Here is a 112,749-nt window from a genome sequence, read left to right as displayed (position 1 = left end):
TCCCAATCGGTGATGACGCCGCCGGCGCCCTCGATCACCGGCACCAGCGCGCAGTAGTCGACCTCGCGGTGGCGGCCGCAGTCGATGCCGATGTCGATCGTTCCGTTGGCGATGCAGCCGTACGCATAGCAGCTCGATCCGTACACGCACCATTTGGCGGCGCTGCGCAGCGTCTCGAACGCCTCGCGCTCGCGCGGCCCGAAGGGCTCCGGGTTGCTGCACGACACCAGCGCGTCGGCCAGCGACGGGCACTCGCGGCTGCGGATGCGCTGGCCATTGAAGGTGGACGGCTGGCCCTGCGCCCCGGCCCATCGGTCATTGGTGATGGGGTGGTCGATCACGCCGATGATCGGCGTGCCGTGGCGCGCCAGCGAAATCAGCGTCCCGTAGATGGGAATGCCCGTGATGAAGGCCTTGGTGCCGTCGATCGGGTCGAGCACCCAGACGTACTCGGCGTCGAGGTCCTGGCCCTCGAACTCCTCGCCGAGGATGCCGTGCGAGGGATAGCGGTGGCGGATCAGCGTGCGCAGCGTCTGCTCGACATGCTTGTCCACGACGGTGACGGGGCTGTCGTCCTCCTTGGATTCGAAGCCCCTGCGGCTGTACAGGTTCTCGCGCAGGATGGCGCCGCTGGCGTCGGCCAGCCCATGGGCGAAGGCGAGGAATTCGGCCATCGCCGACTCGGGAACGGAAGAAGTGGACACGCGGTCTCCTGGATCAAGTGGGCATGGGCCCGGTGCCGTGCTGCGCCGGCAAGTGGCGAAGATGGCGAGACATGCGGTGCTCCAGCCGCCGCACCAGGTGGTTGGCGGCAAACGCGAAGGCAAGGTAGATCAACCCGGCCGCAATGAAGATCTCGTAGGGTGCGAAGGTGCGCGCCACCAGGGTGTTGGCCACGCCCGTCAGTTCCGAGAGCGTGATGGCGCTGGCCAGCGAGGTGCGCTTGATCGTCTTGATCACCTCGTTGCCGTAGGCCGGCAGCGCCAGTAGCATCGCCCGCGGCAGGATGACGTGGCGGTACAGCGCACCGAACGACAGCCCGAAGGCCTGGCCGGCCTCGACCTCCCCGTGCGGCACCGCCTGGATCGCCCCGCGGAAGATGTGCACGGCGTAGGCCGTCGTGTTCAGCACGAAGGTGATGACGGCGCACCAGTACGGCTTGCGAAGGTAGGGCCAGGCCCAGCTGTCGCGCACCGCATCGATCTGGGCAATGCCGTAGTACACGATGAAGATCTGCACCAGCAGCGGCGTGCCCCGGAAGACCTGCGAGAACACCTCGACGGGCCAGCGCAGCCACCAGGCCTTCTGGACGCGCACGATGGCCAGCGGCACCGCCAGCAGCGTCGCGAGCACCATCGTGATCGCGAAGAGTTCCAGCGTGAGCAGCGCGCCCTGCCAGAGCACCGGAAGGCTCTCGACAATGAGTTCGACATCCATGGTCAGGCCGTCCTTTCACCACGGGCGCCGCGGCGCTCGAGCTGATGCAGCACGAGCGAACTCAGCACGGTCAGCGTGAGGTAGATGGCGCCGGCACTGAGGTAGAAGAACAGGGCGCGGCGCGTGTCGCTGGTGGCCAGTTCGGAGGCCTTCATCAGCTCGCTCAGCCCCACGATGGAGATCAGCGAAGTGTCCTTGAGCGTCGAGATCCAGATGTTGCCCAGGCCCGGCAGCGCCAGCCGCAGCATCTGCGGGCACTGGATCACGAAGAAGATCTGCAGGGTGCCCATGCCCACGGCCATGCCGGCCTCCACCTGCCCGCGGGGAATGGCCGTGAGCGCGCCGCGGAACACCTCCGAGGCGTAGCCGCCGAAGATCAGCGCCAGTGCAAAGACGCCCGCCGGATACGGCGGGATCTCGACCATGCCCGCGTCGGGCCTGACCAGCGCGAGCAGGCGGCTCAAGACCACCGTGCTGCCGAAGTACACCATCAGGATCAGCAGCAGTTGCGGGATGCCCCGTATCGCCGTGATGTAGGCCTCGGCCAGCCAGCGCACCGCCTTGAAGCGGGACAGGCAGGCCGCCGCGCCCAGCAGCCCCAGCGCGATGCCGAACACCGACGACACCAGCGCCACCTCCACGGTGGTCCAGGCGCCCTGCGCGATGGTCGGCCCCCAGCCGTTGAACATGTCCATGGTGTCGTCAGCAATCGGTGAGCGGATTCGGTGGCGCGACGGCGTCAGTGCCAGACCGTGGGCAGCACACTGAAGCTCCAGTACTTCTGGTTGATCGCCTTGAAGGTTCCGTCGGCAAACATGCCCTTGAGCGCCGCGTTGATCTCGTCGCGCAGCGCCGTGGCCCCCTTGGGCAAGCCGACGGCCACGCCTTCGCCCAGGTACTTGGGCGCCTCGATCTCGGGGCTGACGAACTCGTAGTTGCGCCCTTCCGGCTTCTCCAGGAAGTCGGTGCGAACCTTCATGGGACTCACGAGCATGAGGTCGATGCGGCCGGCCACGAGGTCCAGCAGCATGTTCTCGGCCGAGTCGTAGCGCGTGATCTCGACGCCGGAGAACTCGCCCGCAAGGTAGCTGTCGTTGGTGGTGGCCCGCTGCACGCCCACCACCTTGCCCTTGAGCGCGCCCGCGTTGGGCGTGTTGTCGGGCTTCATCGGGAGCAGCCCCCCGTTCTTGCGGCCCACGAAGCGCGCCGTGGAGGCCCGGTAGGGAACGGAGAAGTCGATGCTCTTCTTGCGCGTCTCGGTGATCGAGAGGCTCGAGGCGACGATGTCGATCTTCCTGGAAAGCAGCGCGGGAATCAGCCCGTCGAACCCCAGGCAGACGAACTGCACGTTGGCGTTCATCCGCCGCCCGATCTCGCGGGCGATGTCGATCTCGAAACCCTTCAGCTCGCCCGACGCATCGCGGTAGTTGAAGGGCGGATAGGTGCACTGCACCCCGGCCTTGATCTCGCGGCCCATGGCGGCGACGGAGCACGCGGCCAGCAGGCCTGCGAACAACCATTTCTTCATTTCGTCTCCAGTTCTTGGTTCGTGATGTCGTGGCTACAGAACGCTGTCGAGGAACTTGCGGCAACGCTCGCTGCGCGGATTGCCGAACACGTCGGCCGGGGCCCCGCGTTCCTCGATCTTTCCCTTGTGCAGGAAGGCGACCTCGGTCGAGACCTCGCGTGCGAACGCCATCTCGTGGGTGACCATCACCATGGTGCGCCCCTCCTCGGCCAGCAGGCGGATCACCTTCAGCACCTCGCCCACGAGCTCGGGGTCGAGCGCGGACGTGGGCTCGTCGAACAGCAGCAGCTTGGGCTCCATCGCCAGCGCGCGGGCGATCGCGCAGCGCTGCTGCTGGCCGCCCGAGATGTGGGCCGGGTAGTGCCGCAGCCGGTCGCCGAGCCCGACCTTCGCCAGCAGCGCTTCGGCCCGTTCCGTCGCTTCGCGGCGCGACAGCCCCAGCACCTTCATGGGCGGCATGGCCACGTTCTCCAGCACGGTCATGTGGCTCCACAGGTTGAAGTTCTGGAACACCATGCCGATGCCCGCGCGCAACCGGTTCACCTGGCTCTTGCTGGCAGGGCTCGCCTGCCCTGCCGGCGACCGGCGCATGCGGATCTCCTCGCCATCGATGGCGACGGTGCCGGCGTCGGGCACCTCGAGCAGGTTGAGGCAGCGCAGGAAGGTGCTCTTGCCCGAACCGCTGGCGCCGATGAGGGTGACCACGTCGTGCTCGTGGGCGCACAGGTCGATGCCGCGCAGCACGTCCAGCGCGCCGAAGCGTTTCTCGATGCCGGTGGCAGACACGATCTGCCTGCCCTGTTGTCGTTGGGGGTCGCTCAAGTGAGTTCCTTTTGAACGGTGCTGGCGCTTCGCCTAGAAGGTCCCGGGATAGGCCCCGCCGTCGAGCAGCAGATTCTGTGCGTTGATGTAGCCGGCATGGGCGCTGCACAGGAAGGCGCAGGCACGGCCGAACTCCATCGGATCGCCGAAGCGCGCGGCCGGGCTGCGGCCCTGCCATTCGGTCTGCTCGGCCTCGAACGAACGACCCGACCCGGCCGCGGCAGCCTCCACCGTGGCGCGCAGGCGGTCGGTGGCGAACGAGCCGGGCAGCAGGTTGTTGATGGTGACGTTGCGATGCGCCGTGCGCCGCGCCAGGCCCGCCACGAAGCCGGTGAGCCCGCTGCGCGCGCCGTTGGACAGGCCCAGGATGTCGATGGGCGCCTTCACCGAGGACGAGGTGATGTTGACGATGCGGCCGAAACCGCGATCCATCATGCCGTCCACCGTCGCCTTGATCAGCTCGATGGGTGTCAGCATGTTGGCGTTGAGCGCCACCATCCAGTCGTCGCACGTCCATTGGCGGAAGTCGCCCGGCTTGGGGCCCGCGGCATTGGTCACCAGGATGTCCGGCGCGGGGCAGGCCTCGAGGACGAGCGCCCGCCCCTGCACCGTGGTGACGTCGGCGGCCACCGTGCGCACGTGCACGCCCGTTGCCTCGCGAATTTCGTCGGCGGTGGCCTCGAGCGCCTGAGCGCCGCGCGCCACGATGGTGAGCGATGCGCCGTCTTCCGCCAGCGCGAACGCGCACGCCCGGCCCAGCCCCTTGCTCGCGGCGCACACCAGCGCCGTCTTGCCCTTGATTCCCAGATCCATGGAGACCTCTTGCTTCAGATGAAGTTCGCGGCGACCGTGCCGAAGCGGTCGAACGAGGAATGCACCCGCATGCCCTGCGAGGCGCGGTACTGCCGTGTGAAGGAGCCGGACATCACCTGCATCCCCGCCTCCAGCGTCAGGCCGAATTCGGCCAGCTTGTTCGCCAGCCACAGCACAGAGAGCAGCCCGCCGCCCTGCATGACCGCCGAGCCGGAGGCCGTTTCGCTGACGGCGCCGTCGACCTGCACCGTCACGTTGGCGCCGGCCAGGTCGCGGTTGTCGGCCGTCAGCGGCACGGCCGCCCCCGTCACATAGGCCTTTTGCTGCGCGTTGTCCGCCATGGCCAGCGCCAGGTTGCCGGCGAACGGACCGCGGACCTCCACGATCTCCAGGGCCGGTGCCGCATGCGTCACGGCGGCTGCGACCTCCTCCAGGCTCACGCCGGGTCCGCGCAGCGTCTTGCCGATGGTCAGACACAGCTCGTTCTCGAAGCCCGGCGCGATCAGGTCGGAAAAGCGATAGGCCTGGCCGCTCGCATGCCGGCCGCTTTCCAGCAGATAGCCGAAGCAGGGCTCGTGCACCTGCTGCTGCACGCGCATGGCCTCGGCGGTGAGGCCGACCTTCCAGCCCGTCTGCCGCTCGCCCCTGGCCAGGCGCTTGTGCAACAAGGCCAGCTGCACTTCGTAGCCCTGCTGCAGGGAGAACTTCCCGGCCCATTCCGACGGCATGTGGCGCCCGTCCTCCATGGCTTGCCAAAGGGCGCCCGCAATGTCTTGGGTGTTCATCGCATCCTCATCGTGTGGTTGGGTGGTGTTCCAGGTAGGCGGCCAGGCGGCGAACGCCGTCGTCCAGGCGCGCCGTGCCGCTCGCATAGCACCAGCGCAGGTAGCCTTCGCCCTCGGGGCCGAAGGCCACGCCGGGCGCCAGCCCCAGCCCGGCCTCGGCCACGAGCTGCTTGCAGAACGCGAGGCTGTCCGTCACGCCTTCGACACGGAAGAAGGTGTACATCGCGCCGCGCGCGGGCGCTGCGAGCTCGACCCCCGGCACGCTCCCCAGGCGCGCCGCCAGGTGGTCCCGGCCCTGGCGCAACCGCTCGACGGTGCGGGCAATGGCATCCTCCCCGCGCGCCAGGGCCACCACCCCCGCCGCCTGGACGAAGGGCGGCGCGCAGGTGCTGCTGTACTCGATCAGCTTGCCGATGTCGCCCAGCATCGCCGGCGGCACGACGATCCAGCCCAGGCGCCATCCGGTCATGCGCCAGGCCTTGGAAAAGGAGTTGCAGCTGATGACCCGGTCCTCGGGCGTCGCGATGTCCAGGAAGGACGGCGCGCACGGCGCATCGAAGCTGATGCGCTGGTAGACATCGTCGCTGACGATCCAGATGCCCAGGCGCCGGCAGTGCGCGAGGATCTTTTCCTGCGTCTCGCGCGAAAGCGTCCAGCCCGTCGGGTTGTTGGGCGCATTCAGCAGCAGCGCGCGGGTGCCCGGCCGAAGCGCTTCCAGAAGGCGCTGCTCGTCGAGCACCCAACCGGCCGCGGTGAACTGCAATGCCACGGTCTCGACGTGCGCGCCCAGCACCTTGGGCATCTCGACCAGGTTGGGCCACAACGGCGTCACGGCCACGACGCGGTCGCCGGGGTTCAGCAGCGCCTGCAAGGCCAGCATCAGCGCATGCGTGCCCGAACTCGTCACCGCCACCCGTTCGACGCCGATCGGGCCATGCCAGCGCGACAGGTACCGGGCGATCTCCTCGCGCAACGCGGGCTCGCCCAGCGTCTGGACGTAGAAGGTGCGCCTGTTCTCGAGGGCGGCGATCGCAGCGCCACAGATCTCGTCCGGCGTCTCCTCGTCGGGCTCGCCGAACCAGAAAGGCAGGATGTCCTTGCGGTCCATGCCCGCATTGGCGACCTCGCGGATCTTCGAGGACCGCAGGGCCTGGACTTCGGCGCGTGCGACGGTCGATGGCGGGCAGTGGGAGGCGGCGCTCTGCATGTCGTGCTTGTCTCGGTGTTCTATGGCCTGCATGCTCCGACGCCGCACGGTGCGGGACAAGGACCAATTCCGTGCGCCGGGACGGACCAATCGCGGCGAACCGGCCGACGGCGATGCGCTGCTGAACGACGCTATTCAGCAGAACGGCCGGAGTCGATGGGTTGATTGCCGCCGGGAATTGCCCCTCTGAACACAGTCATTGCCGTCGAAAAGGGGCCCACGTAACACGCTTCCCCTGCGCTCAACGGCCAGACGAGCAAGGAGGCTGCATTTCCTTGGCAAAACAGCACTTTCCCGGGCGCGACCGCCCATGGAGAGAATTCGAAATAAAAAGGGCAAAAAAAAGGCCTGCCTTCGAAAAGGCAGGCCTTCATTGAAAAGCTCGAGGAGCCGGTTTCAGAACGGAATGTCGTCGTCCATGTCGTCGAAGCCCGACGACGACTTGGCCGGCGCCTGGCGCGGCGCCGGTGCCGGGGCACGCGGTGCGGCTGCGGGCGCACGCGGGGCGTAACCACCACCGCCGCCACCACCGCCACCTTGCGAATAACCACCGCCGCCGCCCCCGCCTTGCGAGTAGCCGCCGTCGTCTTCCGGACCGCCCGACGGGCCGCCCTGGCCCTGGCGGCTGCCCAGCATTTGCATCTGGTCGGCGCGGATTTCGGTGGTGTACTTTTCGATGCCGTCCTTGTCGGTCCACTTGCGCGTGCGCAGCGAGCCTTCGACGTACACCTGCGAGCCCTTGCGCAGGTACTGGCCGGCGATTTCGGCCAGGCGGCCGTTGAACACGATGCGGTGCCATTCGGTGGCTTCGCGCATCTCACCGCTTTGCTTGTCTTTCCAGCGATCGGTGGTGGCCACGGTGACGTTTGCGACCTGATCGCCACTCGGGAAGGTCCGCATTTCGGGGTCGCGCCCCAGGTTGCCGACGACGATGACTTTATTGACCGATGCCATATGCACTGCCCCTGATAAGTAGATGAAGGAGGAGGTTGAGAGGAACCCTCCATTCTGCCTGAGCCGCAACCGGCCAGCCTGGGCGGGGGCGTCCGCCGCCGTCCATCCCCTGGTCATGACAGGCGGAGCCGGCGCCTCTATCATGTCCGGTTGCCCTCGGACGACCGCACCCCTTGAATTCACCCACCACTGAAGACACCCCGGAGCGTGACGCCTACCTTGGCGCCCTGCTCGCCCAGCAGCGCATCAGCATCCGCGGCGCGCGCACCCACAACCTGAAGAACGTCGATCTCGACATCCCGCGCAACAAGCTGGTGGTGATCACCGGCCTGTCGGGCTCGGGCAAGTCGAGCCTGGCGTTCGACACGCTGTATGCCGAGGGGCAGCGGCGCTACGTGGAAAGCCTCTCGGCCTATGCGCGGCAGTTCCTGCAGCTCATGGACAAGCCCGACGTCGACGTGATCGAGGGCCTGTCGCCCGCCATCAGCATCGAGCAGAAGGCCACCAGCCACAACCCGCGCTCCACCGTGGGCACGGTGACCGAGATCCACGACTACCTGCGCCTCTTGTACGCCCGCGCCGGCACGCCCTTCTGCCCCGACCACCACCTGCCGCTGCAGGCGCAGACGGTGTCGCAGATGGTCGACGCAGTGCTGGCCCTGCCCGACGAGCCGCGCCTGATGATCCTGGCACCGGTGGCGCGCGAGAAGAAAGGCGAGTTCCTCGAGCTCTTCACCGAGATGCAGGCCGCCGGCTACGTGCGCTTTCGCGTCGACGGGCAGACCTACGAATACAACGACCTGCCCAAGCTCAAGAAGACCGAGAAGCACGACATCGACGTGGTCATCGACCGCCTGCGCGCGCGCCCCGACATGCAGCAGCGCCTGGCCGAGAGCTTCGAGGCCGCGCTGCGGCTGGCCGAGGGCCGCGCGATTGCGCTGGAGCTGGGCGCAAAGCCGGAAGGCAGCGCCGATGGCGCAGCGGGCGCGCCCGACAAGGAGCACCTGTTCAACGCCAAGTTCGCCTGCCCGATCTGCCACTACTCGCTGTCGGAGCTCGAACCGCGCCTGTTCTCGTTCAATTCGCCCGTGGGCGCCTGCCCCAGCTGCGACGGCCTGGGCCACCGCGAGGTGTTCGACCCGGTGCGCGTGGTGGCGTTTCCGTCGCTGTCGATCGCCAGCGGCGCCATCAAGGGCTGGGACCGCCGCAACGGCTATTACTTCAGCATGGTCGAGAGCGTGGCCAAGCACTACAAGTTCGACGTCGACGCCCCCTTCGAATCGCTGCCGGCCTCGGTGCAGCAGACGCTGCTGCACGGCTCGGGCGGTGAAGAGATCAAGTTCAACTACACCATGGAGTCGGGCAACTTCGCGGGCAAGAAGCTCACGAAGAAGCACCCCTTCGAGGGAATCATCCCGAACATGACGCGGCGCTACCGCGAGACCGATTCGGTGATGGTGCGCGAAGACCTCGCGCGCTTTCGCAACCAGCAGCCCTGCCCCGACTGCGGCGGCTCGCGGCTGCGGCGCGAGGCGCGCAACGTGTTCCTGGTGGACGACGCCGGGCACGTGGGCGCGAACGGTGGCGAGCCGCCGCGCATGGCCATCTTCGAGCTGAGCCACCTCACGCTGCGCGACGCCTACGCCTGGTTCAGCACGCTCAAGCTGCGCGGCGCCAAGGCCGACATCGCCGACAAGGTGGTGCGCGAGATCGGCCTGCGCCTGAAATTCCTGAACGACGTGGGCCTCAATTACCTGAGCCTGGACCGCAGCGCCGAAACGCTCTCGGGCGGCGAGGCGCAGCGCATTCGCCTCGCGTCGCAGATCGGCTCGGGCCTCACGGGCGTGATGTACGTGCTCGACGAGCCCAGCATCGGCCTGCACCAGCGCGACAACGACCGCCTCATCGGCACGCTCAAACACCTGCGTGACATCGGCAACAGCGTGATCGTGGTCGAGCACGACGAGGACATGATCCACGCCGCCGACCACGTGATCGACATGGGCCCGGGCGCCGGCGTGCACGGCGGGCGCGTGATGGCGCAGGGCACGTACGCCCAGGTGTCGGCCAACCCCGAATCGCTCACCGGCCAGTACCTCTCGGGCGTGAAGAAGATCGAGGTGCCCAAGCACCGCACCGCGTGGCTGCCGGCCGTGAAGAAGCCGGCCTTCAACGAAGGCAAGAAGCCCTCGCGCTTTCCGCAGAGCCCCGCGGCCGAACGCCGTGCGGCGCGCGAGGCCGCGCACCTGGCCTCGCAGACCGACCTGCAGGAGATCCGCGTCGTCGGCGCCACCGGCAACAACCTGAAGAACGTGAGCGTGGCCTTCCCCGTGGGCCTCTTGACCTGCGTGACCGGCGTGTCGGGCTCGGGCAAGTCGACGCTGGTGAACGACACGCTCTACACCGCCGTGGCGCGCACGCTGTACCGCGCGCACGAAGAGCCGGCCGCGCACGAGTCGGTGGAAGGCATCGAGTACTTCGACAAGGTCATCAACGTCGACCAGTCGCCCATCGGCCGCACGCCGCGCAGCAACCCGGCCACCTACACGGGCCTGTTCACGCCGATCCGCGAACTGATGGCCGAGACCAACACCGCGCGCGAGCGCGGCTACGGCCCGGGCCGCTTCAGCTTCAACGTGGCGGGCGGGCGCTGCGAGGCCTGCCAGGGCGACGGCGTGGTGAAGGTCGAGATGCACTTTTTGCCCGACGTGTACGTGCCCTGCGAGGTATGCCACGGCCAGCGCTACAACCGCGAGACGCTCGAGGTCCTGTACAAGGGCAGGAACATCGCCCAGATCCTCGAGATGACGGTCGAGACCGCGCACGAGTTCCTCAAGGCCGTGCCGACCATCGAGCGCAAGCTGCGCACGCTGCTGGACGTGGGCCTCAGCTACATCAAGCTCGGCCAGTCGGCCACCACGCTGTCGGGCGGCGAGGCGCAGCGCGTGAAGCTCGCGCTCGAACTGAGCAAGCGCGACACGGGCCGCACGCTCTACATCCTCGACGAACCGACCACCGGCCTGCACTTCGCGGACATCGAACTGCTGCTCAAGGTGCTGCACCAGCTGCGCGACGCGGGCAACACCATCGTCGTCATCGAGCACAACCTGGACGTCATCAAGACGGCGGATTGGCTCATCGACATGGGCCCCGAGGGCGGTGCCGGCGGCGGCACGGTGGTGGGCGAAGGCACGCCGGAAGACATCGCGGCGAACGAGGCGAGCCACACGGGGCGCTACCTCAAGCGCCTGCTGTAGCCGCGCCGCCAGCACGAATGCGCGGGCCGCGCCACAATCGCGGCCCATGCCTTCCTTCACCCCGCGCCAGTTCGTTCTTCTCGTCCTCCTCACCCTCGCGTGGGGCTTCAACTGGCCGGTGATGAAGCTCGGCGTGGCCGACTACCCGCCGCTGGCCTTCCGCGCGATCTCGATCTGGCTGGGCGTGCCCGTGCTGGCGATCGCGCTGGTGGTGATGAAGGTGCCGTTCCGCGTGCCGCGCAGCGCGTGGCCCGAGCTGGTGTGGCTGGGCGCGACCAACATGTTCGTCTGGCACGCCTGCATCATCCTCGCGGTGAAGGCACTCTCGGGCGGGCGCGCCGCGATCCTGGGCTACACGATGCCGGTGTTCTCCGCGGTCATCGGCGCGCTGCTGTTCTCGGCCGTGCTCACGCGCCGCGCATGGACCGGCGTGGGCGCCTGCGCCATCGGCGTCGGGCTGCTGCTGTGGCACGAGCTCACCGACTTCGCGGGCCGCCCCGGCTACGTGGCGCTGGCGCTGGTGGCCGCCGCCACCTGGGCGCTGGGCACGCAGCTGCTGCGCCACACGCGCATCGGCCTGCCCACGCTCACGCTCTCGTTCTGGATGACGGCCATGACGGCCGTGGTGATGACGGTGCTGTCGCTGCTGTTCGAGCGCGACCAGTGGCGTTCGCCGGGCGCCGTGACCTGGGGATCGATCGCCTACAACGCGGTGCTGATCTTCGGCTTCGCGCACGCGGCCTGGTTCTACCTGGCGCGCGGCCTGCCGCCGGTGGCCTCGACCTTGAGCGTGATGTTCATTCCCGTGCTCGGCGTGTTCAGCGGCGCCGTGTGGCTCGGCGAGGTCGTGCACTGGCAGGACTGGGTGGCGGTGGCGCTGATGATGGTCGCCATCGCCTCGGTGCTCTTGCCTTCACGCAGCAGCAGCAGCGCGAAGGCCTGAACTCAGGTCGTCGTCTGCACGTGCAGGCGGCTGGTCTTGCAGCGGTGCAGCGCGCGGTAGTGTTCCAGTGGCCGGCCGTTGGCACCGTAGGCGATCGATTCGATGCGCAGCAGCGGCTCGGGCTGCGGCAGGTCGAGCAGGCGGCAGGTTTCCGCATCGGGCAGCACGGCGTCGATCCAGCGCTCGGCGCGCACCAGCCGCACGCCGTACTGGCGGCGCAGCACGTCGTACAGCGAGCGGTCGTCCAGCCGCGTGCGGTGCAGGCCCGGCGCGAGGTCGGCCGGCACCGCCGTCTCGACCAGGAGGCGCAGTTCGCCGTCGACGCTGCGCAGGCGCTTGAGGCCGACCACCTGCGCGTCTTCGGTGAGGCCCAGCGCGGCGGCTTCCTGCGCGGTGGCGGCGCGCAACTCCTGCACGAGGATCTGCGTGCGCACCGAGCGGCCCTTGCGTTCCATCTCGTCGGAAAAGCCCAGCACGGTGGACACGAAGTCTTCGTCGCGCTCGCGCGCCGACACGAAGGCACCGCGGCCCTTGATCTTGTAGATGAGGTTGTTGCGCACCAGGTCGGCCAGCGCCTCGCGCACCACGATGCGCGAGATGCCGAACTGCTCGCCCAGCTCGGCTTCGGACGGCAGCTTGGCGCCGATGGGCAGCACGCCCTGCAGGATCTGCAGCCGGATGGCGTCGCGGAACTGCGCCCACAGCGGCGATTCGGAGTTGCGGTCGAGCGAGGTCGTCGACACGGTGTCGGGGGCGGTGGAAAGGGTCACGTTAGGTCGGGCCGAGGACGGGGCTGGCCATCAATGATGCATCGAAAGCGGAAGGCGCCGGCTCATTGGCCGCCACCGGCTGCAGGCGCACGCCATGCCGCTCGCGCAGGGCGGCGGCGCAGGCGCTGAGTTCCTGGTGGGCGCGGGTCGCATCCCAGCCGAGGGCTTCGGCGGCCACGGCGGCGATCTCGGCGAGCGCGTCGTCGGTGACCAGCCCGCGGATCGCCAGCAGCGTGCGGCGGATCACAAGGTCGTCCAGGTGCACGACGCCGGTCTCCATGCACAGGTACGAGAGTTCGGCCGCCGAGTACTCGGGCGCATGGCGCAGCGGCGTGTCGCCCGAGGCCGCGAGGCGCTGCGCCAGCGGCAGCGCCTTCGAGCCGTAGCGGCGCAGCAGGCCCAGCGCGCGCGCGCGGCCCAGGCCCGAGCCCGCCGTCATCTTGTCGATGAAGCGCTCGGTGGCGGCCGCGTCGGCCGGCAGCTCGGCGCCGCCGCCGATGGGCAGCGATTCGGTCGAGGCGGTGCGCGAACGGCCCAGGTGGCGCAGCACGTGGTCGGTGGCTTCTTCGGCCAGGGCGCGGAAGGTGGTCCACTTGCCGCCCACGAGGCCGACGATGGGCACGTCGCGCGTGGCGCTCGGCGGGTCGACCACCACCGAGTGGTCGCGCGAGATCTGGCCCGGCTTGTCGGCGTCGGAGCGCGCCAGCGGGCGCACGCCGACGTAGGTGTAGATCACGTGGTTGCGGTCGAAGGCCATGTTGGGGAACACCTCGCGCAGCACGTCGATCAGGTAGTCGATCTCGGCCGGCTCGGTGACGATCTGGTCGGGGTCTTCCACCGGGATGTCGGTGGAGCCCACCAGCACGCGATCGAGGAACGGATAGACGATGCACACGCGCCCGTCCACCGCCTCGAAGTAGGCCATGCGTCCTTCGAGCGCGTCGCGCAGCGCCGGGTGGTCGAGCACGAGGTGCGAGCCCTTGGTGCCCATCACGCGCGGGCCGGCGCCGCCGAGAACGGCCGCGCTGCGGTCGAGCCAGGCGCCGGTGGCGTTCACCACGGTGTCGGCCGTGACGCGCACCAGCGCGCCGGTGATCTCGTCGCGCAGCGTGAGGATGTTGCCCGCGCAGCCCGTCACGCGGCAGTAGTTGGCGGCGGCCGAGCGCGGCTGGTCGCGGCAGGCGTCGCCGATGAGCTCGAGGATCAGCCACTCGGGATGGCTGATCCAGGCGTCGAAGAAGGTGGCGGTCCAGCGGATGGCGGCGCGGAACAGGCGGCGGTCGTTGGTGGGCACGCGGCTGATGCGGTGGCCCGGCATCACGCGCTGGCGGCGGCCCAGCAGGTCGTACAGGCGCAGGCCCGCGGCCACGGCCAGCAGGCCGCGCGTGCGCTGCGGCGGCGTGCGTCCGAAGAACTTGAGCGCGCTGCTCAGCAGCCCGCCGAAGAAGCTCGACAGCGGCACCACGGTCTTCAGCGGCTGCACCAGGTGCGGCGCGTTGCGCAGCAGCAGGTTGCGCTCGCGCGTGGCCTCGGCCACCAGCGAGAAACTGCCGTTTTCCAGGTAGCGCAGGCCGCCGTGGATCATGCGCGAGGGCGCGCTGCTGGCGCCGGCGCCGAAGTCGCCCTTGTCGACGATGAGGCAGTCGACGCGCTGCAGCGACAGGTCGCGGAACACGCCCACGCCGTTGATGCCGGCGCCGACGATCACCGTCGAAAAGTGGCGGCCCTCCAGCGAAGCCGGACGGACGAAAGGCAGTTGCCAGGCGCTCATGACGCACCGCCCGAAAGATGGTTGAAGACAGGAGACATGCGATCGATCAGTTCGTTGAATTCGGCGTTGAAATCGGCATGGGCCCGCGCGTCGCGCGCGTCGGGTTCGATGAGTTCGCAGGGCGCGCGCAGCGGGCTGGCAGGCCCCGCGTCGTCGAGGTCCTGCGACATCGCGGCATAGAGGGCGGCGCCGCGCGCGCCGGTTTCGTCGTCGGCGCAGCGCTCGACCGGGTGGCCCAGCAGCGCCGCGAGCAGGCGCACCAGGCGCGCATCGCTGGCACCGCCGCCCAGCACGCTGGAGGCCGACACCGGCAGGCCCTGCGACGCCAGGCGCGCGGTGTGGCGCGCATGCAGCGCGGCCACGGCATCGACCACGGCGCGTGCCATGTCGGCCGGCGTGTGGTGGCTTTTGAGCCCGACGAAGCCGGCCGTGATGCCGCCCCCGCCGTTGATGAAGGGCAGGAAGCGCAGCCCGTTCGCGCCCAGCGGCACGCCCATGGCCAGGTCGACCACGGCGCGCGCATCGGGCAGCCCGAGCGCGCCGGCCAGCCACGCGATGTTGGCCATCGACGAGGGGCTGTTCTCCATGTACAGGCGCTCACGCGTGCGGCCGAAGTTGACGAGCGCGGCGACCTGGGGCTGCGGCTCGATCACCGGTCCGATGACCGCATTGACGCACCACGTGCCCAGCACCGACACGGCGCGGCCGCGGTCTTCGGCGCCGATGGCGGTCATCGAGGCGAGCAGGTCGATGGCGCCCATCGCCACCGGAATGCCGGCGGGCAGGCCGCACGGCGCCGCCTCGGCGGCGCGCAGCCGGCCCATCGTCTGGCCGCTGGGCACCAGCGGACCGAAGGCGCGCGGCCCGAGACCGTCGATGCCCGCGACCTCGAAGGCCAGGGGCGACCAGTCGCCGGTGGCCAGCGAGAGCAGGCCGGCGGTGCTGGCGTCGCTCGCGTCGGTGGCGATCTCGCCGGTCAGCAGGAAGCCGAGGTAGTCCTTGGCGAACAGCAGGCGGTGCAGCTCGCCGCGCTGCACGGCGTCGGCGCCCAGCAGCTCGGCCGCGATCACCGTGGGCTGGCCGGGCCAGGGGCGGCAGCCCACGTCCGCGAACAGCCGGTCGCCGTGGCGTGCCGAGAGGGCGAGTGCGCGCGCATCGGCGCGCTGGTCGGTGGAGGCGACGGCGCGGCCGCCGACGAGTTCGTGCTGTGCATCGAGGGCGTACAGGCCCGCGCCGTGGCCGGTGCAGCCGATGGCGCACACGTCCGCCGCGCGCGGGCCGAGCTGGCGCGCCACGTCGCCGAGCACGTGGGTCAGCCCCGCGCGGATCGCCGCCGCGCCCACCTCGCACCCGCCGCCGGGCAGCCGCGCATGCCGCAGGGGCAGGCGCGACACGGCCAGGCTGCGCCCGCTCCCCGCGTCCAGGGCCAGCGCCTTCAGGCTGCTCGAGCCCATGTCGATGCCGATCAGTATTTTGGTCTTCATGTCATAACAGCTTCGGCGGAAAAAAAGGCTGTCACCAGTAGCGTTTCCCCTAGTTATCGGGAGAAACGGCCCGCCATTACATTCTAGCCTGTCATAACAACTGTCGTGACACCACGGTCCACAGGTCCGCCACCCAACGGCGGGCCGAAAGCTCTGCCAGTCAACGTGAGGAGACAAAGAATGAGGCGTAATTTCCTGAAGTCCGCAGCCGCCGCCGGTATCGGCCTGGCCGGTGCGAGCGCGTTCGCGCAACAGCAAGCCGCAGCCCCCGCGGCAGGTGCCGGCCTGCGCGGCAATGCCAGCGACGTCTACGTGATGAACGTGATGGTCTCGGGCGTCGAGTACTGGTTCCCGGTCTACGAAATGATGAAGCAGCTCGGCCGCACGCTGGGCGTTCGCACCCGCTACACCGGCACGCCGGAGTACGACGTGAACAAGCAGCTCGCATCGTTCGAGCAGGAACTGGCGCGCAAGCCCGCCGGCATCCTGCTGCACCCGATGAACCCCGACCCGTTCATCGAACCCATCAACCGCGCCGCCGCGATGGGCATCCCGGTCGTGACCTTCGCGGCCGACTCGCCCAACTCCAAGCGCACCTCGTTCATCACCTCCGACAACGACCGCGAAGGCAACCAGGCGGCCGACGCCATCGCCGCATCGCTGAACGGCAAGGGCGAGTACGCCGTGCTGGAGAACCCGGGCCAGGACAACCACGACCGCCGCATCGCCGCCTTCGTGAACCGCATGAAGGCCAAGCACCCGGGCATGAAGCTGGTCGGCCGTGCCGCCAGCAACCAGGACCCGAACAAGGCCTACCAGGCCGTGCTGAGCCTGGCGCAGGCCAACCCGAACCTGGGCGCGCTGTTCATGCCCGAGGCCAACTCGGCGCTCGGCGCGGCGCAGGCCAAGGTCGAGACCAAGAAGAACATCAAGGTGATGTGCTGCGACGTCAACGCCAAGATCCTGGACATGATCAAGTCGGGCGACGTGTTCGGCGCCATCAACCCGAACCAGGGCATGCAGGGCTACATGGGCATGATGATGCTGTTCCTGGCCAAGAACCCGGGCCTCATCGACCCGATGAACGACGCCAAGCGCAACGGCACCAACCCGATGTCGGTGCCCTTCCTGGACAACGGCCTGGCCGTGGTCAGCAAGGCCAACGCCGACGACTTCTACTGGGACAAGTACCTCGCCCGCCGTGGCACCAAGGGAATCGGCGAGTGAGCACCCCTGCCGCATTGCTTGAACTGCGCGGCATCGCGAAGCGCTTCGGCGCTTCGCGCGCCCTCTCGGGCGTGGACTTCTCGCTGCAGGCCGGCGAGATCCACGCCCTGTGCGGCGAGAACGGCGCGGGGAAGTCGACGCTGATGAACATCATCGACGGCATCCACCAGCCCGACGAAGGCGAGATCGTGCTGTGCGGCCAGAAGGTCGTCATCGACGGCCCCGCCCACGCCATGCGCCTGGGCATCGGCCTGGTGCACCAGGAAATCGCCCTGTGCGCCGACGCCACCGTGGCCGAGAACATCTTCATGCCGGAAATCAACGCCGGCAAGCAGGCGTGGATGAACTTCTCCGCGCTGAACACGCGCGCCGCGACAGTGCTGGCGCGCCTGGGCCAGGACATCGACCCGGCCGCGCTGGTGCGCGACCTGAGCATTTCGAGCCAGCAGCTGGTGGAGATCGCCAAGGCGCTCACGCTCGATTGCAAGGTGCTCATCCTCGACGAGCCCACCGCCGCCCTCACCGACAACGAATCGGCCGCGCTCTTCCGGGTGCTGCACGACCTCAAGGCGCAGGGCATCGGCATCATCTACATCAGCCATCGCATGGCCGAGATTTTCACGCACTGCGACCGCGCCACCGTGCTGCGCGACGGGCGCAACGTGCACAGCGGCCCGCTCGAAGGCATGACGCCCGACGAGCTGGTGCGCCGCATGGTCGGGCGCGATCTGGGCAACTACTACCCGCCCAAGCAATCCGCCGCTGCCGACGCGAATGCCGGCCCCGTGCTCGAAGTCGACGGCATTGCCGACGACGAGCGCGTGCACGGCATCTCCTTCACGCTGCAGCGCGGCGAGATCCTCGGCATCGCCGGGCTCATGGGCGCCGGGCGCAGCGAGCTCGCCGAGACCGTGTGCGGCCTGCGCCCCGCGCGGCGCGGCGCCGTGCGCCTGAACGGCAAGACGCTGGCCATCCGCAAGTACAGCGACGCGCTGCGCGAAGGCATCGCCTACCTCAGCGAAGACCGCAAGGCGGCCGGCGTGTTCCTCGATCTGCCGATCGCGCAGAACATCTCGTCGATGGCGCTGCGCCGCGTGAGCTCGGCCCTGGGCCTGCTGCAGCGCGCCACCGAGCACCGGCTCGCGGTGCAGCTGGGCGCCAAGCTCAACCTGAAGTCGGACGGCGTGGCGATCGAGGTGTCGAGCCTGTCGGGCGGCAACCAGCAGAAGGTGGCGATCGCCAAGCTGCTGGCCACGCAACCGGCAGTGCTGCTGATGGACGAGCCCACGCGCGGCGTCGACGTGGGCGCGAAATCCGAGATCCACCACATCCTGCGCGACCTGGCCGACCAGGGCGTGGGCGTGGTGGTGATCTCTTCCGAACTGCCCGAGATCATCGGCCTGTGCGACCGCGCACTGGTGATCCGCGAAGGGCGATTGGCGGGCGAACTGGCCCATGACGAGATGACGGAGGAAGCCCTGCTGCGGCTGGCCTCCGGACTTTGCGAACCCGAAGAGGCAATGGCATGAACTTTCCGACCAGAATCGACGCAGGCGCCGCGGCCACGGCCACGGCCGGCTCCCTGCAACCCCGCCGAACAGGAGACCCCGTGAAGCAGGCCAACAAGCTCACGAGCATGCGCGAGGCCGGGCTGGTGCTGATCATCGTGGCGCTGTGCGTCGCGATGAGCTTCGCATCGCCCTACTTCCTCACCTGGGACAACGTGCGCGCGATGCTGCTGTCCTTCTCCATCGAAGGCATCGTGGTGGTGGGCATGACCATCCTTCTCATCGTCGGCGGCATCGACCTGTCGGTGGGCTCGGTGGTGTGCTTCGCGATGGTGGTGACCGGCAAGCTCTTTCTCATGGGCATGGACCCGTGGCTTGCGAGCCTGGTGGCCATTGGCGCGAGCGGCCTCATCGGCGCCATGATCGGCGGCTGCGTCACGCGCATCGGGCTGAACCACTTCATCGCCTCGCTGGCCTTCATGGTGATCGTGCGCGGGCTGTGCCTGGCGCTCACGCAGGGCACGCCGCAGTCGCTGTTCTCGCTGCCGGCCGAGTTCAAGTTCATCGGCCAGGGCACGCTGTTCGGCGTGCCGGCCGTGATCCTGATCTTCCTGGCGATCGTGATCGTGAGCGACTTCGTGCTGCGCCGCTCCACCCTGCTGCGCCGCGTGTTCTACACCGGCAGCAACGAGAAGGCCGCGCTGTACGCCGGCATCCGCGTGGGCCGCGTGAAGTTCTGGGTCACGGTGCTGTGCTCCGCCTCGGCGGGCCTGGCCGGCGTGATCTACACGGCGCGCTTCGGCGCCGCCACGCCGACCTTCGGCATGGGCATGGAACTCAACGTGATTGCCGCGGCCGTGATCGGCGGCGCCAGCCTCAAGGGCGGCTCGGGCACCGTGCTCGGCGCCGTGCTCGGCCTGGCCCTGCTGTCGGTGGTGACCAGCTCGCTGATCCTGCTCGACGTGTCGCCTTACTGGCAGGACGTGATCAAGGGCCTGATCCTGCTCGCGGCCGTGACCATCGACCACATCCTGAACACCCGAAAGACCAAGCGATGAGCAGCGCAACACAGATGAAGAAGACGACCCTGGGCCCCTCGGGCATCGAAAGCTCGGCCATCGGCCTGGGCACCTGGGCCATGGGCGGATGGATGTGGGGCGGCGGCGACAACGCCGCTGCCGTGATCGCCATCCAGGCCTCGCTCGATGCGGGCGTGAACCTGATCGACACCGCACCGGCCTACGGCCTGGGCCGCTCCGAGAGCATCGTCGGCACCGCGCTCAAGGGCCGCCGCCACGAGGCCGTGATCGCCACCAAGTGCGGCCTGGTGTGGCACACGCAGCAGGGCACGCACTTCTTCGAGGAAGACGGCCACCCGGTGTACCGCTACCTCGGGCGCGACTCGATCTTTCATGAATGCGAAGAGAGCCTGAAGCGTTTGCAGACCGACTACATCGACCTGTACATCACGCACTGGCAGGACCACACGACGCCCGTGGCCGAGACCATGGACGCGCTGCTGGCCCTCAAGAAGCAGGGAAAGATCCGCGCCATCGGCGTGAGCAACGCGACGCCCGAGATTCTTTCGGAGTACCTGAAGCACGGCCCGGTCGATGCAGCGCAGGAGCTCTACAGCCTCATCGACCGCGGCATCGAGACCACGCTCGCGCCGCTGTGCGCCGAGCACAACGTGGCGGTGCTGGGCTACTCGTCGCTGGCGCTGGGCCTGCTGGCCGGGCCCATCGACCCCGCGCGCGAGTTCAAGGGCGACGACCAGCGCGCCACCAACCCGCGCTTCAGCGAAGCCAACCGCGCGAAGCTCAAGGCCTTCTTCGACACGCTGGAGCCGCTGCGCACGCACCTGGGCTGCTCCTTCGGCCAGATGATGATCGCCTGGACCGTGGCCCGCGGCACCGTCTCGGTGGCGCTGTGCGGCGCGCGCGTGCGCCAGCAGGCCATTGAAAACGCCGGCGCCGGTGCGGTCGTGCTCGACAGCGAGGCCCTGCAGCTGATCGACGCCGCGGCCAAGCGCCACCTGGACGCGCTCGCCTGAGCGCGCGCATTTCTTCCCTTCCTTTTTCCTCAACACGGAGTTCTTCCTTCATGTCGAAAGACAAGACCGCGCGGCTCAACCGCCTGCTGCACAACGGCCGCTGCCTGGACATCGCCCTGGACCACGGCGTGTGCAACGAACCCACCTTCCTGGACGGCCTGGAGGACATGCCCGGCGTGATCGACAAGCTCGTGGCTGCGAAGCCCGATGCGATCCAGCTCAACTACGGGCAGTCCGACCTGCTGCAGGACCGGCCCGGGCGCGATCGCCCTGCGCTGGTGATGCGCCTGGACATGGGCAACCCCTACAACGCCGTGCACCACCGCGTGATGTGGGCCGTGCTGCAGAACCAGGACGACCCCGTGCTGCCCGCCGTGCAGCGGGACGCGGCCTGCGTGGTCGTCAACCTGTTCATGCTGCCCGACGAGCCCGACCTGTTCCGCCAGTGCGTGCAGAACATCGCCCGCGTGCGCGCCGACTGCGACCGCTACGGCATGCCGCTCATGATCGAGCCGCTCGTGATGCAGGCGCCCACGGCCACCAGCCGCTACATGGTGGACGGCGACGCCGAGAAGATCGTCACGCTCACGCGCCTGGCGCGCGAGATGGGCGCCGACATCGTCAAGGCCGACCCGACCACCGACGCCACCGACTTCCACCGCGTGGTGCAGGCCGCGCGCTGCCCCGTGCTCGTGCGCGGCGGCGGACGCGAAGACCTGCAGCAGGTGTTCGCGCGTTCGCGCGTGCTCCTGGACCAGGGCGCCGTCGGCATGGTGTACGGCCGCAACGTCTACCAGCACGCCAACCCCTCGGCGGTGGTGAGCGCACTGATGGCCATGATCCACGACGGTGCCAGCGCCGAAGCGGCCTGGGCTATCTACGAATCGGGCGGCGTGAAGTAAGAGCGCCCAGGCGCTGGTGCCTTCCACGCGGAAGGCGCCAGCGCCAACCAGCGGGAGAGCAAGACAGAAGAAGAAGTGGACGGCGGACAACGCATGCGTTGCCCGCCGGGGGCGCGCCTGCGCGTGCGCTTTCCCTGCAAGCGACCGAGTGACTCGAGAGAACCAAGGACAAGAGGGTTCCCTGCGAACTTCAAACAACCTGGAGGCGACGATGAAGATCCGGTATTTCCTGATGGCGTTCCTGGTGCCGTGCGTCACATTGCTGACGCATGCGGCAATCACCGGGGTCAGTCCGATGACGACCCTCAACAAGATGGCCACGGCGGCTGCCGCCGTCGTGGCCGACCCGCTCCCGCTGCAGGGGCCGGGCCTGGGCAACCTCACCTACACCTCGGCGGAACTGTTCAAGCCGGTGTCGATGATCACCAGCGCCGCGCACCCGCTCGACCCGGCGCACAGCGACGCCTACGAGGCGCGCGACGTGCCCGCCACGTACCCGGGCCGCAAGGACTACGGCATGAACGCCGGCATCATGGTCAACGGCTACTTCCTCACCTCCTTCGCGCCGGACAGCGGCCTCGGCCCCGGCGGCTTCCTGCTGTACGACGTGTCGAACCCGCGCCAGATCAGGCTCGTCAAGAAGATCTACGAGCCCGATGACGCGACAGGCGGCCGCACCAAGGAATTCCGCGAGACCCATTCCTTCGGCACCGCGAAGATCGGCGGCAAGACCTACGTCGTGCTGCCCAGCATCAACGGCGTCGAGTTCTGGGACTTCACCGACATCAACGACATCAAGCAGGTGAAGAAGCTGGTGCTGCCCGGCGTCAACTCGGGCGACTACGAGAACGTGTCCTGGCAGCTGTGGTGGCAGGCGCCCTACCTGTACGTGGCCTCGGCCGGCCGGGGCATGTTCATCGTCGACGCGACGGACCCCGCGAACGCGGTGGTCGCCAACCGCGGCGCCGGCAAGCCCAACCCGGTGCCCACCGGTGAACTCGGCGGCTTCCGGCTCGGCCCGATCTTCACGATGGGCAACCACATGGTGCTGACCGCGATGGAAAGCAACGGCGGTTTCGCGAGCCTGGACATCTCCGACCCGCTCAACCCCAAGGTGCTCGATTCCATCGCCGGCGCCACGCCGTTCTATTACGCGACCTGCTTCGACGGCAAGAGCGTGCACGCCTCCGCGCGCGGCAGCGGCGCCAAGATGTACAGCTACGACCTGAGCGACCGCTCGCGCTTCGTGGCCGAGGACAACCGGCTCGTCATCGACGAGCAGCTCTACTGCGCCACGCAGGACAACTACGTCATCCAGGGCGCGCAGACCCGCATCCACAAGGTCGACGTGAGCAACCCGCTCAACCACGTGGAGGTGGGCCGCGGCAGCATCCTGCGCGAGGACGACCCGAACTTCTCGCATTCGGACAACGGCCAGGTCGCGATGTTCGGCAACCTCGTCTTCGTGGGCAACGACCACGGCTCGGGCAGCGGCTTCGTCGTGCACGCGGTGGACCCCGACACCACCAAGCCCGAAGTGAAGCAGGTCTCGCCCGCCAACGGTGCGAAGCAGCAGGCCCTCAGCTCGCGCATCGGCCTGGGCATGACCGACAACATCCTGCCGGAGAGCGTGAACAGCAACACCTTCATCGTGCGTCCGGTGGGCGGCAACACGCTGGCGGGCACCTACAGCGTGCAGCTGGGCATCGTCAACTTCCATCCCGCGCAGCCGCTGCTGCCGGGCACCAGCTATGAGGTGTTCCTGCCGGCCAACGGCGTGAAGGACTATGCGGGCAACGCCATCGGCGCCGACTACCGCTCCACCTTCAACACCGGCAACGCCAGCGACATCAACCTGATGCACCACTGGCCGCTGACGGGCAACCTGGGCGACCAGATCGGCGCCAACAACGGCACGCCCGCCACCGGCGATGCGTTCGAGAGCATCGGCCTGAACTTCGCGAACCGCACCGCGGGCGTGCCGCTGAAGAACGACACCGTGGCCAGCGCACTGGGCGGCACGGCCTCGCTGAGCTTCTACATGAAGACCACGCAGGCCGGCGCCGCCAACTCGTGGACCGCGCCCGGCATCTTCGGTCGCGACCAGTCGGGCGGCACCGACGACGTGTTCTGGGGCTGGCTGGACACCGGCGGTCGCATCAAGCTCTCGGTGGGCAACGACGGCGGCACCACCTCCACTGCGGCCGTGAACGACGGCAACTGGCACCACGTCGTGCTCACGCGCGACGCGGCCTCGGGCGCGCAGGCGGTGTACGTGGACGGCGTGAAGACCACCTCGACCGGCCCGACCGGCACCAAGGGCCTGTCGACCAAGTTCCAGGTCATGGGCCAGATCCAGGGCAACACCGCGCTCTTCAAGGGCACGCTGGCCGAGGTGCGCGTGTACGGCCGCGTGCTCGGCCAGGCCGAGGTGGACACGCTGCGCGGCCAGGCCATCATCGGCGACCCGGGCCTGGGCGGCGGGCCCAAGCTGGTCAACGGCCAGCTGAGCTTCAACCCCGCGACGCTCGGCGCCAGCGGCGTGCAGTTCCGCTGGAACTTCGGCAACGGCACGCAGACGGCGTTCTCGAACCAGCCGAACACGAGCTACACCTACACCACCCCCGGCCACTACACGGTGACCCTGACGGTGAAGGACAGCAGCGGCCGCGAGACCTACTACACCTACAACGTGACCGTCATCGCGCCGGTCACCGCGACCGCGCCCACGCACACGACCAACATCGCGGGCGATGCGAGCCGGGTGTACTCGGTGAACCCCGACAGCGGCACGGTGGCCGCCATCGACGCGCAGACCCTCGCCAAGCTGTGGGAAGTGCGCGTCGGCGACGAGGCCAAGACGCTGGCCGTCGGCCCCGACGGCCGCATCTGGGTCGCGGTGCAGGGCGAGGACAAGCTGGTGGCGCTCAACGCCGCCGACGGCTCGCAGTCGGTGTCGATCCCGCTGGCCTACGGCAGCGGCCCGTACGGCGTGGCCTTCACGCCCAACGGCGCCAAGGGCCTGCTCACGCTGGAAAGCAAGTCGGTGCTCATGAGCTTCGACCCCAGCAACGGCGCCACCACCGGTGCGCTGGCGCTCGAGGGCGGCGTGCGCGGCATCGCCGTGAGCGCCGACTCGCAGGTGGCCTACGTCACGCGCTTCAAGTCGAAGATGACGGGCGGCCAGTTGCACAAGGTGAACCTGCAGTCGCTGACCGCGCTGCAGACCATCCCGCTGCCGGTGGACACCACGACCGTCGACACCGAGAGCCGTGCGCGCGGCGTGGCCAACTACCTGAGCCAGGTGGTGATCTCGCCCGACGGTTCGCGCGCCGTGCTGCCTTCGAAGAAGGACAACATCGTGCGCGGCCGCTTCCGCGACGGCAAGGACCTGCCGCACGACCAGACGGTGCGTTCCATCCTGTCGCAGGTGAACCTGCAAAACGCCGCCGAGGTGTTCTCCGAACAGATCGACTTCGACGACCGCGCCCCCGCGCGCGCCGCGCTGTATTCGCCCGCCGGCGACTACCTGTTCGTGGCGCAGATGGAAGGCAACCGCGTCGCCATCGTCGACAGCTACACCCGCGCGGTGCGCGGCGAGATCAACGCCAGCAGCGCCCCGCACGGCCTGTACCTGGACGCGGCGCGCAAGCGGTTGTTCGTGAACAACTTCCTGGCGCGCTCGGTGTCGGTGCACGACGTGGCGAAGGTGCTGTCGGCCGAGACCAACGCGGCGATCTTCCTGCAGAACGTGGCCACCGTGGCGCAGGAGCCGATGGCGGCCGCGGCGCTGCGCGGCAAGCAGGTGTTCTACAACGCGGCCGACCGGCGCATGAGCAAGGACAACTACATCTCCTGCGCCAGCTGCCACGCGGACGGCGGCGATGACGGCATGGTGTGGGACTTCACCCAGCGCGGCGAAGGCCTGCGCCGCACCATCAGCCTGCAAGGGCGGCGCGGCACCAGCCACGGCAAGCTGCACTGGACGGCCAACTTCGACGAGGTGCAGGACTTCGAGAACGACATCCGCAACGAGTTCGGCGGCACCGGCTTCCTGAGCAATGCCGACTGGGCCGCCACGCAAGCCCCGCTGGGCGCCCCGAAGGCCGGCAAGAGCGCGCAGCTGGACGACCTGGCCGTGTACCTGGGCTCGCTCAACAAGTACATGCGCAGCCCGGCACGCGCCGCGGACGGCAGCCTGAGCGTGGACGCGGTGCGCGGACAGACCGTGTTCAACACGGCCCAGTGCGCCACCTGCCACACGGGCGCCACCTTCCGCGACGGCCTGCGGCACGACGTGGGCACCATCCAGGCCTCGTCGGGCAAGGGCAGCAACCAGCCGCTGGCGGGCGTGGGCTTCGACACGCCGACCCTGTCGGGCACCTGGAACACCACCGCGTTCTTCCACAACGGCCAGGCGGCCACGCTGCAGGACCTGCTCGCGGGCGGCCACGGCAACGCCTCCAGCCTGCCGGCGAACGACGTGGTGGCGCTGCGCGAGTACGTGCGCTCGCAGGACACCGCCCCGGCGGTGGTCACGCGGCTGCGCTCCGACCTCAACCCGACGATGTGCGTGAACATCAAGGGCGCCTCGACCACCAGCGGCGCGACAGCGGTGCAATGGCCGTGCGGCAACGCGGGCAACGAGAAGTTCACGATGACGCCCGTCACCGGCGGCTACGTGCAGTTCATCGCCGAGCACAGCGGCCTGTGCCTGGCACAGAACGGCACGGCGACCACAAACGCGGCCGTGGTGCAGGTGGCCTGCTCGTCGGGCAACACGGCGCAGTGGAGCCTGGTGGGCGGCACGGTGCGCAACCGCGCCTCGGGCTCGTGCCTGGACGTGCCGAACGGCTCGACCACGCAGGACACGGCGCTGATCACCTGGACCTGCAACGGCGGCAACAACCAGAACTGGACTCAGCTGCCGTAAGCCCTTCGCTTCGCGCCTGAGCCCAGGCCGGCCGTTTCGACGGCCGGCCTTTTTTTCGTCTGGCGCATGACCTCCCGCGTCATGGATTCGATGCACCCGTTCTGGAACAGTGGGTCCATCGATTCATCAACCAGGAGAAAAAACCATGACCGGCTTCAACATCCTTCCGCTCGCCGTCGCCCTGCTGATCGGCATTGCCGCACTGGGTTCGTGCATCGGCATCGCGCTGGTGGGCCAGAAGTTTCTCGAAGGGACGACGCGCCAGCCCGAGCTGGTCGACACGCTGCAGACCAAGTTCTTCCTGGTCGCCGGCGTGACCGACGGCGCCTTCATCATCGCGACCGGCATCGGCCTCTGGTTCGCCACCGCAAGTCCGTTCGGTTGACGTTTTCGTAACCTTTCGCGAGGGTCCGGCGCGGCGAAGGCGACACGGTTCACTGGCACCATTCGTGCTAGTACCGTTGACACCGAATTGTTTACGGCTAAAGTATTTAACTATCAACAGTTCAGTTGTCTCAACCCTTCCCTAGCCGGAGAACCCGATGCGCCCCACGTTCCTGAAATCGCCCGCGCTGCCGCGCACCCTGATCTCGCTGCTGCTGTGCGGCGCCGCCCTCGGGGCCTCGGTGTCGGCCGTGGCCGCGCCGGTCAAGGTGGGTTTGGCCCTTGACATCTCGGGGCCTTTCGCGGCCCTGGGCGCCGAGGCGCGTGACGGCTTCGCGCTCGGCATCAAGCAGCTGAACGGCAAGCTCGGCGGGCAGGACGTGGAGTTCGTGCAGGCCGACATGGCCGGCAGCCCCGACCAGGCCAAGCAGCTGGTCGACCGCATGATCCAGCGCGACAAGATCGACATCTTCAGCGGCCCCATCGGCTCCAACGTGGCGCTGGCCGTGGGCCCGACGCTGTTCAACGCCAAGGTGCCGTACCTGTCGGCCAACGCCGGCCCGAGCCAGTTCGCCGGTGCCCAGTGCAGCCCCTACTTCTTCGGCACCGCCTACCAGAACGACCAGTTCCACGAGGCCGCCGGCAAGTTCGCGCAGGACCGCGCCTTCAAGAAGATCGTGCTCATCGCCCCCAACTACCCGGCCGGCAAGGATGCCCTGGGCGGCTTCAAGCGCCAGTTCAAGGGCCAGGTGGCCGACGAGCTGTACACCAAGCTGGGCCAGATCGACTACGCCGCCGAGCTCGCGCAGCTGCGCGCGGCCAAGCCCGACTCGATCTACTTCTTCCTGCCCGGCGCGATGGGTATCAACTTCATCAAGCAGTTCGTGGGCGCGGGCCTGTCCAAGGACATCACGCTCGTCACCAGCGGCTTCTCGGCCGACGAAGACGTGATCGGCGCCGTGGGCGAGCCCATGCTCGGCCTGTTCAACACCTCGCACTGGGCGCACGACCTGGACAACGCCGCCAACAAGGCCTTCGTGGCCGCCTTCCGCAAGGAATACAACGGCCGCTACCCGTCGGTGTACGCCGCGCAGGCCTATGACGCGATCCTCGCGATGGACGCCGCCGTGAAGCAGGCCGGCGGCAACGCGCAGAACCGCGAGGCCGTGGTGGCCGCCCTGAAGAAGGCCAGCTACGCCTCGACGCGCGGCACCTTCAAGTACGCCAACAACCACTTCCCCATCGAGAACTTCTACCTGCGCGTGATCGGCAAGGACGCGCAAGGCAAGGTGACGAACAAGCTGATCAACACGGTTCTCACGAACTACGGAGACAGCTACGCCGCCAAGTGCAACATGAAGTGATGCGGCTCGTCTTTTCATGAGCGGCATCCTCGTCCTCGAGCAATTGCTCAACGGCATCGGCTACGGCCTGATGCTCTTTCTTCTGGCGGCGGGCCTCACGCTGGTGTTCGGCATCATGGACGTGCTGAACCTGGCGCACGGCTCGCTGTTCATGGCCGGCGCCTACGTGGCGGCCGAGGCGCACACGCGCACCGGCTCGTTCGCCGCCGCCATCGTGGTGGCGGTGCTCGTCACCGTGGTGGTGGCGCTGCTGATCGAGGTGCTGCTGATGCGCCGCCTCTACAAGCGCGACCACCTGGCGCAGGTGCTCGCCACCTTCGGCGTGATCCTGGTGGCCGACGACATCGTCAAGATGATCTGGGGCCCCTCGCCCGTGATGGCACCCACGCCGGCCGCGCTCTCGGGCCCGGTCGAGCTGATGGACGGCCTGCCCTACCCCTCGTACCGCCTCGTGGTGCTCGCGGGCGGCCTGCTGATGGCGCTGGCGCTGTACGTGCTCGTGAACCACACGCGCATCGGCATGCGGGTGCGCGCAGGCGCGTCCGACCGGCCGATGGCCGAGCTGATGGGCGTGCGCGTGGGCCGCATCTTCAACGGCGTGTTCCTGCTCGGCGCGGCGCTGGCCGCGCTGGCCGGCGCGCTCATGGGCCCGATCGTCGCGGTGCAGGTGGGCATGGGCGAAGCCATCCTGATCCCGGCGCTGGTGGTGCTGGTGATCGGCGGCATCGGCTCGGTGCGCGGTGCCTTCGTGGCCGCGCTGCTGGTCGGCGTGGTCGACACCATCGGCCGCGCCTTCGTGCCGATGCTGCTGCGCGCCACGCTGCCGCCCGCCACGGCGGCCGACCTGGGGCCGCTGTTCGCCGAGGTGGCGATGTACGCGCTCATGGTCGTCGTATTGATCTTCCGGCCTTCCGGCCTTTTCTCGGCCCGCGCATGAAACCCTCGTCACGCACCTTCGGCCTCGGGCTGCTCCTCGTGGCGCTCGCGGCCTTTCCGCTGGTCGCGCCGCTGTTCGGGCTCGACTTCTACATCGGCTTCGTGCGGCGCGTGCTCGTCGTCGCGCTGGCCGCCGCGAGCCTGAACTTCATCCTCGGCTTCGGCGGCATGGTGGCGCTCGGGCATGCGGGCTTCATCGGCATGGGCGCCTACACGGTGGTGGCGCTCAGCGACGCCGGCGTGATGTCGGCCTGGATCCTGTGGCCCATGGCTGCGCTGGTGGCCGGCCTCGTCGCCGCGCTGATCGGCACGGTGGCACTGCGCACGCGCGGCGTGTACTTCATCATGACCACGCTGGCCTTCGCGCAGATGCTGTACTTCGTCGTCGTGTCGCTGCGCAAGTACGGCGGCGACGACGGCTACACGCTCATGTCGCGCCCCACGCTGCTGCCGGGCCTGGACCTGGGCAACGAATCGACCTTCTACTGGGTGGTGCTCGTGGTGGTGGCGCTTGCGCTGTGGTGGCTGCACCGCGCCACGCAGGCGCGCTTCGGCCATGCGCTGATGGGCATCCGCGACAACGAGACGCGCATGCGCGCGCTGGGCTACCCGGTGTTCCGGCTGCAGCTCGTGGCCTTCGCCATCGCGGGCGCGATCGCCGGGCTGGCCGGCGCGCTGCTGGCCGGCGGCAACGGCTTCGTGAGCCCCGCGACCATGCACTGGACGCAGTCGGCCACGCTGGTGGTGATGGTCGTCATCGGCGGCCTGGGCCGCAGCTGGGGCGGGCCGGTGGGCGCCGTGGTCTGGCTGGTGCTCGAGGAAGCGCTCAAGCAGCACACCGAGCACTGGCACATGCCGCTGGGCCTGCTGCTGATCGCCGTCGCCCTCTGGGCCCCGCGCGGCCTCGCCGCACTGTCGACGAAACGCCGCACGGTCGCAGCAGCAGCGGCTTCCGCTGCAACTGCCGCAGGGAGCGCCAAGCCATGAGCCTGTTCAGAATCGAAGGGTTGGTCAAGCGCTTCGGCGGCCTGCTGGCGACCGACCATGTGAGCCTCACGGTGGAGCGCGGCGAAGTGCATGCGCTGATCGGTCCCAACGGCGCGGGCAAGACCACGCTGGTGAACCTCATCACCGGCCTGCTGGAGGCCGACGCGGGCCGGCTGATGCTCGACGGGCAGGACATCACGGCCTACAAGGACCACCAGCGCGTGGCCGCCGGCATGTCGCGCTGCTTCCAGGTGACGCGCGTGTTCGCGAAAGAAACAGTGCACGACAACCTGATGCTCGCGGCGCAGGCCCATGCAGGGAGCAGCCTGCGCTTCCTGGCACCGCGTGCGAACGAACGCGACCTCGTCGACCGCGCCCACGCGCTGGCCGACCGCGTGGGCCTGGGCAGCGAGCGCCACCGCATCGCGGGCACGCTGCCGCACGGCGCGCAGCGCGCGCTCGACGTGGCCTTGGCATTGGCCGCCGAACCCAAGCTGCTGCTGCTCGACGAGCCGATGGCCGGCATGGGCCCCTACGAGTCGGCGCGCATGGTCGATCTGATCGAATCGCTGCGCGAATCGATGGCCATCCTGCTCATCGAGCACGACATGGACGCCGTGTTCCGTCTTGCCAACCGGCTCACGGTGCTGGTGCAGGGCAAGGTGCTGATGAGCGGCACGGCCGACGAAGTGCGGGGCCACCCCGATGTGCAAGCCGTGTACCTCGGCACCGAAGCGGAAGGACACGCATGAGCACGACGACCACGACATCCACCCTGCTCGAGGCCACCGCCATCGAAGCCGGCTACGGCGCCAGCCAGGTGCTGTTCGGCATCGACGTGCGCGTCGGTGCGGGCGAAGTGATGGCGCTGCTGGGCCGCAACGGCATGGGCAAGAGCACGCTGCTGAAGGTGCTGACCGGCACCATCGCACCGATGCGCGGCGGCGTGCAGTTCTGCGGCGCGGCCATCGGCGGCCACCGGCCCGACGCCATCGCGCGGCGCGGCATGGCCATCGTGCCCGAGGGGCGCCATGTGTTCCCCAACCTCAGCGTGGACGAGCACCTGCGCGCCTTCGCACGGCCCCGGCCCGGCAGCGCGCCGCGCTGGACCGTGGAGGCGCTGTACAAGCTCTTTCCGCGCCTGTCGGAGCGCAAGGCCAACGCGGGCAACCAGCTCTCGGGCGGCGAGCAGCAGATGCTGGCCATTGCCCGCGCGCTGTCGACGCACCCGCGCCTGCTGATCCTGGACGAAGCCACCGAAGGCCTGGCGCCGGTGATCCGCGAGGAGATCTGGCACTGCATCGCCACGCTGAAGTCCGAAGGCGAGGCGATCCTGGTGGTCGACAAGTACGTGCAGCGCCTGCTGCCGCTGGCCGACCGCCACGTGATCCTCGAACGCGGGCGCGTGGTGTGGCAGGGCGACTCAGCTGCGCTCGACGCCGACCGGTCGCTGTGGACGCGCTACCTGGGCGTGTGAGTCGGCGTTCGTCCGTTCGCTGCTAGCGCGGACGGCACGCCAGGAAGTTAGCCCACGTCACGTCGTCGCGGCCGATCCACTGGCTGTCCCATTGCAGGTCAAGGCCCGCCGCCGCCAGCGCGTCGGCGAACGCGTCTTTCGCCCAGTACACGGTCTGGTAGTCGCCGAGGGTCTCGCCTTCGCCGATGCGCATGGCCGCGAGAAAAACCCCGCCGGGCGCGAGCGCGTCGAACACGTTGCGCAGCACCGGCGCGATCTGCGCGCGATCGACATGGATCAGCACGCACATCGCCAGGACCGCGTCGTAGGGCCCGCCCAGCGCGTCCGTGACGACGTTGAGCAGCTCGCCCTTCTTGCCGCGTTCGGCCTGCAGGTCGAGAAACGCCTGGACCGCATCGGTGCGCCTCACGACGCCGCCCAGGGATTCGACGAAGTCGGCGTCCTGCCCCGACCCGGAACCGATCTCGAGCACGGTGCCGCCGGCGGGCACGCGCTGCATCATGCGGCGCACCGCGTCCTCGATCTCGGGCGGCCGATGGCCCGCCACGATCGCGTTGTAGTCGCGCGCGGACGCTTCGTAGGACGCAAGGGTGCGGTCCATGTGCTCGTGCACCGGGGTGGGGACGGTCATGGGCGCCTTTGCCGGGGTCAGACCGAGCGCGTGATGCCGCCGTCGACGCGCAGGTTCTGCCCCGTGATGTAGCCCGCGCCCTCGGAGGCCAGGAAGCCGATGGTGGCGGCGATCTCGGCGCTGCGGCCGTAGCGGCCCATCGGGATGCGCTCGCGGAACACTTCTTTCTCGGGCAGGCTGTCGATGAAGCCGGGCAGCACGTTGTTCATGCGCACGTTGTGCTTGGCGTACTGGTCGGCGAAGAGCTTGGTGAAGGCCGCGAGGCCGGCGCGGAACACGCCCGAGGTCGGGAACACCGGGTCGGGCTCGAAGGCGGCGAAGGTCGAGATGTTGATGATCGCGCCGCCGCCCTGCTTCACCATGTGCGGCGCCACGAGGCGCGCGGGGCGCACGGCGCTCAGGAAGTAGACGTCCATGCCGCGGTGCCAGTCGTCGTCGCTGATCTCCAGGATCGGCGCGCGCGGGCCGTGGCCGGCGCTGTTCACGAGCACGTCGATGCGGCCCCATTCGGCGATGACCTTGTCCACGAGGCGCTGGATGTCGTCGTTCGACTGGTTGGAGCCGGTGACGCCGAGGCCGCCGAGTTCCTGCGCCAGCGCCTCGCCCTTGCCCGACGAGGACAGGATGGCGACGCGAAAGCCGTCGTCCGCGAGCTTGCGCGCCGCGGCGGCGCCCATGCCGCTGCCGCCGGCGGTGACGATGGCTACTTTCTGATCTGACATGGTGGGTTCCTCCTTCGGATGAAACCCCGTAGCCTACCCCTCGATGTCCCAGCGCGCTTTCACGGGGAAAGGCGCGCTGTCCTGCAGGGTGAAGCGCTTCAGGTCTTCCTCGAACTCGGCCTGCGGCATCAGCGAGGGCACCTGCTCGGGCCTGGCGCGCGGGCCCGTCTTGAAGGGCCGCGACACCAGCGGCTGCCGGCTCAGCGCCTGCAGGTAGGCGGCGGTTTCCGTGTCGTCCATGAAAGCCGTGACGGTGGCCACGTCGGCCGCGATGCGCTCGGCCATCTCGGGCTCGGACAGGTCCCAGTCGCCGAGGTAGCTCAGGTCGACAAAGGCTTCCAGGAATTTCGCGCAGACGAAATCGGCGAACGAGCCATGGCCGACGCTGCTTTCCTCGTCGTCGTGCCACACGAAGGCCACGCCCACGGCGCCGCCATCCAGCGGCACGAGGCAGTAGGCGTCGCCCGCGCCCGATTGCGCAAAGGGCAGGAAGCGGCGGCCGTCCTGCCACTTGGCGTCGAGCCACTCATCGAGGTCGTTGGCCGCCTGCTCGGCGTCCAGCCACTCGAAGTCGGGGAAGCCGACCAGATCGGGCGGCCCGCTGGCGAGGAGCTGTTGCAGCAGCGGGGGAATTTCGATGCCGGTGCGGCGCGAGAGATCGTCGAACGTCATCGTTCAGGCCGTCGGCAACGTGGCCTGCATCGACGGCCGGTGGTTGAACGCCGCGAACCACTTCGCGCTGTTCGGCGCCTGGGCGCGCCAGTCCACCGAAGGAAAGCGGAAGTCCATGTAGCCCAGCGCGCAGCCGAAGGCGATGGTGCCGATGTCGACGCGATCGCCGAACGACGGCGCCGCCGCCTCGAGCCATTCGAGGCCGGTGCGCACCTTGTCGAGCTGGCCGTCGGTCCAGTCGCTCCAGCGCAGCGCCTCGGGGCGCAGCATGGTCTCGTAGCGCGCGAGCAGCGCGGCGCCGGTCATGCCGTCGGCCAATGACAGCTCGGTCAGGCGCGCCCAGCGCGCGGGCCCGGAGGCCGGGAACAGACCGCCGGCGTACGCGGTGTCGAGGTACTCGCAGATCACGCGGCTGTCGAACAGCGCCTGGCCGTCGTCGGTGAGAAAGGTCGGCACCTGGCCCAGCGGGTTGGTCGGCAGGATTCGGGCGTCGCGCTTCACCGGGCCGGCCGCGCTGGGCAGCTTCTCGATGCGGTCGGCCACGCCCAGCTCGTGGGCCACGACCATGCATTTGCGCACGAAGGGAGACGCGGGAGAGAAGAAGATCTTCATGGCCGGAGTGATCGAGTAGGTGTTGAAAAAGGAGGCAGGCCGTTCAGCCCGTGATCGGCGTGCGCGGCGATCCCGGCTTGCGGATGCGCAGCATGCCCTCTTGCGCCGCCGAGGCCACGAGGCGGCCGTCGCGCGTGTAGAGGCTGCCGCGGCACAGGCCGCGCGCGCCGCCCGCGCTGGGCGAATCGACCACGTAGAGCAGCCAGTCGTCGAAACGGAAATCGCGGTGGAACCACATCGCGTGGTCCAGGCTGGCGGGGCGCACCTGGCCGCTCATGAAGCTCAGGCCGTGCGGCAGCATCGCGGCGCGCAGCAGGCCGTGGTCGGAGGCGTAGGCCAGCAGCGCGCGGTGCACCGTCAGGTCGTCGGGCAGCGGCGCGATGGCGCGCATCCAGATGGCGCTCTGGTTCTCGGTCGGGCGCACCTCGGGCCGCAGCAGGTCTTCGGGGTCGACGCGCCGGTACTCGATGCCGTGCGGCTGGATGGCCTTGGAGCGCCAGGGTTCGGGCAGGCGGTCGCCGAGCGCGATGCGCTGGTCGAGTTCGCTGGTCAGGCCGTCGGGGCCTTCGACGGCGGGCATGGGGAACTGGTGCTCGACGCCCTCGTCCACGGTCTGGAACGAGGCCGACATCTCGAAAATGATGCGGTCCTGCTGGCGCGCCACCACGTGGCGCGTGGTGAAGCTGCGGCCGTCGCGCACACGGTCGACGCTGTACTCGATGGGCGCGTGCTCGCCGGGCAGCAGGAAGTAGGCGTGCATCGAATGCACCGGGCGCTCCGCGCCCACCGTGAGGCTGGCGGCCATGAGCGACTGGCCGAGCACCTGGCCGCCGAAGACGGCGGGCGTGCCGATGTCCTCGCTCTGGGCCAGGAAGCGGTCGCCGCCCAGGGGTTCGAGCTGCATGAGGGCGACGAGGTCGGCAACGAGGCGGGCGGCAAGGACGGGTTCGGGGGTCATCGGGGGAAGGGATTCGGCGCAGAAAAGCAATCCACGACGATAGCAAAGGCCGGGCCCGCGCGCTGTCGCGGCCCGGTCAGCGCCTCCCGGGCGGGCCTACTTGAAGAAGCAGATGTCCAGCATCAGGCGCAGGCTGCAGCCGTGGTCGGTGCCGCCGTCCACCATGCGCACCGGCACGCCGCCCAGCAGCATCGCGCCGTCGGCGCCGTACGCCAGCGGCGAACGCGCGGCCTGGGCGAACGGGCCGCTGAGCGTTTCCTGCTCGACGTACTTCAGGTACTGGCGCCGTGAGAAATCGACCGTGTCGGCCGACTTCAGCGCCACCGCCGCGTAGCGCTTGCCATAGACCGTGCCGAAGTAGCGCAGCACCGGCCCGGTGCGGTCGCCGTACTTCACCTCGGCCTTCGCGAAGCCGGTCTGGACGAGGAAGTTGCGGTCTTCAGGGGTCAGATCGGCGTCGAAGGCCATCAGCACGTACTGGCCTTCGAAGCTCTGGTTGCGCGCCACCTTCAGTTCGCCGATGAGCGCGGGCGTGACCTTGGTGCGGCCGTCCCAGCGCAGCAGCGCGGCCACGGACGGGTCGCCGTCGAACACGTAGTGGTAGTTCTCGCCGGCGATGGCGACCTTGCGGCCGTCCTTGGCCGCGACGAAGCTCAGCACGCGGTCCTTGCCGTGGACGGGGTCGCCCTCGGGGGTGCTGGCGCAGCCCACCTGCAGCAGGCCGAAGGCGGCGCAGGCCAGCGCCAGGAAGAGCCGACGCGCGGGGGTCGACAGCGAAGAAGAAAGAGGCACGGTGTGTCCGGGGTTCGAGTTCATCCAGCCCCGGACTCTAGCGCCGCGCCGCGCTCAGAAGGTGTGAATGAATCCGGCGTGGCCGAGCAGCCTGCCCAGGCGCGCCCCCTCAAGGCGCAAAGCGCAGCCATAGCCGGGCTATGGCGAGCATTTGCAACGCAGAGGGGGCGTGTCTGGGCGGGATGAGCGGGCATGGCGGATTCGTTCACACCTTCTCAATGGTCCAGGTCGACGCCGTCGGCCGCCAGCTTTTTCTGCAGCGCCGCCACGTCGATCGCCGCGAAGCGCCCGCTGCCCAGCGAGGCCGCCGCGGTGCCCGCCGCCTGCCCCATGACGAAGCAGCCGCCGCTGGCGCGCGCGGCCGACTGGCCTTCGTGCGTCATCGAGGCGCAGCGCCCGGCCACCAGCAGGTTGTCGAGCGTCTGCGGCACCAGCATGCGCCACGGCAGGTGGTTGTAGGCGTTGGCTTCGTCGCGCGGGAAGGCCCACTCGATGCGGCCGTCGGCGTGCATTTCCATCGGCCAGGCGTTCAGGCCGATGGTGTCCTCGAAGGTGGCCGAGCCGAGGATGTCTTCGCGGCCCAGCGCGTACAGGCCCTGGATGCGCCGCGTCTCGCGGATGCCGACCTGCGGCGCGATCTCCACGATGGCCGACGGCGCGAAGCCCGGCACCTCGGCCTGCAGGAACTTGAAGTACGCCGCGATCTGGCGCCGGCCCTCGAGCTCGCCGTCGCTGAGCTCGCGCGCATCGACGCCGTTCATCGCGCGGCCTTCGGCGTTGCGGATCTGCGTGACGTTGGCGCGCCACTCGCGCGGGTCCTTGTTGGGCCGCAGGATCGCGCCTTCGCGCGGAAAGCTGTACTTGCCCGGGTGCTGCTGCTCGGCGCGCGCCATGAAGCCGTTGATGGCCGAGAACTCGCCCACCGCTTCCAGCGCGGCCGGCGCGTCGACCTGGCCGATGCGGAACATGGTGGTCGGGAACAGCCCGCTGCCGTGGCCGTCGCCCACTTCGAAGGGCACGCCCGCGAAGGCCGCCACGTCGGCGTCGCCGCTGGCGTCGATGAAGGCGTTGGCGCGGATCGCCTGGCGGCCCGATTTCGTTTCGACCACCAGCGCGGCGATGCGCGCGCCGTCGTGCAGCACCGCCGCGGCATACGCGTGGAACAGCATCTGCACGCCGGCCGCCTCGAGCAGCTGGTCGGCGGCCAGCTTGTAGGCCGAGGTGTCGTACGAGCGCACGCAGATGCGCCCGCCCATGCCGTTCTGCGGCGCGTTCATGCCGTTGAAGCCGGCGATGCGGTCGATGAGGTCGTCGACCACGCCGCGCACCAGCTGCGTCATCTCGCCGCGGCGCTTGCCGTACAGGCCCGCGAAGTTGGTCACGCCGCCCGCGGTGCCCATGCCACCGAGAAAACCGTAGCGCTCCACCAGCAGCGTGCGCGCGCCGTGGCGCGCGGCGCTCACGGCGGCAGCAATGCCGGCGGGGCCACCGCCGACCACGACCACGTCGAAGTCGCCGAACACCGGCAACGCGCGTGCCGGTTCGGTCAGGGTGTTTTGCTGCGTCGTCGCCGTCATCACTGCAGTTTGATCCCGCGCGTGGAAATGATCTTGCTCATGATCGCCGCCTCTTCCTTCACGCGCGTGCGCATGCCGTCGGGCGAGGTGCCCACGGCCTGCCAGCCTTGCTCGAAGAGCTTGCGGCGCACGTCGGGGTCTTTCATGACGATCTCGATCTCGCGGCTGATGCGTGCCTGCGCGGGCTTCGACAGGCTGGCCGGGCCGAGCAGCGCCACCCACACCTCGAGGCTGAAGTCTTTCACGCCGGCGTCGGCCAGCGGGGCGATCTCGGGCACCAGCGCGCTGCGTCCGCCCGTGAGGCCCACGGCCTTGAGCTTGCCGGCGCGGATCTGCGGCATGGCCACGCCCGGCGGGATCAGGCCCATCTGCACCTGGTCGCCGAGCATGCCGGTGACGACCTGCGGGTTGCCCTGGTAGGGCACGTGCTCGGGCTTGAAGCCGTTCACGCGGCTCTTGAGCAGTTCCATGCCCAGGTGGCCGACCGAGCCCACGCCCACCGAGCCGTAGTTCCACTTGTCGCCGGCCTGGCGCGCGGCGTCGAAGAAGGCGGTGCCCGAGGGCAGGCTGTTCTGCGCCACGAGCACCAGCGGCGCGGTGGCGATGAGCGACAGGTACGTGAAGTCCTTCGCCGGGTCGTACGGCAGCTTGGGGTACAGCATCTTCGACGACGTGAGGTTGCCGTTGATGACGATGCCCAGCGTGTGGTCGTCGGTGGCCTTGGCCACCTGGTCGGCCGCGATGTTGCCCGAGGCGCCGGCCTTGTTGTCCACCACGACCGGCTGGCCCAGCGCGCGGGACAGCGGCTCGGCGATGGTGCGCGCCGCGATGTCGGGCGTGGAGCCGCCCGGGAAACCCACCAGCAGGCGGATCGGCTTGGTCGGCCACGCGGGGGTGTCGGCGCTGGCGGACAGCGGCAGCGCCGCGGTGGCGGCCAGGCCGCAGGCGATCAGGAGGGCTCTCTTGGTGGCTTGCATGGAAAAAGACAGTTAAAAGGTAAACAAAAATGCAAAGAGAGCCAGCTTAACTGGCGCGCCGAGCCCTGGGCAAGGCGCACCCTCGTCAGTCGAGGCTGATGTTGCCCCGGCGCACCAGCTCGCCGTACACCTTCGACTTGGCCTCGGCGTTGCGCTCGATCTCCTCGGGCGACCAGGCCAGCGGCTCGAAGACGAAGGTGTCGAAGCGGGCGCGGATGTCGGGGTCGGCGATGACCTTGGCCACGTCGGCGTTGATCTTGGCCTTCACGGCCGCCGACACGCCCTTGGGCGCCAGCAGCGACACGAAGGAATTGACCTCCAGCGAGGTCGGACCGCCGGCCTCGGCCATGGTGGGCACGTCGGGCATCTGCGGGATGCGCTTGGGCGCGGCCACGGCGATGTAGCGCAGCTTGCCGGCCTTGTAGATGCCCTGGCTCGACGGGATGCTCGCGAAGGCCCATGGCACCTCGCCGGTGCCCACGTTGGAATACAGCTGCGACACCTCACGGTACGGCGCGTGCCGCATGCGGATGCCCGTGAGCGCCTCGAGCTGCTGCGCGCCCAGGTGGCCCGGGCTGCCGACGCCCCACGAGCCGTAGACGATGCCCTCGGGGTTGGCCTTGGCGGCGGCGATCAGGTCGCCCATGGTCTTCCACTTCGACTCGGTGGCCACGGCCACGAAGAAGGGCGTGCGGAACAGCGAAGCGACCGGGTCGAAGTGCTGCAAGGTCACGAAGTTGCGCGACTTGTACAGGTGCGGCAGCGCGGCGATGTGCTCGCTGTCGAGTTGCAGCAGCGTGTAGCCGTCGGGCGCGGCGCGGCGCGCCTGGTCGATGGCGATGAAGCCGCCGCCGCCGGGCCGGTTGTCGACCACCACGCGCTGGTTCCACAGCCGCGAGAGCTTGTCGGACACGAGGCGCAGCACCGCGTCGGGGCCGCTGCCGGCCGCGAACGGGGTGATCAGCGTCACCGGCTTGCTCGGGTAGTCGCTGCCCTGCGCCCAGGCGCCGGAGGCGGCGGTCAGGGCCAGGACGGCGGTCGTCAGCAATGCGCGCGGAAAGTTCATGGGGTGTCTCCTGGGCCTTCGGCCTCGTTGGTAGGGATCGGGTGAAAGAACCGTGTCAGCGCGGCGCGGGCGCCTCGCCCAGGCAGTGCTCGGGTCGCCAGGCGTAGAGCCATTCGACCGCATCGTAGAAGCGTTCAGGCGTGCGCCCGGTCCACAGGCTGTTGCGCACCAGGCGCTCCACGCCCTGGGCGTGGTACAGGCGCCCCATCTCGCGCACCGACAGCACGACGCGCGCGCAGCGTGCGATGCGGGCCTGTTCGTAGCGCTGGAAGGCGGCGGTCATGTCGAAGTCGCAGGCCTTCACGGCCTCGCCGAGCGTCACGGCGTCTTCGAGCGCCATGCAGGCGCCCTGCGCGAGGTACTGCATCATGGGATGCGCCGCGTCGCCCAGCAGCGTGGCCGGGCCGTCGCTCCAGCGCTCGACCGGGTCGCGGTCGGCGGTGCTCCAGCGGCGCCACGAGGTCGGACGGTCGAGCAGCTGGCGCGGGCGCGCGTGCACGCCTTCGAAGTACGACAGCACCTCTTCTTTGCTGCCGTCGGTGACGCCCCATTCTTCGGCATCGCGGCTGTGGAAGGTGACGACCAGGTTGTATTGCTCGCCGTGACGCAGCGGGTAGTGCACGAGGTGGCAGTTCGGGCCGGCCCAGACCACGGGCGCGTTCCATTGCAGGTCGGCGGGCATGTCGGCCGCGGGCACGACGGCGCGGTAGACCACATGGCCCGACACGCGCGGCGCGTCGCCGATGAGCTTGGCGCGCACGACCGACTTCACGCCGTCGCAGCCGACGATGGCGTCAGCCTGGAAGCGGCGGCCGTCGCGCGTGACGGCCGTGACGCCATGCGCGCCGGTGTCGATCGCCTCGACCTGCGCCGAGGTGTGGAAGCGGATCAGCGGATGCTGCTTCACGGCCTCATGGATCGCGCCGTGCAGGTCGGCCCGGTGGCTCACGGCATACGGGTTGCCGAAGCGTGCGCGGAAGGCCTCGCCGACGGGCACCGAGGCCACTTCGCTGCAGTCGACCGCGTCCATCATCACGAGCCGGTCGGTGAACACCGAGCTGCGGCGCACGGCCTCGCCCACGCCCAGCGCGTCGAGCGCCGCGAAGGCGTTGGGGCCGAGCTGCAGGCCGGCGCCGATCTCGCCGATGACGGCGCTCTGTTCGAGCAGGTCGATGGCCACGCCCAAGCGTGCGAGCGCGAGCGCGGCGGCCATGCCGCCGATGCCACCGCCGACGAGCAGCACGGAAGGAGGATGCTTCGAGAGGGTCATGCGCGGGCCGGGGCGCTCAGTCGATGCGAACAGTCAGGGACGGCAGACGCTCGATGCTGACCTTGATCGTCTGGCCCGGCTTCACCGCGCCCACGCCTTCGGGCGTGCCCGTGAAGATCAGGTCGCCGGGCTGCAGTGCGAACAGCGTCGAGAGGTTGGCGATGACTTCGTTCACCGACCAGATCAGGTGCGTGATGTCGCTGTTCTGGCGCACCTGGCCGTCGACCTCGAGCGTGATGGCGCCGGCGTTGATCTCGCCCACGTCGGCCAGCGTGCGCAGCGGCGCGATGGGGGCCGAGAAGTCGAAGGCCTTGCCGATCTCCCAGGGGCGGCCGGCTTCGCGCATCTTCATCTGCAGGTCGCGGCGCGTCATGTCCAGGCCCACGGCGTAGCTGTGGATGTGGCTGGCGGCCTGGTCGACCGGGATGTCCTTGCCGCCCTTGCCGATGGCGACCACCAGTTCGGCTTCGTAGTGGTAGTTGCTCGTGAGCGACGGGTACGGCACGGCACCGGTGGCGCCTTCGGCCACGGGCACGACCGAGGCGTCGTCGTTGGGCTTGCAGAAGAAGAACGGCGGTTCGCGGTCGGGGTCGAAGCCCATCTCGCGCGCATGCGCCGCGTAGTTGCGGCCGACGCAGTAGACGCGGCGCACGGGGAACTGCTGGTCGGAGCCGACGATGGGCAGGCCGACGATGGAAGGGGGCGTGAAGACGAAGGACATGGAAGCTCCTGCCGCATGAGACGGCACATCAGACAAACAAGAAAAAGAAAGAAGAAAGGACGGTCCCGCGCTTTCAGGCGTCTTCGAGAAAGGCTTCGCGCAGGATGCCCATGGCCTGCTGCACGGGGCGGTCGGAAAAGCTGAAGAGCACGGTGTCTTCGTTCGGCGACGACAGGCGCAACGGCGCCCACGAGGGCACGACGAAGGTGTCGCGCGGGCCGAAGTCGAAACGCTGGCCGGCGATTTCGGCCGTACCGTGGCCTTCGACCACGCTGTAGACCGTGCCGTCGGTGGCGCGGTGCGCCTGGCCCGCGAAGCCCTTCGGCAGCAGCTGCAGCTGGGTCGAGATGGTCGGCATCGGCGAGCCGCCCGTCAGCGGGTTGATGTAGCGCAGCTTGTGGCCGAGCCAAGCATCGGGCGCTTCCTGCTTCTGCAACTGGGCCAGCGCCTCGCGGCTGCGCAGGTAGGGGTAGTTGAAGATCGGCGAGGTGGCCGAGGTGTGGTCGTGCCGCACCGGCACCATGTTGTGGCCGAAGCGCGCCAGGCTGTGGCCTTCGGGGCGCGCCACGTGCTGCACCTTGGCGTCGTCGTTCTCGGCGAAGCCGGCGTCGAAGAAGCGCAGCATGGGAATGTCGAGCCCGTCGAGCCAGACCACCGGCTCGGTCACGCCTTCGATGCCTTCGTTGCCGTGGTCGTGCCAGGCCCACGAAGGCGTGATGATGAAGTCGCCGGGGTGCATCGTCGTGCGCTCGCCGCCCACGGTGGTGTAGGCGCCCTTGCCGTCCACGATGAAGCGCAGCGCCGACTGCACATGGCGGTGCGACGGTGCCACCTCGCCCGGCATGATGAGCTGCAGGCCGGCGTAGATCGACTGCGTGATCGACGCGTTGCCGGGCAGCGCCGGGTTCTCGAGCACCAGCACGCGGCGCACGGCCTCTTCGGCGGTGATGAGGTCGGCCGACTCCATGAGCAGCGGGCGGATCTCGTCGTAGCGCCACAGCGCGGGCACGCACGGGCTCGCGGGTTCGCGCGGCACCAGCACGTGCAGCGACTCCCACAGCGGCGAGAGGTTCAGCGGGCGGATGCGGGCGTAGTAGTCGCGGCGCTCGGCGGCGTTGGCCGGTGCGCTGGCGGCATGGGAAGAAGCGGGGTTCATGGGGTCGGTGTCTCCGTTGGCGGCATTGTTGACCCGCACCACTATTTCCTCAAGACCGCGTGCCAATACACGGAATTCGAAATTTCGATAATGGTGCCTTTCGCCTTCAGGGCTCCGCCCCGCCTCACCCCATGTCCAAGCTCGATCTCGAATGGCTCGCCGTGTTCGACGAGGTCTACAAGACCGGCAACGTCACCAAGGCGGCCGAGCGCCTGGGCATGGCGCAGGCGGCGGCCAGCACGGCGCTGAACAAGCTGCGCGCGCACTTCGACGACCGCCTGTTCACCCGCACCGCGCAGGGCATGCAGCCCACGCCGCACGCCGAGCGCATCTACCCGAACCTGCGCGGGGCGCTGGCGCAGCTGGCGCAGGCGCAGGGCAACCGCAGCAGCTTCGAGCCGGCGCGCGCGCAGCGGCGCTTTCGCATCTGCATGACCGACATCAGCGAGGTGGTGCTGCTGCCCGGCCTGCTCGACCACCTGCGCCATGCGGCGCCGGGCGTGCACATCGAGACCGAGATCATCTCCACCCACAGCGGCCGCCGGTTGCAGGACGGCGACGTCGACCTGGCCGTGGGCTTCATGCCGCAGCTGGACGCGGGCTTCTACCAGCAGGTGCTGTTCATGCAGAACTTCGTCTGCCTGGCGGCGCAGAACCACCCGCGCATCGGCGCCAAGCTCACGCGCAAGCGCTTCGAGGAAGAGGCGCACGCGGTGGTGTCCAGCTCGGGCACGGGGCACGCCATCGTCGACACCACCATCGCGCGCCTGGGCCTCAAGCGCAACGTGGTGGTGCGGCTGTCGAGCTTTTTGAGCGTGGCGCGCATCGTGGCCCACACCGAGCTGATCGTGGTGGTGCCGCGCATCCTGGGCAACGTGCTGGCCACGCAGGAGCCGGTGAAGGTGCTGGCGCCGCCCTTCACGCTGCCGGCCTACGCCGTCAAGCAGCACTGGCACGAGCGCTTTCATGCCGACCCGGGCAATGCCTGGCTGCGCCGCACGCTGGCCCAGCTGTTCAGCGGCAGCTGAACGGCGCCAAAGGGCACCAAGGGGCGCCCGGGCGCTCGCATAATCGCGGCTCCCCACCCACAGCCCACAGAAAAAAGGCGCCCCATGTCTTCCATCACCCTCCGATTCCTGGCCGAACCCAGCACCGTCAACTTCGGCGGCAAGGTCCACGGCGGCACGGTCATGAAGTGGATCGACGAGGCCGGCTACGCCTGCGCCACCAGCTGGGCCAAGCGCTACTGCGTCACCGCCTTCATCGGCAGCATCCGCTTTCACCGGCCGATCATGATCGGTGACCTGGTCGAGGTCGAGGCCCGCCTGGCCTACACCGGCAAGACCAGCATGAACATCTCGGTCGAGGTGCGCAGCGGCGACATGAAGGGCGGCGTGATGGAAAAGACCACCGAATGCCTGATCGTGTTCGTCTCGGTCGACTCGCACGGCCGGCCGCTGCCGGTGGAAGCCTTCGTGCCCGGCACGCCCGGCGAAATGGCGCTGGCCGAGCGCGCCAAGGCGCACCTGGACGCCAGCCGCGCCGCCGGCGGCACGCCCTGATCCCGGGCGCGGGGATAGGCGGCGCGCCCTAACCACGGGGCGCCCGGGCGGCTAGAGTCGTGCGATTGCATCCCAAGGAACACATCGCATGGCCACCTCCCGAGACGACGACAGCAACGACAAGACCGACCGCATCAAGGACTCGGCCCAGCAGATCTGGCTGGCCGGCCTCGGCGCCTTCGCCAAGATGCAGCAGGAAGGCAGCAAGGCCTTCGAGGCGCTGGTCAAGGACGGCGCCGGCATGCAGAAGAAGACCCAGCAGGCCGCCGAGGAAACCCTGGCCCAGGCCCAGCAGCGCATGGCCGGCTTCGCCAGCGAGTTCGGCACCAAGGCCGCCGGCCAGTGGGGCAAGCTCGAGAACATCTTCGAAGACCGCGTGGCACGCGCGCTCGAAAAGCTCGGCGTGCCCTCGGCCGCCGACGTGGCTGCGCTGCAGGCGCGCGTCGAGGCACTCGAGGCCCAGCTCAAGCAGCGCGATGCCAAGACCGCCGCCACGGCGCCCCGCAAGTCCGCCGCGCGCAAGGCCGCCACCGCCCCCGCCGCCAAGAAGACCCTGCGCCGCACCAAGGCCGGCTGACATCGTTCTGTAATTGCGGCACTGCACAAAAATTCAGCGCCGCAAAACATGTCCCGCACCGTTCATGGTGCAGCGCACATGCGCTAGAGTGCCCCCAAGACCAAGAGAAACCACGGGGGCACCGACATGGCAAAGAAGGCGCCACGCCGCACTGCGCAACGCATCCTCGAAGCTGCATTGGATTTGTTCAACCGCTTCGGGGAACCGAACGTGTCGACCACGCTGGTGGCCGGCGAGTTGAATATCAGCCCCGGCAATCTCTACTACCACTACCCCGCCAAGGAAGAGCTGATCAACAAGCTCTACGAAGGCTACGAAGCCGAGCTCAACGAGCTGCTGCACGCCAGCGAAGGCGTGCACGACGTGGAGGACGCCTGGTTCTTCATGCACAGCCTGTTCGAGCTGATCTGGCGCTACCGCTTCCTGTACCGCGACCTGAACGACCTGCTGAGCAAGAACCGGCACCTGGAGACCCAGTTCCAGCTCGTGCTCAAGAACAAGGCGCGCGCCATCCGCCAGCTGATCGCCGGCCTGAGCCGCGCGGGCCACTTGGACATCGACGCGCACGAAGTCGACACGCTGGCCCAGAGCATGGTCGTCGTGCTGACCTACTGGCTCAGCTACGAATACGTGCGCAACCCGCGCCAGGCGCTGGAGCCCGCGCACGCGCAGGGCGCGCTGATGCGCGGCGGCCACCACACGCTGCACCTGCTCGCGCCCTACCTCGCACGCGACCAGCGCCGCCACCTGCTGGCGCTGAGCAATGCCTACAACGGCGAAAGCGCCGCCAGCAACCCCAGCCCCGTGCCACCGACTGTCGATATGGCGGCCTAGAACATCCATGCCCCACTCCGATTTCAAACCGCTCTCGCTGCTGTCCGCCGGCCCTGCCGCGGCCACGGCCACCGCCGGCACCGAACCCTGGACGCCCCTTCCCTACCCCGACGTGCCCCGCTACGACGCGCGCAGCCTGCTCGCCCACTGGCAGCGCCTGCACGCCGGCCACGCACTGCCGCCGCCCGCGCCCGACGCGCCGCTGGCCGAAGGCTGGGCGCTGTACCACAGCGGCGAGTTCGAACGCGCCGCCGCCCTCGGCTTGCGCCACGGCCCCGACGGCCTGGCGCTCGCCAACCAGGCGACCGCCATCTACGCCAACTACCTGGAGCCGCGCGAGGCCGTGCGGCTCGCCATGTTCCGCCAGGTGATCGAACGCGCCGGCGCGCAGGTCGCTGCCGAGCCCGACAACTGCCAGGCGCTCTACTGGCAGGCCTACGCGCTGGGCCGCTACAGCCAGGGCATCAGCGTGGCGCGCGCCCTGGCGCAGGGCCTGGGCACCAAGCTCAAGGGCGCGCTGGAGCACGTGATCGAACTGCAGCCGGAGCACGGCGACGCGCACCTCGCACTGGCCGCCTTCCACGCCGAGGTGATCGACAAGGTCGGCGCGCTGGTCGGGCGCATGACGTACGGCGTGCGCGCCGAAACCTCGATCGAACTGTTCGAGCGCGGACTGGCGCTGCACCCGCAGTCGGCGGCCGGGATGATGGAGTACGCGCGTGCGCTGCTGATGCTGCACGGCGAGTCGCGCCTCGGCGAGGCGAACGGGTTGTACGAGAAGGCGGCGGCGCTGACGCCGGCGGATGCGCGGGAGCGGTTGGATGTGGAGCTGGCGCGGGCCGGCCTGACGGACTGAAGGGCCTGCATGCTCACGATTGGTACCACTTGGTACCAATCCATTTAAGATGCGCGGTTTCCGACCTTCTTCCCGACTGCCATGTCCGACCTCAACGCCCAATTCGAAGCCGCCCAGGCCAACTCCAAGCTGCTGGCCGAGCGCCCCGACAACCCGACGCTGCTGAAGATCTACGCCCTGTTCAAGCAGGCGACCGAAGGCGACAACACCGCCAAGAAGCCCAGCTTCAGCGACATCGTCGCGCGCGCCAAGTGGGACGCGTGGACCGCCCAGAAGGGCGCCACCGCCGACGAGGCGAAGCAAAAATACATCGACCTGATCGAATCCCTGCGCGCCTGACCGGCCACACCGGCTAGCCGACGATCCCGCGTTCCTGCAGCGCGGCGATCTGCTCGGCGCTCAACCCGATCTCCTCCAGCACCGCCTGCGTGTCCGCCCCCAGCGCCGGCGCATTGCGCCGGTGGCCGGCCGGCGTGAGCGACAGCTTGGGCACGAAGCCGGGCACCGCGAGCGCGCTGCCGTCCGGCATCTTCACCTGCTGCAGCATGCCGCGCGCGGCGTAGTGCGGGTCGGCCGCGATGTCGGCGATGGTGTAGATGCGCCCGGCGGGCACGTGCGCCGCATCGAGCGCGGCCAGCACCTCGGTCACCGTGCGCTGCGCGGCCCAGTCGCCGATGGCGGCATCGAGCATCCCGACCTGCGCCACGCGCCCCGTGTTGCCGGCCAGCGCCGGGTCGGCCGCGAGGTCCGGCCGGCCGATGCAGGCCATGAGCCGCTTGAAGATGCTGTCGCCGTTGCCCGCGACGATGGCGTAGCCGCCGTCCGCGCAGCGGTAGGCGTTGGTGGGCGCAATGCCCGGCAGCGCACTGCCGGCGGCCTCGCGCACCGCGCCGAATTCGGCGTACTCGGGCAGCAGGCTTTCCATGCAGTTGAAGACCGCCTCGTACAGCGCGACGTCGACCACCTGGCCCCGGCCCTTCGGGAATTCAGCGCTCACGGTGGCGTGGCGGTGCTGCATGGCCATCAGCACGCCGATCACGCCATGCAACGAGGCCAGCGTGTCGCCGATCGACACGCCCACGCGCACCGGCACGCGGCCCGGTTCGCCCGTGAGGTGGCGCAGCCCGCCCATGGCCTCGGCCACCACGCCGAAGCCGGGGCGGTCGCGGTAGGGGCCGGTCTGGCCGTAGCCGCTGATGCGCAGCATGACGAGCGCGGGGTTGGCGGCCAGCAGCGCGTCGGGCCCCAGGCCCCAGCCTTCCATCGCGCCGGGACGGAAGTTCTCGACCAGCACGTCGGCCTCGGCCGCGAGCTGGCGCACGATGGCCTGCGCCTCGGGCTGGCGCAGGTCCAGCGCCAGCGAGCGCTTGTTGCGCGACTGCACCTGCCACCAGACGGAGGTGCCGTCCTTCAGCAGCCGCCAGGTGCGCAACGGGTCGCCCGCGCCGGGCGGCTCGATCTTGACCACGTCGGCGCCGAAGTCGGCCAGCGTGCGCGCCGCGAAGGGGCCGGCGATCAGTTGCCCGAGTTCGACGACCTTGAGGCCGGCCAGCGGACCCGCGGCCGGAGGGGAAAGAGAGCTTTGCGTCATGGCTTGCGAGTGTGCCGTGCCGCCCGGAGTACCGGGTCAGGCCGGGAAAACACCTATGAAATCTTGACACGGCGCGACGCGCCTCTTTTGCACCGCAGCAATTGCGCTCCCGCACGCGCCACGCCCCGAGGAGAAAGGGGTTTGCTGCAGCGCAGCGAGCCGCCGTACCCCTCGCCACCGGGCAGGACCGCGACTCAAAAAAGTATCAGTTGCGCACCCCAACGCTGGTTGTTGGCATCCGGAGCGATTCGTACAGTCCGCCTCACCCCCAACCCGGGGGCCATACACAGAGGAAAGACCGCCGGCCATGCAACCCGATCTGGAAATCGTCGAAGTCCAAGGTGACGAATCGTTCACCGCCTGGGCGCACGGCTATCCGTATCGCACGGTGCGCTGGCACTTCCATCCCGAGTACGAGATCCAGCTGATCGTCGAGACCCAGGGCGTGTACTTCGTGGGCGACCACGTCGGTCACTTCGAGCCGGGCAACCTCGTGTTCATGGGTCCCGACCTGCCGCACAACTGGATCAGCGACGTGCCCGCCGGCCAGAGCGTCGAGCGCCGCGGCATCGTGATCCAGTTCCCGGCCGCGCTGGTGCGCAACATGGCGGCCACCTTCCCCGAGTTCCGCCGCATCGAGCCGCTGCTGGCCGAGTCGGCCTCCGGCCTGCTCTTCTCGGCCGCCACCGCCGCCGCGGCCAAGCCGATCATGGAAGCGCTGCTCGAGGCGCGCGGGCTGCGCCGCGTGGTGCTGCTGCTGTCGCTGTTCGAGCTCCTGGTGGCCAGCGACGACCGCCAGCGGCTGGCCAGCCCCGCGTTCACGCCCGACCCCAAGGCCTTCATGTCGCACGCGATCAACAACGTGCTGGCGCACATCGCCGCCAACCTGGGCGACGAGCTGCGCGAGCCGATGCTGGCCGAGCTGGTGGGCCAGAGCCCGAGCGCGTTCTCGCGGTCGTTTCGCAAGCACACGGGACAGTCGTTCGTGCGCTACGTGAACCGGCTGCGCATCGGCCGCGCCTGCGAACTGCTCGCCAACAGTGACAAGCCCGTGCTCGACGTCTGCATGGACGTGGGCTTCAACAACGTGTCGAACTTCAACCGGCAGTTCCTGCTGCACAAGCGCATGCCGCCGACCAAATTCCGACACTTTCATCGCATGCAGCTCGCTGCATCGCGCGCCGCCAACAGCCCGCCGTAGCGCGCCGCCCCGTGTTCCCCGCGTCGTTCCTGGCGCGGCGCACTTCGCGCCGCGCAGGGCGCCCCTTTGCCCGCGTTTTTTGCAGACCGTCACACAACCAACCTCAAGGAGACAACCCAATGAAGAGCCTTCTCAAAGCCACCGCCCTCGTCGCCGCCCTGGCCTGCGGCACCACCGCCGCACTGGCACAGGCGCCCAAGCAGCCGCTGCGCATCGGCATGACCTTCCAGGAACTGAACAACCCCTACTTCGTGACGATGAAGCAGGCCCTGGAAGAAGCCGCCGCCAGCATCGGCGCCACCGTGGTCACCACCGATGCGCGCCACGACGTGGCCAAGCAGATCGGCGACGTGGAAGACATGATCCAGAAGAAAATCGATATCCTGCTGCTGAACCCGACCGACTCGGCCGGCGTGCAGTCCGCGGTGCGCTCGGCCAAGAAGGCCGGCGTGATCGTGGTGGCGGTCGACGCCAACGCGCAGGGCCCGGTCGACTCGTTCGTGGGCTCCAAGAACCTCGACGCCGGTCGCCTGGCCTGCGAGTACCTGGCGAAGAACATCGGCGAGAAGGGCGACGTGGCCATCCTCGACGGCATCCCGGTCGTGCCGATCCTGGAGCGCGTGAAGGGCTGCCGCGAAGCGCTGGCCAAGTACCCCGGCATCAAGGTCGTGAGCACGCAGAACGGCAAGCAGGAACGCGCCACCGCGCTCACCGTGACCGAGAACATCCTGCAGGCCAACAAGAACCTCAAGGGCGTGTTCAGCGTGAACGACGGCGGCTCGATGGGCGCCCTCGCCGCCATAGAGGCCAGCGGCAAGGACGTGAAGCTCACCAGCGTGGACGGCGCACCCGAGGCCATCAAGGCGATGCAGAAGGCGGGCTCGAAGTTCATCGCCACCACCGCGCAGTACCCGCGCGACCAGATCCGCCTGGCCATCGGCATCGCGCTGGCGAAGAAGTGGGGCGCCAACGTCCCCGCGGCCGTGCCGGTCGACGTGAAGCTCATCGACGCCGAAGGCGCCAAGACCTTCAGCTGGTAAGTTGCCGGACGCGCCGCCCGTGACCGTCACGTACGAACCACCCCGGGAGATGCTGCGGCTGGAAGGCGTGTCCAAGCGCTTCCCGGGCGTGAAGGCCCTGTCGAACATCGACCTCTCGGTGCGCCAGGGCGAGGTGCACGCGCTGCTCGGCGAGAACGGCGCGGGCAAGTCGACGCTGATGAAGATCCTCGGCGGCATCCACCAGGCCGACGAGGGCCGCATCGTCATCGACGGCACCGAGTGCCACTTCGCCGGCTACGGCGACGCCATCGCGGCGGGCATCGGCATCATCTTCCAGGAGTTCAGCCTGGTGCCGTACCTGAACGCGGTGGAGAACATCTTCCTGGGCCGCTACCTCACGAACCGCTTCGGCCTCATGGACCAGGCCGCCATGCAGCGCGAGGCCCGCGCGGTGTTCGACGAACTGGGCGTGCAGATCGACCTCGGCGTGCCGATCTGCCAGCTCTCGGTGGCGCAGCAGCAGTTCGTCGAGATCGGCAAGGCGCTGTCGCTGAAGGCACGGCTGCTGGTGCTCGACGAACCCACCGCCACGCTCACGCCCAACGAGGCCGAGCACCTGTTCAAGGTGATGCGCGCGCTGCGCGCCAAGGGCGTGGCGATGATCTTCATCTCGCACCACCTGGACGAGATCTTCGAGGTGTGCGACCGCATCAGCGTGTTGCGCGACGGCGCCAACGCCGGACACGCAGAGGTGGCCGCCACGACCGTGGATGCGCTGGTCGAGATGATGGTGGGCCGGCGCATCGAACAGAGCTTTCCGCCCAAGCCGCAACCGGCACCAAACGGACGCAAGGTGCTCGAGGTGCCCGAGATCCAGCTCGTGAAGGACGGTCCGGTCAATCGCTTCGACCTGCACGCGGGCGAGATCCTCGGCTTCGCGGGGCTGGTGGGCTCGGGGCGCACCGAGCTCGCGCTGGGCATGATGGGCGCCGACCGCACGCACCGCAAGACGGTGTTGCGCAACGGCCAGCCCGTGCGCCTGGACGACCCGACGCAGGCGCTCGCGCACGGCATCGGCCTGCTGCCCGAAAGCCGCAAGGTCGAAGGGCTGATCACCGACTTCACGATCCGCTTCAACATCTCGCTGAACAACCTCGGGCGGCACCGCCGCGCGGGCGTGGTCGACACGGCGTCTGAAAAGCGCGCGGCCGACGAACTCTCGCGCCGCGTGGGCGTGAAGGCGCCGGGCATCGACACCCGCGTGGCCACGCTGTCGGGCGGCAACCAGCAGAAGGTGGTGATCGCGCGCTGGCTCGGCCACGACTGCGAGGTGCTGATCTTCGACGAGCCCACGCGCGGCATCGACGTGGGCGCCAAGGCCGAGATCTACCAGCTGATGCGCGAACTCACGCGCCAGGGCAAGTCGATCCTGATGATCTCCAGCGAGCTGCCCGAGATCGTCGGCCTGTGCGACCGCGTCGCGGTGTTCTCGGGCGGCGCCATCGTGGCCACGCTCACGGGCGACGCGATCAACGCGGGCGAAATCATGCGCCACGCGACGTCGTCCTCTCCCTCCCTTTCCTCTTCCTCCGGGAGCCCCTCATGACTGCCACCGCCACCCATCCCACGCCGCCCGTGCCCGCGGGCGGGTTCTTCACGCAGCTGCGCCGCTCCACGGCCTTCCTGCCGCTGGTCGGCCTGGTCGCCATTTCGGTCTTCATGATCGTGGCGACCGACAACTTCCTCTCGGTGAGCAACCTGCAGAACATCGCGCTGCAGTCGTCCATCAACGCGATCATCGCGGTGGGCATGACGGCCGCGATCCTCACGGGCGGCATCGACCTCTCGGTGGGCGCGGTGGTGGCGCTGTCGGGCACGCTGGCCTCGGGGTTGATGGTGAACTTCGGCCTGCCGCCCGTGCTCGCCGTGCCACTCGGGCTCGGCGTGGGCGCGGTGATCGGCCTGTTCAACGGCTACTGCGTGGCCTACCTGCGCATGCCGCCGATCATCGTGACGCTGGCCACCATGGGTATCGCGCGCGGCATCGCCCTGATCTACACCGGCGGCTACCCGATCGACGGGCTGCCCGAGTCGTTCGCCTTCCTGGGCAGCGGCACGCTCGCGGGCCTGAAGGTGCCGATCCTCATCATGCTGGCCACCTACCTCGTGGCCTACGTGCTGCTCAACATGGCGCCCTTCGGCCGCTACGTGTACGCCATCGGCGGCAACGAGGAAGCCACGCGGCTGTCGGGCGTGCGCGTGTCGCGCTACAAGCTGCTGGTGTATGTGCTCAGCGGCCTCACGGCCGCCATCGCGGGCATCGTGCAGGCCGCGCGCGTCACCAGCGGCCAGCCCGGCGTGGGCGTGGGCTTCGAGCTCGACGCCATCGCAGCGGTGGTGATGGGCGGCACGTCCATCGCGGGCGGCCGCGGCGCCATCGTGGGCACGCTGGTCGGCGCGCTGCTGCTGGCCGTGCTCAACAACGGTCTCAACATGATCGGCGTGTCGCCGTACCTGCAACTGATCATCAAGGGCGGCATCGTCCTGCTCGCCATCTTCATCAGCCGCGAGGCCCGTCGCTGACCTCTTCTCCTCCGCCTCTTCGCACCCCTCCTGATCCCAAGGAATCCATGTCTTATCAAAAGCTCCAACCCGGCGCCACCGGCGCCATCGGGGAACTCGCTGCCATGCAGGCCGTCGTGTGCCACGGCCCCAAGGACTACCGCCTCGAAACCGTCGCGATGCCCACCATCGGCCCGAACGAACTGCTCATTTCCATCGCGGCCTGCGGCATCTGCGCCTCCGACTGCAAGTGCCACTCGGGCGCGAAGATGTTCTGGGGCGGCGACGGCCAGCCTTCGTGGGTCAAGGCGCCGGTCATTCCCGGCCATGAGTTCTTCGGCTACGTCGAGGCGCTGGGCGAAGGCGCGGCGGAACACTTCGGCGTGGAGAAAGGCGACCGCGTGATCGCCGAGCAGATCGTGCCCTGCGGCAAGTGCCGCTTCTGCACCAGCGGCAAGTACTGGATGTGCGAGGTGCACCACATCTTCGGCTTCCAGCGCGTCGTGGCCGATGGCGGCATGGCCGACTACATGCGCCTGCCGCCGACCTCGCGCGTGCACAAGATCCCCGACGGCATCTCGCTGGAAGACGCGGCCATCATCGAGCCGCTCTCGTGCGCAATCCACACCGTGAACCGCGGCGAGCTCCAGCTCGACGACGTGGTGGTGATCGCCGGCGCCGGCCCGCTCGGCCTGATGATGACGCAGGTGGCAGCACTCAAGACACCGAAGAAGCTCATCGTGATCGACCTCGTGCCCGAGCGCCTGGCACTCGCGAAGCAGTACGGCGCCGACGTCGTCATCAACCCGAAGACCGAGAACGCCGATGCCATCGTCAAGGGCCTCACCGAAGGCTACGGCTGCGACGTGTACATCGAGACCACCGGCGCGCCCATCGGCGTGACGCAGGGCCTGGACATGATCCGCAAGCTCGGCCGCTTCGTCGAGTTCAGCGTGTTCGGTTCGGAGACGAGCGCCGACTGGTCGATCATCGGCGACCGCAAGGAGCTCGACGTGCGCGGCGCGCATCTGGGCCCCTACTGCTACCCGATTGCCATCGACCTGCTGGCGCGCGGGCTCGTCACATCGAAGGGCATCGTCACGCACGACTTTCCGCTGACCGAATGGGAGCGCGCCTTCGCGCAGGCCAACTCGCTCGACTCGATCAAGGTGCTGCTCAAGCCCGCACCGCAGGCGTCGGGCAGCGCGTCATGACGTACGTGATCGGCGTCGACATCGGCACGCAGAGCACCAAGTGCCTGCTGGTCGGCATCGACGGCAAGGTGCACGCGCAGGCCAGCGTGGCCTACCAGCCCGAGACGCCGAAGCCGCTGTGGGCGCAACAGGACTGCGAGGTCTGGTTCGACGCCGTGTGCGAGAGCGTGCGCGCCTGCGTGGCGCAAAGCGGCATCGCCGCGACAGACATCGCCGCGCTGTGCGTGAGCAGCCTCTACGGCGGCGCGGGCATCCCGGTCGACGAGGCCATGCGCCCGCTGCACCCCTGCCTGATCTGGATGGACCGCCGCGCCACCGCCGAGGTCGACGCGGTGAACGTAACGGTCGACGTGGCGCGGCTGCAGGCCATCACCGGCAACGGCGTCGACAGCTACTACGGCTTCACCAAGATGCTGTGGCTGCGCGAGCACCGTCCCGAGGTGTGGGCGAAGACGCACCACTTCCTGCCGCCCAACAGCTACATCAACTGGCGGCTGACGGGCCAGCTCGCGGTCGACCACAGCTCGGCCGGCAACATCGGCGGCGTGTACGACGCGGCGCGGCGGCGCTGGTCGGCGCAGGCGCTCGACATGCTCGGCATTCCGGCGCGCATGATGCCCCCGCGGCTCGTCGAATCGAGCGAGGTCGTGGGCCACCTGAGCGCCGAGTGGGCCACGCAGCTGGGCCTGCGCGAAGGCATGCCGCTGGTGGCCGGCGGCGTCGATGCGGCGGTGGCCACCTTCTGTGCGGGCGTCACCGGCAGCGGTGACCATGTCGCGATGATCGGCACCAGCATGTGCTGGGGCTTCGTGAGCCCGACCGTGGACGCGCGCCACCAGCTCATCACCATGCCACACGTGTACCGCGGCGCGGATCGCAGCTACGTGTTCGGCGGCGCGATCACGGCCGGCGCGGCCGTCACCTGGTTTCGCGAAGCCTTCTGCCAGGCCGAGGTGGCCGAGGCCGCGCGCACCGGCGAAGACGCACACGCCCTCATCGAACGCCGTGCGGTCGACGTGCCGCCTGGCGCCGACGGCCTCGTCTTCCTGCCCTACCTGATGGGCGAGCGCAGCCCGATCTGGGACGCGCAGGCCAAGGGCGCCTTCCTCGGCCTCTCGCTCGCGCACAGCCGCGCCCACCTGTACCGCGCCGTGCTCGAAGGCGTGAGCTTCGCACTGCAGCACAACATCGAGGCCGGCCGGCGCAGCGGGCAGCCGCTGGACGACCGCCTGATCGTGGTCGGCGGCGCCGCGCATTCCGACCTGTGGATGCAGATCGTGGCGGACGTCACGGGCTACCGCGTGTTCACGATCGAGGAAGAGGTCGAGGCCGCCCTCGGCGCGGCGATGCTCGCGGCGCTCGGTGCCGGGCTGGTCGATGCGGCCACCGCCGAGCGCGGCTGGGTCACGCTGGTGGAGCGCGCGCGGCCCGAGCCTGCGGCGCAAGCGGTCTACCGGGAGCGCTTCGAGATCTACACCTCGCTGTACCCGGCGCTGCGTGATGCGATGCATCGGTTGGGATGACGCATTCGCCGTTCAGGGCGACGCTCCCGCCGACGCGGTACCTTGCTCCGCGAATGTCCCCCGGGGCTTCGCCCTCCTCCTTGATTTCGCTGCGCAAGGCACCCCATCGACGTGAGCGTTGGGCAGTGCGGTTGTTGATCGAACAGCACCACGACCGCGCTCGGTGTGCGCAGGACACTGGGTGCTTCCCGCAGCGAAATCAAGGAGGAGGCCGCAGGCCGGGGGACATTCGCGGAGGGAAGTACCCGGTGGCCTGTGCACGCGCCCTGAACCACCACCTTTGATGAGCAGAACACCATGACACCCACCTTCGACTTCTCAGGCAAACGCGCCCTCGTGACAGGCGCCAGCAGCGGCATCGGCCGCGCAGTAGCAGCACAGCTCGCCCACTCAGGCGCACAGGTCACCGCCGTAGGCCGCAACGCCGACGCGCTGGAAGCATTGCAGGCCGAGTCCGGCTGCTCGCTCTTGGCACTCGACGTGGCCGACGTCGCCGCACTGGAAAAGGCGCTCGCCCCGCTGCCCGCCTTCGACCTCGTGGTGAACTGCGCCGGCACCACGCGCATCGAGCGCGCCATCGACCTGCAGGCCGGGAGCTTCGACGCCGTGATGGCCGTCAACGCACGCGCCGCAGCGCTCGTGGCCGCGCGCTGCGGCCGGGCCATGATCGCGGCCGGCGTGCGCGGCAGCATCGTCAACGTGTCGAGCCAGGCCTCGCTGGTCGCGCTCGACGCGCACCTTTGCTACAGCGCCTCGAAGGCGGCGATGGACGCCGTCACGCGCGCGCTGTGCCTCGAGTTCGGGCCGCACGGCATCCGCGTGAACAGCGTGAACCCGACCGTCACGCTCACGCCGATGGCCGAGCAGGCGTGGTCCGATCCGGCCAAGAGCGCGGCCGCGCTCCAGAACATTCCGTTGGGGCGTTTCGCGCAGGTCGAGGAAGTGGTCGCGCCGATCCTGTTCCTGCTGTCCGACGGCGCGGCGATGGTCAGCGGCGTGGCGCTGCCGGTCGATGGCGGCTACACCATCGCCTGAAGAAGAAAAACCTCCGCCTCAGGCGAAGCGGGTGCCGCCCTGCGGTTCGGCGAGCAGCGCATCGAGGTTGCGCGAGATCTTCTGCTCGATCTGGTCGCTGAAGCTGCTGAACAGGAAACCCAGCGTCGCCTCGAGCCGGAAGGTGTCGGCCGTGACCTCCACCGTGCCGTCGATGCCCGCGCGGCTGAACTGGGCCCGGTCGCAGTCGGTGCCCTCGGTGTAGGTGCATTCGAGACCGTAGTCCTGCTCGACCTGATGCACCCATTGGCGCGCGACTTCGCGGGCGCCGGCAATGCCCAGCGTGTGGTTGCGTTCGATTTGGATGTCAGGCACCGTCGTCTCCGTTGTTGTCGTGTGTGCGGCCTTGGCGCGCGTGGGTGTGCAGGATACCCGTGGCGGCCTGCAGGGCGCTGCGGCGCTCTTCCGTCGTGGGCAGCGCGGCAATGCGCCGCACCGCAGTGTAAAAGCGCGGCCAGTCGCGACCCTCGCGTTCGAACAGGGCTTCGAAGCCCGGCACCAGGTCGTCGTAGGCGCCCTGCGCACCGAAGGCCGCGTTGTTGGCGCGCGCCACCCAGCCGTCGTAGGCGTTCTGGCGCGGACCGGTCCATGCCGCCTTCAGCGCGGTGTAGCGCTCGCGGAAGTCGGCCATGGCGGCCTGCTTCTGCGCCTCGACCTTCGCCCAGTCCTTCGCCTTGGCTTCGGGCGATTCGTACACCTGCGTGAGCGTGCGGCGCGTGTTGAGCGCCAGTGCACGGAAGTCCTGCCGCTGTGCGTTGAACTGGGCGTACTCGGCGCGCGCCGCCTCGCCGGCTTCGCGCTGCAGCCACATCGCGCCGCCGATGCGCTCGACGGCCGTGGCGTACGACTCGTTGAATACCGTGTCGCCCGGCACATAGAGCACCTGGTGCGCCAGCTCGTGGAACACGAGGCGCGCCAGCTCGCCCTCGGGGTAGCCGATGAAGGTGGACAGCAGCGGATCGCCGCCGGCCCAGTTCATCCAGCCCAGCGTGGAGTAGGCCGGCACGGGGTACACGGCCACTTCGAGGCCATTCGTCTTCTGCGCCTCGGCCTCGGTTTTCGCGGCGGCCTCGTCGTAGTAGCCGCGGTAGCCCACGCAGCCCGCGACCGGGAAGCACCAGCTCTTGAGCGTGAGCGAGTACGGCGGCGCGGCCACCACGTTCCACACGGCGGCGGGGCGATGCAGGTCGGCATACGAGGTGTAGCTCGCGTTGTCGGGCAGGCCGAGTTCGCTCGATGCGAAACGGCGGATGCGCTGCGCGAGTTCGAGCTTGGCCTTGAGCGGTGCCCCCACGGCCGGGTCGGCCAGCCATTCGGGCACGGGCTTGGCCGCGCGCAGGATGTCGAGGTGGCCGTTGGCCGATTGCCAGTAGTAGCCGAGGTCGGCGCAGCCCGTCAGGAAAAGCGCGCCGGCCAGTGCCAGCGCGGGCGCGCGCAGCCGTCGCATCACGCCTTTTCGACCTGCACCAGGCAGTCGTAGAAGGTCGGGCCCCGGCCAATGTCGGTCAGGCGCTGGCTGGTCAGCTCGTTGACGTTGGTGCCGTCCATGCCGAGCTTGCGCCACCAGATGCCCATGCCGTGCACCACGCCCTGGCGCGCGCGGCGCGACACCTCGGCGCGGCAGCGGTGCTCGCCGCGCTGGTTGAACACGCGCACCGTCGCGCCGTCCTCGATGCCGCGCGCGGCGGCGTCGTCTGCGTGGATCTCGAGCAGCGGCTCGACCTCGATGGCGCGCAGGCTGGTCACGTTGACGAAGGTCGAATTGAGGAAGTTGCGCGCCGGCGGCGAGATCATGGCCAGCGGAAACTCGGTCGAACTGCCGGCCGGCTCCCAGTTGGGCACATGGTCGGGCAGGCCGTCCATGCCCATAGCCTGCAGGCGCTCGCTGAGGAACTCGCAGCGGCCCGAGGGCGTGGGGAACGTGCCTTCGGCGAACGGCGCCTCGGCCAGCTTCAGGCTGGTGAAGCCTTGGGCGCGCAGCTGCTCGAAGTCGATCGCCTTCTCGGCGAAGGCGGTGCGGCACAGCGACTCGTCGCTTTCGGCGAAGCAGGGCTCGTCGAAACCCAGGCGGCGCGCCAGTTCGCGGAACACCCAGGCGTTGCTGCGGGCCTCGCCGCGCGGCGCCACGGCCGGGCGGTTCAGCAGCACGTCGGTGTGGCCGTAGCTGCAGTGGATGTCCCAGTGCTCGAGCTGCGTGGTGGCGGGCAGCAGGTAATCGGCGTAGTCGGCGGTGTCGGTGCGGAACTGCTCCAGCACCACGGTGAACAGGTCTTCGCGCGCGAAGCCCGCCACCACCTTGGCCGACTCGGGCGCCACCGCCACCGGGTTGCTGTTGTAGACCACCACGGCCTTCACCGGCTTCGCGGTGTCGAGCAGCGCATCGCCGATGGTGCTCATGTTGATGGTGCGCGGCTTGCGCCCGGCCAGCAGGTCGGGGCGCTGCAGCGCAGCGCGGTCGACCGGGTAGTGGCCCGAGCTGCTGAGCAGCAGGCCGCCCGCGCGGTCGCGCCAGGCGCCGACCAGCGCCGGCAGGCAGGCGATGGCGCGCGCCGCGTTGCCGCCGCCGCGCACGCGCTGCATGCCGTAGTTCAGGCGGATCGCGGCGGGCTTGGTCGTGCCGTAGGCCTGGGCCAGCGCGACGATCTGTGCCTCGGGAATGCCGCAGACCTCGGCCGCGCGCGACGGCGGCCATTGCAGCGCGCGCTCGCGAAGCTGCTCCCAGCCCAGCGTGTGGTTCGCGATGTACTCGTGGTCGAGCCAGTCGTGCACGATGAGTTCGTGCATGAGCGCCAGCGCCAGCGCGGCGTCGGTGCCGGGCAGCAGCGCGATGTGCTCGTCGCACTTGTCGGCGGTTTCGGTCTTGCGCGGGTCGATGCACACCAGCCGTGCGCCGGCGCGCTTGGCGGCCTGGGCGTGGCGCCAGAAGTGCAGGTTGCTGGCGATGGAGTTGCTGCCCCAGATGAGGATGAGCTTGGCCTCGGCGAAGAACTCGATGCGCATGCCGACCTTGGCGCCCAGCGTGTAGACCATGGCTTCGCCGCCCGCCATGGAGCAGATGGTGCGGTCCAGCAGCGAGGCGCCCAGCTTGTGGAAGAAGCGCCGGTCCATCGATTCGCCCTGCACCAGGCCCATGGTGCCCGCATAGCTGTAGGGGAGAATTGCTTCCGGTTCCGACTGCAATCCCCGAAGATGCGCGGCGATGTCGTCCAATGCCGTCTCCCACGAGACGGGCTCGAAGCGGCCGCTGCCCTTGGGACCGACGCGTTTCAGGGGGTGCACGAGCCGCTCGGCATGGTCATTGCGTTCGATGTACCGGGACACCTTGGTGCACAGCACGCCGCCGGTGTGCGAGTGGGCGGGGTTGCCTTGCAGCTTCACCGCCACGCCATCCTTGACGGTGGTGACGAGCGCGCAGGTGTCGGGGCAATCGTGCGGGCAGGCGCCCAGCACCGTGGAGGGTGCGGTGGCGTCGGGCGTGTCGAGGAGGGAATCCGTTGCGTGGGCCATCGGACAAGTCTAATTTGAGTATCAACACACAGGGCAGAGGGAGGATTTCACCATGACGATGCAATTGAATCGCAGGCATTTTTCGATCGCCACGGCAGCCGCCGCCACGCTGGGCGGCTTCGGCATCGCCCGGGCGCAGGGCGACACGCCGCTGGTGCTGGGCCAGTCGGCGCCGTTCACCGGGCCGGCCGCGCAGCTGGGCATCCAGTTCCACCAGGGCGCCAAGCTGTTCCTGGACCAGTACAACGCCCAGCCGGGCCAGCGCGACGTGGTCATCAAGAACCTGGACGACGGCTACGAGCCCGACCGCTGCGCGGCCAACACGCAGAAGCTGATCGGCGAGGACGTGTTCGCGCTGTTCGGCTACATCGGCACGCCGACCAGCCTGGCCGCGCTGCCGCTGGCGGTGAAGGACAAGGTGCCGTTCATCGCGCCGTTCACGGGCGCGATGTCGCTGCGCGAGCCTTTTCACCGCAACGTGTTTCATCTGCGCGCTTCGTACAACGACGAGACGGCATTGATGGTGAAACAGCTCACCCACCTGGGCATGAAGAAGATCGCGGTCTTCTATCAGAACGACGCCTACGGCAAGGCCGGCCTCGACGGCGTGACACTGGCGCTGGCCCAGCAGGAGCTCAAGCCGGTGGCGCTGGCCACGGTGGAGCGCAACTCGGCCGACGTGGCCGCGGCGGTGAAGACGATCATGGCGAGCCAGCCGGCTGCGGTGGTGCAGGTCGGTGCCTACAAGGCCTGCGCGGCGTTCATCCGCGAGATGCGCAAGGCGGGCTACGGCGGCGTGTTCTTCAACCTCTCGTTCGTGGGCACGCAGGCGCTGGCGGACGAACTGGGCAAGGAGGCCGCGGGCGTGATGGTCACGCAGGTGGTGCCCTCGCCCTACAACCAGGCGAATGCGCTGGCCCGCGAATTCACCGAAGCGGTGCGCAAGGCGGGCGGCGGCGCGAGCGCCAATTTCTCGAGCATGGAAGGCTACCTGGCCGCCAAGGTGCTGACCGAGGGGCTGCGCCGCGCACCGGGCGGCAAGGGCACGCGCGACGGGCTGATCGCGGGGCTGGAAAGCATCGAGCGGCAGCAGTTCGGCGGCTTCGAGGTGTCGTTCTCTTCGAAGAGCCATGTGGCTTCGAAGTTTGTCGAGCTGTCGATGCTGACTGCGGACGGGCGGGTGCGGACTTAGTTTTTGTCCGGGGGGCGTGCCCAGGCCACCGGGTACTTCCCTCCGCGAATGTCCCCCGGGCTTCGCCCTCCTCCTTGATTTCGCTGCGGGAAGCACCCAGTGTCCTGGGCACGGGGGCACGCAGCTGGGGTGCGATCAGCTGCTCAGCCCGTCCACCGCCTGGAACATCGCCTGCCGCGCCTGGCTCACGATCTGGCCGCGCCAGGCGTCGGAGTCCGTGTAGAACGCCTCCACCATGCGCGCGCGGATGCCATCGGCAAGGTCGGCGGGCGCATCCGGGTGCTTGTGCAGCCAGTGGTCCGCGCGCAAGGCACCGGTCACTTCGAGCATCGGCAGCGTGCCGTATTCGAGCGCGATGCCGGTGTACTCGGCCTGCGGGCACTCTTCGTACACGGCGTCCCACATCAATCCGCGCAGCAGCGCCGAGGTCGAGGAGCCGTCGTAGATCGAGGTGACGGGCGCCGCCGGCGTGCCCCACCAGGCGTTGGCGCGGGCATAGGCGACCTTGTCGTCGCGGCAGGCAAAGATGCGTTCGCCCAGGCCATTGGGGCCGAGGCCCGTGTGCAGGTCGATCCAGGCCAGGCGCTTCGCGTGGCCTGCATGGCGACGCAGCACGCTGCGGATGGTCTTGTTGCTCCAGGTCGGCGCCTTGCCGCCGAAGAACAGGCCGTCGTCGAACTGGTACTGGCCGCTCGTCACCGCCGCCTGGTAGGCCGTGGCGCCGTGCTTCTCGATCCACTTCTCGATCGCGGCCTGGTTGTCCGGCGTCGGCGGCCAGGTGTCGGGCAGCAGCAGCGGATGCAGCTTCGCGTAGGGCTCGTTCACCGGCACGGGCTTCGAGAAGTCGAGGAAGTTGCGGTTCAGGTCGACGTTCTCGTGCGTCACGCGGCGGCCGTACGAAAAGCCGTGCGGGTTCAGCGCATGCACGTACAGCACCGCCACGCCCTGTGCCTTGGCCTTCTCGCGCCATTCGGCGTCGTGCAGCGCGAACACCTGCACGCCGCTGCCGCAGTGGCCCTCGACGCCGTGGCAGGCGCTGGTGACGACCAGCAGCCGCTCGGCGTTGGCATCGCCGTCGAGCGCCACGTCCATCGACAGCTCTTCGCCGTCGCGACCCTTGAGCGGGTGCGCGTGCGGCTCGACCGTGAGGCCGGCGCTGACGCAGCCCTGCAGGAACTTCTGGCGCGCCTGGGCGTAGCGCGGCGAAAAGGCCTCGCCGATGCCGATCATGCTGCGGTGCCGCCGGGCTGGAGGAACTGCTCGGCGATCTGCACCCAGCAGGTGGCGCCCAGCGGAATGAGGTCGTCGTTGAAGTCGTAGCTGGCGTTGTGCAGCGTGCACGGGCCTTCGCCGTGGTGCACGTCGCGGTGCGAGCCGTCGCCGTTGCCGATGAAGGCGTAGGCGCCGGGCTTGGCCTGCAGCATGAAGGCGAAGTCTTCCGAGGTCATGGCGGCCTCCTGCTTGAGCACGTTCTCGGGGCCGACGATCCCGCCCATCACGCGGCGTGCGAAGTCGGCCTCGGCCTCGGTGTTGATGGTCGGCGGGTAGTAACGCTCGAAGCGGAACTCGCAGGTGGCGTCGTGCGCGGCGCAGATGTGCTCGCTGATCTGCTTCATCTTGGCCTCGATCATGTCGAGCACCTCGAGCGAGAAGGTGCGCACGGTGCCCGACAGCTCGCAGTTGTCGGGGATCACGTTGTTGGTCTCGCCGGCGTGGATGGTGGTGACCGAGATCACCGCCGAATCGGTCGGCTTCATCTTGCGCGTGAGGATGGTCTGGAAGGCCTGCACGATCTCGCAGGCGATCGGCACCGGGTCGATGCCGGTCTGCGGCAGCGCGGCGTGGCCGCCCTTGCCGACCACGTTCACATGGAACTTGTTGCCCGAGGCCATCACCGGGCCGGGGCTCACGGCGAACTGGCCGGCCTTCATGCCGGGCCAGTTGTGCATGCCGAAGACGGCGTCCATGGGGAACTGCTCGAAGAGCCCCTCCTTGATCATCTCGCGCGCGCCGCCGCCGCCCTCTTCGGCCGGCTGGAAGATCAGGTAGACGGTGCCGTCGAAGTTGCGGTGCTTGGCCAGGTGCTGGGCCGCCGCGAGCAGCATCGCCGTGTGGCCGTCGTGGCCGCAGGCGTGCATCTTGCCGTGGTGCTGGCTGGCGTGGGCGAAGGTGTTGAGCTCGGTGACGGGCAGTGCGTCCATGTCGGCGCGCAGGCCGACGGCGCGGTTGCTGGTGCCGTTCTTGACGATGCCGACCACGCCGGTGGTGCCCAGGCCGCGGTGGATGGGAATGCCCCATTCGGTGAGCTTGCCTGCCACCACGTCGGCGGTGCGGACTTCTTCGAAACAGAGTTCAGGGTGGGCATGAAGGTCACGCCGGACGGCCGCGATGCCGGCCGCCTGCGTGACGAGCGAGTCGATGAGTTTCATAAGACACAGTCTAGGCTTTGCGGAATGCGCCGCAAAGACCGTGCCGGGCAAACCCTCAGCGGCCGATGCTCTTCAGGTACTCGGCGCGCGCGGCCAGCGCGGTGTCGGTGAAGTCGGTGAACACGCCATCGACGCCGAGCTTGTAATAGACCGCGTATTCGTTCTTGCCGTCCTTGTTGTAGTCGGACGCGAGCCGGCGCGACTCGTTACGGAACGTGAAGGGATGCACGAACAGGCCCGCCTTGTGGGCGTCGGCGATCAGCGTGGTGGGGGCCGTCGAGGTGGCGTCGGCGTCGTTGATCTTGCCGTCCTTGTTGACGTCCACCACCTTGCCGTCGGCGCCCACGGTGCCCTTGACGCTCACGATGTAGCGCTTCCAGGGGCCGATGCCGTCGGCGTAGGTCTTGATCTCGGCCAGCCCGGCGGGCGTGACCATGACGTCGAAGTTGCGCTTGTCGCCGGCCTTGGTCCACTCGTAGGGGCGGTCGACCGGCACGGCGTAGGTCATGGCGCCGGTCTTCATGTCGATGCCGTCGCCGTCGATCAGCTGGATGAGCCGGGTGTTCAGGCCCTTGCTCTTCATGTACTTGAGGCTGCCGGGCTCGAAGGACTGCACGTAGATGGGCGCGGTCTTGCTGTTCCAGCCGGCGGCGTTGATGGCGGCGATGACCTTGTCTTCCATGGGCATGCCCAGGTCGCGGAAGTAGGTGGGGTTCTTGGTCTCGGGGTAGATCGCGATGGTGCGGCCGGTTTCCTTCGTCTTGGCCTTGGCGAAATCGATGATCTCCTGGAAGGTCACGACCTTGAACTTGCCGTTGAATTCCTGCGGGCGCTCGGGGTCGGTCGAGATGCCGCCCAGGGTCTTGATCTCGGCCAGCGTGAAGTCGTTGCTGAACCAGCCGGTCTGGGTTTCGCCGTCGACCTGGATGGTCTTCTTGCGCGAGGCGAAGCGGGGGTGCTTGGCCACGTCGGTGCTGATGGCCAGGTTGGGGTCGTGGCGGGCGATGAGCACGCCGTCCTTGGTGGAGACCAGGTCCATCTCGATGACGTCGGCGCCCAGTTCGATGGCGCGCGCGTACGACTCCAGCGTCTGTTCCGGCAGGTAGCCCGAGGCGCCGCGGTGGGCGATGACCAGCGGCGGGTTGCCGTCCAGCGTGAGCAGCTTGTTCGCCGCCGGGCCGGTGGTGCCACAGGCGGCCAGGCTCAGGGCGGCCGCGGCGGTCAGGGTGATCTGCAGGGACATGCGCATGTTGTCTTCTCCATCCAAACAAAGAAAAAAGAGGAGGCAGGCTACCCGCTGCGCGTGACAACGCCGATACCCATCTGCGCGGGCGTTCAACTTCCCGGACAATCTGTTGCATGCAGCACACGCTTTCTCCCCAGAGCCTCTTGATGGCGCAAACCTTGGTTCGCATGAACACGGTGAGCGCAAACAGCAACCTCGAGCTGATCGACTTCGCCCAGGCGCACCTCGCGGCCCTCGGCGTGAAGAGCCGCATCACCTACAACGCCGAGCGCACCAAGGCGAACCTGTTCGCCACGCTGGGCGAGGGCAAGCCGGCCGGCGTGATCCTCTCGGGCCACACCGACACGGTGCCCTGGGACGGCCAGGCCTGGAGCGTCGACCCGCTGTCGGCCGTGGTGCAGAACGAGCGCCTGTACGGCCGCGGCTCGGCCGACATGAAGAGCTACATCGCGATCGCGCTGGCCAACGCCCAGCGCTTCCTCGAGGGCGACGCGCCCTTCGCCGTGCACTTCGCCTTCACGTATGAAGAAGAGATCGGCTGCTTCGGCGTGCGCGAACTCATTGCCGACATGCGCGACGCCGGCATCAAGCCGCTGGCCTGCATCGTGGGCGAGCCCACCAGCATGGTGCCGGCCATCGCCCACAAGGGCGTGTACCGCTACAAGTGCTGCGTGCGCGGCAAGGAGGCGCATTCGTCGCTCACGCCGAAGTCGGTCAACGCCATCGAGATGGCCGCGCGCGTGATCGGCAAGGTGCGTGACATGGCCGAAGACTTCGAGCGCAGCGAGCCGCGCTACGACGGCTTCGACGTGCCCTTCAGCACCGCCAGCGTGGGCCAGTTCCACGGCGGCATTGCCGACAACGTGGTGCCGCGCGACGCCGAGTTCCGCTACGAATTCCGCGACCTGCCCACGGCCGATGCCAAGCGCATGCAGTCCGACGTGCTGGCGTACGCCGCGAGCATCGAGCCCGCCATGAAGAAGGTGGCGCCCGACGCCGGCTTCAAGTTCGAAACGATCTGCGAGATCCCGAGCTTCCTGGGCGCGGCTGGCGATCCGGTCACGCTGCTCGCGCAGCGCCTGGCCAGCGAAGACCGCACCACGCTGGTGGCCTTCGGCACCGAAGCGGGCCTGTTCAAGAACGCCGGCATCCCCACGGTGGTGTGCGGCCCCGGCAGCATCGAGCAGGCGCACCAGCCTGACGAGTTCGTGAGTCTTGAGCAGCTCGCGCGCTGCGAGCTGTTCATGGAGCGCCTCGCGACCTCGCACACCATTGGCTGAAGACCACGGCAGCGGCGCACTGCAACGCATGAAACGCGTCGCGCTCGGCCTGCTGTGCGCGGCGGCGGCGTTGTATGCGCTGGCCAGCGCGCTGCACGGCCAGCACCCGGCCTGGGGCTACGTGGCGGCCTTTGCCGAGGCCGCGATGGTCGGCGCCATTGCCGACTGGTTCGCGGTGGTGGCGCTGTTTCGCCACCCGCTGGGCCTGCCGATTCCGCACACGGCGATCATCCCGAGCAACAAGGACCGCATCGGCGCCAAGCTCGCGGGCTTCATCTGCGACAACTTCCTGAGCACCGCCCAGGTGCTGGCCAAGCTGCGCCAGTTCGACGCGGCGGGGCGCATCGCCGAGTGGCTGGCCCGGCCCGCCAGCGGCGAGCGGCTCGGCGAATGGGGCGTGGCCGCCACGCGCTACGGCCTGGCCGCCTTCGACGACGAACGGGTGCGCGACTTCATGGGCCGCGCCGCCGCGGCCGGCCTGGCCAAGATCGACCTCTCGCGCCTCACCGGCCAGGCGCTGGACGCGCTCACGGCCGGCGGGCGCCACCAGGCGCTGCTCGACGACGTGCTGCAGCAGGTGGCCGAGCTGCTCGACGGCGAGGAGGTGCAGGCGCACATCACCGAGGCCATCGCGCGCGAGATCAAGACGCTGCGCTACGTGGGCCTGGACCAGGTGGCGGCCAAGCTCGCCACGCGCAAGATCGTGGCCGCCATCGCGCGCACGCTGGCCGAGCTGGCGGCCGAGCCCGACCATCCGATGCGCCGGCGCTTCGACCATTTCGTGGACGACTTCGTGGTGCGCCTGAAGCTGGACCCCGAGTTCCAGCAGCGCGGCGAGCAGATCCGCGCCGAGCTCATTGCGCACCCCGCGCTGGGCGACTACCTGCACGGCCTGTGGGGCGAGCTGCTGGGCTGGCTGCACGACGACCTCGGGCGCGCCGACTCGACCATCCGCCAGCGCATCGCGACGATGGCCGGCGCGCTGGGCCAGCGGCTGCAGAACGACGCGGCGATCCGCGCCTGGATCAACGAGCAGCTCGAAGCCGCCGCGCCGGCGGCCATCGAGCGCTACCGCGAGGACATCCGCCGTTACATCGAGGAGCGCGTGGGCGAGTGGAATGCGCACGAGATGACCGACGAACTCGAGCGCCACATCGGGCGCGACCTGCAGTTCATCCGCATCAACGGCACGCTGGTGGGCGGGCTGGTGGGGCTGCTGATCCACACGGCGACGCAGCTGCTGCGCGGCTGAAAAATCACCGGGTGCAGCGGGTTATCCGCAGCGGACGAAAGTCCGCGTCTTGTCCCGCGAGCGACTGCGCGGCCTCTTCCGGCTCCTAGACTGCGGGCGCACTGCCGCATCCACAACGCCAACCCCAGAGGAGATCGCCATGCCCCGTCGCTCGATCCGCGCTGCCGCGCTGACCGCCGCCCTCGCCCTGCTCGCCGCCTGCAGTTCGCTGTCGCCGCCACCCAAGCGCCCCGCCGCGTGGGCCGCGCCCGAGGTGCTCGTGGCCCCGTCGTCCTTCGCGGGCGTGCACGGCCTGGCCATCGATGCGAAGGGCCGGCTGCTGGCGGGCTCCGTGCTCGGCAACACGCTGTGGGAGGTCGACCGCCAGACCGGCGCCGCCAAGGTGCTGATCGATGCGCCCGAGGGCCAGGCCGACGACATCGCGGTCGGCCCGACGGGCGAGTTGGCCTGGACCAACTACCTCATGGGCATGCTGCGCTACCGCGAAAACGACAGCGCGCCGCTGCGCGTGCTCGCCAAGGATCTGCCCGGGCTGAACTCGCTCGACTTCGATCGCAAGAACGGCAAGCTCTACGCCTCGCAGGTGTTCCTGGGCGACGCGCTGTGGGAGATCGACCGCGAAGGCAAGCAGCCGCCCCGGCTCATCAAGAAGGACATGGGCGGCTTCAACGGCTTCGAGGTCGGGCCCGACGGCCTGCTCTACGGCCCGCTGTGGTTCAAGGGCCAGGTCGTGAAGATCGACCCGGCGAACGGCAATCTGACCGTGATCGCCGACGGCTTCAAGATCCCGGCCGCCGCCAACCTCGACGGCAAGGGCAACCTCTGGGTGGTCGATGCGCGCAGCGGCGAACTGGTGAAGGTCGATCTTGCGAGCGGCAAGAAGACCGTGGCCAAGCAGCTGCGCCCGTCGCTCGACAACCTGGCCATCGCTCCGGACGGGACCATCTACGTTTCGAACATGGCCAACAACGAGGTGCAGGCCTTCAACCCCGCCACCGGCGCGCTGCGCACGCTCACCAGCGGCAAGGTGGCGGTGCCCGCGGGCCTGAAGATCGACGGCAACGACCTGTGGGTGGCCGACGTCTTCGGCTTCCGGCAGGTCGACGTGCGCACCGGCGAGGTGCGCGACGTGTTCCGCATGCAGCGCGACCCCGAACTCGACTACCCCTTCGCAGTCGGCCTGTCGCCCAGGCTGTTCGCGCTGACCTCGTGGTTCACGGGCTCGGTGCAGCTGGTCGACCGCCAGACGCTGAAGACGATCGAGACGATCCACGGCCTGAAGGCCCCGTTCGATGCGCTGCCCATGCCCGACGGCAGCGTGATCTACGCCGAACTCGCCACCGGCAGCATCACCCGCGCCAGCGGGCCGAAGTTTGCAGAGAAGTCAGTGCTGGCTAGCGGGCTGAACGGCCCGGTGCAACTGGTGGTCGGCCAGGACGGCGCGCTCTACGTGACTGAGGCGGCCGGCAAGCTGCTGCGCATTCCGCTGGACGCCAGCGCGCCGCTGCGCACCGTGGCCGACGGGCTGGCGCTGCCCGAGGGTCTGGCCCAGACGCCGTGGGGCAGCTTCATCGTGGCCGAGAGCGCGGCACGCCGGCTGGTCGAGATCGACCCGGCCACCGGCACCCGCCGCACCGTCGCCGAGAACCTGCCCATCGGCCTGGCCGCCGGGCCCGGCCTGCCCCCGCCGTACGTGGTGACGGGCGTGGCCGTGGGCCGCGACGGCACGGTCTACGTGGCGGCCGACAGGAACAATTCGATCTATCGAATTCGGCCTGTCATTCAGGGTAACAATTAGTACAAGTTTCTGTTTACTTTTATAAACACATATTACAAACTGGCCGGGACGCGTCGCAGCGTTCCGATCGCATAGGGCAGTCGGGGTCTGCGAAGCGCTCTTTCCGAAGGGACATCGCATGACTCCACTCGTCGTAGGCCAAGTGCTATCGCCCGAATACTCCCTGGGGCTGGTCGCGCTTTCGTTCGTCATTTCCTTCTTCGGCTCGCTGGTGGCCCTGATCTGCGCCGGGCGCATGGTCGGTGCCGACGGCAAACCCAACCTGGCCATCGTGGCCTGCGCCGCGGTGGCGCTGGGGGGCATCGGCATCTGGTCGATGCACTTCATCGGCATGCTGGCCTACCGGCTGCCCTTCGGCATCGCCTACAACATGCCGCTGACCATCGTGTCGCTGGTGGCGGCCATCCTGATCTCGGGCATTGCGCTGTACCTGGCGGGCGGGCGCGCCAAGTTCAGCCGCTCGGGCTGGCTGGCCGGCAGCCTGCTGGCGGGCCTGGGCGTGTGCGTGATGCACTACATGGGCATGTTCGCGATGAACATGCGGGCCACGATGAGCTTCGACTTCAGCATGGTCGCGCTGTCGGTGGTCATCGCCATCACGGCCGCCGCCGCGGCGCTGTGGCTGGCCTTCAACCTGCGCAAGCTGAGCCACCAGGTGGCCGCCGCCGCCGTGATGGGCGTGGCGGTGTGCACCATGCACTACGTGGGCATGAGCGCGGCCAGCATGATCTGCACGGCGGCCGCCCCGGTCGACGCGCTCTCGCTGGGCGGCAGCTACATGGGCCTCACGGTGTTCGGCACGGCCGGCGCGGTGCTGATCTTCATCTACTGGGTGGTCACGGGCAGCAGCCTCGACGCCGCGCCCGCTGCACAACGGCGCGTGCGCCCCAGCTAGTTGGCGCAAGCGGGCCGGGGGCCCGCCTCCTAAAGTCTGTGCGAAACGACACGCGCGCACCGCACAGACCCCCATGCCCTTCCTCGAATCCCGGCTGCACACCGCCGGAGACAGCTACCAGGCCAACCGCGCCAGCATGCTCTCGCTGCTGGACCAGGTCCGGTCCCACGAAGCCCGCGCCGTGGCCGCCTCCAGCGCCTCGGCCGAGCGCTTCGCCAAGCGCGGCCAGCTGCTGCCGCGCGAACGCCTCGCGCTGCTGCTGGACACCGGCGCGCCCTTCCTGCCGCTGGCCACGCTGGCGGGCCTGGGCCAGGACAACCCCGACCTTTCGAAAAGCGTGCCCGGCGGCGGTCTGATCGCCGGCATCGGGCGCGTGGCCGGCGTGCGCTGCATGATCAGCGCCTCCGACTCCGGCATCGACGCCGGCGCGCTGCAGCCCATGGGCCTGGACAAGCAGCTGCGCCTGCACGAGATCGCGCTGGAGAACAAGCTGCCCTTCATCCAGCTGGTGGAAAGCGCGGGCGCCAACCTCATGCAGTACCGCGTGCAGGACTTCGTGCGCGGCGGCAACATCTTCCGCAACCTCGCGCGGCTCTCGGCCGCGGGGCTGCCGGTGGTGACCGTGACGCACGGCTCGTCGACCGCGGGCGGCGCCTACCAGACAGGCCTGTCGGACTACATCGTGATGGTGCGCGACCGCACCCGGGCCTTCCTGGCCGGGCCGCCGCTCCTGAAGGCCGCCACCGGAGAGATCGCCACCGAGGAAGAACTGGGCGGCGCCGTCATGCACACCCACATCTCGGGCCTGGGCGACTACCTGGCCGAGGACGACCGCGACGCGCTGCGCATCGCGCGCGCCATCCTCGGCGGCATCGACTGGGCGCGCGACCAGGCGCCGCGCACCTTCGCGCCGCCGCGCCACGACGCCGAGGAGCTGATGGGCCTCATGCCCGCCGACGGCCGCCGGCCGGTGGACATGCGCGAGGTCATCGCGCGCATCGCCGACGGCTCCGAGTTCCTGGCCTTCAGCGAGCACTACGGCAGCGCCACGGTCTGCGGCCACATCCGCCTCGAGGGGCATGCGGTGGGCATCATCACCAACAACGGCCCGATCGATTCCGACGGCGCCACCAAGGCCACGCACTTCATCCAGGCCTGCTGCCAGTCGCGCACGCCCATCGTCTACCTGCAGAACATCACGGGCTACATGGTGGGCCGCGCGCACGAGGAGGCCGGCATCATCAAGCACGGCGCCAAGATGATCCAGGCCGTGACCAGCGCCAACGTGCCGCAGATCACGCTGCACTGCGGCGCCTCGTACGGCGCCGGCAACTACGGCATGTGCGGGCGCGGCTTCGCGCCGCGCTTCTGCTTCAGCTGGCCCAACGCGCGCACCGCCGTGATGGGCGGCGAGCAGGCCGCGCAGACCATGGCCATCGTGATGGAGGCCGGCATGGCCCGCAAAGGCGCCGTCGACCGCGACAAGATCGACGCGATGCAGCGCCAGATCGTCGAGCGCTTCGAGCGCCAGATGAGCGTCTTCACCACCAGCGCGCTGCTGCTGGACGACGGCGTGATCGACCCGCGCGACACGCGCGCCGTGCTGGCCGAGGCGCTGTCGATCTGCCGCGACGCCGAGGCGCGCGCGCCGCAACCCATGCAGTTTTCGGTGGCACGGCCATGAGCACCTTTCACAAGATCCTGATCGCCAACCGCGGCGAGATCGCCGTGCGCGTGATGCGCACCGCGCGCGCCATGGGCTACCGCACGGTCGCTGTGTACTCGCGCGCCGATGCAGACGCCGAGCATGTGCGCCAGGCCGACGAGGCCGTGTGCATCGGCGAGCCGCTGCCCGCGCAGAGCTACCTGAACATCGACGCGATCGTTGCCGCGGCCCGTGCCAGCGGCGCCGACGCGGTGCACCCGGGCTATGGCTTCCTCGCCGAGAACGCGGCCTTCGCACAGGCGTGTCGCGACGCGGGGCTGGTCTTCATCGGCCCGTCGCCCGAAGCCATCGTCGCGATGGGCGACAAGGCCGGCGCCAAGCGGCTCATGCAGGCGGCCGGCGTGCCGTGCATTCCAGGCTACCAGGGCGACGATCAAAGCACCGCCACGCTGGCCGCCGAGGCCGAGCGCATCGGCTGGCCCGTGATGATCAAGGCCACGGCCGGCGGCGGCGGGCGCGGCATGCGGCTCGTGACCGCGGCCGGCGCCTTCGCCGAGCAACTGCAGAGCGCGCAGTCCGAGGCGCTGCATGCCTTCGGCGACGCCACCGTGATTTTGGAGCGCGCCATCGTCGCGCCGCGCCACATCGAGATCCAGGTGTTTGCCGACCGCCACGGTCACGCGATTCACCTCGGCGAGCGCGACTGCTCGGTGCAGCGGCGTCACCAGAAGGTGATCGAGGAAGCACCCTCGCCGGCCGTCGATGCCGCGCTGCGCGCGCGCATGGGCGCCACCGCCGTGGCCGCCGCCAAGGCCATCGCCTACGAAGGCGCGGGCACGCTGGAGTTTTTGCTCGACGCGCAGGGCCAGTACTGGTTCATGGAAATGAACACGCGGCTGCAGGTGGAGCACCCCGTGACCGAAGCGGTGACGGGGCTGGACCTCGTCGAACTGCAGCTGCGCGTGGCGGCCGGCGAGCCGCTGACGCTGACGCAGGACGACGTGCGCATCACCGGCCATGCGATCGAGGTGCGCCTGTGCGCCGAAGACCCGCAGCAGGGCTTCCTGCCGCAGAGCGGCACGCTCACGGCGTGGCGTCCGTCGCCTACGCTGCGCACCGAGCACGCGCTGCGCGACGGCGCCGAGGTGCCGCCCTTCTACGACTCGATGATCGCCAAGCTCATCGCGTCGGGCCGCACGCGCGACGAAGCGCGACAGCGGCTGCTGGCGGGCCTGCGCGACACCATCGCACTGGGCCTGCCGACCAACCAGGCATTGCTGCAGCGCGCGCTCGCGCACCCGGTGTTCGCGAGCGGCGGAGCGACCACCGCCTTCATCGGCGACCACCTCGACGCGCTGCTCGCCGCCGACGCGGCAGCCGACACGCGCGCCGCCCTGCTCGCGGCCCTGCTGCTGCAGACCGGCGCGCGCGGCTGGCCTTCGCCACTGGCGCATACGCTGCCCAACGCCCTGCGCTTTTCGCTCGACGGCGCCGTGGACACGGCACGCGTGACGCCGCGCGGCGCGGCGCATTTCGAGGTCGTGCTGGACGACGCCGAGCCGGCCACGCTCGCGCTGCTGGCGCTGTCGGACGACGGCCTGCTGCGCTTCGCCTGCGACGGCGTGGCCGCGCAGGCGCAGGTCGTGCGGTGCGCCGAACGCGTCGACTTCCATTTCGACGGCCGCGCCCACCGCCTCGACGACCTCACGCACGTGGCCGTTCCGCGCGCCGACGCGGGCGGCGGCGACGGCCTGCTGCGCGCCTCGATGAACGGCCGCGTGGTCGCCCTGCTGGCCGCCGAGGGCGACACCGTCTCGGCAGGCCAGCCGCTGGTCACGCTCGAAGCCATGAAGATGGAACACGTGCACTGCGCGCCGCGCGCGGGCCGCGTCGCGGCGCTGCATGTGGCCGTGGGCACGCAGGTGGCCGCGCGCCACATCGTGGCCGAGATCGCCGAGGCCTGAAGGCCCCTCCCCTTTGTCGAGAACCTGTCGAATGAACGCATCCCACTATCGCTCCGTCTTCGCGCCCGGCCTGTTCGCCGGGCAATGCATCGTCGTCACCGGCGGCGGCTCGGGCATCGGCCGCTGCACCGCGCACGAACTGGCCTCGCTCGGCGCCCACGTGGTGCTGGTGGGCCGCAAGCCCGAGAAGCTCGACGCGGTGCGCGCCGAGATCGAGGCCGCCGGCGGCAACGCCAGCACGCAGGCCTTCGACATCCGCCAGGAAGACGCGGTGCGCGAGGCCGTGAAGGCCATCGTCGCGGCGCACGGGCGCATCGACGGGCTGGTCAACAACGCGGGCGGCCAGTACATCACGCCGCTGGCCGCCATCTCGGCCAAGGGCTGGGAGGCGGTGATCCACACCAACCTCACGGGCGGCTTCCTGGTGGCGCGCGAGTGCTACCTGCAGAGCATGCAGGCGACCGGCGGCGCCATCGTCAACATCGTGGCCGACATCTGGGGGTCGATGCCGAACATGGGCCACAGCGGCGCCGCGCGCGCCGGCATGGTGAGCTTCACCGAGACCGCCGCCGCCGAATGGGCCGTGAGCGGCGTGCGCGTGAACGCCGTGGCGCCGGGCTACATCGCCTCCAGCGGCATGGACCACTACCCGCCCGAGGCCGGCGACATGCTGCGCGCCATGCGCAAGACCGTGCCGGCCGGCCGCTTCGGCAACGAGGCCGAGACCTCCGCCGCCATCGCCTTCCTGCTGGGCCCGGCCGCCGCCTTCATCAGCGGCACCGTGCTGCGCGTGGACGGCGCGCGCCCGCAGGCGCGCATGGGCTGGCCCATGGCGCTGCCCGACGCGCAGGCGCAGCAGCGCCCCGCGGTGCGGCCCTACGACGGCTTTCACCTCGCGCAGACACCGCGCGTGTTCCAGGACAAGTAACGAGCGAACGAACGGAGACCAGTGATGCAGTACACCCATGAACACCTCGAGATGCAGAACACCCTGCGCCGGTTCATCGACGAGGAGATCAACCCCCATGTCGACGAATGGGAAGAGGCCGAGATCTTTCCCGCGCACGAGGTCTTCAAGAAGCTCGGCAGCCTCGGCCTGCTGGGCCTGAACAAGCCCGAGGCCTTCGGCGGCGCCGGGCTCGACTATTCGTTTGCGATGGCCTTCGCCGAAGGGCTGGGCCACATCAGCTGCGGCGGCGTGCCGATGGCCATCGGCGTGCAGACCGACATGTGCACGCCCGCGCTCGCGCGCTTCGGCAGCGACGAGTTGCGCCGCGAGTTCCTGGTGCCCGCCATCGCGGGCGACACGGTCGGCTGCATCGGCGTGAGCGAGCCCGGCGCGGGCAGCGACGTGGCGGGCCTGAAGACCTATGCGAAGAAGGACGGCGACGACTACCTCATCACCGGCCAGAAGATGTGGATCACCAACAGCCTGCAGGCCGACTGGATGTGCATGCTGGTCAACACCAGCGAAGGCCCGGTGCACCGCAACAAGTCGCTCGTGATGGTGCCGATGAACCTGCCCGGCATCGAGAAGGCCAAGAAGATCCGCAAGATCGGCATGGACTCGAGCGACACCGGCCTCATCTACTTCGACAACGTGCGCGTGCCGCAGCGCTACCGCATCGGCGAGGAAGGCCAGGGCTTCGTCTACCAGATGCAGCAGTTCCAGGAAGAGCGCCTGTGGTGCGCGGCCAGCTCGCTCGCGCCGATGGACGACTGCATCACGCAGACCATCGAGTGGGCACAGCAGCGCCAGATGTTCGGCGCCACGCTGGCCGACCAGCAGTGGGTGCAGTTCAAGCTGGCCGAGCTCAAGACCGAGGTGGAAGCGCTGCGCGCCCTCACCTACCGCGCCTGCGACCTGCATGTGAAGGGCGAGGACGTGCTCGAGCTCGCCTCGATGGCCAAGCTCAAGACCGGCCGCCTCACGCGCCAGGTGGCCGACACCTGCCTGCAGTTCTGGGGCGGCATGGGCTTCACGCTGGAGAACCGCGTCTCGCGCCTGTACCGCGACGGCCGCCTGGGCTCGATCGGCGGCGGCGCCGACGAGGTGATGCTCGGCATCCTCGCCAAGACCATGGGCATCGCCAAGCGCCCGCCGCGCGGCTGAGCGACATGGACGCGGAACTGCAGGCCGACCGTGCGGCGCTCGCCGACACGGTGCGCCGCTTCGCCCAGACCGAGATCGCACCGAACGTGCAGGCCTGGGACGAGGCCGGCGAATTCCCGCGCGCGCTGTACGCCCGCGCGGCCGAGCTGGGCCTGCTGGGCCTGGGCTACCCGGAAGCACTCGGCGGCACGCCCGCCTCGTATGCGCTGAAGCTGCCGGCGTGGGTCGCGCTCGCGCGCCACGGCCACAGCGGCGGCGTGCTCGCGAGTCTGTTCTCGCACAACATCGGCCTGCCGCCCGTGGTGCTGCATGCCAGCGACGCGGTGCGCCACGAGGTCGTGCCCGCGGTGCTGCGCGGCGAGAAGATCGCCGCGCTTGCGATCACCGAACCCGGCGGCGGCTCCGACGTGGCCGCGGTGCGCACGACGGCCAAGCGCGACGGCGATCACTACGTGCTGAACGGCGAGAAGACCTTCATCACCTCGGGCATGCGCGCCGACTGGATCACCGTGGCCGTGCGCACCGGCGAAGGTCGCGGCGCGGGCGGGCTCTCGATGCTGCTGGTGCCGGGCGACGCGCCCGGCCTTTCGCGCACCCGGCTCGCGAAGATGGGCTGGCTGTGCTCCGACACCGCCACGCTGCACTTCGACAACGTGCGCGTGCCCGCGCGCTACCTGCTCGGCGAAGAAGGCGGCGGGTTCCGCATGGTCATGGGTAACTTCAACGGCGAGCGCGTCGGGCTCGCGGCCGGCGCGCTGGGCTTCGCGCAGGCCTGCCTGGACGAGGCGCTGGCCTGGTCGCGCGAGCGCAAGACCTTCGGCGCCGCGCTCATCGAGCACCAGGCCGTGCGCCACAAGCTGGTCGACATGCAGATGCGCATCGCCTCGACCGAAGCCTGGCTCGAGGCCGTGTCCGCCGAGGGCGACGCGCACGAGGCGGCGGGCCGCATCAACGCGCCCGAGTGGGTGGCGCAGGTCTGCCTGCTCAAGAACCACGCCACGCAGACCATGCAGTTCTGTGCCGACCAGGCGGTGCAGATCCTCGGCGGCATGGGCTTCATGCGCGGCACCGTGAGCGAGCGCGTCTACCGCGAGGTCAAGGTGATGATGATCGGCGGCGGGGCCGAGGAGATCATGAAGGAGCTGGCGGCGCGGCAGCTGGGGTGGGTGTAGCGACCTTCATTTCGGCCCGGCCGGAACGCCGCTGCGCAGCGGGTGTCCAACCGTTCAGCACCTTTGCTGAGTCGCGGGAGATCACCATGCTCTCTTTCACTTATGGCATCGGCGCCGTCGTTCTGGTCCTGCTGGCGGCGCTGCTCTTTTCGGCGATATGGATCTTCCGGGAGTACGAGCGCGGCATCGTGTTCACCCTGGGGCGCTTCTCGAAGGTAGCAGGGCCGGGACTGGTGTTCGTGATCCCGGCCATCCAGCAGGTGGTGCGCGTCGACCTGCGCACCGTGGTGCTCGAAGTGCCGACGCAGGATGTGATCTCGCGCGACAACGTGTCGGTGAAGGTCAGCGCGGTCGTCTACTTCCGCATCGTCGATGCGGCCAAGGCCATCATCGAGGTCAAGGACTTCTTCAACGCGACCAGCCAGCTGGCCCAGACCACGCTGCGCTCGGTGCTCGGCAAGCACCAGCTGGACGACATGCTGGCCGAGCGCGAGAAGCTCAACCTGGATGTGCGCGAGTCGCTGGACGTGCAGACGGCGTCATGGGGCATCAAGGTGTCGAACGTCGAAATCAAGCAGATCGACCTCACCGAATCCATGATCCGCGCCATCGCACGGCAGGCCGAGGCGGAACGCGAACGCCGCGCCAAGGTGATCCATGCCGAAGGCGAGCTGCAGGCGTCCGAGAAGCTGTTCCAGGCCGCGCGCGTGCTGGCGCAGGAGCCGCAGGCCATCCAGTTGCGCTACCTGGAAACGCTCACGGTGATCGGCTCGGACAAGAACACGACCATCGTGTTTCCGCTGCCGGTGGACCTGATGGCGAGCTTGCTCGGCAAGCAGCACGCATAGCCTGCAACGGCGGTGGTCCCGGCGCCGGTTCGAATCGCTGCGCGGGCAGATCAGGTCGATGGCGCCGCGGATGGATCGGCACCGGCCTGCGCGAGCCCGACGCAGAAATCGCGCACCAGCCGCAGTGCAGGGGCCTCGGTGCGGCCTTCGAGCGTGACGAAGGCGAACTGCGCGCTGAGCCCCGCCGCGGGCGCCACCGTCAACTCGGCCAGTTCGCCGCTGTCCTGCAGCGCGCGGGTGGCCGCGAGCACGCCTAGGAAGATCGCGTCGGTGTTGCGCACGGCATCGATCAGCGCGCCGATGTCTTCCGACGACACATGCAGCCAGCGCTGCGGGCTCGCGTCGCTGCCGTAGCGCTCGACCAGGATGCGCGCCACGTCGTCGCTGACCATCGTCGAGACCACCGGGTAGCGCACGAGGTCGTCGAAGCCCACCGGCGTGCCGCGGCCCTTCGCGAGCAGCGGATGACCGCGCCGGCAGACGAAGCCGGAGCGCAGCGTCGGCAGCACGTCGATGTGCAGGTCTTCCCGCGGTGACACCGCGCGGTAGGTGAGCACCAGCGCATCCAGCGTGCGCGCGCGCAGTGCCGCCAGTTGCAGGTCGGGCCCGCCGCCGTGCAGCTGCAGGCCCACACGTGGGTGGTGGCGCAGCATGTGAATCAGCAACGGCGACGAGAACAAGGCGCCCGGTGCGGCACCGAGCCCCAGCCGCACCGAGCCGGCCTGCCCGTCGGCCAGCAGCGCGGCGGCGCGCTTGAGTTCATGCGTCTCCATCGAGATGCGCTTGGCGCGCGCCAGCACCATGGCGCCGAACGGCGTGAGCTCGTTGCGCTTGCCGATGCGGTCGACGAGCTGCATGCCGAGCTCCTGCTCGAGCATCTGGATGCTGCGGCTGAGCGCCGGCTGCGTCAGGTGCACCTTCTCGGACGCGCGGCTGAAGGACCCGGTTTCGGCGAGCGCGAGCAGGTGGTCGAGTTGCTGGAGGTTCATGGCGGGCCGCTCTTTGTCATACGCATGAGGCGCACTCATGGTAATGACAAAAACAATGCATTGGACAGATATTCATGCGATTCCTAGCATCCATCGCGTACTACTTTGGACCAAGGAATTTCCCCATGAAGCGGTTCGGTCAATGGCTTTGCGCGCTGGCTTTTCTAGGCTGCGGCACGGCGGCGATGGCGCAGCCACAAGCGCAGGGGCCCTACCCCTCGAAGGTCGTCACGATGATGGTTCCCTACCCGGCGGGCGCGGCCAGCGACTTCACCGCGCGGGCCCTGAACGACCTGGTCGGCAAGGCGCTCGGCGGGCAGGTGATCGTCGAGAACCTCGGTGGCGCGAGCGGCGCCATCGCCGCGGGCAAGGTGCTGGCGGCGCCGGCCGACGGCCACTTTCTGTTCCAGGGCTCGCCCAACGAGCTGATCCTGTCGGGGCTGGTGAACAAGAGCACGCGCTACAAGCCCGAGGACTTCCAGTGGATCGCGCCGGTGGCCACCTCGCCCCTGGTGCTGATGGTCAACAGCCAGCTGCCGGCGCACTCGCTCGATGAGTTCGTGGCGCTGGCGCGCTCGCGCAAGGACGCACCGCTGAGCTACGGCACGCCGGGCGCCGGCACGCTGTATCACCTGCTCGGCGAGCTCTTCACGAAACGCACCGGCGCGCCTGCCACGCACGTGCCCTACAAGGGCGGCGCACCCCTCCTGCAGGACCTGATCGGCGGGCAGATCGACTTCGCGTTCATGCCGTACCAGGCCTTCTATGCCGACTATGTGAAGCAGGGCCGCCTGCGCGTGATCGGCTCGCTGTCGCCCGGCAAGCGCCTGCCCGCGCCGTTCGACACGGTGCAGACCAGCGCGCAGAGCAAGGACATGAAGGACTTCGACTTCAGCATCTGGACCTCGTACGTGGTGCGCAAGGGCACGCCGCGGCCGGTGGCCGAACGGCTCAACGCCGCGATCGCCGCCGCGCTGAAGAACCCGCAGGCGCGCGCGCAGCTGGAATCGCAGGCCAAGACCGTCTTCGAGCCGATGAGCCTGGAGGCGGGAGAGCAGTTCTACGCCGCCGAGATCGCGCGCTATCGCGACCTCGTCAAGGCCATCGGCTACGAGTCGCCCTGAGCCCCCGCTCCACGCAAGAACAAGAGGTGCATTCATGAAGACGAGACACATCAATGGCCTGGTGCTGACGATCGCGCTGTCGCTCTCGGCGTGCGGCGGCGGTGGCGGCAGCACCGGTTTCGGCGGCATCGCGCTGCCGCCGGCCGCGAGCCCCGCACCGGAGGCCCCCGCGCCGGCGCCGGACGACCTCACGGTCGCGGTCACCACCGAGGGCAAGGTCGCGGGCAGCGCCGGCTCGGACATGGTGTCGTTCCTCGGCATTCCCTACGCGCAGCCGCCGGTGGGCGCCTTGCGCTGGGCACCGCCGCAACCGCCGGCCGCACACGCGGCCACGCTGCAGGCCAGGGCCTTCGGCCATGCGTGCCCGCAAGCCCCCGGCGCGGTGTCGTCACCGATCGTCGAAGACTGCCTCTATCTCAACGTGTGGAAGCCCGCAGGCACGAAGCCCGGCGACAAGCTGCCGGTGATCTTCTACATCCACGGCGGCGCGTTCACGCTGGGTTCGGGCGAGATGGGCCCGAGCCCGCTGGCGAGCCGCGGCGTGGTCGTCGTCAGCCTCAACTACCGGCTCGGCGCGCTCGGCTACCTCGCGAACAAGGCATTGCGCGCAGCCAACAAGGACGGCAGCCTCGGCAACTTCGCGGTGATGGACCAACTGGCCGCGCTCGGCTGGGTGCAGAAGAACATCGCGGCCTTCGGCGGCGATGCGGGCAACGTCACGCTGTGGGGCACCTCGGCAGGCGCGACGCAGAGCTTCTCGTTGCTGCAGTCGCCGAAGGCCAAGGGGCTGTTCCAGCGCGCGGTGATGCAAAGCGGCGGCGCGGCCGAGTACTCGAACCCGAGCATGGACACCTCGCTGGCCGTCGGCGACACCGCCGTGCAGAACCTCGGATGCAGCGGCGCCGCCGACGTGGTCGCCTGCCTGCGGGCACTGCCGGTGTCGGCGCTGCTCGCACAGGGCACGCTCAAGTGGCGGCCCACGGTCGACGCACAGGTCCTCACGCAGGTGCCCGCACGCGCCTTCGCGACCGGCAACTTCAACCAGGTGCCCGTGATGATCGGCGGCGTGCGCGACGAGGGCACGCTGTTCGTCGACACGAAGCTGAGCGCCACCTACTACCCGCTGTACCTGCGCGGGCTCGCGCCGGCCGGCTACGACACCACGGCCATCGAGGCGGCCTACCCGATCGGCAACTACGCCGTGCCGGCGCAAGGCATCGCGCGCGCCATGGGCGACGCGATGTACGCCTGCGGCAACAGCGCGCGGCGCGATGCGCTCGCGGCCTGGGTGCCGGTGTACGGCTGGGAGATGACCGATCCGCAGCTGTCGTTTCCGACGAGCCCCACGGCCTTCTTCTACGGCACCGCGCACGGCATGGACAGCTACTACCTGACCGGCACGGTCGACGCGCTGCCCACGTACCCGTACTTCGACCCGGGCAGCGCCACGCCCGACGCAACCACCACCGCACAGCGCAAGGCGCTGTCGGCGCAGATGGTCGCTTACCTCCTCAACTTCGCGAAGCACGGCGACCCGAACGGGGATGGCCGCAACGTCACGACGCGCTGGCCGCGCTCCATGGGGCCGTCGGGCCGCGCGCTGATGGAGTTCACCTACCCCACCGTCAAGACATCGAGCAACGCGTTCGAGCACACGCACAAGTGCGACACGCTGTGGGGGCCGGACGTGTTCCCGCCGCTGTACTGACGAACCCACCGCATTCACTCCTCCATCCATGAACGAACAACACGTCATCGACCACCTCGACGCTCGCCAGCCGCAGATCGTGGCGTGGCTCAAGGACTTCCTGCGCATCCCGAGCGTGAGCGCCGACCCGGCCTTCGCGCCGGGCATGCACGAGGCGCGGCGCTTCCTCGTCGAGCGGCTGCAGCAGATCGGCCTGGCCGGCGTGCGCCTGCTCGACGGCGACGGCGAGCCCGCCGTGTACGGCGAATGGAATGGCGCGCCCGGCCAACCCACGCTGATGGTCTACGGCCACTACGACGTGCAGCCGGCCGATCCCGTCGCGCAGTGGCGCACGCCGCCGTTCGAGCCCACGGAAGTGGACGACCGGCTCTACGGCCGAGGCACCTCCGACGTGAAGGGCTCGACCACCATCGCACTCGAGGTGATCGCCTCGTTTCTCGCGGTGCAGGGCCGGTGCCCGGTGAACATCAAGGTGTTCCTCGAAGGCGAGGAGGAAACGGGCAGCCCCTCGCTGCGAACCCTCGTCGAGCGCCACCGGGCGCTGCTGCAGGCCGATGCGGTGCTGTCGGCCGACGGCGGGCGCGCGAGCGCGCAGGTGCCGACGATCAACACCGGTGCGCGCGGCAACTCGCAGCTCGAGGTGCGGTTGCGCACCGCGCACAAGGACCTGCATTCAGGCCGCTACGGCGGCGGCGTGCGCAACGCGCTGCACGAGATGGCGCGGCTGGTCGCATCGCTGCACCACGCGGATGGCGGCGTGGCGGTCGAAGGCTTCTACGAGGGCGTGCTGCCACTCAACGCCAGGCAGCGTGCCGATACCGCGGCGTTCCCCTACGACGAAGCCGCGTTCTTTTCTGATGTCGGCGCCGGCGCGCACGGCGAGCCCGAATACACCGCCCGCGAGCGCATCACGCTGCGGCCCGCACTCGACGTCAACGGCCTGTGGGGCGGCTACACGGGCGGTGGCGGCAAGACCATCGTGCCCTGCGAGGCGCAGGCCAAGCTCACCACGCGCGTGGTCGCGGGGCAGGACCCGCGCGCCGTGATCCACGCGGTGCTGCGCCACCTGCAGCGGCACTGCCCGCCCGGCTGCACGCTCGACGTGGTGGCCCTGAACGACGGCTCACCCGCCTCCACCCTCGCGCCGGACCACCCGCTGGTGCGCGCAGCCGAAGCGGTGCTCGAACGCGAGAGCGGCCGGCGCCCCGTTCACGTGCGGCTCGGCGCGAGCGTGCCGGTCACGTCGATCTTCAAGGAGATGCTGGGCATCGACACGCTGATGTTCGGCTTCAACCTGCCCGATGAAGACGTGCATGCGCCGAACGAGTTCTTCCGGCTGGCGTCCATCCAGCAAGGGACACGGGCCTGGACCTTGCTGCTTGCAGAACTGGCGAAGCACCCGCCGGCATCCTTTCATGCCGGCTGACGCCTGACGCGCGTCAGTCCGCGTCTTCTCCACCGCCCGCCTGTGCGGCCAGCGCGGCCGCCGCGCGCAGCTTGTCCTTCTTGCTCGGCCGCGCACCCTTGATGCCGCCGTTGCCCGAGGTGTCGACCAGCACCGGCGCCGCCTCGGTCGGCTCGAAACCCGCGATGCGTTCGCGCGGCACGCGCTGGCCCTGGCGCTTCTCGATCAGGCGGAAGTGCGCCTCGGTGGTGGGGCTCACGAAGCTGATCGCCAGCCCGCTCGCGCCCGCGCGGCCGGTCCGGCCGATGCGGTGGATGTAGTCGGTGGGCGAGCGCGGCAGGTCGTAGTTGATGACCACGGGCAGCTGCGCGATGTCCAGGCCGCGCGCCGCCAGGTCGGTCGCGATCACCACGTCCCAGCGGCTCTGCTTGAACTGCGCCAGGATGTCGCGGCGCGTGCCCTGCGCGATGTCGCCGTGGAAGGGCACGGCGTAGATGCCATTGCGGTACAGCTTCTCGGCCACGGTCTGCGCGGCGTGCTGCGTGGCGACGAACACCAGCACGCGGTCCCAGGTGCCTTCGTTGTCCTTCAGCAGCTGGCGCAGCAGCTGGGTGCGGCGGGCGGCGTCGACCTCGATGGCGCGCTGCACGATGTCGGGGCGGGTGCCGGGCTCGCCCTGCACGTCGACCAGCGCCGGGTCGTGCAGCATGTCGTCGGCCAGCGCCTGGATGGCGATCGGGAAGGTGGCCGAAAAGAGCAGGTTCTGGCGCCGCGCCGGCAGCAGCGCCAGGATGCGCTGCAGCTCCTCGGCAAAGCCCAGGTCGAACAGGCGGTCGGCCTCGTCGAGCACGAGCGTCGACACGGCGTCGAGCGCGAGCGCGTTGTGTTCGACCAGGTCGAGCAGCCGGCCGGGCGTGGCGACCACGATGTCGGCGCCGCCGCGCAGCCGCATCATCTGCGGGTTGATCGAGACGCCGCCGACCGCGACGACGATCTTCAGGCGCTCGGGCAGGTGCCGCGCGAAGTCTTCCAGCGTCTCGCCGACCTGGGCCGCGAGTTCGCGCGTGGGCACGAGCACCAGCGCGCGCAGCCGGCGCGACGCCGACGACGCAGGCTCGGCGGCCAGGCGCTGCAGCAGCGGCAGGGAAAATGCGGCCGTCTTGCCGGAGCCGGTCTGTGCCGAGCCCCGCAGGTCGCGGCCCTGCAAAATGGCAGGGATGGCCGCCGCCTGGATGGCGGTCGGCGCGGCAAAGCCGCTCGCGGCGGCTGCTTGCGCGAGCGCGGGGGTCAGGCCCAGGGTATCGAATGGCATGGAACGGGCACCGGGAAAAAAGAGAGATCGAAAGAAAGACGGATCGAATGGGAACGATGAAGAACAGCCGCACCGGCAGCACGCTGGTGTACTCCACCGAGGCGGGCGGGCGCATGTGCCCCGACTGCGGCGCCCCGATGGCGCAATGCCGCTGCAAGGAACTCGCGAAGGCCCGCACGGCGGCCACGGACGGCATTGTCCGCGTATCGCACGAGACCAAGGGTCGAAAGGGCAAGGGCGTGACCGTGGTCAAGGGCCTGCCGCTCGACGCGGCGGCGCTGGCAGCCGTGGGCAAGCAGCTGAAAGCGGCCTGCGGCACCGGCGGTACGGTGAAGGATGGCACCGTGGAGATCCAGGGCGATCACCGCGAGGTCGTCATCGCCGCCCTCGTGAAGCAGGGCCACACGGTCAAGCGCGCAGGCGGCTGAAGCACGCATGAACCCCGAAGACCTGCAGCGCCTGGTGACGCTCGAAATGCCTTTTGGCAAGCACAAGGGCACGCTGATTGCCGATTTGCCCGGAAATTACCTGACCTGGTTTGCGCGCGAGGGTTTTCCCGCGGGAGAAATTGGCCGGCTGCTCGCTTTGATGCATGAAATAGACCACAACGGCCTGTCCGACCTGCTCAAACCGTTGCGAAACCGCCCGTCGGGTCGGAATGTTTCTCGATAACACAAGATTTCCCCCCTTTTTTCGGAAATCGGGCCGGATAATCCGGCTCACGTGTCTGCGAGCTTCGGCTCCCGTGCACGTAATTTGGTGATCGGTCAGTTTCGCGCCACAGCGCATTAGTTTGTTGTGATTCTGGGACTCCATCGCTTTGTGTTTTTTTGGTTTGAATTAGGAGTCCCTCCATGGGCAAGAAACTTTACGTGGGCAACCTCGCCTACTCCGTGCGTGACAACGACCTGGAACAGGCTTTCGGCGAGTTCGGCTCGATCGTCAGCGCCAAGGTCATGATGGAACGTGACACCGGCCGTTCGAAGGGCTTCGGCTTCGTCGAAATGGGCACGGACGCTGAAGCACTCGCAGCTGTCGAAGGCATGAACGGCGCATCGCTGCAGGGCCGCGCCCTGACGGTGAATGAAGCCCGTCCGATGGAAGCTCGTCCCCCCCGCACCGGCGGTGGTGGCGGCTACGGCGGTGGTGGCGGCGGCGGCTACGGTGGTGGCGGCGGCGGCGGTTACGGCGGCGGCGGTGGCGGCCGTAGCGGTGGCGGCGGTGGTTACGGCGGCGGCGGCGGTGGCCGCGGCGGCTACTAAGCCCTCCCCCACACACTCATGAGCGCCTCGGCGCTCTGAATGAATAAAAAGCTCCTTCGGGAGCTTTTTTCGTTTCTGGCTCACCCCACAACCCGGCCCCGGTCCCTGCCCCTTCGAGGAACACCGCGGAACCGGTTTTGCCGGGCCGCTGGTGTTGCCCCCGGAGGGGGGTGGCGTAGCGACACGAAGTGCGCGAAGCCTGGGGGAGAGCCCGTACTTTCCCTGTAAGCATTTGTCCGTACCGTCGCGGTCAGCCGACGGTCAGCCGCTGGCGACGACCCTCGTCCCTTCGAAAACAGAGGGTCGAGACAATGAAAATCAAGAGACAGGCGGACTTCTTCTCAGGAGTCATGTTCGCCGCCGTCGGTGGCGCGTTCGCCATCGGCGCCACCACCTACACCATCGGCGACGGCGCCCGCATGGGGCCGGGGTACTTCCCGCTGATGCTGGGCATCCTGCTGGCGCTGCTGGGCGCGCTGATCATGTTCCAGGCCATGGTGGTCGAGAGCGCCGACGGCGACAGGATCGGCAAATGGGCCTGGAAGCCGCTGGCCTTCGTGCTCGGCGCCAACCTGGCCTTCGGCGTGCTGCTGGGCGGCCTGCCCAGCGTCGGGCTGCCGGCGATGGGCATGATCATCGCGATCTACGCGCTGACGATCATCTCGAGCATGGCCGGCGAGCACTTCAAGCTGCGCGACGTGCTGGTGCTCTCCACCATCCTGGCGGCCGGCAGCTATGTGGCCTTCATCTGGGCGCTCAAGCTGCAGATCCAGGTCTGGCCCACGTTCATTTCGGGTTGAGGAGCACACCGCCATGGAACTGTTCCACAACCTGGCGACCGGCTTCGGCGTCGCCTTCACCTTCACCAACCTGCTGTACTGCCTGGTCGGCTGCATCCTGGGCACGCTGATCGGCGTGCTGCCGGGCATCGGCCCGGTCGCGACCATCGCGATGCTGCTGCCCGCCACCTACGCGCTGCCGCCCGTGTCGGCGCTGATCATGCTGGCCGGCATCTACTACGGCGCCCAGTACGGCGGCTCGACCACCGCCATTCTGGTGAACCTGCCCGGGGAGTCGTCCTCGGTGGTCACCTGTATCGACGGCTACCAGATGGCAAGGCAGGGCCGCGCAGGCCCTGCGCTGGCTGCGGCCGGCCTGGGCTCGTTCTTCGCAGGCTGCGTCGGCACCTTGATCCTGGCCGCCTTCGCGCCGCCGCTGACCGAGCTGGCCTTCAAGTTCGGCCCGGCCGAGTACTTCTCGCTGATGGTGCTGGGCCTGATCGGCGCGGTGGTGCTGGCCTCGGGCTCGCTGCTCAAGGCGGTGGCGATGATCGTGCTGGGCCTGCTGCTGGGCATCGTGGGCACCGACGTGAACTCAGGCGTGGCGCGCTTCAGCTTCGACATTCCCGAGCTCACCGACGGCATCGGCTTCGTGGTGATCGCCATGGGCGTGTTCGGCTACGGCGAAATCATCGGCAACCTCTCGCAGCCCGACGACGAGCGCGAGGTGTTCACGCACAAGGTGAAGGGCCTGTGGCCCACCAAGGACGACTTCAAGCGCATGACGCCCGCCGTGCTGCGCGGCACGGCGCTGGGTTCGGCGCTGGGCATCCTGCCCGGCGGCGGTGCGCTGCTGGCGGCCTTTGCGGCCTACGCACTGGAGAAGAAGATCAAGATGCGCCCCGGCGAAGTGCCCTTCGGCAAGGGCAACATCCGCGGCGTGGCCTCGCCCGAGTCGGCCAACAACGCCGGCGCGCAGACCTCCTTCATTCCGCTCTTGACGCTGGGCATCCCGCCCAACGCGGTGATGGCGCTGATGGTGGGCGCGATGACGATCCACAACATCCAGCCCGGCCCGCAGGTGATGACCAGCAACCCCGAGCTGTTCTGGGGCCTGATCGCCTCGATGTGGATCGGCAACGCGATGCTGATCATCCTGAACCTGCCGCTGATCGGGATGTGGATCAAGCTGCTGACGGTGCCCTACAAGTTCCTGTTCCCCGCCATCGTGCTGTTCTGCGCGATCGGCGTGTACTCGACCAACAACAACACCTTCGACGTGTGGATGGTGGCGATCTTCGGCTTCATCGGCTACCTGTTCCTGAAGCTGCGCACCGAGCCGGCCCCGCTGCTGCTGGGCTTCATCCTCGGGCCGATGATGGAAGAGAACCTGCGGCGCGCGCTGCTGCTGTCGCGCGGCGCGTGGAGCGTGTTCGTGACGCGGCCGCTGTCGGCAGGGCTGCTGATCGCCGCAGCCTTGCTGCTGGCCATCGTGCTGCTGCCGGCAATCAAGGCGAAGCGCGAAGAAGCCTTCGTTGAGGATTGAGCTGGAGGCTCCTTCCAGGAACACCGCGGAACCGGCTTTGCCGGGCCGCTGGTGTTGCCCCCGGTAGGGGGTTGGCGAAGCGACACGAAGTGCGCGAAGACTGGGGGCGAGCCTGTTGCTCCAGGGGCTTTTTTTATTTCAGGAACGCGTCGTAGGCCGTTTTCAGGATCAGCGCACTCACCACCACGATGAACACGATCCGCACGAAGCCCGCCCCGTGCTTCAGCGCCACGCGCGTACCGACCAGGCTGCCAGCCACGTTGGCCACGGCCATCACCAGCCCGTAGTGCCACCAGACGTGGCCCTTGGCAGCCAGCAGGATCAGCGCGGCGGCGTTGGTCAGGGTGTTGATGACCTTGGCCGAGGCCGAGGCGTTGAGGAAGTCGTAGCCCATCCAGCGCACGAACAGGAACACCAGGAAGCTGCCCGTGCCCGGGCCGAAGAAGCCGTCGTAGAAACCGATGGTCAGGCCGATGGTGCTGGCCGCCAGCGTCTCGGCGCGGCCGCTGAAGCGCGGCGCGTGCAGCCGGCCCATGTCCTTGCGCGCCAGCGTGTAGACCAGCACGCCCAGCAGGATGACCGGCAGCGCCCGGCGCAGGAAGTCGCCCGGGAAGACCGTGACGGTCCAGGCGCCGAGCATCGAGCCGCCGAAACCCAGCAGCGCGGCCGGCCACATTGCGCCCCAGCGCATCTGCACCCGCTGGCTGAACTGGGCCGCCGAGGCCGCCGTGCCCCAGATGGACGCGCTCTTGTTGGTGCCCAGCAGCGTGGCCGGCGGCGCGCCCGGAAACACCGCAAAGAGGGCCGGCACCAGGATCAACCCGCCGCCGCCCACGATCGCATCGATAAAACCCGCGAGCAGTGAGGCGCCCGTGACCACCAGCATTTCCATGCGGGCGATTGTCTCACCGGAATCGCTATCGAAACGATAGCTGTGGTGGCCGGTACCGGCTGGCCAGGAGGCTTGTTTGGCTTGGAGGAAAGCGCCTGCATTCGCGCTGCGAACAGGCAAAAAAAAACGCCGACCAGCGGCGCTTTTCAAATATCAGACAGGCATCTCGTACGGAGCCTTTGAAGAATGTTCTTGTTGATCGATCGGAAGCTTGTCTCCTCGGACCCTCGGCAGTACGAGCAGGGCCCGTCGCGAGTGCGCAGATTGTGCAAGCGCGCACCCGCCCGGTGCATTAGGAATTACCCGCTTCGTGTTACTTCGACCCTCCGGTTGGGAAACCAAAGTGTTTCAGTCAGTTAACAAGATGGCATGACTCGTGCACACAGGCCTTCTGTCCACCACTCCAAGAAGAAACGGTCATGGCCCTGCTGGCACCCCAAGCCTCCCTGAACGCGGCCGACACCGCCTGGATGATGACCTCGACCGCGCTGGTGCTGTTGATGACGCTGCCCGGCATCGCGCTCTTCTATGCCGGCATGGTCCGGCGCAAGAACGTGCTGGCCACCATGGCCGGGGTGGTGGCGATCGCCGCGGTGGTCTCACTGACCTGGTTCGCGCTCGGCTACTCGCTGGCCTTCACGCCCGGCTGGCCCTGGCTGGGCAAGCTCTCGCGCATCGGCTTCTCGGGCTTCGAGTACCTGAAGGAGGCCGGCCAGGTGGCCGTGAGCCACGTGGCGCCGAACGTGCCGGAGTCGGTCTACGCCATGTTCCAGCTGAGCTTCGCAATCATCACCACCGCGCTGGTGCTCGGCGCCTTTGTCGAGCGCATGCGCTTCTCGGCGCTGCTGTGGTTCGCGCTGCTGTGGAGCCTGCTCGTGTACGCACCGGTCGCGCACTGGGTGTGGGAGCCGGGCGGCTGGCTCGCGCAGATGGGTGCGCTCGACTTCGCGGGCGGCTCGGTGGTGCACGTCAACGCGGGCATCGCGGGGCTGGTGTGCGCCTATGCGCTCGGGCCGCGCCGGGGCTACGGGCGCGAGGCCTTCGAGCCCTACAGCCTGGCGCTCACCATGACGGGCGCGGGCCTGCTGTGGGTGGGCTGGTTCGGCTTCAATGCCGGCTCGGCGGTGGCGGCCGACGGGCGCGCGGGCCTGGCGATGCTGGTGACGCACATCGCGGCGGCGGCCGGCGCCATGAGCTGGATGGTCGGCGAATGGATCGTGCGCCGCAGCCCCTCGCTGCTGGGCCTGTGCTCCGGCCTCGTGGCCGGGCTGGTGGCGATCACGCCGGCGGCCGGCTTCGTCACGCCGCTGTCGGCGCTGGCCATCGGCGCCATCGCCGGACTGGCCTGCTACTGGGGCGCCACGGGCCTGAAGCACCTGCTCGGTGCGGACGACTCGCTCGACGTGTTCGGCGTGCACGGCATCGGCGGCATCGTGGGCGCGCTGCTCACGGGCATGTTCGCCGACCCGCGCATCTCGGGCGCGGCGGGCAATGTGCTGACGCAGGCGATCGCGGTCGCCAGCGTGGCGATCTACAGCGCGGCCGGCACGGCCATCGTGCTGTTCCTGGTGCATGTGCTGGTCGGATTGCGCGTCGACCCCGAGAGTGAACTGGTGGGCCTCGATCTTGCTCAGCATCGTGAACACCTGGGAGCCTGACCACCCGAGGGAGACGCCATGCCATCCATGTCCGAAAGCGAACGCATCGCGCTTGCAGCACGCCTTCACGTGGCACTGCGGCGAAAGCACGGGCGCGTGACCGACACCGAATGGATGGCCACCAACGCCGAGTACGCCGCCGAGATCGTGCGCATGACGCGCCAGCACGCCGCCGAGACGAAAGACGACGAACTCGACCAGCTCGCCACGCGGCTGGAGCAGGCCATGGAGCCGCTGGCCCGCGCCGCGCGCTTGGCGGCGCGCCAGCCCGACGGCCTGCCGCCCACGCCGCCGCCGCGCTATGTCGGCGGCCTGCGTTGACGACGCCTCAGTTCGCGGCCAGCGCCGCCTTGCGGATCGACGCCAGCGTGCTCGCGGGCGTGATCGCCTCCGGGTCCAGCAGGCAATGCAGGATCGCCGGCTTGCCGCTGGCACGCGCACGCGCGAGTGCGGGGCCGAACTCTTCCGTCGTGGTCACGCGCTCGCCGTGGCCGCCGAACACCTCGGCATAGCCGCGGAAGTCGGGGTTCTTCAGCTGCGTGGCGCTGATGCGGCCGGGGTAGTGCTTTTCCTGGTGCATGCGGATCGTGCCGTACATGCCGTTGTCCAGCAGCACCACGAGGATCGGCAGGCCGTACTGCACGGCGGTGGCGAACTCCTGGCCGTGCATCATGAAATCGCCGTCGCCCGCGAACACGACCACCTCGCGCTCGGGCCACAGCCGCTTGGCGCCGACACCCGCCGGCAGCCCGTAGCCCATCGATCCGCTGGTCGGCGCGAGCTGGCTTGCGAACGCGCGGAACGGCCAGAAGCGGTGCACCCAGGTCGCGAAGTTGCCCGCGCCGTTGCAGAAGATGGTGTCGGCCGGCAGCACCTCGCGCAGGTGCTGCATGACCTCGCCCATCTGCAGCGGGCCGGGGATGCGGACCGCGGCCGGGTCGCTCCAGCGCAGGAAGTCTTCGCGCGCGGTCTTCGTCTCGGCCTGCCACACGGGCGGTGACGCCGGACGCAACGCGGACACCGCTTCGGCGAACGCCTGCGGCGTGGCGTGGATGCCCTGCGTCGGGCGATAGAGCTTGCCGAGCTCGTCGGCATCGGCATGCACGTGCACCAGCGCCTGCTTCGGCTGCGGGATCGCGAACAGCTCATAGCCTTGCGACGGCACTTCCGACAGACGCCCACCCACCAGCAGCACGAGGTCCGCATCGCGGATGCGCGCCAGCATGCGCGGGTTGGCGCCGAGCCCCAGGTCGCCCGCATAGCAGGGGTGCTCGGCGGACATCAGCATCTGACGGCGGAACGAGCAGTACACGGGCAGCGCATGCGCCTCGGCGAACTGCGCGAACTGCTGCGTCGCGGCTTCGGACCAGCGGCTGCCACCCAGGATGACGACCGGCCGCAGCGCCTGCGACAGGCGCTGCTGCAACTCGGCGATCTGCGCCGCGCCCGGATGCGTTTCGGTGACGGCATACGGCAGCGCATCGGCCACCACGGCGGCTTCGGTGAGCATGTCTTCGGGCAGCGCGATCACCACCGGGCCGGGGCGGCCCGAGGTCGCGACATGGAAGGCACGCGACACCAGCTCGGGCACGCGCGCCGGATCGTCGATCTGCACGACCCACTTGGCCATCGTGCCGAAAACCGCGCCGTAGTCCAGCTCCTGGAAAGCTTCGCGGCCCATCGCGTCGCGCGCGACCTGGCCGACGAACAGCAGCAACGGCGTCGAATCCTGGTGCGCGATGTGCACGCCCGCCGCCGCGTTGGTGGCGCCGGGGCCGCGCGTGACGAAGCAGATGCCGGGCTGGCCCGTGAGCTTGCCCTGCGCCTCGGCCATCATCGTGGCGCCGCCTTCCTGCCGGCACACCGTCACGGCGATCGATGCGTCGTGCAGCGCGTCGAGCACGGCCAGGAAGCTTTCGCCGGGCACGCAGAAGAGCTGCTGGACGCCATGGGTGATGAGCTGGTCGACCAGGATCTGGCCGCCGGTGCGGGAGGAAGTCATGAGGGTTCCAGTGGAATGAAGAGGAGAAGTCAGGAGAGCGCGGCGCAGGCGGCGGCGATGCGCGCACAGGCCTCTTCGAGCTGCGCCATCGACGTCGCATACGAGATGCGGAAATACGGCGCGAGCCCGAACACGCTGCCCGGCACCACTGCCACCTCGAAGTCCTGCAGCAGGTAGCGGCAGAAGTCGCTGTCGGTCTGCAGCAGCGCGCCGCTGCGGGCGCGCTTGCCGAGCACGCCGGCGCAGCTTGCGAAGGTGTAGAAGGCGCCCTCGGGCACGCGGCAATGCAGGCCTGGCGTGCGGTTGAGCGCGGCCACGACAAAGTCGCGGCGCTGTTGAAAGGATGCGCAGCGCTCGGCCACGATGCCCTGCGGGCCGGTGAGCGCCTCGATCGCCGCGGCCTGGCTCACCGACGAGGGGCATGAGGTCGACTGGCTCTGCACCACGGCCATCGCGGCGATCAGCGGGCGGGGTCCCGCGCCGTAGCCGACGCGCCAACCGGTCATCGCGTAGGCCTTCGACACGCCGTTCACGGTGAGCGTGCGTTCGCGCAAGCGCGGCTCCACCGCCACCGGCGTTGCGAACGCGAGGCTGTCGTAGAGGATGTGCTCGTAGATGTCGTCCGCCAGCACCCAGACGTGGGGATGGTCGAGCAGCAGGTCGGTGATCAGCTTCAGCTGCGCCGCGCTGTAGGCCGCACCGCTCGGGTTCGACGGCGAGTTGAGAAACAGCCAGCGCGTGCGCGGCGTGATGGCCGCTTGAAGCTGCGCCGCGGTCAAGCGAAAGCCGTTCTCCTCACTGCAAGCGACGGCCACCGGCACGCCGCCGCAGATCTGCACGATGTCGGCGTACGAGGTCCAGTACGGCGCAGGCAGGATCACTTCGTCGCCCGGGTTCAGGCTCGCCATCAGCGCATTGAAGATCACCTGCTTGGCGCCCGCGCTCACGCTGATCTCGTCGAGCGCGAAGTCCAGCGCGTTGTCGCGCTTGAACTTCAGCTGCACCGCCGCCTTCATCGCCGGGCTGCCGTCGAGCACCGTGTAGCGCGTGTCGCCGCGCGCAATGGCCTGCGAGGCCGCATGCCGGATGTTCTCGGGCGTGTCGAAGTCGGGCTCGCCCGCGCCCAGCACGATCACCGGGCGGCCGGCGCGCTTGAGCGCCTGCGCATGGTCGGTGATGCGCAGGATCTCCGAGACCTGGATGGCGCGCACACGTTGCGCCGGCGAGAACACGGCGGCGTCTGTCACTTGGCGTAGGCCTCCAGCGGCTTGTCGTTGGGCTCGAGCAGCAGCTGCTTGAGCGCGGGGCTCATCGGCAGGTTGAGGCTGGTGTTCTTCGGCGGAATCGCGGCCACGAACCACTTGGTGTAGATCTTCTCGAGCTCGCCGCTCTTCATGAGCTTGCGCAGCGAATCGTCCACCGCCGCCTTGAAGGCCGGGTCGTCCTTGCGGAACAGCAGCGCGATCGGCTCGGAGCCCAGCGCCTCGCCGGTGATGCGGTAGGCCGTGGGGTTCTTCGAGTTCGCGATGATCCCGGCGAGCAGGTTGTCGTCGAGCACGAAGGCATCGGCGCGGCCCGACTCCATGAGCAGGAAGCTTTCCAGGTGGTCCTTGCCGAGCATGGTGTTGTACGAGACGTTCTGCGCACGCTCGCGCTTGCGCAGCAGCTGCACGGCGGTGGTGCCGGTCGAGGCCGACACGTTGCGGCCCGCGAGCTGGTCGAGCGTGGTGATGCCCGAGTCGACCTTGGTCGCCATGCGCACTTCGCTCACGTACGTGGTGAGCGCGAAGGCCACCTGCTGCTGGCGCGCGGTGTTGTTGGTGGTGGGGCCGCAGCCGATGTCCAGCGTGCCGTTCTGCACCAGCGGGATGGTGTTCTGCGCGGTCACGGCCATGTACTCGAGCTTGGCGTTGGGCGTGATGTCCTTCAGCACGCGCTCGCAGAGTTCGACGTGGTAGCCCACGTACTTCTCGCCCGCGCCCAGCATGTAGGCCATGGGCGGCGAAGCTTCGCGCACGCCGAGCACGACCTTGCCGCTCGCCTTGATCTTGTCGAGCGTGCCGCCGGTCGGCGCCTGCTGCGCGGTGGCGGTGGTGCCGAAGGCGAGCGCAAGCAGCGCGGCGGTGGCGAGGGTCTTCAGTTGCATCTTCATCTTTGCTGTCTCCTGGTGGTTTTTCTGGGGGGATAGGTGCGGCCGCTGCCTGGCCGCTGCGGCGAAATGCCGCGCGGCAGGCACCACGGGCCGGGGTTGTTCAGTCGCCGATATCGAAGGTCACGCCTTGAGCCAAGGGCAATGCCGTCGAGTAGTTGATGGTGTTGGTCGCGCGGCGCATGTAGGCCTTCCAGCTGTCCGAGCCCGCTTCGCGTCCGCCGCCGGTTTCCTTCTCGCCACCGAAGGCGCCGCCGATCTCGGCGCCGCTCGGGCCGATGTTGACGTTGGCGATGCCGCAGTCCGAACCCGCGCTGGACATGAAGCGCTCGGCCTCGCGCACATTGAGCGTGAAGATCGACGACGACAGGCCCGCGCCCACCGCGTTGTGCCATTCGATGGCTTCGTCGAGCGAGCTGTAGCGCACCACATAGAGGATGGGCGCGAAGGTCTCGCGCAGCACGGGGCCGGCGTGCGACTTCAACTCCACCAACGCCGGGCGCACATAGAACGCGTCCTGCGTGCCGATGCCCTCGACGCGCTGGCCGCCGTGCACCGTGGCGCCGGTCTCGCGGCTTTCGTTCAGGGCCTTCTGCATGCCGTCGAAGGCGGCGCGGTCGATCAGCGGACCGACCAGCGTGCCGGCCTCGCGCGGATCGCCCACCTGCACGTTGCCGTAGACCTTCACGAGCTTGGGCACCAGCTGGTCGTACACGCTCTCGTGCACGAACAGGCGCCGCAGCGTGGTGCAGCGCTGGCCGGCCGTGCCCATGGCCGCGAAGGCGATGCCGCGCAGCGTGAGGTCCAGGTCGGCCGAGGGCGTGACGATGGCGGCGTTGTTGCCGCCCAGTTCGAGGATCGCGCGGGCGAAGCGCGCCGCCAGCTTCGGGCCGACCTGCCGGCCCATCGCCGTGGAGCCCGTGGCCGAGAGGATCGGCACGCGAGGGTCGTCGACCAGCACTTCGCCGATGTCGCGCCGGCCCAGCAGCAGGCCGAGCAGGCCTTCGGGCGCGTCGCCGAAACGTTCGATGGCGCGCTGCGCGATGGCGTGCACGGCCAGCGCGGTGAGCGGTGTTTTCTCTGAGGGCTTCCATACCACCGGGTCGCCGCACACCAGCGCGAGCGCCGCGTTCCACGACCACACGGCCACCGGAAAGTTGAAGGCCGAGATCACGCCGCACACGCCCAGCGGATGCCAGGTTTCCATCATCCGGTGCTCGGCGCGCTCGGTGGCCAGCGTGAGGCCGTAGAGCTGGCGCGAGAGGCCGACGGCGAAGTCGCAGATGTCGATCATTTCCTGCACCTCGCCCGCGCCTTCGGACGGGATCTTGCCGGCCTCCAGCGTGACGAGGCGGCCCAGGTCGCGCTTGGCGGCGCGCAGTTCTTCGCCCAGCAGGCGCACCAGCTCGCCACGGCGCGGCGCCGGCACCAGGCGCCAGGCCTTGAAGGCCTCGTGCGCGCGGCCGATGGCGCCGGTGGCTTCCACGGCCGTGGTCTGCGGCACCTGCGCGATCACCTCGCCGCTGACCGGCGAGCGCACCGTGAGCTCGCCGCGGGTGTGGGCGGTGCGGGGCACGCCCAGGCGATTCAGCAGTTGTTCGACCTCGGCGGGGAGGGACACGGGGGTCTGGGCTTCTGGCATGGACGCTCCAGGGAGAAGGAAGGACAGAAGAAGAAATGCAACGGCGGGAACGGGCCAATATGTGCGAAACCCGCGCCCTTGCCTAGCGAAAAATTGGAAGGACTTGGTGCGTTTTGCGAATGAACTTTGTTGCAACACCTTCCTTCAACGCACGATGAACGCCCACCCGCACAATGCGAACGTGCCCCGAAACCCGCCCGATCCCTCGCCGCCCCCACCCTATTGGCTCTACCTGCTGGAATGCGAAGGCGGCGTGTACTACGCGGGCATCGCGCTCGACGTGGAGCAGCGCTTCTTCCAGCATGTCTTCGGGCTGGGCGCCAAGTTCACGCGCGCGCGTCCGCCGCAGCGCGTGCTGGCGGCGCGCCAGTACCCCGACAAGGGCGCCGCGCTGCGGGCGGAGATCGCGCTCAAGGCGCTGCCTCGCGCGCGCAAGCTGGCGTTCTTCGAGAGCTAGCCCTCCGCCGCAGGCGACCTGCACAGCATCACCGGCAGGCACAGCAGATAGCGCACGGCGCCGGCCAGCCCTGCGCCGTGGGCTGGAGGAGCAGGCGGCACCGCCCGATGCGGAAATCCGGCAGCAGGCGTACGATGCCGCCGCGGCCTCGCGCCCGCTGCTGGCCGAGGCCTTCGCCAGCTACCGCAAGGCCGGCCCCGACGCGATGTTCGAGGTCGGCGTGGACCTCATGCTCGAAGGCGCGCAGGCGCGCCTGGAAGCTGACACCCAGCGCGGCACCAAGCCGCGCCGCTGAGCCGCCTCAGCGGTTGCGGTTGTCTTCCAGGATCCAGCCCGCCGCCTTCTCCGCCATCATCAGCGTCGGGCTGTTGGTGTTGCCGCTCGTGATGGTGGGCATCGCGCCCGCATCGACCACGCGCAGGCCGCGCACGCCGCGCACACGCAGGCGCGCATCGAGCACCGCCATCGGGTCGCCGTCGGCGCCCATCTTGGTGGTGCCGACCGGGTGGAAGATGGTGGTGGCGATGTCGCCGGCCAGCCGCGCGAGGTCTTCGTCGGTCTGGTACTGCACGCCGGGCTTCCACTCCTGCGGCTTGTACTTCGCGAGCGCGGGCTGCTGCGCGATGCGGCGCGTCACGCGCAGCGAATCGGCCGCGACCTTGCGGTCTTCCTCGGTGCTCAGATAGTTGGGCGCGATGGCGGGCGCGTCTTCGAAACGCGCACTCTTGATGCGCACCGAGCCCCGGCTCGTCGGGTTCAGGTTGCACACGCTCGCGGTGAAGGCCGGAAAGCTGTGCAGCGGCTCGCCGAAGGCGTCGAGCGACAGCGGCTGCACGTGGTACTGGATGTTGGGCCACGCGCGGTCGGGCGAGCTGCGCGTGAAAGCGCCGAGCTGCGACGGCGCCATGCTCATCGGGCCGCTGCGTTTCAGCAGGTATTCGAGGCCGATCTTCGCCTTGCCGACCAGCGACGAGGCCAGCACGTTGAGCGTGGGCGCGCCTTCGATCTTGTAGACCGCGCGGATCTGCAGATGGTCCTGCAGGTTGGCGCCAACGCCGGGCGCGTCCAGCGCCACGTCGATGCCGTGCTGGCGCAGCAGCTCGGCCGGACCGACGCCCGACAGCTGCAGGATCTGCGGCGAGCCGATGGCGCCCGCGCTGAGGATCACTTCGCACTCGGCGTGCGCCGTGGTCATCTCGGAGCCGTCCCACACCTGCGCCCCGGTGCAGCGTTTGGTGCCGTCGGGCAGCGTCTCGAACAGCAGGCGCGACACCTGCGCGCCGGTCCACAGTTCGAAGTTGGGGCGGCCGTAGCAGGTGGGCCGCAGGAAGGCCTTGGCGGTGTTCCAGCGCCAGCCGTTCTTCTGGTTGACCTGAAAGTAGCCCACGCCTTCGTTGCTGCCGCGGTTGAAGTCGGCGGTGTGCGGCACGCCGGCCTGCACGGCCGCGTCGGCGAACGCGTCGAGGATGTCCCAGCGCAGCCGCTGTTTCTCGACGCGCCATTCACCGCCCGCGCCGTGCATCTCGTCGGCGCCCAGGTAGAAGTCTTCGTGCTTGCGAAAGGCCGGCAAAACGTTTTCCCAGCGCCAGCCCTCGTCGCCCGTGAGCTCAGCCCAGTGCTCGTAGTCGCGCGACTGGCCGCGCATGTAGATCATGCCGTTGATGCTGGAGCAGCCGCCCAGCGTCTTGCCACGCGGATAGCGCAGCGTGCGGCCGTTCAGGCCCGCATCGGGCTCGGTGTTGTAGAGCCAGTCGGTGCGCGGGTTGCCGATGCAGTACAGGTAGCCCACCGGAATGTGGATCCAGTGGTAGTCGTCCTTGCGGCCGGCCTCGATGAGCAGCACACGCTTGGTCTTGTCGGCGCTCAGGCGGTTGGCAATGAGCGAGCCGGCGGTGCCGGCGCCGATGATGATGTAGTCGAAGGTGGTGTCGCTCATGGCGGCTGGCTTTTTGTCTCTCGTTGTTCTTCGGATGCGAAGCGCCGCGCGTGCGGCGCCCCCTTTTACCTTTACTTCGCTGTCGGCATCACGAACTCGGCGCCCTTGCCGATGCTCTCGGGCCAGCGCTGCATGATCGACTTCTGCTTCGTATAGAAGCGCACGCCCTCTTCGCCATACGCGTGCATGTCGCCGAACAGGCTCTTCTTCCAGCCGCCGAAGCCGTGCCAGGCCATCGGCACCGGGATCGGCACGTTGATGCCGACCATGCCGACTTGGATGCGGCGGCCGAACTCGCGTGCCACGTTGCCGTCGCGCGTGAAGCAGCTCACGCCGTTGCCGAACTCGTGCGCGTTGATGAGGTCGACGGCTTCCTTGAAGGTCGCGACGCGCAGGCAGCCCAGCACGGGGCCGAAGATCTCTTCCTTGTAGATGCGCATCTCGGGCGTGACGTGGTCGAACAGCGTGCCGCCCATCCAGAAGCCGTCGCCGCAGCCTTCGCCCGCCTTGTTGCCGTCGAAGCTGCGGCCGTCGACCAGCAGCTTCGCGCCTTCCTTCTCGCCCTGCGCGATGTAGCCGGTGATGCGCTCGTGCGCGGCGCGCGTGACGATCGGGCCCATCTCGGCCGCGAGGTTCTCGCCATCGAGCACCTTCAGCGTCTTCGTGCGTTCGATGAGCTTGGGCAGCAGCCGGTCGGCCACGTCGCCCACCAGCACCGCGACGCTGATCGCCATGCAGCGCTCGCCGGCCGAGCCGTAGCCGGCGCCGATGAGGGCGTCGACGGCCTGGTCGATGTCGGCGTCGGGCATGACGACCATGTGGTTCTTCGCACCGCCCAGCGCCTGCACGCGCTTGCCGTGGCGTGCGCCGGTTTCGTAGATGTAGTTGGCGATGGGCGTGGAGCCCACGAAGCTGATCGCCTTGACGTCGGGGTGCTCCAGCAGCGCGTCGACCGCGGCCTTGTCGCCCTGCACCACGTTGAACACGCCGTCGGGCAGACCGGCCTTCTTGAGCAGCTCGGCCATCAGCAGCGACGGGCTCGGGTCGGTCGGGCTGGGCTTGAGCACGAAGGTGTTGCCCGCGGCAATGGCCACCGGGAACATCCACATCGGCACCATCACCGGGAAGTTGAAGGGCGTGATGCCGGCCACAACGCCCAGCGGCTGGCGCAGCGTCCAGTTGTCGATGCCGGTGCTCACCTGGTCGGTGAAGTCGCCCTTGAGCAGCTGCGGAATGCCGCAGGCGAACTCGACGATGTCGATGCCGCGGCTCACCTCGCCCTGCGCGTCGGTGAAGACCTTGCCGTGCTCGGCGGTGATGAGGTGGGCGAGCTCGTCCTTGTGCTGGTTGAGCAGCTCCAGGAACTTGAACATGACGCGCGCCCGGCGGATCGGCGGCGTGTCGGCCCAAGCCGGGAACGCGGCCTGCGCGGCGGCCACGGCGGCCCCCACCTGGGCGGCGTCGGCCAGGCCGACCTTGCCGGTGACGGCACCGGTGGCGGGGTTGGTCACGTCCTGCGTGCGGCCGGAGGTGTTGGCGGCGGGGGCGCCGGCGATGTGATGGTCGATATTTCGGGTGCTGATGGACATGTGCGGGTCTCCTGAAGGCAATTTGGCCCAATCCACGAAGAGAAAGCCAATGAATTCGCGTCGATGGCGCTATAAATCAGCCTTATATGACTACGTCATCGATGGACCTCCAGATTCTGCGCGCCTTCATCCTGGCGGCGCGCGAGGGCAACGTCTCGCGCGCCGCCGAAAAGCTGCACCTGACGCAGCCCGCGGTGAGCCTGCAGCTCAAGCGTTTCGCGGAAGAAACCGGGCTGGTGCTGTTCACCCGCACGCCGCACGGGCTGGCGCTCACGGCCGACGGCGCGGCCATGCTGCCGCAGGCCGAGCGCGTGCTGGCGGCCGTGGGCGACCTGCAGCAGGCCGCGCGCAACCTGCAGGTCACGGTGCGCGGGGCGCTGCGCATCGGCACCATCCTCGACCCCGAGTTCACGCGGCTGGGTGTGTTCCTGCGCGAGCTGGTCGAGGCCGCGCCGCAGATCGAGACCGAGCTGCGCCACGGCATGAGCGGCAGCGTGCTGGCGCAGGTGCTGCGCGGCGAGCTCGACGTGGGTTTTCACCTCGACCCGGGCGATGAACCCGACGACGCCGCGCCGGCGCCGCTGGCGGTGCGCACCCTCACCCGCTTCAGCTACCGCGTGGTCGCGCCGGCCGGCTGGGGCCCGCAGGTGCTGGGGCGCGACTGGAAGGCGCTGGCCGCCCTGCCCTGGCTCGCCACGCCGCCCGAGTCGGCGCACCACCGTTTGCTGGAGCGCGTGTTCGGCCCGCTCGGCCTGGCGCCCCGGCGCGTGGCGCTGGTCGACCAGGAGGCCTCGATGCTCGACCTGCTGAAGTCGGGCGTGGGCCTGAGCCTGGTGCGCGACTCGATCGCCATCCGCGAAAGCCAGGCCCACGGCCTCGTGCTGGCCGACCGCGTGCGGCTGGATTGCGCGCTGCGTTTCGTCTCGCTGGCCGCGCGGCGCGACGAGCCCGTGATCGCCAGCGCCTGGGATGCGCTGGCCCGGGCCTGGAGCTGAAGATTGGCTGAAAAAAACGGCGTCTGGCCCTACGCAAACGAAGGGCCAGACGCACACAAGCCCCGGATGCACGCGGTTACGATGCGCGCTCTCGCTTGGACCTTTGTTTACGTTTTGTCCCGCACCTTTGCCCATGTCGCCCACCCCGTCGCCCGCTGACGCCCCCGCCACCGACGACGCCTTCGCGCCGCCGCGCGCGCAGACGCAGGACGTGGACGGCCGCACCTGGGCCGTGGCCAGCGGTTGCTGGACCACGCTGGCGATGTCGACGCGCCCGGCCTGGGAGGCGCTGGCCAAAGACCTCGCGGCGCTGCCGCCCGCGGACGACCGGGCCTGGGACCTGCGCCCCATCGGCCAGCTCGACCACATCGGCGCCCAGCTGCTGTGGGAGCACTGGCGCCAGGCCTGGCCGGCCACGATCGAGCTGTCGCCGCAGCACCAGGCGGTGCTCGACCAGGTGGCGAAGTTCACGGTGGCCACGCCCGACGAGCCGCCCAAGTCGCTGAGCGACCGGCTGCACGCACTGGCCCACCACGGCCCGCGCGCGATGGTCGTGCTGCGCGACTTCGTCGGCCTCATCGGCCAGCTCGCGCTCGACCTGTGCACGCTGGCGCGCGCGCCGCACCGCGCGCCGTGGCGCGACTTCTCGGGCCACCTCTATCAGTTCGGCGCCACGGCGCTGCACATCACGGCGCTGGTCGGCCTCTTGATCGGCGTGGTGCTGGCGTACCTGATCTCCCAGCAGCTGCGCAACTACGGCGCCGAGGCCTTCGTGGTGAACATCCTCGGGCTGTCGCTGATCCGCGAGCTCGGGCCGGTGCTGGCCGCCGTGCTGATCGCGGGCCGCTCGGGCTCGGCGATCACGGCGCAGATCGGCGTGATGCGGGTCACCGAAGAACTCGACGCCATGCGCGTGATGGGCATCCCGCACGGCTTCCGTCTCGTGATGCCGCGCGTGCTGGCGCTGGCCATCGCGATGCCGCTGATCAGCCTGTGGACCTCGATGGCGGCGCTGGCCGGCGGCATGCTCGCGGCCGATGCGGCGCTGGGCATCTCGCCGTCGTATTTCCTGTCGGCCTTGCCGCGCGCGGTGCCCATCTCCAACCTCTGGCTGGCCCTGGCCAAGTCGGCGGTGTTCGGCGTGCTGATCGCGCTGATCGGCTGCTACTTCGGCATGAAGGTCAAACCCAACACCGAGAGCCTGGGGCGCGGCACCACGTCGTCGGTCGTGACCTCGATCACCGCCGTGATCCTGGTCGACGCGCTCTTCGCGGTGCTCTTCAAGGGCATAGGATTCCGCGGATGAACGCCGCCGTGACGTCCCCCTCGAGCACCGTGGTCGACATCCGCAAGCTCTGGACCGTGTTCAAGAGCCCCGATGGCGAACAGGTGGTGCACCGCGACCTCGACCTGCACCTTGACCGCGGCGAGGTGCTGTCGCTGGTCGGCGGCTCGGGCACCGGCAAGACGGTGCTGCTGCGGCAGATCCTCGGGCTGCAGAAACCCACGAAGGGCGCGGTCGAGGTGCTGGGCCGGGCGCCGGGCGAACTCAGCGCGGCCGGTGCGGCCAACGTGGGCATGCTGTTCCAGCACGGTGCGCTGTTCTCGGCCTTCAGCGTGCTGGAGAACATCGCCTTTCCGCTGCGCGAACTCAAGCTGCTGCCCGACGAGCTGATCCGCAACGCCGCGCTCGTGAAGCTGCAGATGGTGGGGCTGGAGCCGCAGCATGCGAACAAGAGCCCGTCGGACCTGTCGGGCGGCATGATCAAGCGCGTGGCGCTGGCGCGTGCACTCATCATGGACCCGCCGCTGCTGCTGCTCGATGAGCCCACGGCCGGCCTCGACCCCGAAGCCTCCGACAGTTTCTGCGACCTGCTGCGCGGCCTGCACCGCGAGTTGGGCCTGACGGTCGTGATGGTCACGCACGACCTGGACACCCTGTTCGACCTGAGCACCCGCATCGCGGTGCTGGCCGACCAGAAGGTGATCGTGAGCGGCACGGCGCGCGAAGTCATCGCCTACCCGCATCCCTTCATCCACGAATACTTTCTCGGCGGGCGCGGCCAGCGCGCCCTGGAGGCGCTGCACGACAAGCCCGCCGCCGGCAAAGCACCACCCGCGCCGCAGCCCGAGGCCGCGCGCGCTGACGAAAGGTAGGTCCCCTCATGGAAAACAAGGCCCATGCCCTCGCCGCCGGCGCCTTCGTGCTCGGCCTGATCGCCGCGCTCGTCGCGCTGGTGGTCTGGTTCACGCGCGACAACACCGTGCGCAACGTGTACGAACTCTCCACCCGCGACGCCGTGAGCGGCCTGCAGCCGCAGGCCCAGGTGCGCTACCGCGGCATCTCGGTCGGCAAGGTGACCTCGATCGACTTCGACCCCAAGACCAAGGGCAACGTGCGCGTGCGCATCACGGTCGACGAGCGCGTGCCGCTCACCACCTCCAGCTTCGCCACGCTGAGCTACCAGGGCGTGACCGGCCTGGCCTTCATCGCGCTGGACGACGAGGGCGAATCGACCGTCGCGCTCAAGCCGAACAACGACAACCCGCCGCGCATTCCGCTCAAGCCCTCGATGCTCGCGAAGCTGCAGGACCGCGGCGAGGAAATCATCGACCAGGTGGAAGAAGTGACCAAGCGCGCCAACGCGCTGCTGGCCGACGCCAACCAGAAGCGCGTGGCCGACGCGCTGGAGAACATCGCGGCCGCCTCGGCCAGTGCCAACACGCTGCTCAAGCAGCTCGACAACACCGTCAAGACCGGCCTGAACCCGACGCTGGCCGCCATGCCCGAGACGCTGTCGACGGTGAAGAAAGCAGCCGGCGATGTCTCGCGCGTGGCCAACAACTTCAACTCCACCGTGGGCCGGCTCAACGCACCCGACGGCCCGGTCGAGCGCCTGAGCGAGGGCACCAAGGCGCTGGCGCAGGCGGTCGACTCGTTCAACGCCGCCACCCTGCCGCGCGTGAACCGCGTGGCCGACGACACCGCCCACGCGGTGCGCCGCCTGGGCCGCGCGGCCGACAGCATCAACGACAACCCGCAATCGCTGCTGTTCGGCAACGGCGGCGCGGCCGCGGGCCCGGGCGAGCCCGGCTTCGTCGCGCCCGCCGCACGCCACTGACCGGGAGCAGACCAACCATGCGCATGAAGAACACCCTCCCTGCCCTCGCCAGCCTCGGCTGTGTGCTGCTGGTCGCCGGCTGCGGCATGCTGCCCGACAAGCCGGCGCGCGCCACGCTGTACGACTTCGGCCCCGGCCTTTCGGCCACCGCACCGGCCACCGCTGCCGCGCCGGCCACCGCGCTGCCGGCGCTGTCCCTCGCGGAGTTCGACAGCAACACGCGCCTGGACGGCACGCAGATCCTCTACCGCCTGGGCTACGCCGACGCCAACGAACTGCGCCCCTACGGCCAGTCGCGCTGGAGCCTGCCGCCCGCGCAGCTGCTGCGCCAGCGGCTGCGCGACACGCTGGCCGAGCGTCGCACCGTGCTCGGCCCCGAAGAAAGCGCGACGCTCGCGCGCACCGAGGGCATCGTGCCCGACACGCTGCGCATCTCGCTCGACGAGTTCAGCCACTACTTCGACGCGCCCGCGAGCGGCACGGGCCTGGTGCGCCTGCGCGCCACGCTGGTCCGCACCGCCACGGGCGGCGACCGCGTGATGGGCCAGCGGACCTTCACCGTGCGCCGCCCCGCCGCCAGCGCCGACGCGCCCGGCGGCGTGAAGGCGCTCATCGCGGCGAGCGACGCGGCCATGGCCGAGGTCGTGCAATGGGTGGACCAGCTGCAACAGCAAGAGCCGCCGCAGCCGCGCACGGCGGCGCCGCGGCGCTGAACGGCCGGCGACTTGCTCTCTCTTCCTTCCAACCAACCCTGAGGAGACCCGTCCCATGAACGCAACGCGCATCGTCGGCATCCTGCTGGTCGTGGCCGGCATCGCCGGGCTCGGCCTGGGCGGCTTCAGCTTCACCAAGGAAACCCACCAGGCCAAGCTGGGCCCGCTGGAGTTCTCGGTGAAGGAAAAACAGACCATCAACATCCCGGCCTGGGCCGGCGTGGCGGCGATCGTGGTGGGCGGCGCGCTGGTGCTGCTGGGTGGCAAGAAGGGCTGAGCGCCCGTCGACCACCGCCATGGCCGACGCCTTCGTGCCGCTGGAAGGCGGCTGCACCTGCCGGCAGGTGCGCTACCGCCTGAACGCCCCGCCGCTCTTCGTGCACTGCTGCCACTGCCGCTGGTGCCAGCGCGAGACGGGCTCGTCCTTCGCGCTCAATGCGCTCATCGAACCCGAGCATGTGCAGGTGCTGCAGGGCGCGGTCGATCTCGTGCTCACGCCCTCGGCCAGCGGACGCGGCCAGAAGTACGCGCGCTGCCCGGCCTGCCATGTCGCGCTGTGGAGCCACTACGCGGGCGCCGGCGACGCCGTGAGCTTCATCCGCGTGGGCACGCTCGACACGCCCGACCGGCTGCCGCCGGACCTGCACATCTTCACGATGTCCAAGCAGCCGTGGGTGATGCTGCCGCCCGGCGCAGCGGCGGTGCACGAGTACTACGACCGCAAGGACTACTGGCCCGCCGAGAGCCTCGCGCGCTGGCGCGTGCTGCGCGAGAAGATGCGGGCCGGCTAGCGCTTCAGTCGCCGACCATCCCGGCGACCAACTTCGGCAGCAGGTCTTCCGACGCCCCCCGCAACACCACCGCCGCCGCATCGTCCAGGTGCGGCAGCGGCTCGATGTTCAGCGTGACCAACCTCGCCCCCCGCGCCATCGCCAGCTTGGGCAGTTCGGCCGCCGGATAGACGATGGTGGTGCTTCCGACCACCAGGAACAGGTCGGACTCCTGCGCCGCCACTTGGGCGTCGAGCAGCACGCCGGCGTTCAGCATCTCGCCGAACATGACCACGTCGGGCCGCGCGTGCGAGCCGCAGCGCAGGCAGCGTTGAAACGGCCACGGGCCGCTGCGGTTGCCGCAGTGGTCGCAGCGCCAGCGGCGCAGCGAGCCGTGCAGTTCGAGCACATCCTGTCCGCCGGCCTTGCCGAGCAGGCCGTCGACGTTCTGCGTGATGAGCCGGGTCGCAGGGCGCAGCCGCTGCAACTGCGCGAGCGCGAGGTGGCCGGGGTTGGGCGATGCGGTCTCGATCAGCGACAGGCGCTGGGCCCAGAACTTCGTGAAGCCGCCCGGGTCGCGCGCGAGGTCGTCGGCATGCGAGAACTTGAGCGCGTTCTGGCTCATCCAGAGACCGTCGGCGTCGCGGTAGGTCGGGATGCCCGAGGCCTTGGACAGCCCCGCGCCCGAGAAGACCACGATGCGCCGCGCGCCGCGCAGCAGCGCCACGGTGCGGTCGATGCGCAGCGCGAGGTCGTCGGAGGAAGAAGAGAAAGAAGACAAGGCGGAAGAAAACAGGGTCATCGATCGGAAACGGAGGGCACCACGGCGCCGGTGGCGCTCGCGCCCAGGCGCTGCGACACCGTGCCCGCGCAGGCCTTGAGCGCGCGCGCGATCTCGCCGTCCCAGGCGGTGTGGAAGATGCCGGCCGGGCCAATGGCGGTCACGGCCAGCACGATGGCGCCGGTGTGGTCGAACACCGGCGCGGCCATGGCGCTCACGCCCTCGATCACCTCGCCGTCGGAGCGGCTGATGCCGTGGTCGCGCACTTCCTGGCACTGGCGCTCGAAGTCGCTCCACGAAGGCAGCGGCTGCACCGGCGGCATGCCGGCCGGCGGCGCGGGCTCGGCGGCGCCCTTGCGCTGCTTCTGGCGCTGGCGCTCGTCCTCGAGCTGTGCGCGCACCACCGCCGGGTCGAGGTAGGCGGCAAAGACGCGGCCCGAGGCCGTGTTGGTGAGCGAGAACACCGTGCCGTGGCGCATGTTCACGTGCACCGGCGAAGGCGACTCGGCCGTGCGCACGATGGTCGCGCCGCGCGCGCCCCACACGGCCAGCGCCACGGTGTGGCCGATCTGCTGCGCGAGCTGGCCGATCAGCGGCGTGGCGATGTGCACCGGGTCGGCCTGCTGCAGGCTGATCAGCCCCAGTTGCAAGGCCAGCGGGCCGAGCAGATAGTGGCCGCTGGCGCGGTCCTGCTCGATGAGGCCCAGCCGGCCGAAGCTCACCATGTACGGGTGGGCCTTGGCGGCCGTCATGTCCGCTTCGCGGGCAAGGTCTTTGAGCGCCATCGGGCGGCCGTGGTGCACCAGCGCGCGCAGCAGCTGCCCGCCGACTTCGATGCTCTGGATGCCGCGCTGGGCGCGGTCGGTGTCAGTCGCTGCCATGGCCGCCTTGCCGTCTGGTTGTTCGTTCATGAAGAAGGCATTAGACATGAACTGATCTCGGGCTTACACTCCGCGCATTCGTTATCTGCAAACTCGTTCGCCTTAAACGAATCAGGCGAATCCCAAAACCACCCCACCGGAGACACACGATGAGCCAAGCCAAGAAATTCGCCAGCCAGGCCGACCTGGAAGAAAAGAAGATCACCTTCAGCCAGATCTCGGAGCACGCCTGGGCCTACACGGCCGAGGGCGACCCCAACACCGGGATCATCATCGGCGACGACTGCGTGCTGGTGGCCGACACCCAGGCCACGCCCGCCATGGCCGCCGACGTGGTGCGCCGCATCCGCGAAGTGACCGACAAGCCCATCAAGTACGTGGTGCTCACGCACTACCACGCAGTGCGCGTGCTGGGCGCGGCAGGCTACGGCGCCGAACACATCCTGGCCAGCCAGGACACGCGCGACCTGATCGTGGAGCGCGGCGAGGAAGACAAGGCCAGCGAAATCGGCCGCTTCCCGCGCCTGTTCCAGAACGTCGAGACCGTGCCCCCGGGCCTGACCTGGCCCACCATGACCTTCACCGGCAAGATGACGCTGTGGCTGGGCAAGCTCGAAGTGCAGCTGCTGCAGCTGGGCCGCGGCCACACCAAGGGCGACACGGTCGTCTGGCTGCCGCAGGAGCGCGCGCTGCTGTCGGGCGACCTGGTCGAGTTCGGCGCCACGCCGTACGCCGGCGACGCCTACTTCCAGGACTGGCCGCAGACGCTGGACAACATCGCCGCCCTGAAGCCCCTGGCCCTGGTGCCGGGCCGCGGCGCCGCGCTGACCACGCCCGAAGCCGTGGCCGAGGGCCTGAACGGCACGCGGGCCTTCATCTCCGACGTGTACGCCAGCGTGCAGGAAGGCGTGAAGGCTGGCCGCGACCTGAACGCGGTCTACAAGGAAACCTACGCGAAGCTGCAGCCCAAGTACCAGCAGTGGGTCATCTTCGACCACTGCATGCCCTTCGACGTGAGCCGCGCCTACGACGAGGCCTCGGGCCACGCCGACCCGCGCGTGTGGACGGCCCAGCGCGACATCGACATGTGGAAGGCCCTGGAAGGCTGATCGCGCCGCGACCTTCCCCCGCGCGGGGAAGGCGACGGAAACGACAAGGACACGGAGACATCACGTGATCGACTATCAAAGCCTGCGCTTCGACTACACCCGCCACGCCGACCAGGACGCCGCCGCGCCCGCCCGCCACCCCGTGGTGGTCGTGGGCGCCGGCCCGGTGGGCCTCACGCTCGCCATCGACCTCGCCCTGCGGCAGGTGCCCGTGGTGCTGCTCGACAACGACAACAGCCTGTCCAGCGGGTCGCGCGCGATCTGCTTTGCCAAGCGCACGCTCGAGGTGTTCGACCGCCTCGGCTGCGGCGACCGCATGGTGGACAAGGGCGTGTCGTGGAACGTCGGCAAGGTGTTCTTCCATGACGAGCAGGTCTACCGCTTCGACCTGCTGCCCGAGCCCGGCCACGAGCGCCCGGCCTTCATCAACCTGCAGCAGTACTACGTCGAGGGCTACCTCGTCGAGCGCGCCGCGGCCTTGCCGCTGATCGACCTGCGCTGGAACAACAAGGTGGTCGGCATCGAGCAGCGCGATGACAGCGCGGTGCTCACCATCGAGACGCCAGAAGGCAACTACGAACTGGCCGCCGGCTACGTCGCCGCCTGCGACGGCTCGCGCTCCAACCTGCGCCAGATGCTGGGGCAGGAAGCCAAGGGCCGCGTGTTCCGCGACCGCTTCCTGATCGCCGACATCACCATGGACGCGCAGCTGCCCACCGAGCGCCGCTTCTGGTTCGACCCCTCGTTCCACCCCGGCCAGAGCGTGCTGCTGCACAAGCAGGCCGACGGCATGTGGCGCGTCGACTTCCAGCTCGGCTGGGACGCCGACCCGGTGGAAGAGCGCAAGCCCGAGCGCATCACGCCGCGCGTGCGCGCGCTGCTGGACAGCATCGGCTTCGAAGGCGTGCAGTTCCAGATCGGCTGGGCCAGCGTCTACACCTTCGCCTGCCAGCGCATGGAGCGCTTCCGCCACGGCCGCGTGCTGTTCGCGGGCGACTCGGCGCACGGCGTGTCGCCCTTCGGCGCGCGCGGCGCCAACTCGGGCGTGCAGGACGCCGACAACCTCGCCTGGAAGCTCGCGGCCGTGCTGGCCGGCGACGCGCCCGACGCGCTGCTCGACAGCTACGCCAGCGAACGCGAATTCGCGGCCGACGAGAACATCCGCAACTCCACGCGCGCCACCGACTTCATCACGCCCAAGAGCGAGGTGAGCCGGCTGTTCCGCGACGCGGTGCTCGAGCTGACCAAGCGCCACGCCTTCGCGCGCTCGCTGGTCAACAGCGGACGGCTGTCGGTGGCCACGGTGCTGCGCGACTCGCCGCTCAACACACCCGACGCCGACACCTTCGCCGGCGCGATGGTGCCCGGCGCCGCGGCGGCCGACGCGCCCGTGCGGCGCGCCGACGGCAGCACCGGCTGGCTGCTGCGCGAATGCCATGTGGCGCGCTTCACCGCGCTGGTGTTCGGCACCGGCGACGACGCCGAGCGCAGCCTGCAGGCGCTGAAAAGCAGCGACCTCGCGCTGCATATCGTGCGCGTGGAAGGCACCGGCGCCGACGCCGAGCTCGCCACGCAGCGCTACGACGCGCAGCCCGGCACGGTCTACCTGCTGCGGCCCGACCAGCACGTGTGCGCGCGCTGGCGGCAGCCCACGGCGGCGAACCTTCGCGCGGCCCTCGACCACGCACTGGCAAAGGCATGACCCCGATGCAACCGCAACTGATCACCACGCCGAACCTCGAAGCGCCCGACGATTTCTACGAGACGCTCATCGAGGCCCACCAGGGGCTTTCCACCGAGGAAAGCCACGCCTTCAACGCACGGCTCGTGCTCGTGCTGGCCAACCATGTCGGCTCGCTGGCCGTGCTGCGCGAAGCCTTCGACGCGGCGCGCGCTGGTTGAACGGCCGCGCATTCCCACCTCATCGCGACTTTCGAAAGACAAGCCCATGACCCAAGCAACACCCGCCGCCGAACGGCGCTACCAGAGCGGCTTCGGCAACGAATACGCCTCCGAGGCCGTGCCCGGTGCGCTGCCGCAAGGCCGCAACAACCCGCAGCGCGGCCCCTTCGACCTGTACACCGAGCTGCTCTCGGGCACCGCCTTCACGGCGCCGCGCCACGAGAACCGCCGCACCTGGCTGTACCGCCGCCAGCCCTCGGTGGTGTCGGGCCGCTACCAGCCCTACGCGCAGGCGCACTGGACCACCGGCGCCGACCGCGAGATCGCGCTGCCGCCCGAGCCGATGCGCTGGGGCCCGCTGCCGCTGGACGGCGCGGCCGACGTCGACTTCATCGACGGCATGCACACGCTGGCCGCCAACGGCGATGCCGAATCGCAGGTCGGCATCGGCTCGCTGATGTACCTGGCGGGCCGCTCGATGGAGCAGCGCGCCTTCGTCAACGCCGACGGCGAGATGCTGGTGATGCCCCAACAGGGCCGCCTCATCGTCACGACCGAACTCGGTGTGCTCGACGTGAAGCCCGGCGAAATCGTGGTGCTGCCACGCGGGATGGCCTTCAAGGTGGCTTTGCCCGACGGCCTCTCGCGCGGCTACGTGTGCGAGAACTACGGCGCGCACTTCCGCCTGCCCGAGCTCGGCCCCATCGGCTCGAACGGCCTGGCCAACGCGCGCGACTTCCAGGCGCCCGTGGCGGCCTTCGAGGCAGACGGCGGCGCCTACGAGCTGGTGAAGAAATTCGGTGGCCGCTTCTGGACCGCACCGACGAAACAGTCGCCCTTCAACGTGGTCGCGTGGCACGGCAACCTCGCGCCGGTGAAGTACGACACGGCCAACTTCATGGTCATCGGCTCGATCAGCTTCGACCATCCCGATCCGTCGATCTTCACCGTGCTGACCTCGCCCAGCGACACGCCCGGCACGGCCAACTGCGACTTCGTGATCTTCCCGCCGCGCTGGATGGTGATGGAAAACACCTTCCGTCCGCCGTGGTTCCACCGCAACCTCATGAGCGAATTCATGGGCCTGGTGCTGGGCGAGTACGACGCCAAGCCGGGCGGCTTCAAGCCCGGCGGCGCGAGCCTGCACAACTGCATGGTGCCGCACGGCCCGGACGAGGAAGCCTTCGACAAGGCCACCCACGCCGACCTCAAGCCGCACAAGCTGGACAACACGCTGGCCTTCATGTTCGAGAGCCGCTACCGTTTCATCCCGACGAACTTCGCGCTGCAAAGCCCGGCGCTCGACACCGACTACACCGACTGCTGGGCCGGTCTGAAAGACCAATTCAAGGCATGACGCACGCTCTCACCCTCACCCGCCGCGCCGCGGCCCTCGCGCTGCTGGCCGCGCCCCTGCTGGCGCACGCGGCGGACTTTCCGTCGAAGCCGATCAAGTTCATCGTGCCCTACACGGCCGGCGGCACCACCGACCTCGTGGCGCGCACCGTGGGCCAGAAGGTGTCGGAGAAGCTGGGCCAGCCGGTGCTCATCGACAACCGCGGCGGCGCGGGCGGCAACATCGGCATGGACGCCGTGGCCAAGGCCGCGCCCGACGGCTACACGATCGGCTTCGGCGCCATCTCGACCAATGCGCTGAACCCGCACATCTACAAGTCGATGGCCTTCGACCCCCGCAAGGACTTCACGGCCATCAGCCTGCTGGGCATGTCGACCATCGTGCTCGAAGTGCCCGCAAGTTCGGCCATCAAGACCGTGCCCGAGCTCATCGCCGCCGCGAAGAAGAACCCCGGCCTGCCCTACGCCACCGCGGGCGCCGGCACCTCGATGAACCTGGCCGGCGTGATGTTCGCGCAGATGACCGGCACCGAGCTCACGCACGTGGCCTACAAGGGCAGCGGCCCGGCCATCACCGACATGCTGGGCAACACCATCGGCGTGATGTTCGACAACCTGCCGGCGTCGCTGCCGCACAT

103 protein-coding genes (2 of these 103 cut by a window edge) are annotated in these 112,749 nt (G+C 69.1%); 61 read left to right on the top strand and 42 right to left on the bottom strand.

What is annotated here, in order from left to right:
* The 9 genes from AC1RAD_RS01255 to ssb form a co-directional block, all read right to left on the bottom strand.
* On the bottom strand, positions 1-704 hold the 5' portion of the coding sequence (locus AC1RAD_RS01255) for an inositol monophosphatase family protein (protein ID WP_206167823.1). The gene continues 97 nt to the left of window position 1, outside the view; only the first 704 of its 801 coding nucleotides appear in the window; it begins with the start codon at positions 702-704; its stop codon lies beyond the left edge, outside the window.
* Between the two features lie 13 nt (positions 705-717).
* Positions 718-1,437 carry an ABC transporter permease gene (locus tag AC1RAD_RS01250; RefSeq protein WP_062480468.1) on the bottom strand — a complete coding sequence of 240 codons (720 nt, stop codon included), beginning with the start codon at positions 1,435-1,437 and terminating at the stop codon, positions 718-720.
* Between the two features lie 2 nt (positions 1,438-1,439).
* Complete coding sequence (locus tag AC1RAD_RS01245; protein WP_062480466.1) at positions 1,440-2,132, bottom strand: ABC transporter permease; 693 nt, start codon at positions 2,130-2,132, stop codon at positions 1,440-1,442.
* A gap of 44 nt (positions 2,133-2,176) precedes the next feature.
* Entirely contained in the window at positions 2,177-2,965 is a 789-nt protein-coding gene (locus AC1RAD_RS01240; protein ID WP_492733482.1) for a transporter substrate-binding domain-containing protein, read from the bottom strand.
* Positions 2,966-2,998: 33 nt separating this feature from the next.
* Positions 2,999-3,787: an ABC transporter ATP-binding protein gene (locus AC1RAD_RS01235; protein WP_390347160.1), complete on the bottom strand. Its 789-nt coding sequence runs from the start codon at positions 3,785-3,787 to the stop codon at positions 2,999-3,001.
* Between the two features lie 33 nt (positions 3,788-3,820).
* On the bottom strand, positions 3,821-4,600 hold the full coding sequence (locus AC1RAD_RS01230) for an SDR family oxidoreductase (RefSeq protein WP_390347162.1): 780 nt from the start codon (positions 4,598-4,600) through the stop codon (positions 3,821-3,823).
* Between the two features lie 14 nt (positions 4,601-4,614).
* Positions 4,615-5,385, bottom strand: coding sequence for a 2-keto-4-pentenoate hydratase (locus tag AC1RAD_RS01225; protein ID WP_492733480.1), 771 nt, complete (start codon positions 5,383-5,385; stop codon positions 4,615-4,617).
* 7 nt (positions 5,386-5,392) lie between these two features.
* Positions 5,393-6,592, bottom strand: coding sequence for a pyridoxal phosphate-dependent aminotransferase (locus AC1RAD_RS01220; protein WP_492733478.1), 1,200 nt, complete (start codon positions 6,590-6,592; stop codon positions 5,393-5,395).
* A 396-nt stretch (positions 6,593-6,988) separates the two neighbouring features.
* Positions 6,989-7,546 carry a single-stranded DNA-binding protein gene (ssb, locus tag AC1RAD_RS01215; protein WP_062480453.1) on the bottom strand — a complete coding sequence of 186 codons (558 nt, stop codon included), beginning with the start codon at positions 7,544-7,546 and terminating at the stop codon, positions 6,989-6,991.
* A 173-nt stretch (positions 7,547-7,719) separates the two neighbouring features.
* Between ssb and uvrA the strand changes: the two genes are divergently transcribed.
* The gene (gene uvrA, locus AC1RAD_RS01210) at positions 7,720-10,803 is read left to right on the top strand and encodes an excinuclease ABC subunit UvrA (protein ID WP_492733476.1); all 3,084 of its coding nucleotides are present in this window, start codon (positions 7,720-7,722) and stop codon (positions 10,801-10,803) included.
* A gap of 46 nt (positions 10,804-10,849) precedes the next feature.
* Positions 10,850-11,746, top strand: coding sequence for a DMT family transporter (locus AC1RAD_RS01205; protein ID WP_095743280.1), 897 nt, complete (start codon positions 10,850-10,852; stop codon positions 11,744-11,746).
* A 2-nt stretch (positions 11,747-11,748) separates the two neighbouring features.
* On the opposite strand, the gene AC1RAD_RS01200 is transcribed toward AC1RAD_RS01205, so the two are convergent.
* From AC1RAD_RS01200 to AC1RAD_RS01190, 3 genes are read right to left on the bottom strand one after another with little or no spacing between them, the layout of a single operon-like run.
* The gene (locus tag AC1RAD_RS01200; RefSeq protein WP_172438465.1) at positions 11,749-12,516 is read right to left on the bottom strand and encodes a GntR family transcriptional regulator; all 768 of its coding nucleotides are present in this window, start codon (positions 12,514-12,516) and stop codon (positions 11,749-11,751) included.
* Between the two features lies 1 nt (position 12,517).
* Positions 12,518-14,287, bottom strand: a complete 1,770-nt coding sequence (locus AC1RAD_RS01195) for a glycerol-3-phosphate dehydrogenase/oxidase (protein ID WP_139704282.1) — start codon at positions 14,285-14,287, stop codon at positions 12,518-12,520.
* A complete protein-coding gene (locus AC1RAD_RS01190; RefSeq protein WP_492733473.1) occupies positions 14,284-15,771 on the bottom strand; it encodes an FGGY family carbohydrate kinase in 1,488 nt (495 codons plus the stop codon). Before AC1RAD_RS01190 ends, AC1RAD_RS01195 begins: the two co-directional genes overlap by 4 nt.
* A gap of 180 nt (positions 15,772-15,951) precedes the next feature.
* Between AC1RAD_RS01190 and AC1RAD_RS01185 the strand changes: the two genes are divergently transcribed.
* The 12 genes from AC1RAD_RS01185 to AC1RAD_RS01130 all read left to right on the top strand — a co-directional run bounded on the left by AC1RAD_RS01185 (position 15,952) and on the right by AC1RAD_RS01130 (position 31,542).
* A complete protein-coding gene (locus tag AC1RAD_RS01185) occupies positions 15,952-16,998 on the top strand; it encodes a substrate-binding domain-containing protein (RefSeq protein WP_056584185.1) in 1,047 nt (348 codons plus the stop codon).
* Complete coding sequence (locus AC1RAD_RS01180) at positions 16,995-18,527, top strand: sugar ABC transporter ATP-binding protein (RefSeq protein WP_492733471.1); 1,533 nt, start codon at positions 16,995-16,997, stop codon at positions 18,525-18,527. Before AC1RAD_RS01185 ends, AC1RAD_RS01180 begins: the two co-directional genes overlap by 4 nt.
* Positions 18,524-19,564, top strand: coding sequence for an ABC transporter permease (locus tag AC1RAD_RS01175; protein WP_070063424.1), 1,041 nt, complete (start codon positions 18,524-18,526; stop codon positions 19,562-19,564). The genes AC1RAD_RS01180 and AC1RAD_RS01175 overlap by 4 nt, the downstream gene beginning before the upstream one ends.
* Entirely contained in the window at positions 19,561-20,559 is a 999-nt protein-coding gene (locus tag AC1RAD_RS01170) for an aldo/keto reductase (protein WP_492686662.1), read from the top strand. Before AC1RAD_RS01175 ends, AC1RAD_RS01170 begins: the two co-directional genes overlap by 4 nt.
* A gap of 50 nt (positions 20,560-20,609) precedes the next feature.
* Entirely contained in the window at positions 20,610-21,461 is an 852-nt protein-coding gene (locus AC1RAD_RS01165) for a class I fructose-bisphosphate aldolase (RefSeq protein ID WP_095950695.1), read from the top strand.
* A gap of 211 nt (positions 21,462-21,672) precedes the next feature.
* On the top strand, positions 21,673-26,394 hold the full coding sequence (locus tag AC1RAD_RS01160; protein ID WP_492733469.1) for an Ig-like domain-containing protein: 4,722 nt from the start codon (positions 21,673-21,675) through the stop codon (positions 26,392-26,394).
* A gap of 145 nt (positions 26,395-26,539) precedes the next feature.
* On the top strand, positions 26,540-26,779 hold the full coding sequence (atpE, locus tag AC1RAD_RS01155) for a F0F1 ATP synthase subunit C (RefSeq protein ID WP_062476044.1): 240 nt from the start codon (positions 26,540-26,542) through the stop codon (positions 26,777-26,779).
* A 157-nt stretch (positions 26,780-26,936) separates the two neighbouring features.
* A complete protein-coding gene (locus tag AC1RAD_RS01150) occupies positions 26,937-28,142 on the top strand; it encodes an ABC transporter substrate-binding protein (protein WP_492733467.1) in 1,206 nt (401 codons plus the stop codon).
* A gap of 16 nt (positions 28,143-28,158) precedes the next feature.
* Complete coding sequence (locus AC1RAD_RS01145; protein ID WP_062476050.1) at positions 28,159-29,079, top strand: branched-chain amino acid ABC transporter permease; 921 nt, start codon at positions 28,159-28,161, stop codon at positions 29,077-29,079.
* Positions 29,076-30,065, top strand: a complete 990-nt coding sequence (locus tag AC1RAD_RS01140) for a branched-chain amino acid ABC transporter permease (RefSeq protein WP_492733465.1) — start codon at positions 29,076-29,078, stop codon at positions 30,063-30,065. The genes AC1RAD_RS01145 and AC1RAD_RS01140 overlap by 4 nt, the downstream gene beginning before the upstream one ends.
* The gene (locus AC1RAD_RS01135) at positions 30,062-30,817 is read left to right on the top strand and encodes an ABC transporter ATP-binding protein (RefSeq protein WP_492733463.1); all 756 of its coding nucleotides are present in this window, start codon (positions 30,062-30,064) and stop codon (positions 30,815-30,817) included. The genes AC1RAD_RS01140 and AC1RAD_RS01135 overlap by 4 nt, the downstream gene beginning before the upstream one ends.
* Positions 30,814-31,542, top strand: a complete 729-nt coding sequence (locus AC1RAD_RS01130) for an ABC transporter ATP-binding protein (protein ID WP_062476058.1) — start codon at positions 30,814-30,816, stop codon at positions 31,540-31,542. Before AC1RAD_RS01135 ends, AC1RAD_RS01130 begins: the two co-directional genes overlap by 4 nt.
* 22 nt (positions 31,543-31,564) lie before the next feature.
* Here the strand turns inward: AC1RAD_RS01130 and AC1RAD_RS01125 are convergent, their stop codons facing one another.
* From AC1RAD_RS01125 to gtdA, 12 genes are all read right to left on the bottom strand, one after another.
* Positions 31,565-32,173: a class I SAM-dependent methyltransferase gene (locus AC1RAD_RS01125; protein WP_492733459.1), complete on the bottom strand. Its 609-nt coding sequence runs from the start codon at positions 32,171-32,173 to the stop codon at positions 31,565-31,567.
* 17 nt (positions 32,174-32,190) lie between these two features.
* Positions 32,191-32,895: an SDR family oxidoreductase gene (locus AC1RAD_RS01120; protein ID WP_070063433.1), complete on the bottom strand. Its 705-nt coding sequence runs from the start codon at positions 32,893-32,895 to the stop codon at positions 32,191-32,193.
* A gap of 33 nt (positions 32,896-32,928) precedes the next feature.
* Positions 32,929-33,567 carry an SMI1/KNR4 family protein gene (locus tag AC1RAD_RS01115; RefSeq protein WP_492733457.1) on the bottom strand — a complete coding sequence of 213 codons (639 nt, stop codon included), beginning with the start codon at positions 33,565-33,567 and terminating at the stop codon, positions 32,929-32,931.
* 3 nt (positions 33,568-33,570) lie between these two features.
* Positions 33,571-34,179 carry a glutathione S-transferase gene (locus AC1RAD_RS01110; protein ID WP_492733455.1) on the bottom strand — a complete coding sequence of 203 codons (609 nt, stop codon included), beginning with the start codon at positions 34,177-34,179 and terminating at the stop codon, positions 33,571-33,573.
* 43 nt (positions 34,180-34,222) lie between these two features.
* Positions 34,223-35,137, bottom strand: coding sequence for an acyl-CoA thioesterase (locus AC1RAD_RS01105; RefSeq protein ID WP_307636132.1), 915 nt, complete (start codon positions 35,135-35,137; stop codon positions 34,223-34,225).
* 96 nt (positions 35,138-35,233) lie between these two features.
* Positions 35,234-35,929: a hypothetical protein gene (locus AC1RAD_RS01100; RefSeq protein ID WP_492733453.1), complete on the bottom strand. Its 696-nt coding sequence runs from the start codon at positions 35,927-35,929 to the stop codon at positions 35,234-35,236.
* Positions 35,930-36,144: 215 nt separating this feature from the next.
* Positions 36,145-37,506, bottom strand: coding sequence for an FAD-dependent oxidoreductase (locus tag AC1RAD_RS01095; RefSeq protein ID WP_492733451.1), 1,362 nt, complete (start codon positions 37,504-37,506; stop codon positions 36,145-36,147).
* Positions 37,506-38,483 (bottom strand): Bug family tripartite tricarboxylate transporter substrate binding protein, encoded by a 978-nt coding sequence (locus tag AC1RAD_RS01090; RefSeq protein ID WP_062476081.1) that lies wholly within the window; start codon positions 38,481-38,483, stop codon positions 37,506-37,508. The genes AC1RAD_RS01095 and AC1RAD_RS01090 overlap by 1 nt, the downstream gene beginning before the upstream one ends.
* An 85-nt stretch (positions 38,484-38,568) precedes the next feature.
* Positions 38,569-39,549, bottom strand: a complete 981-nt coding sequence (locus AC1RAD_RS01085) for a Bug family tripartite tricarboxylate transporter substrate binding protein (protein WP_492733449.1) — start codon at positions 39,547-39,549, stop codon at positions 38,569-38,571.
* 55 nt (positions 39,550-39,604) lie between these two features.
* Entirely contained in the window at positions 39,605-40,819 is a 1,215-nt protein-coding gene (locus AC1RAD_RS01080; RefSeq protein ID WP_492733447.1) for a 3-hydroxybenzoate 6-monooxygenase, read from the bottom strand.
* Between the two features lie 16 nt (positions 40,820-40,835).
* A complete protein-coding gene (locus tag AC1RAD_RS01075) occupies positions 40,836-41,540 on the bottom strand; it encodes a fumarylacetoacetate hydrolase family protein (protein WP_159273551.1) in 705 nt (234 codons plus the stop codon).
* Between the two features lie 73 nt (positions 41,541-41,613).
* A complete protein-coding gene (gtdA, locus tag AC1RAD_RS01070) occupies positions 41,614-42,696 on the bottom strand; it encodes a gentisate 1,2-dioxygenase (RefSeq protein ID WP_369645014.1) in 1,083 nt (360 codons plus the stop codon).
* Between the two features lie 131 nt (positions 42,697-42,827).
* Here gtdA and AC1RAD_RS01065 point away from each other — a divergent pair, with 131 nt between their 5' ends.
* The 6 genes from AC1RAD_RS01065 to AC1RAD_RS01040 all read left to right on the top strand — a co-directional run bounded on the left by AC1RAD_RS01065 (position 42,828) and on the right by AC1RAD_RS01040 (position 46,864).
* Positions 42,828-43,724 (top strand): LysR family transcriptional regulator, encoded by an 897-nt coding sequence (locus tag AC1RAD_RS01065; RefSeq protein WP_492733445.1) that lies wholly within the window; start codon positions 42,828-42,830, stop codon positions 43,722-43,724.
* An 84-nt stretch (positions 43,725-43,808) separates the two neighbouring features.
* Positions 43,809-44,258: an acyl-CoA thioesterase gene (locus AC1RAD_RS01060; protein ID WP_062476095.1), complete on the top strand. Its 450-nt coding sequence runs from the start codon at positions 43,809-43,811 to the stop codon at positions 44,256-44,258.
* An 88-nt stretch (positions 44,259-44,346) separates the two neighbouring features.
* Positions 44,347-44,835: a phasin family protein gene (locus tag AC1RAD_RS01055; RefSeq protein ID WP_095950710.1), complete on the top strand. Its 489-nt coding sequence runs from the start codon at positions 44,347-44,349 to the stop codon at positions 44,833-44,835.
* Positions 44,836-44,961: 126 nt separating this feature from the next.
* Positions 44,962-45,669 carry a TetR/AcrR family transcriptional regulator gene (locus AC1RAD_RS01050; RefSeq protein ID WP_070063441.1) on the top strand — a complete coding sequence of 236 codons (708 nt, stop codon included), beginning with the start codon at positions 44,962-44,964 and terminating at the stop codon, positions 45,667-45,669.
* A gap of 7 nt (positions 45,670-45,676) precedes the next feature.
* Positions 45,677-46,525, top strand: coding sequence for a tetratricopeptide repeat protein (locus tag AC1RAD_RS01045; RefSeq protein WP_172438466.1), 849 nt, complete (start codon positions 45,677-45,679; stop codon positions 46,523-46,525).
* Between the two features lie 81 nt (positions 46,526-46,606).
* Positions 46,607-46,864: an acyl-CoA-binding protein gene (locus AC1RAD_RS01040; RefSeq protein WP_070063442.1), complete on the top strand. Its 258-nt coding sequence runs from the start codon at positions 46,607-46,609 to the stop codon at positions 46,862-46,864.
* Positions 46,865-46,877: 13 nt separating this feature from the next.
* Here AC1RAD_RS01040 and AC1RAD_RS01035 read toward each other — a convergent pair whose 3' ends face one another.
* Entirely contained in the window at positions 46,878-48,116 is a 1,239-nt protein-coding gene (locus tag AC1RAD_RS01035; RefSeq protein ID WP_492733443.1) for a CaiB/BaiF CoA transferase family protein, read from the bottom strand.
* A 307-nt stretch (positions 48,117-48,423) separates the two neighbouring features.
* On the opposite strand from AC1RAD_RS01035, the gene AC1RAD_RS01030 reads away from it, so the two are divergent.
* The 7 genes from AC1RAD_RS01030 (at position 48,424) to AC1RAD_RS01000 (ending at position 56,652) form a co-directional block, all read left to right on the top strand.
* Positions 48,424-49,317 (top strand): helix-turn-helix domain-containing protein, encoded by an 894-nt coding sequence (locus tag AC1RAD_RS01030; RefSeq protein WP_062476111.1) that lies wholly within the window; start codon positions 48,424-48,426, stop codon positions 49,315-49,317.
* Positions 49,318-49,436: 119 nt separating this feature from the next.
* Positions 49,437-50,357, top strand: coding sequence for an ABC transporter substrate-binding protein (locus AC1RAD_RS01025; RefSeq protein WP_062476114.1), 921 nt, complete (start codon positions 49,437-49,439; stop codon positions 50,355-50,357).
* A 49-nt stretch (positions 50,358-50,406) separates the two neighbouring features.
* The gene (locus AC1RAD_RS01020; RefSeq protein ID WP_492734536.1) at positions 50,407-51,924 is read left to right on the top strand and encodes a sugar ABC transporter ATP-binding protein; all 1,518 of its coding nucleotides are present in this window, start codon (positions 50,407-50,409) and stop codon (positions 51,922-51,924) included.
* The gene (locus AC1RAD_RS01015) at positions 51,921-52,901 is read left to right on the top strand and encodes an ABC transporter permease (RefSeq protein WP_492733441.1); all 981 of its coding nucleotides are present in this window, start codon (positions 51,921-51,923) and stop codon (positions 52,899-52,901) included. Before AC1RAD_RS01020 ends, AC1RAD_RS01015 begins: the two co-directional genes overlap by 4 nt.
* Positions 52,902-52,948: 47 nt before the next feature.
* On the top strand, positions 52,949-54,094 hold the full coding sequence (locus AC1RAD_RS01010) for an alcohol dehydrogenase catalytic domain-containing protein (protein ID WP_492733439.1): 1,146 nt from the start codon (positions 52,949-52,951) through the stop codon (positions 54,092-54,094).
* Positions 54,091-55,617, top strand: coding sequence for an FGGY-family carbohydrate kinase (locus AC1RAD_RS01005; RefSeq protein WP_492733437.1), 1,527 nt, complete (start codon positions 54,091-54,093; stop codon positions 55,615-55,617). Before AC1RAD_RS01010 ends, AC1RAD_RS01005 begins: the two co-directional genes overlap by 4 nt.
* Before the next feature lie 297 nt (positions 55,618-55,914).
* Positions 55,915-56,652 (top strand): SDR family oxidoreductase, encoded by a 738-nt coding sequence (locus AC1RAD_RS01000; RefSeq protein WP_492733435.1) that lies wholly within the window; start codon positions 55,915-55,917, stop codon positions 56,650-56,652.
* Positions 56,653-56,670: 18 nt separating this feature from the next.
* Here the strand turns inward: AC1RAD_RS01000 and AC1RAD_RS00995 are convergent, their stop codons facing one another.
* The 3 genes from AC1RAD_RS00995 to AC1RAD_RS00985 are packed head-to-tail and all read right to left on the bottom strand — an operon-like array spanning position 56,671 to position 60,177.
* A complete protein-coding gene (locus tag AC1RAD_RS00995) occupies positions 56,671-56,985 on the bottom strand; it encodes a polyhydroxyalkanoic acid system family protein (protein ID WP_095743253.1) in 315 nt (104 codons plus the stop codon).
* The gene (locus AC1RAD_RS00990) at positions 56,978-58,117 is read right to left on the bottom strand and encodes an aminopeptidase (protein WP_492733433.1); all 1,140 of its coding nucleotides are present in this window, start codon (positions 58,115-58,117) and stop codon (positions 56,978-56,980) included. The genes AC1RAD_RS00995 and AC1RAD_RS00990 overlap by 8 nt, the downstream gene beginning before the upstream one ends.
* Complete coding sequence (locus AC1RAD_RS00985; RefSeq protein WP_492733431.1) at positions 58,117-60,177, bottom strand: molybdopterin-containing oxidoreductase family protein; 2,061 nt, start codon at positions 60,175-60,177, stop codon at positions 58,117-58,119. The genes AC1RAD_RS00990 and AC1RAD_RS00985 overlap by 1 nt, the downstream gene beginning before the upstream one ends.
* Before the next feature lie 58 nt (positions 60,178-60,235).
* Here AC1RAD_RS00985 and AC1RAD_RS00980 point away from each other — a divergent pair, with 58 nt between their 5' ends.
* Positions 60,236-61,369, top strand: coding sequence for an ABC transporter substrate-binding protein (locus AC1RAD_RS00980; RefSeq protein ID WP_082818036.1), 1,134 nt, complete (start codon positions 60,236-60,238; stop codon positions 61,367-61,369).
* Between the two features lie 135 nt (positions 61,370-61,504).
* Here AC1RAD_RS00980 and AC1RAD_RS00975 read toward each other — a convergent pair whose 3' ends face one another.
* Genes AC1RAD_RS00975 through AC1RAD_RS00965 form a run of 3 tightly spaced genes read right to left on the bottom strand, consistent with a single transcriptional unit; the run spans position 61,505 to position 65,047 of the window.
* A complete protein-coding gene (locus tag AC1RAD_RS00975) occupies positions 61,505-62,599 on the bottom strand; it encodes a M14 family metallopeptidase (RefSeq protein ID WP_159273540.1) in 1,095 nt (364 codons plus the stop codon).
* On the bottom strand, positions 62,596-63,798 hold the full coding sequence (locus tag AC1RAD_RS00970) for a M20 aminoacylase family protein (RefSeq protein ID WP_447740328.1): 1,203 nt from the start codon (positions 63,796-63,798) through the stop codon (positions 62,596-62,598). The genes AC1RAD_RS00975 and AC1RAD_RS00970 overlap by 4 nt, the downstream gene beginning before the upstream one ends.
* Positions 63,799-63,853: 55 nt before the next feature.
* The gene (locus AC1RAD_RS00965; protein ID WP_492733429.1) at positions 63,854-65,047 is read right to left on the bottom strand and encodes a glycerophosphodiester phosphodiesterase; all 1,194 of its coding nucleotides are present in this window, start codon (positions 65,045-65,047) and stop codon (positions 63,854-63,856) included.
* Positions 65,048-65,157: 110 nt separating this feature from the next.
* On the opposite strand from AC1RAD_RS00965, the gene argE reads away from it, so the two are divergent.
* The 10 genes from argE to AC1RAD_RS00915 all read left to right on the top strand — a co-directional run bounded on the left by argE (position 65,158) and on the right by AC1RAD_RS00915 (position 78,032).
* Positions 65,158-66,324 carry an acetylornithine deacetylase gene (argE, locus tag AC1RAD_RS00960; protein ID WP_095950723.1) on the top strand — a complete coding sequence of 389 codons (1,167 nt, stop codon included), beginning with the start codon at positions 65,158-65,160 and terminating at the stop codon, positions 66,322-66,324.
* A gap of 28 nt (positions 66,325-66,352) precedes the next feature.
* Positions 66,353-67,576 (top strand): DUF445 domain-containing protein, encoded by a 1,224-nt coding sequence (locus AC1RAD_RS00955; RefSeq protein ID WP_492733427.1) that lies wholly within the window; start codon positions 66,353-66,355, stop codon positions 67,574-67,576.
* A gap of 139 nt (positions 67,577-67,715) precedes the next feature.
* Complete coding sequence (locus AC1RAD_RS00950; protein ID WP_492733425.1) at positions 67,716-69,374, top strand: Vgb family protein; 1,659 nt, start codon at positions 67,716-67,718, stop codon at positions 69,372-69,374.
* Positions 69,375-69,492: 118 nt separating this feature from the next.
* Positions 69,493-70,269: an MHYT domain-containing protein gene (locus tag AC1RAD_RS00945; protein WP_062472795.1), complete on the top strand. Its 777-nt coding sequence runs from the start codon at positions 69,493-69,495 to the stop codon at positions 70,267-70,269.
* Between the two features lie 73 nt (positions 70,270-70,342).
* Entirely contained in the window at positions 70,343-71,953 is a 1,611-nt protein-coding gene (locus AC1RAD_RS00940) for an acyl-CoA carboxylase subunit beta (RefSeq protein WP_492733424.1), read from the top strand.
* Entirely contained in the window at positions 71,950-73,899 is a 1,950-nt protein-coding gene (locus AC1RAD_RS00935; RefSeq protein WP_492733422.1) for an acetyl/propionyl/methylcrotonyl-CoA carboxylase subunit alpha, read from the top strand. The genes AC1RAD_RS00940 and AC1RAD_RS00935 overlap by 4 nt, the downstream gene beginning before the upstream one ends.
* A gap of 31 nt (positions 73,900-73,930) precedes the next feature.
* The gene (locus tag AC1RAD_RS00930; protein WP_492733421.1) at positions 73,931-74,827 is read left to right on the top strand and encodes an SDR family oxidoreductase; all 897 of its coding nucleotides are present in this window, start codon (positions 73,931-73,933) and stop codon (positions 74,825-74,827) included.
* Between the two features lie 24 nt (positions 74,828-74,851).
* Entirely contained in the window at positions 74,852-76,012 is a 1,161-nt protein-coding gene (locus tag AC1RAD_RS00925; protein WP_492733419.1) for an acyl-CoA dehydrogenase family protein, read from the top strand.
* Positions 76,013-76,017: 5 nt separating this feature from the next.
* Positions 76,018-77,184, top strand: coding sequence for an acyl-CoA dehydrogenase family protein (locus AC1RAD_RS00920; protein ID WP_492733417.1), 1,167 nt, complete (start codon positions 76,018-76,020; stop codon positions 77,182-77,184).
* Between the two features lie 86 nt (positions 77,185-77,270).
* On the top strand, positions 77,271-78,032 hold the full coding sequence (locus AC1RAD_RS00915) for a slipin family protein (protein WP_492733415.1): 762 nt from the start codon (positions 77,271-77,273) through the stop codon (positions 78,030-78,032).
* A gap of 50 nt (positions 78,033-78,082) precedes the next feature.
* Here AC1RAD_RS00915 and AC1RAD_RS00910 read toward each other — a convergent pair whose 3' ends face one another.
* Positions 78,083-79,021 (bottom strand): LysR family transcriptional regulator, encoded by a 939-nt coding sequence (locus AC1RAD_RS00910; RefSeq protein WP_159278838.1) that lies wholly within the window; start codon positions 79,019-79,021, stop codon positions 78,083-78,085.
* 125 nt (positions 79,022-79,146) lie between these two features.
* Here AC1RAD_RS00910 and AC1RAD_RS00905 point away from each other — a divergent pair, with 125 nt between their 5' ends.
* The 3 genes from AC1RAD_RS00905 to AC1RAD_RS00895 are packed head-to-tail and all read left to right on the top strand — an operon-like array spanning position 79,147 to position 83,279.
* Positions 79,147-80,145, top strand: a complete 999-nt coding sequence (locus AC1RAD_RS00905; RefSeq protein WP_492733413.1) for a tripartite tricarboxylate transporter substrate binding protein — start codon at positions 79,147-79,149, stop codon at positions 80,143-80,145.
* Positions 80,146-80,179: 34 nt separating this feature from the next.
* Positions 80,180-81,853, top strand: a complete 1,674-nt coding sequence (locus AC1RAD_RS00900; RefSeq protein ID WP_492733411.1) for a carboxylesterase/lipase family protein — start codon at positions 80,180-80,182, stop codon at positions 81,851-81,853.
* A gap of 28 nt (positions 81,854-81,881) precedes the next feature.
* Positions 81,882-83,279, top strand: coding sequence for a dipeptidase (locus AC1RAD_RS00895; protein WP_492733409.1), 1,398 nt, complete (start codon positions 81,882-81,884; stop codon positions 83,277-83,279).
* A 13-nt stretch (positions 83,280-83,292) separates the two neighbouring features.
* Here AC1RAD_RS00895 and AC1RAD_RS00890 read toward each other — a convergent pair whose 3' ends face one another.
* On the bottom strand, positions 83,293-84,570 hold the full coding sequence (locus AC1RAD_RS00890) for a DEAD/DEAH box helicase (protein WP_159278842.1): 1,278 nt from the start codon (positions 84,568-84,570) through the stop codon (positions 83,293-83,295).
* A 47-nt stretch (positions 84,571-84,617) separates the two neighbouring features.
* On the opposite strand from AC1RAD_RS00890, the gene AC1RAD_RS00885 reads away from it, so the two are divergent.
* From AC1RAD_RS00885 to AC1RAD_RS00865, 5 genes are all read left to right on the top strand, one after another.
* Positions 84,618-84,998 (top strand): translation initiation factor Sui1, encoded by a 381-nt coding sequence (locus tag AC1RAD_RS00885; protein ID WP_062472780.1) that lies wholly within the window; start codon positions 84,618-84,620, stop codon positions 84,996-84,998.
* 7 nt (positions 84,999-85,005) lie between these two features.
* Positions 85,006-85,242 carry a DUF3820 family protein gene (locus tag AC1RAD_RS00880; protein WP_056584018.1) on the top strand — a complete coding sequence of 79 codons (237 nt, stop codon included), beginning with the start codon at positions 85,006-85,008 and terminating at the stop codon, positions 85,240-85,242.
* Between the two features lie 182 nt (positions 85,243-85,424).
* On the top strand, positions 85,425-85,832 hold the full coding sequence (rbp, locus tag AC1RAD_RS00875; protein WP_095950733.1) for an RNA-binding regulator: 408 nt from the start codon (positions 85,425-85,427) through the stop codon (positions 85,830-85,832).
* A 311-nt stretch (positions 85,833-86,143) separates the two neighbouring features.
* Complete coding sequence (locus tag AC1RAD_RS00870) at positions 86,144-86,632, top strand: tripartite tricarboxylate transporter TctB family protein (protein ID WP_492733407.1); 489 nt, start codon at positions 86,144-86,146, stop codon at positions 86,630-86,632.
* A gap of 13 nt (positions 86,633-86,645) precedes the next feature.
* A complete protein-coding gene (locus AC1RAD_RS00865) occupies positions 86,646-88,157 on the top strand; it encodes a tripartite tricarboxylate transporter permease (RefSeq protein WP_062472774.1) in 1,512 nt (503 codons plus the stop codon).
* Positions 88,158-88,290: 133 nt separating this feature from the next.
* Here the strand turns inward: AC1RAD_RS00865 and AC1RAD_RS00860 are convergent, their stop codons facing one another.
* The gene (locus AC1RAD_RS00860; RefSeq protein WP_070063465.1) at positions 88,291-89,049 is read right to left on the bottom strand and encodes a sulfite exporter TauE/SafE family protein; all 759 of its coding nucleotides are present in this window, start codon (positions 89,047-89,049) and stop codon (positions 88,291-88,293) included.
* 419 nt (positions 89,050-89,468) lie between these two features.
* Here AC1RAD_RS00860 and AC1RAD_RS00855 point away from each other — a divergent pair, with 419 nt between their 5' ends.
* Both AC1RAD_RS00855 and AC1RAD_RS00850 read left to right on the top strand, forming a co-directional pair.
* Positions 89,469-90,707 carry an ammonium transporter gene (locus tag AC1RAD_RS00855; RefSeq protein WP_492733405.1) on the top strand — a complete coding sequence of 413 codons (1,239 nt, stop codon included), beginning with the start codon at positions 89,469-89,471 and terminating at the stop codon, positions 90,705-90,707.
* 18 nt (positions 90,708-90,725) lie between these two features.
* The gene (locus AC1RAD_RS00850; protein ID WP_082818034.1) at positions 90,726-91,028 is read left to right on the top strand and encodes a hypothetical protein; all 303 of its coding nucleotides are present in this window, start codon (positions 90,726-90,728) and stop codon (positions 91,026-91,028) included.
* A gap of 7 nt (positions 91,029-91,035) precedes the next feature.
* Here AC1RAD_RS00850 and AC1RAD_RS00845 read toward each other — a convergent pair whose 3' ends face one another.
* The 4 genes from AC1RAD_RS00845 to amaB form a co-directional block, all read right to left on the bottom strand.
* Positions 91,036-92,709 carry a thiamine pyrophosphate-binding protein gene (locus tag AC1RAD_RS00845; protein ID WP_492733403.1) on the bottom strand — a complete coding sequence of 558 codons (1,674 nt, stop codon included), beginning with the start codon at positions 92,707-92,709 and terminating at the stop codon, positions 91,036-91,038.
* Positions 92,710-92,738: 29 nt separating this feature from the next.
* A complete protein-coding gene (locus tag AC1RAD_RS00840) occupies positions 92,739-93,956 on the bottom strand; it encodes a pyridoxal phosphate-dependent aminotransferase (RefSeq protein ID WP_492733401.1) in 1,218 nt (405 codons plus the stop codon).
* Positions 93,953-94,861 carry an amino acid ABC transporter substrate-binding protein gene (locus tag AC1RAD_RS00835; protein ID WP_095743237.1) on the bottom strand — a complete coding sequence of 303 codons (909 nt, stop codon included), beginning with the start codon at positions 94,859-94,861 and terminating at the stop codon, positions 93,953-93,955. Before AC1RAD_RS00835 ends, AC1RAD_RS00840 begins: the two co-directional genes overlap by 4 nt.
* 100 nt (positions 94,862-94,961) lie before the next feature.
* Positions 94,962-96,500: an L-piperidine-6-carboxylate dehydrogenase gene (gene amaB / locus AC1RAD_RS00830; protein ID WP_492733399.1), complete on the bottom strand. Its 1,539-nt coding sequence runs from the start codon at positions 96,498-96,500 to the stop codon at positions 94,962-94,964.
* Positions 96,501-96,681: 181 nt separating this feature from the next.
* Between amaB and AC1RAD_RS00825 the strand changes: the two genes are divergently transcribed.
* Positions 96,682-96,957: a GIY-YIG nuclease family protein gene (locus AC1RAD_RS00825; RefSeq protein WP_095949771.1), complete on the top strand. Its 276-nt coding sequence runs from the start codon at positions 96,682-96,684 to the stop codon at positions 96,955-96,957.
* A gap of 301 nt (positions 96,958-97,258) precedes the next feature.
* On the opposite strand, the gene AC1RAD_RS00820 is transcribed toward AC1RAD_RS00825, so the two are convergent.
* Positions 97,259-98,893, bottom strand: a complete 1,635-nt coding sequence (locus tag AC1RAD_RS00820; protein ID WP_492733397.1) for a GMC family oxidoreductase — start codon at positions 98,891-98,893, stop codon at positions 97,259-97,261.
* Between the two features lie 71 nt (positions 98,894-98,964).
* On the bottom strand, positions 98,965-100,482 hold the full coding sequence (locus AC1RAD_RS00815) for a CoA-acylating methylmalonate-semialdehyde dehydrogenase (RefSeq protein WP_492733395.1): 1,518 nt from the start codon (positions 100,480-100,482) through the stop codon (positions 98,965-98,967).
* An 86-nt stretch (positions 100,483-100,568) separates the two neighbouring features.
* Here AC1RAD_RS00815 and AC1RAD_RS00810 point away from each other — a divergent pair, with 86 nt between their 5' ends.
* The 7 genes from AC1RAD_RS00810 to AC1RAD_RS00780 all read left to right on the top strand — a co-directional run bounded on the left by AC1RAD_RS00810 (position 100,569) and on the right by AC1RAD_RS00780 (position 106,103).
* Positions 100,569-101,477, top strand: a complete 909-nt coding sequence (locus AC1RAD_RS00810; RefSeq protein ID WP_062472753.1) for a LysR family transcriptional regulator — start codon at positions 100,569-100,571, stop codon at positions 101,475-101,477.
* 133 nt (positions 101,478-101,610) lie between these two features.
* Positions 101,611-102,783 carry an MlaE family ABC transporter permease gene (locus AC1RAD_RS00805; RefSeq protein WP_070063474.1) on the top strand — a complete coding sequence of 391 codons (1,173 nt, stop codon included), beginning with the start codon at positions 101,611-101,613 and terminating at the stop codon, positions 102,781-102,783.
* Positions 102,780-103,634 carry an ABC transporter ATP-binding protein gene (locus tag AC1RAD_RS00800; RefSeq protein WP_492733393.1) on the top strand — a complete coding sequence of 285 codons (855 nt, stop codon included), beginning with the start codon at positions 102,780-102,782 and terminating at the stop codon, positions 103,632-103,634. The genes AC1RAD_RS00805 and AC1RAD_RS00800 overlap by 4 nt, the downstream gene beginning before the upstream one ends.
* Before the next feature lie 8 nt (positions 103,635-103,642).
* Positions 103,643-104,599: an MlaD family protein gene (locus AC1RAD_RS00795; protein ID WP_369630928.1), complete on the top strand. Its 957-nt coding sequence runs from the start codon at positions 103,643-103,645 to the stop codon at positions 104,597-104,599.
* A 17-nt stretch (positions 104,600-104,616) separates the two neighbouring features.
* Positions 104,617-105,312 carry an ABC-type transport auxiliary lipoprotein family protein gene (locus AC1RAD_RS00790; protein ID WP_492733391.1) on the top strand — a complete coding sequence of 232 codons (696 nt, stop codon included), beginning with the start codon at positions 104,617-104,619 and terminating at the stop codon, positions 105,310-105,312.
* A 55-nt stretch (positions 105,313-105,367) separates the two neighbouring features.
* Positions 105,368-105,589, top strand: coding sequence for a hypothetical protein (locus tag AC1RAD_RS00785; RefSeq protein ID WP_070063477.1), 222 nt, complete (start codon positions 105,368-105,370; stop codon positions 105,587-105,589).
* Positions 105,590-105,608: 19 nt separating this feature from the next.
* Positions 105,609-106,103 carry a GFA family protein gene (locus AC1RAD_RS00780; RefSeq protein WP_492734535.1) on the top strand — a complete coding sequence of 165 codons (495 nt, stop codon included), beginning with the start codon at positions 105,609-105,611 and terminating at the stop codon, positions 106,101-106,103.
* A 4-nt stretch (positions 106,104-106,107) separates the two neighbouring features.
* Here AC1RAD_RS00780 and AC1RAD_RS00775 read toward each other — a convergent pair whose 3' ends face one another.
* Together AC1RAD_RS00775 and AC1RAD_RS00770 are read right to left on the bottom strand one after the other, a co-directional pair.
* Entirely contained in the window at positions 106,108-106,884 is a 777-nt protein-coding gene (locus tag AC1RAD_RS00775; RefSeq protein ID WP_492733389.1) for an SIR2 family NAD-dependent protein deacylase, read from the bottom strand.
* Positions 106,881-107,744 carry an IclR family transcriptional regulator gene (locus tag AC1RAD_RS00770; protein ID WP_062472735.1) on the bottom strand — a complete coding sequence of 288 codons (864 nt, stop codon included), beginning with the start codon at positions 107,742-107,744 and terminating at the stop codon, positions 106,881-106,883. Before AC1RAD_RS00770 ends, AC1RAD_RS00775 begins: the two co-directional genes overlap by 4 nt.
* A gap of 149 nt (positions 107,745-107,893) precedes the next feature.
* Here AC1RAD_RS00770 and AC1RAD_RS00765 point away from each other — a divergent pair, with 149 nt between their 5' ends.
* The 5 genes from AC1RAD_RS00765 to AC1RAD_RS00745 form a co-directional block, all read left to right on the top strand.
* Entirely contained in the window at positions 107,894-108,853 is a 960-nt protein-coding gene (locus AC1RAD_RS00765) for an MBL fold metallo-hydrolase (protein ID WP_062472733.1), read from the top strand.
* A 64-nt stretch (positions 108,854-108,917) separates the two neighbouring features.
* Positions 108,918-110,555, top strand: coding sequence for an FAD-dependent oxidoreductase (locus tag AC1RAD_RS00760; protein WP_492733387.1), 1,638 nt, complete (start codon positions 108,918-108,920; stop codon positions 110,553-110,555).
* Positions 110,556-110,560: 5 nt separating this feature from the next.
* A complete protein-coding gene (locus tag AC1RAD_RS00755) occupies positions 110,561-110,755 on the top strand; it encodes a DUF2783 domain-containing protein (protein ID WP_492733385.1) in 195 nt (64 codons plus the stop codon).
* A 46-nt stretch (positions 110,756-110,801) separates the two neighbouring features.
* On the top strand, positions 110,802-112,112 hold the full coding sequence (hmgA, locus tag AC1RAD_RS00750) for a homogentisate 1,2-dioxygenase (RefSeq protein WP_492733383.1): 1,311 nt from the start codon (positions 110,802-110,804) through the stop codon (positions 112,110-112,112).
* Positions 112,109-112,749, top strand: the 5' portion of a protein-coding gene (locus AC1RAD_RS00745; protein WP_307589465.1) for a Bug family tripartite tricarboxylate transporter substrate binding protein. It continues 334 nt past the right edge of the window; the window shows 641 of its 975 coding nt (coding positions 1-641); it begins with the start codon at positions 112,109-112,111; its stop codon lies beyond the right edge, outside the window. The genes hmgA and AC1RAD_RS00745 overlap by 4 nt, the downstream gene beginning before the upstream one ends.

It is taken from the genome of Variovorax sp. GW823-FHT04B03 (assembly GCF_058796495.1).
This window is presented reverse-complemented; position numbering and strand designations above follow the sequence as displayed.

Bases quoted from the DNA above. Each gene is read 5' to 3' on its own strand.
- AC1RAD_RS00780 (WP_492734535.1), top strand. From the start codon at position 105,609: ATGGCCGACGCCTTCGTGCCGCTGGAAGGCGGCTGCACCTGCCGGCAG.
- AC1RAD_RS00930 (WP_492733421.1), top strand. From the start codon at position 73,931: ATGAACGCATCCCACTATCGCTCCGTCTTCGCGCCCGGCCTGTTCGCC.
- AC1RAD_RS00770 (WP_062472735.1), bottom strand. From the start codon at position 107,744: ATGGCAGCGACTGACACCGACCGCGCCCAGCGCGGCATCCAGAGCATC.
- AC1RAD_RS00955 (WP_492733427.1), top strand. From the start codon at position 66,353: ATGAAACGCGTCGCGCTCGGCCTGCTGTGCGCGGCGGCGGCGTTGTAT.
- AC1RAD_RS00965 (WP_492733429.1), bottom strand. From the start codon at position 65,047: ATGCGCATGTCCCTGCAGATCACCCTGACCGCCGCGGCCGCCCTGAGC.
- AC1RAD_RS00785 (WP_070063477.1), top strand. From the start codon at position 105,368: ATGAACGCAACGCGCATCGTCGGCATCCTGCTGGTCGTGGCCGGCATC.
- AC1RAD_RS00800 (WP_492733393.1), top strand. From the start codon at position 102,780: ATGAACGCCGCCGTGACGTCCCCCTCGAGCACCGTGGTCGACATCCGC.
- AC1RAD_RS01105 (WP_307636132.1), bottom strand. From the start codon at position 35,137: ATGACCCCCGAACCCGTCCTTGCCGCCCGCCTCGTTGCCGACCTCGTC.
- AC1RAD_RS00845 (WP_492733403.1), bottom strand. From the start codon at position 92,709: ATGACTTCCTCCCGCACCGGCGGCCAGATCCTGGTCGACCAGCTCATC.
- AC1RAD_RS01230 (WP_390347162.1), bottom strand. From the start codon at position 4,600: ATGGATCTGGGAATCAAGGGCAAGACGGCGCTGGTGTGCGCCGCGAGC.
- rbp (WP_095950733.1), top strand. From the start codon at position 85,425: ATGGGCAAGAAACTTTACGTGGGCAACCTCGCCTACTCCGTGCGTGAC.
- AC1RAD_RS00890 (WP_159278842.1), bottom strand. From the start codon at position 84,570: ATGCCATTCGATACCCTGGGCCTGACCCCCGCGCTCGCGCAAGCAGCC.
- AC1RAD_RS01240 (WP_492733482.1), bottom strand. From the start codon at position 2,965: ATGAAGAAATGGTTGTTCGCAGGCCTGCTGGCCGCGTGCTCCGTCGCC.
- AC1RAD_RS01220 (WP_492733478.1), bottom strand. From the start codon at position 6,592: ATGCAGAGCGCCGCCTCCCACTGCCCGCCATCGACCGTCGCACGCGCC.
- AC1RAD_RS00805 (WP_070063474.1), top strand. From the start codon at position 101,611: ATGTCGCCCACCCCGTCGCCCGCTGACGCCCCCGCCACCGACGACGCC.
- AC1RAD_RS00855 (WP_492733405.1), top strand. From the start codon at position 89,469: ATGGCCCTGCTGGCACCCCAAGCCTCCCTGAACGCGGCCGACACCGCC.
- AC1RAD_RS00910 (WP_159278838.1), bottom strand. From the start codon at position 79,021: ATGAACCTCCAGCAACTCGACCACCTGCTCGCGCTCGCCGAAACCGGG.
- AC1RAD_RS01065 (WP_492733445.1), top strand. From the start codon at position 42,828: ATGTCCAAGCTCGATCTCGAATGGCTCGCCGTGTTCGACGAGGTCTAC.
- hmgA (WP_492733383.1), top strand. From the start codon at position 110,802: ATGACCCAAGCAACACCCGCCGCCGAACGGCGCTACCAGAGCGGCTTC.
- AC1RAD_RS00810 (WP_062472753.1), top strand. From the start codon at position 100,569: ATGACTACGTCATCGATGGACCTCCAGATTCTGCGCGCCTTCATCCTG.
- AC1RAD_RS00795 (WP_369630928.1), top strand. From the start codon at position 103,643: ATGGAAAACAAGGCCCATGCCCTCGCCGCCGGCGCCTTCGTGCTCGGC.
- AC1RAD_RS01060 (WP_062476095.1), top strand. From the start codon at position 43,809: ATGTCTTCCATCACCCTCCGATTCCTGGCCGAACCCAGCACCGTCAAC.
- AC1RAD_RS01095 (WP_492733451.1), bottom strand. From the start codon at position 37,506: ATGACGGCGACGACGCAGCAAAACACCCTGACCGAACCGGCACGCGCG.
- AC1RAD_RS01185 (WP_056584185.1), top strand. From the start codon at position 15,952: ATGAGGCGTAATTTCCTGAAGTCCGCAGCCGCCGCCGGTATCGGCCTG.
- AC1RAD_RS01145 (WP_062476050.1), top strand. From the start codon at position 28,159: ATGAGCGGCATCCTCGTCCTCGAGCAATTGCTCAACGGCATCGGCTAC.
- AC1RAD_RS01140 (WP_492733465.1), top strand. From the start codon at position 29,076: ATGAAACCCTCGTCACGCACCTTCGGCCTCGGGCTGCTCCTCGTGGCG.
- AC1RAD_RS00885 (WP_062472780.1), top strand. From the start codon at position 84,618: ATGGGAACGATGAAGAACAGCCGCACCGGCAGCACGCTGGTGTACTCC.
- gtdA (WP_369645014.1), bottom strand. From the start codon at position 42,696: ATGAACCCCGCTTCTTCCCATGCCGCCAGCGCACCGGCCAACGCCGCC.
- AC1RAD_RS00945 (WP_062472795.1), top strand. From the start codon at position 69,493: ATGACTCCACTCGTCGTAGGCCAAGTGCTATCGCCCGAATACTCCCTG.
- AC1RAD_RS01195 (WP_139704282.1), bottom strand. From the start codon at position 14,287: ATGAGCGCCTGGCAACTGCCTTTCGTCCGTCCGGCTTCGCTGGAGGGC.
- AC1RAD_RS00790 (WP_492733391.1), top strand. From the start codon at position 104,617: ATGCGCATGAAGAACACCCTCCCTGCCCTCGCCAGCCTCGGCTGTGTG.
- AC1RAD_RS01245 (WP_062480466.1), bottom strand. From the start codon at position 2,132: ATGGACATGTTCAACGGCTGGGGGCCGACCATCGCGCAGGGCGCCTGG.
- AC1RAD_RS00850 (WP_082818034.1), top strand. From the start codon at position 90,726: ATGCCATCCATGTCCGAAAGCGAACGCATCGCGCTTGCAGCACGCCTT.
- AC1RAD_RS00920 (WP_492733417.1), top strand. From the start codon at position 76,018: ATGGACGCGGAACTGCAGGCCGACCGTGCGGCGCTCGCCGACACGGTG.
- AC1RAD_RS01000 (WP_492733435.1), top strand. From the start codon at position 55,915: ATGACACCCACCTTCGACTTCTCAGGCAAACGCGCCCTCGTGACAGGC.
- AC1RAD_RS01040 (WP_070063442.1), top strand. From the start codon at position 46,607: ATGTCCGACCTCAACGCCCAATTCGAAGCCGCCCAGGCCAACTCCAAG.
- AC1RAD_RS01045 (WP_172438466.1), top strand. From the start codon at position 45,677: ATGCCCCACTCCGATTTCAAACCGCTCTCGCTGCTGTCCGCCGGCCCT.
- AC1RAD_RS00970 (WP_447740328.1), bottom strand. From the start codon at position 63,798: ATGAAACTCATCGACTCGCTCGTCACGCAGGCGGCCGGCATCGCGGCC.
- AC1RAD_RS00950 (WP_492733425.1), top strand. From the start codon at position 67,716: ATGCCCCGTCGCTCGATCCGCGCTGCCGCGCTGACCGCCGCCCTCGCC.
- AC1RAD_RS01085 (WP_492733449.1), bottom strand. From the start codon at position 39,549: ATGAACTTTCCGCGCGCATTGCTGACGACCGCCGTCCTGGCCCTGACC.
- AC1RAD_RS01005 (WP_492733437.1), top strand. From the start codon at position 54,091: ATGACGTACGTGATCGGCGTCGACATCGGCACGCAGAGCACCAAGTGC.
- AC1RAD_RS01205 (WP_095743280.1), top strand. From the start codon at position 10,850: ATGCCTTCCTTCACCCCGCGCCAGTTCGTTCTTCTCGTCCTCCTCACC.
- AC1RAD_RS00990 (WP_492733433.1), bottom strand. From the start codon at position 58,117: ATGCGACGGCTGCGCGCGCCCGCGCTGGCACTGGCCGGCGCGCTTTTC.
- AC1RAD_RS01160 (WP_492733469.1), top strand. From the start codon at position 21,673: ATGAAGATCCGGTATTTCCTGATGGCGTTCCTGGTGCCGTGCGTCACA.
- AC1RAD_RS01250 (WP_062480468.1), bottom strand. From the start codon at position 1,437: ATGGATGTCGAACTCATTGTCGAGAGCCTTCCGGTGCTCTGGCAGGGC.
- AC1RAD_RS00980 (WP_082818036.1), top strand. From the start codon at position 60,236: ATGCAATTGAATCGCAGGCATTTTTCGATCGCCACGGCAGCCGCCGCC.
- AC1RAD_RS00940 (WP_492733424.1), top strand. From the start codon at position 70,343: ATGCCCTTCCTCGAATCCCGGCTGCACACCGCCGGAGACAGCTACCAG.
- ssb (WP_062480453.1), bottom strand. From the start codon at position 7,546: ATGGCATCGGTCAATAAAGTCATCGTCGTCGGCAACCTGGGGCGCGAC.
- AC1RAD_RS01050 (WP_070063441.1), top strand. From the start codon at position 44,962: ATGGCAAAGAAGGCGCCACGCCGCACTGCGCAACGCATCCTCGAAGCT.
- AC1RAD_RS01135 (WP_492733463.1), top strand. From the start codon at position 30,062: ATGAGCCTGTTCAGAATCGAAGGGTTGGTCAAGCGCTTCGGCGGCCTG.
- AC1RAD_RS00985 (WP_492733431.1), bottom strand. From the start codon at position 60,177: ATGGCCCACGCAACGGATTCCCTCCTCGACACGCCCGACGCCACCGCA.
- AC1RAD_RS01125 (WP_492733459.1), bottom strand. From the start codon at position 32,173: ATGACCGTCCCCACCCCGGTGCACGAGCACATGGACCGCACCCTTGCG.
- AC1RAD_RS01055 (WP_095950710.1), top strand. From the start codon at position 44,347: ATGGCCACCTCCCGAGACGACGACAGCAACGACAAGACCGACCGCATC.
- AC1RAD_RS00765 (WP_062472733.1), top strand. From the start codon at position 107,894: ATGAGCCAAGCCAAGAAATTCGCCAGCCAGGCCGACCTGGAAGAAAAG.
- AC1RAD_RS01080 (WP_492733447.1), bottom strand. From the start codon at position 40,819: ATGACCCTCTCGAAGCATCCTCCTTCCGTGCTGCTCGTCGGCGGTGGC.
- AC1RAD_RS00775 (WP_492733389.1), bottom strand. From the start codon at position 106,884: ATGACCCTGTTTTCTTCCGCCTTGTCTTCTTTCTCTTCTTCCTCCGAC.
- AC1RAD_RS00895 (WP_492733409.1), top strand. From the start codon at position 81,882: ATGAACGAACAACACGTCATCGACCACCTCGACGCTCGCCAGCCGCAG.
- AC1RAD_RS01120 (WP_070063433.1), bottom strand. From the start codon at position 32,895: ATGTCAGATCAGAAAGTAGCCATCGTCACCGCCGGCGGCAGCGGCATG.
- AC1RAD_RS00865 (WP_062472774.1), top strand. From the start codon at position 86,646: ATGGAACTGTTCCACAACCTGGCGACCGGCTTCGGCGTCGCCTTCACC.
- AC1RAD_RS00820 (WP_492733397.1), bottom strand. From the start codon at position 98,893: ATGAGCGACACCACCTTCGACTACATCATCATCGGCGCCGGCACCGCC.
- AC1RAD_RS00935 (WP_492733422.1), top strand. From the start codon at position 71,950: ATGAGCACCTTTCACAAGATCCTGATCGCCAACCGCGGCGAGATCGCC.
- AC1RAD_RS01175 (WP_070063424.1), top strand. From the start codon at position 18,524: ATGAACTTTCCGACCAGAATCGACGCAGGCGCCGCGGCCACGGCCACG.
- AC1RAD_RS01020 (WP_492734536.1), top strand. From the start codon at position 50,407: ATGCTGCGGCTGGAAGGCGTGTCCAAGCGCTTCCCGGGCGTGAAGGCC.
- AC1RAD_RS01115 (WP_492733457.1), bottom strand. From the start codon at position 33,567: ATGACGTTCGACGATCTCTCGCGCCGCACCGGCATCGAAATTCCCCCG.
- AC1RAD_RS01110 (WP_492733455.1), bottom strand. From the start codon at position 34,179: ATGAAGATCTTCTTCTCTCCCGCGTCTCCCTTCGTGCGCAAATGCATG.
- amaB (WP_492733399.1), bottom strand. From the start codon at position 96,500: ATGCCAGAAGCCCAGACCCCCGTGTCCCTCCCCGCCGAGGTCGAACAA.
- AC1RAD_RS01010 (WP_492733439.1), top strand. From the start codon at position 52,949: ATGTCTTATCAAAAGCTCCAACCCGGCGCCACCGGCGCCATCGGGGAA.
- AC1RAD_RS01090 (WP_062476081.1), bottom strand. From the start codon at position 38,483: ATGCAAGCCACCAAGAGAGCCCTCCTGATCGCCTGCGGCCTGGCCGCC.
- AC1RAD_RS00870 (WP_492733407.1), top strand. From the start codon at position 86,144: ATGAAAATCAAGAGACAGGCGGACTTCTTCTCAGGAGTCATGTTCGCC.
- AC1RAD_RS01150 (WP_492733467.1), top strand. From the start codon at position 26,937: ATGCGCCCCACGTTCCTGAAATCGCCCGCGCTGCCGCGCACCCTGATC.
- AC1RAD_RS00975 (WP_159273540.1), bottom strand. From the start codon at position 62,599: ATGATCGGCATCGGCGAGGCCTTTTCGCCGCGCTACGCCCAGGCGCGC.
- AC1RAD_RS01165 (WP_095950695.1), top strand. From the start codon at position 20,610: ATGTCGAAAGACAAGACCGCGCGGCTCAACCGCCTGCTGCACAACGGC.
- AC1RAD_RS00905 (WP_492733413.1), top strand. From the start codon at position 79,147: ATGAAGCGGTTCGGTCAATGGCTTTGCGCGCTGGCTTTTCTAGGCTGC.
- argE (WP_095950723.1), top strand. From the start codon at position 65,158: ATGCAGCACACGCTTTCTCCCCAGAGCCTCTTGATGGCGCAAACCTTG.
- AC1RAD_RS00815 (WP_492733395.1), bottom strand. From the start codon at position 100,482: ATGTCCATCAGCACCCGAAATATCGACCATCACATCGCCGGCGCCCCC.
- AC1RAD_RS01130 (WP_062476058.1), top strand. From the start codon at position 30,814: ATGAGCACGACGACCACGACATCCACCCTGCTCGAGGCCACCGCCATC.
- AC1RAD_RS01225 (WP_492733480.1), bottom strand. From the start codon at position 5,385: ATGAACACCCAAGACATTGCGGGCGCCCTTTGGCAAGCCATGGAGGAC.
- AC1RAD_RS00755 (WP_492733385.1), top strand. From the start codon at position 110,561: ATGCAACCGCAACTGATCACCACGCCGAACCTCGAAGCGCCCGACGAT.
- AC1RAD_RS00925 (WP_492733419.1), top strand. From the start codon at position 74,852: ATGCAGTACACCCATGAACACCTCGAGATGCAGAACACCCTGCGCCGG.
- AC1RAD_RS00860 (WP_070063465.1), bottom strand. From the start codon at position 89,049: ATGGAAATGCTGGTGGTCACGGGCGCCTCACTGCTCGCGGGTTTTATC.
- AC1RAD_RS01030 (WP_062476111.1), top strand. From the start codon at position 48,424: ATGCAACCCGATCTGGAAATCGTCGAAGTCCAAGGTGACGAATCGTTC.
- AC1RAD_RS00900 (WP_492733411.1), top strand. From the start codon at position 80,180: ATGAAGACGAGACACATCAATGGCCTGGTGCTGACGATCGCGCTGTCG.
- AC1RAD_RS00915 (WP_492733415.1), top strand. From the start codon at position 77,271: ATGCTCTCTTTCACTTATGGCATCGGCGCCGTCGTTCTGGTCCTGCTG.
- AC1RAD_RS01035 (WP_492733443.1), bottom strand. From the start codon at position 48,116: ATGACGCAAAGCTCTCTTTCCCCTCCGGCCGCGGGTCCGCTGGCCGGC.
- AC1RAD_RS01170 (WP_492686662.1), top strand. From the start codon at position 19,561: ATGAGCAGCGCAACACAGATGAAGAAGACGACCCTGGGCCCCTCGGGC.
- AC1RAD_RS00835 (WP_095743237.1), bottom strand. From the start codon at position 94,861: ATGAAGATGCAACTGAAGACCCTCGCCACCGCCGCGCTGCTTGCGCTC.
- AC1RAD_RS01190 (WP_492733473.1), bottom strand. From the start codon at position 15,771: ATGAAGACCAAAATACTGATCGGCATCGACATGGGCTCGAGCAGCCTG.
- AC1RAD_RS01015 (WP_492733441.1), top strand. From the start codon at position 51,921: ATGACTGCCACCGCCACCCATCCCACGCCGCCCGTGCCCGCGGGCGGG.
- atpE (WP_062476044.1), top strand. From the start codon at position 26,540: ATGACCGGCTTCAACATCCTTCCGCTCGCCGTCGCCCTGCTGATCGGC.
- AC1RAD_RS00880 (WP_056584018.1), top strand. From the start codon at position 85,006: ATGAACCCCGAAGACCTGCAGCGCCTGGTGACGCTCGAAATGCCTTTT.
- AC1RAD_RS01025 (WP_062476114.1), top strand. From the start codon at position 49,437: ATGAAGAGCCTTCTCAAAGCCACCGCCCTCGTCGCCGCCCTGGCCTGC.
- AC1RAD_RS01075 (WP_159273551.1), bottom strand. From the start codon at position 41,540: ATGTCCTTCGTCTTCACGCCCCCTTCCATCGTCGGCCTGCCCATCGTC.